The organism is Actinokineospora guangxiensis, assembly GCF_042657845.1.
Classification (GTDB): Bacteria; Actinomycetota; Actinomycetes; order Mycobacteriales; family Pseudonocardiaceae; genus Actinokineospora; species Actinokineospora guangxiensis.
Genome location: NZ_JBHSKF010000005.1, coordinates 340,751 through 438,491, shown reverse-complemented (window position 1 = coordinate 438,491; position 97,741 = coordinate 340,751). Strand labels below are relative to the sequence as shown.

Sequence of the window (97,741 nt, the reverse complement as noted above, 5' to 3'; positions counted from 1 at the left end):
TACAAGGACGGATTCTTCTACCTGAACCTGTCGGTGTCGATCAACTACGGCGGCGCGACCACCAACCACCAGCCCGCCGACCCCGCCACCTCCCCACCAGCCGCCCCCACACTCCCCGAACCGCCTGCTCGCGACCCGATCCCAGGAACCACCAGGTCAACCCACCTCCTGTGGACAGCCCCAGCCACCCCGAACGCGAACGGCGGCCGCCCCCACCCGGGGACAACCGCCGTCCACCTATCCACCAGACAACCTGCCGGCGAGAACCCGTCACCGACGCCGCGTGAGCAGCTCCAAAGCCCCGGTCAACGCCGTGTGAGCCGCATCCACCCGCCCCACCCGCAACTGCCTGCGAGCCAACCCCACCGCTTCAGCAGCAGGCAGAACCACACACGTGTCGCCGATCGCCGCAGTCCGGGCAAGCGCCCCGAGCAGGTCGTCGGCCACCCGGTCACGCCGGGCCGCGGGCGAGTCCAGCTCACTCAGCGCGGCCTCGACGGCACGACGCAGATCCAGGCCGGGTGACGGCGAGCCGAGCACGGGCGGGGCGTCCAACTGGCGGGTCATGATGGCTCCTGGGATGTCGGCCCGCGCCGATGCGAGCCGCTTGGCAGGGAGCATGGAACGGACCGGCCCGACGCGCACTGTGGGCCACCCTGGTGGGTGAGATCCAGAGTGGACGCTCACGGCGTCGGCAGGTCGGCCCGGGCGGACTCCAGCGCCTTCGCCGCGCCCCCCAGATCGCCGTCGCGGAGGGCGTCGACACCCGCCCGCACGTCGGCCACGGCGCGGGCCAGCAGACAGGTCTCCCCCAGGGCGGCCGTCCAGGCCAGGCCCGCGGCGAGTTCGGCACCGGCACCAGGAGCCGCGAGGTCGACAAGGGCCCTGTCCAGGGCAACCGCGAGGCGAGTACCCACCAGCGGCCGGTCGGCGGGGCGCTGGACGGGGAAGTGAACCCGGTGGAAGATGACGTCGGCGAGCGCGGTCCGTGGCAGGTCTGGTGTGGACATGAGAGTCATGAGGGGCGGCCTCGATTCGTCTGGGGTGGCGGCACCACCGGATACCCTAACGCGGTTGTGCGCAAACTCACTGACGAGATGACGTCGACTCTGTTAACTAATCGATTCACCGCACATACGTTCGACAACAACGATACCCTGGCCCCATGCCCCTGCCCCTCCAGGCCTCCCTCTTCGACGGCCAGGATGATCCGGAAGTGGCCCCGCTGACCGGAATCCGCCGCGTCCCCCTGTCGGCGACCGCCTGGATCGATCTTCTCCCCGGCTGGCTTTCCGGCGCCGATTCCCTCTTCACGCACCTTTCCGAATCGGTGCAGTGGCGCTCGGAAACCCGACGTATGTACGACGGCGTCGTCACCGTTCCCCGCCTTCTCGCATTCTTCACCACTCCCCTGCCCCACCCGATCCTGACAACGGCCCGCACCGCCCTGTCGGAGCACTACGACACCGAGTTCACCACGGCGGGCCTCTGCTACTACCGCGACGGCCGCGACAGCGTCGCCTGGCACGGCGACCGACTCGGCCGGGGCGCCACCGACGACACCCACGTGGCCATCCTCTCGGTCGGCGCTTCGCGCCCCCTCCTCCTGCGCCCCCGCGACGGCGGCTCCCCCACCTCCCGCCACCCCCAGGGCCACGGCGACCTCCTCGTGATGGGCGGCGACTGCCAGCGCGCCTGGGACCACTCCATCCCCAAGACGACGAAACCGGTCGGCCCCCGCATCAGCATCCAGTTCCGCCCGGCAGGCGTCCGCTGACACCTTCCGACAGGCCTCCGCCGCCCCTTCCCTGCGACAGGCACCCGTCACTCCCTTTCCTTGCGCTTGTTGCGGTTTGCCACACCCAAACTGGGCGCCCTCATCCCCCAGCCTTCGCCCCACCGCCCCTCCACTACCACAAGGCCCATTATCTAGATAATGGTATGCGCGTAGTGAAGCCAAGAGAACATGCCACTGACTCGAGCGCGGACATTGCCCCACCCTCCACTCCCCGGCTATCTTGAAACTGGATAGGGACTTGCGAGGTCAGGAGTGCGATGGACGCCGGTGACGTGGGCAGGCTGCTGTTCGGCAGGCCGAGCAGGCTGCGCCTGGCCCTCTGGATCCACCAGCACGCGGGCCCGCGCTTCTTCCAGTCCGAGCCGCCCAAGACCGTGATCGCCCAGTCGGCGACGGGTGTCGAGCTGACGAGGCTCGTGGACCTGGGCATGCTCACCGAGTACCGCGAGCCCGCGAACCGGCGGGTGTACTACGAGAAGACGCGCAGTCCGCTGTGGTCGATCATCGCCGCCGCCTCGAAGGTGGTCGACCCGGTCGACAAGTAGGTCACCGGCCGCCCGGACCGGGCCCCCGGCGTCCCGCCCCGCCCGGTTCCACGACCATCTCGGCGGTAGCCGTGCCGTCGACGACCGTCGCGACGATCACGGCGTCGTCACCGACCTCGATGGAGTCGACCCTCGTCTCGGACGTGACCGCGTAGGTCTTGGTGTAACCGTCCTCGCTGCGCGCCGTGACCTCGGTGTCGGAGATGGCGGTGACCTCGCCGGTCTGCACGAGCCGGGTGACGTAGTCGCCGTTCCGGTCCTCGACCACAGACTCGCCATGCAGCACCACACGCCCCATCGGTCCCACACGCCCCATCGGTCCCGCGGGCCCCATCGGTCCCGCGGGCCCCATCCGCTCCACCGCCCCACCGGGACCGCGGTCGTGATGGGGCACCGCCGCCCAGACAACGGCGCCGCCCGCCCCTGCGATGCCCACGGCGACCGCCGCGACGACGGCGGTCTTGCGCCAGTTCCACTTCGACGGACCCGCGGCGGACGGCGGGACGGGGTCCGGGGCAGCGGGCCGGGGCTGGTCGCGCTCATCCGGCGGCTGCGGGGTCTCGGTCATCGGAAGTCCTCCCTGTCGTGGTCCCCCCACGGTCGCCGTCCACCCTGTGAGCCCGCTGTGCGCCCCGCACAGGCGGCGCACAGGAACTGCCCCCACCATGGAGCCATGACCGCGCGAAGCCCCCTGCGCAGGCCCGACGGCGCCCCGGTGCGCGTCCTCGTCGTGGACGACGAGCCCACGCTCGCCGAGCTGGTGACCATCGCCCTGCGCTACGAGGGCTGGGACGTCCGCGCCGCCGCCGACGGCCGGTCCGCGGTCAGGGCCGCGCGCGAGTTCCGCCCCGACGCGGTGGTGCTCGACGTGATGCTCCCCGACGTCGACGGCACCGAGGTCCTGCGCCGCCTGCGCGCCGACACCGCCGAGATGCCGGTGCTGTTCCTCACCGCCAAGGACGCCGTCGAGGACCGCATCGCCGGGCTCGCCGCGGGCGGCGACGACTACGTGACCAAGCCGTTCAGCATCGAGGAGCTGGTGCTTCGCCTGCGCGCGCTGCTGCGCCGCGCGGGCGCGGCCGAGGCGGGCGGGCGCAGGCTGCTGGCCGTCGGCGACCTCACCCTGGACGAGGACACCCGCGAGGTCCGCCGCGGCGACGCCGAGATCGCGCTGACGGCCACCGAGTTCGAGCTGCTGCGCTTCCTGATGCGCAACCCGCGCCGGGTGCTGAGCAAGGCGCAGATCCTCGACCGGGTGTGGAAGTACGACTTCGGCGGGCAGGCCAACATCGTCGAGCTGTACATCTCCTACCTGCGCAAGAAGATCGACGCGGGCCGGTCCCCGATGATCCACACCCTGCGGGGCGCCGGGTATGCGATCAAGCCGGGGTAGGTCGCTGCGGGCGCGGCTGATCGCCGAGCAGACGGTGCTGCTGGCGATGGTGTGCCTGGTCATCGGCCTGGCGGTGATGCTGTCGCTGCGCGCGTTCCTGCTCACCCGCCTGGACGGCGACCTGCGCGAGGCCGCCGACCGCACCCGCGCCCTCGTCCAGGCGCGCCCGTCCGGCGGCCCGGCGCGCCTGGACGACCCGCCCCAGCCCTCGGGCACGATCGAGGCCGCGGTGGTCGACGGGCGGATGGTCGCCCAGGTCCACGGGCTCAGCGGTCCGCGGCGGCTGCTCAGCGACATCAGCGACGAGCCGGGGATCGCACCGCTCGCCGAGGTCGGCCCCACCCCCTCCCCCCGCACCGTCGACCTCGGCGACCGCGGCGCGTACCGGGTGGTGGCCTTCCGCGCGGGCTCGGCGACGGTGGTCGTCGGTCTGCCCATGGCGGAGGTGGACGACACGCTGTGGACCGTCGGGCTGGCCCTCGGCGGGATCTCGCTGATCGGGGTGGCCGTCGCCGGGGTGACCGGCGTGCTGCTGGTGCGGCGCGCGCTGCGCCCGCTGGACCGCATGGCGGCGACGGCGCAGCGCGTCGCCCAGCTGCCGCTGCACGAGGGCGAGGTGGCGCTGCCCGACCGGGTGCCCGTCGAGGACACCGACCCGCGCACCGAGGTCGGCAAGGTCGGCGACGCGCTCAACCGCCTGCTCGACCACGTCGGCGGCGCCCTCGCCGCCCGCCACGACAGCGAGACCAGGGTCCGCCAGTTCGTCGCCGACGCCAGCCACGAGCTGCGCACCCCGCTGGCGGCCATCCGCGGCTACACCGAACTGGCCCGCCGCCCCGCCGATGTCCCCGCCGAGGTCGCCCACGCCCTGAGCCGGGTGGACTCGGAGTCGGCGCGGATGGCGGCGCTGGTCGAAGACCTCCTGCTGCTGGCCCGCCTGGACTCCGGCCGCCCCTTGCTTCGCGAGCCGGTCGACCTGTCCGCGCTGGTGGTGACCGCGGTCGGCGACGCCCAGGTCGCGGGCCCCGACCACCGCTGGCGCCTCGACCTGCCCGCCGAGCCGGTCGTGGTCCCCGGCGACGACGCCCGCCTGCACCAGGTGCTGGCGAACCTGCTCGCCAACGCGCGCACCCACACCCCGCCGGGCGCCACGGTCTGGACCGCCCTGGCCGACTCCGGCGCCGCGGCCACCCTGACCGTCACCGACGACGGCCCCGGAATCCCGCCCGACCTGCTGCCCACCGTCTTCGAGCGCTTCGCCCGCGGCGACACGTCCCGCTCCCGCGCGGCGGGCAGCACCGGGCTGGGCCTGGCCATCGTCTCCGCCGTCGTCACCGCCCACGGCGGCCGGGTGTCGGTGGCGAGCGGACCGGGCAGGACCGCCTTCACCGTCACGCTGCCGCGCCTGCGGACCTCCCCTGATGAGTCCACTATGGAAGCGTAGGGACCGCGACCACCCGAAACCCCGCCGACGGCCGTTCCGCGGGGGTCGCCCGGATCGGGCGTGCCGCACCTCGCCACCGGCGGGCCCGGCACCTTTGCACCCCCTATGCCCGGGTGAGGTCTTTGGACCCGGTTCCCGGCCGGGCGGCCCGCGTAGGCTCCCGGTCACTCGGTCGGGAGTCCTCGGCCGAGGCCTCACCACGCCGAAGGGGACGCCGTGGCCGCCAGCACACCCGTACGGACGGACGCGCGGCCGTGACCGAACCGGACCACCAGCGCCTGCACGGACACGCGGACCTCCGCAACCGCCCTGACTTCGCCGAACTGCTGCGCGCGCTGTGCCGCCAGGCGTCCGGGGACGTCCACCTGGACCTGTCCGAGATGGACTTCGTCGACGTCTGGGGCGCGGCGGCGCTGGTCGAGGCGGCGGCCGGACTGGTCGGCGGCGACCTGGTGCTGCACAACCCGCCGCCGTCGCTGCGCAGGCTGCTGGAGGTCATGGGCGAGCAGCCCGGCCTGCGGCTGGAGCAGTCGACCCCGTGGCCCAGGCCTCCAGCAGCGCCCTGACCTCCGCGTCGCCGACCTGGGTGAAGTCGGCGTACCACTGCCCCACCGAGGTGAAGCGGCGCGGCGAGCTGAGGCAGATGAACGCGTCGGTGCCCAGCCGCTCCCCGGCTCCCGGCGGCGCGACCGGCGTGGCGACGACCACCCCCGTGGCGCCCCGGCCGCGCACCACCCGCACTGCCGCGGCCATCGTCGCCCCGGTGGCGACGCCGTCGTCGACCAGGACCGCCATCCGGTGCGCCAGGTCGACCGGCTCGGTGTCCCCGCGCAGCGCCGCCGACCGCGCTCGCACGGCCGCGCGCTCGCGGCGCACCGTGTCGGCGACGTCCTCCCACGCGATGCCCAGGTCGGCGAGCACCGCGTCGACGCGCACCGTCACCCCCTGCTCCCCGACCGCGCCGACGGCCAGCTCGGCGTTCCCGGGTGCGCCCACCTTGCGCACGACGACCACGTCGAGGTCGGCCTCCAGGTGGGCGGCGACCTCGGCGGCGACGGGCACCCCGCCGCGGGGCAGGCCCAGGACGACGGGGGCATAGGGCCGCAGCGGCAGCAGCGCCCGCGCCAGGGCGCGGCCCGCTTCGGCCCGATCGGCGAAGCGCATTGGTCAAGTCTGCATTACCTCGCGCGTAATGGCTCGATCGAGCCGCGCTCCCTACCGTTTTCCCATGACCACCCGAGAGGCCCCCTCCAGCGGCAACCGCGCCGCGTAACCCCCGTGGAAAACCGGCTGGGCCGAGTGGTCACAGCCCTGTTCGGCATGCCCTCACACATCACCAGAGGTGGAAATGTACGACGTTATCGTTGTCGGCGCCCGGGTCTCCGGGTCCCCGGTGGCCATGCGCCTGGCGCAGGCGGGCCACCGGGTTCTCGTGGTTGACCGGGCGTCGTTCCCCAGCGACGTGGTCTCGACGCACTACATCCATCAGGCCGGACTGTCGAAGCTACAGGACTGGGGTCTGCTGGACGAGGTCATCGCCGCGGGCACGCCCGCGATCCGGCAGATGAACTTCCGGTTCACCGGCATCGACCTGATCGGGTTCGCCGACCCCATCGACGGCATCGACGCCGTCTACTGCCCGCGCCGCATCGTGCTGGACGAGATCCTGGTCAACGCCGCCCGCCGGGCGGGCGCCGAGGTCATCGAGGGATTCACCGTCACCGACGTCGTCTTCGGCGACGACGGCGCGGTGTGCGGCGTGCGCGGGCGCCAGGGCGACGGCCCGGAGCGGGAGTTCCGCTCGACCATCGTCATCGGCGCCGACGGCACGCATTCGCTCATCGCCAGGAAGGTCGGCGCCCAGACCTACAACGTGCGCCCGGCCTCGGGCTTCATCTACTACTCCTACTACAGCGGCCTTGAGGACTGGGGCCTGCACCACAAGACCGGCTTCTCCGAGCGCTGGTTCGGCACCTGGCCCACCAACGGCGGGCTGAACATGGTGGCGACCATCGCCTCCAAGGCGCAGCTCAAGACCTTCCGCGCCGACCCGGAGGCCCAGTTCGCCGCGACCATCGACGACGTCGAGCCGGAGATGGGCAGGCAGTTCCGCGAGCTGGCCAGGCGCGAGGAGCCGCTGCGCCCGATGCGCTACCCGGACAACTACTACCGGCAGCCGTGGGGCCCGGGGTGGGCGCTGGTCGGCGACGCCGGCTACCACAAGGACCCGTTCACCGGCTGGGGCATCACCGACGCCTTCCTGCACGGCGACATGCTCGCCGACCGGGTCAACGAGGGCCTGTCCGGCGTGCGGCCGATGGCCGAGGCGCTGGCCGAGTACCACCAGCACCGCGACGAGGAGAGCGCGGGTGTCTACGACTTCACCACGATGATGGCCGAGCTGAGCCTGCCGCCGTTCTTCGAGACGGTGCTGGGCGCCATCGGCAAGACCCAGCACTGGACCAACAAGATGCTCGGCCTGATCGCGGGCGGCGTCCCGGACTACGAGATCTTCGCCCCCGAAGCGCTGGAGCAGATCTACAACGACGCCGGGGTGCCGGAGGCCAAGCGCCTCTACGACCCGGGCGCGACCGAAGCGGCAGCCTGAGAAACCTATCCCCGACCACGTGTTCCCCGGCAGCCAACCCCACCCCATCGGTGCCGGACCCCTTCTTTCTTTCTAGGGAGCCATAGCAGATGACCGACAGCATGTTCGACCTCATCAGCGAGCAGGACGGCGAGAGGTCCTACTTCGACACCGGTGGCCGCGGTCGTTCCCACGCCTTCTACACGGGCGAGGAGCAGTACCGCTTAGAGATGGAGAAGATCTACGGCAAGCGTTGGCTGCCGGTGGACCACGTGTCCCGCTTCAAGGAGAAGGGCCAGTACGCGACGCTGAACATCGGCACGAGCTCGATCCTGCTGATCAACGGCGACAACGGGATCCAGGCCTTCCACAACTACTGCCGCCACCGCGGCTACAAGCTGGTCGAGGAGGCGCAGGGCAAGCGCCAGAGCGTGGTCTGCATCTACCACTGCTGGGTGTACGACCGCAACGGCGCGCTCAAGAGCCTCAACGGCACCTACCTGGACCACTTCTTCGACAAGGAGAAGAACGGCCTGCTGAAGATCCGCACCGAGGTCCGCTACGGCATGGTGTTCGTCTGCTTCGCCGGCGACGACGCCCCGGACCTGGACGAGACCCTCGGCGAGTTCGGCAAGTTCGCCGAGGTCTACGACCTGGACAAGCTGGAGTGCGTGCAGTCCAAGGACTACCCGGTCGCCTCCAACTGGAAGCTGGTGGCGCACAACGTCAACGAGTCGCTGCACTTCCCCACCGCGCACAAGGACCTGCACAAGATCACCGACTTCGACGACGCGGGCACCTACACCCTCGAAGGCGACATCGTCGGCGCCTGGCAGCAGATCAGGGAGAAGTTCAACTCGGTGTCGATGACCGGCCTGAGCAACCGCGAGCCGATGCCGAACATCCCGCCGGGCGACCTCAAGAAGATCAACTGGATCTCCATCATGCCGAACCTGCTGTTCGGCTTCACCGCCGACTACGTGATGGCGCAGTGGGTGTGGCCGGAGTCGCCGGGCACCTGCACGGTCCGCCACTTCTGGCTGTTCCACCCGAACGAGACCGCCAAGCCAGACTTCTCGCACGAGGCCGTGTTCGCCCTGTGGGACAAGGCGAACTACGAGGACTGGGAGCTGTGCGAGCGCACCCACCGCGGCCTGTCGAACCCGATGTGGGTGCCGGGGCAGCTGTCCTTCGACGAGGAGGTCGTCGCCCAGATCGACGGCTGGGTCGCCAAGCACACCTGCGACGCCGCCGAGTCCGGAACGGAGAAGTGACGTGACGAACTGCTTCGTGATCGGAAGCACGCGGGTGCTGATCAGCACCACCGCGCGCCTGATCGACGCGGGCGTGCGCGTCGAGGGGGTGCTCTCCGAGGACCCCGCGGTGGCCCGCTGGGCCGCCGAGCGCGGCGTGCCCGTGCTCGACCCGCGCGGCGACCTGGTCGCCCTGCTGACCGAGTGCCCGGTGGACTTCCTGTTCAGCACCGTCAACTTCCGCATCCTCAAGGCCGACGTCCTCGCCCTGCCGAGGGTGGCGGCGATCAACTTCCACGACGGCCCGCTGCCCACCTACAGCGGCAGCCACGTCGCCGCCTGGGCGCTCTACCGCGGCGAGCGCAAGCACGCCGCCACCTGGCACGTGATGGCCCCCGAGGTCGACGCGGGCCCGGTGCTGCTGGAGCGCTGGTTCCCGGTGCGCGAGCACTCGACGGCGCTGTCGCTGACCTACGAGGCCGCCGAGGCGGGTATCGCCCTGTTCGACGAGCTGGTCCCGCACATCGTCGCGGGCACCCTGCCCGAGCCGGTCGACACCGCGGGCCGCGCACGCGGCTTCTTCATGCGCCACGACCGCATGCCCGGCCTCATCCACGCGGGCACCGACGCCGCCGAGGCCGACCGGATCTCCAAGGCCCACGACTTCGGCGCCTTCCCGAACCCGCTGGGCATCCCGGCGCTGGTCACCGACCAGGGCGCGGTGCTGACCGGGCAGGTGCGGGCCGTCCCGCGCGAGGAGAAGCGCGCCGACACCATCGCCGTCTCCGCCTCGGAGTCGGCGCTGAAGGTGGCCACGCCGGAGGCCGACCTGGTGTTCAGCGACTTCACCGACATCGAGGGCGCCACGATCACCGGCCGCGCCGCGGCGCAGCGGCTCGGGATCTCCCCCGGCCAGAAGATGCCGACGGCCTCGCCGGAGCTGATCACCGCGATCGCCGACGAGCTGGCGGCGCTGCGCAGGCACGAGCCGTGGTGGCGCAAGCGCCTCGCGGCGCTGCGGCCCGCCCCGGTGCCCGCCGCGGACTTCTCCGCGGCGACCTCGCACTACAGCCGCTACGAGCTGGCGTACTCGCCGGCGTCGGACGCCGAGCGCGAGGTGTTCGTCCAGGCGTTCCTGACCGTCCTCGCCGAGCACATGGGCGCCGACGAGTTCGACTTCGGCTTCTCGACGACCGCGCTGCGCCAGCGGCACGAGGCGACCCACGGCCTGGCGGCCGACCGGGTGCCGGTGCGCTTCAGCGTCGGCGGCGACCTGTCGGCCGGGCTGGCCGAGGCGGCGGCCAAGCGCGGCTATGCCACCGACCTGGCCGTGCGGATGGGCCTGGCCCAGCGGCCGATCGGCGCGGACGGGCCGACCTTCACCAGGGTGATGGTCCTGCAGCGCGGCCCGGACGAGGAGGCCTCCGCCGAGCGCGACACCGAGTTCGCCCTGCTGAGCCTGTCGGCGGGCCCGCCGGTGGTGTGCGTGCGCGAGACCGCGATGTCCGGGGACGAGGCGCTCGACTTCGCCGATCGGGTGGAGGAGCTGGCGCTCGACGCGCTGCGCTACGGCGACCTGTCCCCCGGCTACGGCACGCTGGAGGAGGAGGTGCGCACCGCGCCCGCCTCGGTGCTGGAGCTGATCACCGGCGAGCCGTCGGCCATCGCCGTGCGCGCGGGCGCGGGCGATCTCAGCTACGACCGGCTGGTGTCGTGGTCGGACGCGATCGCCGCGCGCCTGTACTCCGAGGGCATCGGGGCGGGCTGCGTGGTGGGCGTGCTCACCGAGCGCGGCCCCGAGCTGCTGCCCGCGATGCTGGGCGTGCTCAAGGCGGGCGCGGCGTTCCTGCCGCTGGACGCCAACTACCCGGTGGAGCGCCTGAGCCGCTACGTCGAGGTCGCCGAGTGCGACCTGATCCTGGCCGACGCCCGCTCCCTGGAGTTCGCCGCGTCGCTGGGCGCCGCCATGGAGGTCCCCGCCGACAACGGCGCGGCCATGGCGGTCCCGCCCGCGATCTCCGCCGACGACCTGGCCTACGTGCTGTTCACCAGCGGCTCGACCGGTGAGCCCAAGGGCGTGGAGATCCAGCACGGCGCGCTGGCGAACTTCCTGGCTGGCATCGGCGCCCGCCTCGGCGTCACCGCCGATGACCAGGTGCTCGCGCACACCACGACCGCCTTCGACATCTCCCTGCTGGAACTGCTGCTGCCCCTGACCAGGGGCGCGACCGTAGTCCTGGCGTCGAGGGAGGTGGCGCGCGACCCGCACAAGCTGGCCCAGCTGGCGTCGTGGGTCACCGTCGCCCAGGCGACGCCGTCGCTGTGGCGGCTGCTGCTGGACACCGAGTGGACCCCGCACTCGGGCCTGACGGTGTTCTCCGGCGGCGAGGCGCTGCCGCCCGCCACCGCCAAGCGCCTGCTGACCTCGGCCCGCGGCCTGTGGAACCTCTACGGCCCCACCGAGGCCACGATCTGGGTGTCGACCCACAAGGTCGAGTCCGTCGGCGGCTTCCTCCCCCTGGGCGACCCGCTGCCCGGCGTCGACATGCACGTCCTGGACGAGGCCTTCTCCCCGGCCGAGACCGGCGAGCTGTACCTCTCCGGCACGCAACTGGCCCGCGGCTACATCAACCGCGCCGAGCGCACCGCCGAGGTCTTCCTCACCCACCCGAGCACCGGCGAGCGCCTGTACCGCACCGGGGACGTGGTGAAGCGCCACCCGGACGGCGCCCTGGAGTGGCTGGGCCGCGCCGACGGCCAGGTCAAGGTCCGCGGCAACCGCATCGAGACCGGCGAGATCGAAGCGGCCCTCGAGGACCTGCCCACCATCTCCGCCGCCGTCGTCATCGCCATCCCCTTCGAAAACCGCGGCGAACCCCGCCTGACCGCCTACCTCATCGGCACCGACCTGACCAAGTCCACTCTGGACACCCATCTGGCCGACCGCCTGCCGGACTACATGATCCCGAGCAACTACGTCATCGTCGATTCCCTGCCACTGACCGACAACGGCAAAGTCGCCCGCAAGCAGCTGCCCACCCCCACCCGCGACACCATCCTCCGCTCAACCACCCCCGACCCGACCAACACCGCCCACCCGACCCCCACCACCCAGGTCGCCAACTCTCAGCCGACCACCACTCCCCCAGCCGTCGCGCAGTCGGCCGACCTGTCCCCTCCGGCCGCCTCCCAACCGACCGCCGCCGCTCCTCAGGCCACCTCCTTCCCGGCATCCACCGTGCCAACCTCCACCACTTCCCAGGCCACTTCCCCGGTCGCCACCCTCCCGGCATCCACCACTCTCCAGGCAGTTCCCCCGGCCGCCACCCCACTCACCTCCCAGCCGACCGTCACCACGCCACCGACCGCCGCACAACCGTCCACCACGGACCTCCCCACCACCCCCGCAACAGCGCCAACCACGTCCGCAACCCCCGTACCCGCCGCTGTTTCGCCCACGCCGGCCGCAGAGCAGCCCCCACCACTCCCTGGGGGGCGGCCCCTCGGCCAGTCTATCGCCACAGCGGAGAGTGAGCAGGAATCATCCACAGGCGCCCGCACGGACCTCCCCGAGGTCATCTGCCGGGTGTTCGCCGCGGTGCTCAAGACCGACGTGTTCGAGGCCGGGGACAACTTCTTCGACCTCGGCGGCGACTCGGCCAACGTCACCATCGCCGCGACGAACCTCAGCCGTGAGCTGGGAATCGAGGTCTCGCCGCCGAGCATCTTCGCCACCGGCACCCCCGCCAAGCTCGCCAGGATGCTCGGGCACGTGCCCGCGGCGCCGCAGGTGTCCGGCCCCCCGCCGCCAGGTTATGTGGACGCGGCTGAGAGGCGCACCGTCGAGGTGGCGGTTGTGGACAGGCCGGAGCGCGGCGGGGACGAGCTGGCTGTCGTCGGGATGGCGTGCCGGTTCCCCGGGGCGTCGACGCCGGACGAGTTCTGGGCGAACCTCGCCCAGGGGGTGTCCTCCATCGGCGCGGCGCCCGAGGGGCACCGCGGATGGGGTCACCTGTGGACCGACGCCGACGAGATCCCGGCCGGGTGGGTCGACGGGGTGGAGTACTTCGACCCCAAGCGGTTCGGGCTGACCGACCGCGAGGCGCGCAGGCTCGACCCGCTGCAGCGGATGCTGCTCAGCGTCACCGACGAGGCGATGGAGTCCGCCGGGCACGACGCGGTGTCACTCGGGGCGAACACCGGTGTCTACATCGGAACGATCGCCAGTGACTTCCCCGACCTGGTCGCGGGCAGCGTCGGGCATGCTGACCCGCATGTGGCCACCGGGACGGCGCTGTCGCTGCTGGCCAACCGGGTCTCGCACGCCTTCGACTGGTCCGGGGCCAGCTTCGCCATCGACACGGCGTGCTCGTCGTCGCTGGTCGCGCTGCACCAGGCGGCGCTGGCCCTGCGGGCCGGGGAGATCGACGCGGCGGTGATCGGGGCGGCGAACGTCGTGTTGACGCCGTACAAGTCGCGGTCGTTCGTGCGCAGCGGGATGCTGTCGCCGACCGGGGTGTGCCGCACGTTCGACCACGGCGCGGACGGGTACGTCCGCGGCGAGGGCTGCGGCGTGCTGATCGTCAAGCGCCTGGCCGACGCCGAGCGCGACGGCGACCCGGTGCTGGCCGTGGTGCGCGGCACCGCCGTCAACCACACCGGCGGCAGCGCGGGCTTCCTGACCGCGCCGAGCGCCGTGGCCCAGGAGGCCGTGGTCAAGCGGGCGCTGGCGCTCTCGGGCATCGACGGCTCCGGCGTCGGCTACATCGAGGCCCACGGCACCGGCACGCAGCTCGGCGACCTCATCGAGCTGGAGGCGCTGCGCGCGTCGCTGGCCGGGGCGGACCACGGGTCGGTCGCGATCGGGTCGGTGAAGACCAACATCGGGCACCTGGAGCCCGCCGCGGGCATCGCCGGTCTGATCAAGGCCGTGCTGGCGCTGCAGGCCGAGCAGATCCCGCCGTCGCTGAACCTGGACACCCCCAACAAGGCGTTCCGGTTCGAGGAGTCGCCACTGTTCGTCCCCGACCGCCTCGTCCCCTGGACGGGTCCGAAGGTCGCCGGGGTCAGCAGCTTCGGCTTCGGCGGCGCGAACGCGCACGCCGTGCTGGAAGCCGCCCCCCGCAAGATCTCCGAGGTCGAAGGCCCGTTCCTGCTGACGCTGTCGGCGGGCTCGGCCCAAGGCCTGCGCACCCTGGCCGACCGCCTCGTGAAGCTGCTGCGCGCCCCGTACTGCCCGCCGCTGGCGGCGCTGTGCGCGGCGAGCCAGGAGCGCCCGCTCGGCGAGCACCGCCTGGCGTGCGTGGTCGACACCGTCGAGCAGCTCGACGACAAGCTGATGCTGTTCCTGGCCCGCGTCGACGGCGCCCGCCTGCACCTCGGCACCGCCGGGGACAAGCGGACCGCGCTGGCCCCGCTGCCGGAGAAGCCCGCCCGCGAGCTGCTGGAGGACGTCGCCCGCCGCTTCACCCAGGGCGCCGACCTGCCCGCGCGCCCGCGCGGTGCGGGCGTGCGCTTCCCGACCGCCCCGCACGAGGAGCGCTACCTGTGGCTGGAGCCCGCGCGGCCCGCCACCCCGCGGCGCGGCTGGGACGAGCTGTTCGAGGCCGACGAGCACATCGTCCTCGGCAAGCCGACCCTCCCCGGCGCGGCCTACCCGAGCCGGGTGGCCAGGGTGCTGGGCCGCGACCGCTTCGGCGTCCGCGACCTCACCTTCCGGGCTGCGGTGCTCACCCCGACCACCCTCACCGGCGACCTCGACGCCTCGTCCGTCGTGTTCCGCGACGGTTCCGGGGCCGTGGTGTGCACGGCGAAGGTGGACGACAACGTCACCATCGACGCCCTGGTGCCGCCCGCCACGGAAGCCGGTTTCGCGCCGGTGGATCTCGCGGAGCTGTACGGGACGTTCGAGCGCGGCGGCCTGGCGTACGGACCGGGCTACCGGTGCCTGACGGCCCTGGCGGCCTCCGGCGGCCACGCCACCGGCACGGTGCACGCCGACACCACGCACGGCGTGGTCGACGCCCGCCTGCTCGACGGCGCGTTCCAGGTCGCCCTGACCGCCTGCGGCGCCCAGGGCCTGTACGTGCCCTTCGCCATCGAGCGAATGCGCGTCCACGGCCCGGTCCCGTCCACCGCCCGCGTCTACGCCCGCCAGGCCCGCCCGGCCGCCCCGGGCGCCGCCCTGATCACCGCCCACCTGGTGATCATGGACGGCTCGATCCCGGTCGTGGAGGTCCACGGCGCCACGTGGAAGCGAGTCACCCCCGCATCGGGCCTCGACACCTCCACCGCCTCCGCCCCCACCACCGCCACCCCACCCCACCCCCTCGCGACGATCCCCACCACACCGCTGACCCCAGCCCTCGCAAGCGCCAACGGCCACCCCAATGGCAATGGCAACGGCAACGGCCAGGCGACCGGCAGCGGCGCCTCAGCCGTCGCCGCCCCGCACGCCCACCCCCTCGCACCCCCACCGGCCCCACCGGCCCCACCGACAACTATTCCTGTCCAGACAACTTCGTTCGTCCAGGCAGTTCCCGTTGTCCAGACAGCTTCCCCTGTCCAGACAACTCCAGTTGTCGGTGCGCCGCCCGCCATGCCCGGCGTCGGTGCGGCGGCGGGGTTGGTGGACGCGGTGGCCGAGTGGGTGGCGAACGCCCTGGAGACGGATCTGGACTCCCTGGAGCTGGACCGGCCGCTGGAGGAGCAGGGCCTGGACTCGATGCTGGCCGTCTCCCTGGCCCAGGACATCCGCGCCAAGCTCGGCGTGGAGATCCCGGTGACCCTCGTCCTGGAGGTCGGCACGGTCGAAGCCCTGGTCGAGGAGCTGCGGGAGAACTACGGCGTCACGGGAGCCCCGGCCGCCGCGGGCGCCCACCCTTTCCCGGCGGAGGTGGCCCCGGCCGCACCCATCTCCTCGGCTGACAGCGGCCCCGCCCTGCTCCCGGCGGCGGGCGCCCCGCCCACCGCGCACACCCCGCCCACCGACGAGTCCCCCACTCACCACACCGGCCTCCAGCCGGTCACCACCCACCACATCGCGGAACCCGTCGCTCACCAGACCGACGCCCACCCCCTCACCCAGAGCACGAGCGGGCCGGTCGTCCCGGGCCACGACATCGCCATCATCGGTTTCGACGGCGTGTTCCCCAACGCCGACGACCCCGACGAGCTCTGGCAGCTGGTCCTCAACGGCGAGGACGCGCTCACCGAGGTCCCCGAGGACCGCTGGGACCTCAGCGCCTACTACTCCGACGACGCCTCCCCCGGCACCGTCTACCTGCGCCGAGCTGGCTTCATCGACGACCTGACCGGGTTCGACGCCGGGTTCTTCCGCATCGCCCCCTCCGAGGCGCAGTGGATCGACCCGCAGCAGCGGCACCTGATCATGTCGGCGTGGCGGGCCATGGAGGACGCGGGCGTCTCCGGGCGGATCGCCGGGCGCAAGGTCGGCGTGTTCGTCGGGGCCAGCTACCAGCACTACCGCGACCAGGTCGTCGGCGACGTCGTCCAGACCGCGGCCGGGCTGGGCAACCACAACGCCATCCTCGCCAACCGGGTCAGCTACTTCCTGGACCTGGCCGGCCCGAGCATGACGATCGACACGCTGTGCTCGTCCTCGCTGGTCGCCCTGCACACCGCCGTGCGGAGCCTGCGCGAGGGCGAATGCGAGCAGGCCGTGGTGTCCGGTGTCCACATGGCACTGTCACCGCAGTACTTCCAGCTGGGCTCGCGGCTGCGGTCCTTCTCCCCCTCCGGCGCGTCCCGGGCGTTCGACTCCCGGGCGGACGGGTTCGTGCCGGGCGAGGGTGTCGTGACCGTGATCCTCAAGCCACTGGCCGAGGCACTGCGCGACGGCGACCGCGTCCACGCGGTCGTCAAGGGCACAGCCGTCAACCACGGCGGCCGGACCAGCGGGCTGACCGTGCCCAGCAGCGCCGCCCAGCAGTCGGTCATCTCCTCGGCCATCGCCGACGCCGGTATCGACCCCGCCACCATCGGCCTGATGGAGGCGCACGGCACCGGCACCAGCCTCGGCGACCCCATCGAGATCGAAGGCCTGACCAAGGCGTGGCGCAAGCACACCGACCGCACCCAGTTCTGCGCGATCGGCTCGCTCAAGTCCAACATCGGCCACCTTGAGCCCGCCGCGGGCCTCGCGGGCCTGGTGAAGGTCGTGCTGGCGATGCGCCACCGCAAGATCCCGCCGACCGCGCACGTGATCCGCCCGAACGACCACATCCAGTTCGAGACCACGCCGTTCTACCTGTCCGACCGGGTCACCGACTGGCACGCGCCGGCTGGGCACCCGAGGCGGGCGGCGGTGTCGGCCTTCGGGATGGGCGGGGTCAACGCGCACGTCGTGCTGGAGGAGCCGCCCACCCCGGCGCCGCGCGCCGAACTGGCGCAGGACAGCACCATCGTCCGCGTCAGCGGGGCCACCGAGGAGGCCGTGCGCGCACTGGCCGCCGCCTACGCCGCCAAGGTTCCCACCGAGTCCTCTTTGGACGACTTCGCCTTCACCGCGAACGTGGGCCGCGCCGAGCACCGCTTCCGCGCCGCGGCGCGGGGCTCCTCGGCCGAGGAGCTGGCCAAGGACCTGGCCGCCATCGCCGACGGGTCCGCGCCCGTGGCGAAGCAGGCGAACCGGCGCCCGCCCGTGGCGTTCCTGTTCACCGGCCAGGGTTCGCAGTACCCGGACATGGGCCGGGGGCTGTACCTGACGGAGCCGGTGTTCCGGGAGGCGCTGGACGAGTGCTCCCAGCTGCTCGGCCGCGACCTGGTCGACCTGCTGTACGGGGATTCCCGCGACCAGCTGGTGCACACGGCGAACGCGCAGCCCGCGATCGTGTCCGTGCAGGTCGCCATCACCCGCCTGCTGGCGTCGTGGGGCGTCACGCCGGACCTGGTCGCCGGGCACAGTGTCGGCGAGCTGGCCGCCGCCCACGCGGCGGGGGCGATCTCCCTGCCCGACCTGCTGGCGCTGACCGCCCACCGCGGCCGGCTGATGCAGGCCCAGCCCACCGACGGCGGCATGGCGGTCGTCTACGCCGACGCGCCGACCGTGCACGCCGAGCTGGCCGCACACCCTGGCGTCGAGGTCGCGGCCTACAACTCGCCGAAGAACACGACGGTGTCCGGCCCGAGCGCGGCTCTGGAGGGCTACCTCTCCGCCACCGCGCACCGGACGACCCGGCTCACGGTGAGCCACGCGTTCCACTCGGCGATGATGGAGGGCGCGCTGCCCGGCTTCATCGCGGTGGCCGAGCGGGTGGCCTTCGGGGTCCCGTCGATCCCGATCGCCAGCACGCTGACCGGGACCTGGCACACGGCCGAGTCCATCGTGGACCCGCACGCCTGGGCGAGCGCGATCCGCATGCCGGTCCGCTTCACCGACGCCGTCGCCGCCCTGCACGCCGCGGGCGCCAGGACGTTCTGGGAGATCGGGCCGCACCCGGTGCTCACCCCGCTGGCCCAGAGCAGCCTGCCCGCCGACAGCAGGTACCTGCACGTGCTGCGCCGCAACCAGCCCGACCAACGCACGCTGCACACCAACCTGGCCGACCTCTACGGCCGGACCGGGGCGGCGCTGGACTGGACCGCGGCGCACCGGGGCCGGGACCACCGCACGACGACGATCCCGACCTATCCCTTCGACAAGCGCCCTCTGGTCGCCCCACCGGTCCAGGAGGCCATCGCCGCCCGGGAACCGACCGGGACGCACCCGCTGTTCGACCACAACTACCAGCGATTAAGCGAGGGATTGCAGTGACGACTCGCCGGGTCGAGACCTACGAGAAGACGTTCGCGGGCCGCGAGCCGCTGATCGCCCAGCACCAGGCGGGCGGGACGGGCATCCTGCCTGCTTCGGTCCAGCTGGAGATGGCCGTCGTGGCGCTCGCCGGGCGGGGCGGCTTCGTCCCCGTCGAGCTGACCGGGGTGGAGTTCCTGCGGCCGTTCGCGGTCGCCGCCGACGCCACCGCCGTGCTGCGGCTGGAGGTCGGGGACGGGACCTTCGCACTGCGCGACGCCGCCGCCCGCGTGTCGGGCGGGGCGGGCGCGGTGCTCACCGCCCCGGCCGAGGTCGCCGCGTGGACCGTCCAGACGGGACGCCAGGTCGCCCCGGCCACCCTGTACGCGGGGTGGTCGGGGGCGGGCCTGGAGTACGGGCCGGACTTCCGGACCGTGGCGGCCCTGTCGGTGGGCGAGGGCACGGCCGAGGCCGTGCTGCGCACCGCGGCGACGTCGGTCCCGTGGCACGCCCACCCGCTCATCGTCGACGGCGTGTTCCAGGTGGTGAGCTGCGCCCTGCAGGAGATCGGCCCGGACGGCCCCCGTCCGATGCTGCCGATCGGGGTGGCGCGGATCGCCGTGCTGGGGCAGCTCTCGGGTGCGGTCACCGAGGTCACCGTCCGGGTGCGGCGCACCGCCGTCGAGGGCGCCTACTCGGTGGCGGACGCGATCGTGCTCGACCCGGCGGGTGTCGTCATCGCCGAGCTGACCGGTGTGCGGATGCGGCGTCTCCCCGGCCGCGCGTCCGCGGAGAACCCGCTGGTCACCAGAATCGCGTGGGCCGCGGCGCCGGAGGCGGCGCCGCGGGTCCCCGCGACCGGCACCTGGGTCGTGCTGCACCGCGGCGACGACCTGGGCGCCCGCACCGCCGCCGCGCTGCGCTCGGAGGGCGCGGCGGTGCTCGAACCCGGCCCGGTGGCCGACGAGGCCGGGTTCGAGGCCCTGTGGGCGTCGGTGGGCGGACCGGTGGACGGCGTCGTGCACATGCTGTCGACCGGCCCCGCCCGCCCGGAGGCCGACGAGCTGCGCGAGGGCCTGCACGGCGTGCTGGCGCTGTTCAAGACGCTGGGCCGCAAGCAGCGCAAGGGCCGCGTGTTCGTCGTGACCTCCGACGGCCAGCCGCTCGTCGGCGACGACCGCCCGATCCCGGCCAGGGCCGCGCTGTGGGGCCTGGTCCGCACCGCCGCGATCGAATACACGGGTCTGAAGGCCCGCGTCATCGATGTGGATGGCCCCGCCGAGTACGTGCTGGCCGACCTGGGCGACGGCCCGGTCGAGGCCGGCCGCCGGGCGGGCACCCGGTACCTCCCGACCAGGGTGCCCGCCCCCCTCACCACCGCGAAGCCCGGCGTCCGCACCGGCGGCCGGTACCTGATCGTCGGCGGCCACGGCGGCCTCGGCCTCGCCGTGGCCGAGCGCTTCGCCCGCGAAGGCGCGGCCGTGATCGCCCTGCTGAGCCGCTCCGGCGGCACGGGCGCCGACGTCTCGGCGATCGAGGCCCACGGCTGCCGCGTGCTCTCCTACGCGGTGGACGCCGCGACCCCCGGCGCACTGGCCGCCGTGGTCGCCGAGATCCGCCGCGACCACGGCGACCTGCACGGCGTCATCCACGCCGCCGGAACCCTCGCGGACAAGATGATCCGCTCGGCCACCACCGAGGACATCGACACCGTCATGGGCCCGAAGGTCGACGGCGTCGCCCGCCTCGCCGAGGCCCTGGACACCACCGCCCTCGACTTCGCCGCCCTGTTCGCCTCCGTCTCAGGCACCTTCGGCAACCTGGGCCAGGCGGGCTACGCCGCCGCCAACGCCTACCTCGACGCCTACGCCCACACCGCGGGCGCCCCCTGGATCGCCCTCGACTGGGGCCTCTGGGGCGAGATCGGCATGGGCGTCGCCGTAGCCGACCAACTCCGCAAGCGCGGCGTCCGCCCCCTCGGCACCACCGAAGCCCTGGACGCCCTGCTCGCCGCCCTCCGCACCGACACCCGCCAGGTGGTCATCGCCCACCGCGACGTCCCCCCCGGCGAGGTCCCGGAGTCCCAGCCCCCCGCCCAGTCCGCCCCCGCCCAGTCCGCCCCCGCCCCCGCCCCCACTCCCCCCACCTCCACGCCCTCCCCAGCTCCTTCCCCCGAAGCCACCCTCACCGCCCTGATGGCCTTCATGTCCGAGCGCCTCAGCGTCCCCAACCTCGACCCCGACGCCCCGCTCACCGACTACGGCATGAACTCCATCATGAGCGTCGAACTGGCCGAAGAACTCAGCCGCCGCTGGAGAACCCAGATCCCCGCCACCCTCTTCCTGGAGTACAACGACCTCACCGAACTCTCCGAAGCCCTCACCGACCGCTACAAGATCACCCCACCCACCTCCACTCCGCCCCCCGCGGCTCCCCTCGCCGAAACCCCCAGCACTGCCAACACCCCCACCGACCCCCCGGCAGACCCCGCCCCAACCGGGGGCAAACCGCCCTCGTCTTTCCAGACTACGCCGGACGGAACCCGTCAAGAGGGTGAATCTCCGGACCTGTGGACAACTCGCGAGTCCACAGGCGACATCGCCATCGTCGCCGTCTCCGGCGACCTGCCCGGCGCCACCACCCTCGACGGCTTCTGGCAGATGATCCGCGCGGGCCGCGACGCCTTCACTGAGGTCCCCGCCGACCGCTGGGACATCGCCGAGCACTACCAGCCGCGCGAGCCGGAGATGACCGGCACCTACTGCCGCACCGGCGCGTTCGTCGACGAGATCGACCGGATGGACCCGAAGTTCTTCGGCATCTCCGTCCGCGAGTCCGACGACCTCGACCCGCAGCAGAAGCTGCTGCTGGAGCACGCCTGGTCCGTCATCGATGACGGCGGTCTCGCGGGCCGCAAGGACGTCGGCGTGTTCGTCGGCGCCACCTACACGCACTTCCGCGACGCCCAGGGCCTGGACCAGATCGGCCCGCACACCGCGCTGGGCTCGATGAACGCCATCCTCGCCAACCGGATCTCCTTCGCCCTGGACCTCTCCGGCCCGAGCATGACCGTCGACACGCTGTGCTCCTCGTCGCTGGTCGCGGTGCAGCAGGCGGTGCAGGCGCTGCGCAGCGGGCACTGCGGGGGCGCGGTCGTGGCGGCCTGCCACGTCGGGCTGACGCCCTGGTACTACCGCAGCCTCAGCCAGCTCGGCGCGCTGTCGCAGTCCAAGCCGCGCCCGTTCGATGAGCGTGCCGACGGTTTCGTGCCCGGTGAGGGCGCGATCGCGGTGCTGCTCAAGCGGCTGGAGGACGCCGAACGCGACGGTGACCGGGTGTGGGGTGTCATTCGCGGCGCGGCGGTCAACCACGGCGGTCGCGGCAGTGCCCTTCCGGTGCCGCGCAGCGGCGCGCAGGTGGAGGTCGTCCGCGCGGCGCTGGCCGACGCCGGGGTCGAGCCGGACGACATCACCCTGCTGGAGACGCACGGCACGGCCACGCAGCTGGGCGACCCGATCGAGATCTCCGCGCTCACCGAGGTGTTCGCGGGCCGGGAGACGCCCGCGGCGATCGGGTCGGTGAAGGCCAACATCGGCCACCTGGAGCCCGCGAGCGGACTCGCCGGGCTGGTCAAGGTGTTGCTGTGCCTGGAGAACAAGGAGATCCCGCCGCTGGCCGGGTACGGGCAGCCCGCCGCGAAGGTGGACCTGTCCGCCGGCGTCGTCACCATCCCGACCGAGCCCGTCCCGTGGGCGGGTCCGCGCCGCGCGGGCATCAGCGCGTTCGGCATGGGCGGGTCCAACGCCCACATCGTCGTAGAGGAGCACAGCCCCGTGCGCCGCGAACCTGGAAACAGCGCCGACGAGCACGTGTTGACGGTCTCGGCGCACACCCCCGAAGCCCTGGCGCGCCGCGCCGCCGACCTCGCCGACTTCCTGGAGTCCCGCCCGGGTGTGACCGCGGGCCAGGTGTGCTTCTCGGCCAACGTGGGCCGCTACCACATGCCGCACCGGATCGCGGTCGTCGGCCGCGACGTCGCCGAGCTGGTGACGGGCCTGCGCGCGGCGCAGCCGGGCACCGTGCACCGCGGCGCGTTCCGCATCCACCACGAGGTGGGCGACCGGTACGTCGGCGGCGGCAAGGTGGACTGGCGCGCCGTGCAGCCGGTGGCCGACCGGATCTCGCTGCCCGCCTACCCGTTCCGCGCCGAGCGGGCGGAGTCGGTCGACGTGTACGGGCGGGTCATGCCCGCGCACCGGGTGTTCGGCGCGGAGACCGTGCCCGCGGCGCTGCTGCTGGAGATGGGCTTCGAGTCCGCCGACGCGCTGACCGGGGTGGCGCTGACCGCGATGGGCACCGGCGCCCCGCCGCTGACGATGTCGGCCGACGCGGGTGACGCGCTGACCTTCCGCCATGGCAGCCGGGTCATCGCGACCGCGGCGGGCGCGGAGGCGGGCCTGCGCCCGCCGCCGGTCAACGTGGACGCCCTGCGCGCCGACTACCCGCGCTCGCTGGCCCCCGAGGGCCTGTACGCGTGGTTCGCGGCCAAGGGCATGGAGCTGGCCGAGCCGCTGACCCCGATCGCCGCGATCGCCTTCGGCGACGACGGTGTCCTCATCGGACTCGACGACGAGCCGGGCCACCCGAAGGTGCGCGCCGTCGCCGCACTGGACGCCGCCCTGCAGTCGATGGCCGTGCTGACCCTGGCCGACCCGACGGCGTCGGAGGGCACCTACCTGCCGGTGTCGCTCGGCCGGGTGACCCGCTGGGCCGACCCGTCGGCCACCACGACCATCCACCTGCGGATGGCCAGGCGCGGCGAGTCCCGCGTCGGCGCGGTCACCATGCTCGACGCAGCAGGCCGGGTCCTGGTCGCCATGGAGGACGTCGTCTTCCGCGTCGTCGGCGCCACCCGCCCCACCGAGGAGCCCACCGACCTCGCCCCCACCGACCTCACCCCCACCAACCTCACCCCAGCCGACCTCACCCCAGCCGACCTCGGCCCGGCCGCCGAGCCCGCCCCCCGCGCCGACGTCCTGGACACGGTCCTGGGCATGGTCCGCGAGGTGCTGCGCGACCCGTCCGTGACCCCCACGACGGTGCTTTCCCAGGCGGGCATGGACTCCATGCTGGCCACCATGGTCACCGTCTCGGTGGAACGCGGCCTCGGCGTCAAGCTCACCCCCATGGACGTCCTCGACGCCCGCGACTGCCGCGCCCTGGCCGACACCATCGCCGAGGACCTCCCCGACCCCACCCCTGCCACCACCCAGGAGCCTCCGCGGGCAGCCCCCACCACTCCCCGGGGGACGGCCCTTGTCCAGGATATCCCCTCCACCGGAAGTGAGCATCACTCATCCACAATGCGCAGGTCAGACGCGGTGAGCGACCAGCCCGCCGAGGCGTCCACGATCCCCGATCCGACCACAGTGGACCCACGGGACATCGCGGTCATCGGGTTCGCCTGTGCCGTTCCCGGGGCCACCGAGCCGGACGGCCTGTGGGAGATGCTCGCCGCGGGTGAGTCCGGTGTGGGGCCCGCGCCCAGTTTCCGCTGGAGTGGGGAGGCCGACGCCGTGGGCGGGTTCCTCGCCGACATCGACGAGTTCGACGCGCGGTTCTTCGACTTCTTCCCCAAGCAGGCCGAGGTGCTCGACCCGCAGGTGCGCTGGCTGCTGCGCACCGCGTGGGAGGCGCTGGAGTCCGCGGGCATCCCGCCGCTGGCCGCGCCCACCTCGACCGGGGTGTTCGTCGGCGCCTCCTACTCCCACTACAAGGACTACAACCTCGCCCCCGAGCTGGACGCCAACGCGGGGCTGGGCAACCACAACGCGTTCCTGGCCAACCGGGTCAGCTACTTCCTGAACCTGTCCGGGCCCAGCATGACCATCGACACGCTGTGCTCGTCCTCGCTGGTCGCCCTGCACACCGCCGTGCGGAGCCTGCGTGACGGCGAGTGCGAGCAGGCCGTCGTGGCGGGGGTGCGGCTGGCGATGTCGCCGCTGCACTACACCGCGATGAGCAACCTGCGAGCCCTCTCCCCCACCGGCGCGTCGCGGGCCTTCGACGGCTCGGCCGACGGGTTCGTGCCGGGTGAGGGGGTGGTGACCGTGCTGGTGAAGCCGCTGGCCGCCGCCCTGCGCGACGGCGACCCGGTGCGCGGGGTCATCAAGGGCACCGCGGTCAACCACGGCGGTCGCACCAGCGGGCTGACCGTGCCCAGCCCGACCGCGCAGAACAACGTGATCACCGCGGCGCTCGCCGACGCCCGCGTCGCCCCGGACACCATCGGGCTGCTGGAGGCGCACGGCACCGGCACCAGTCTCGGCGACCCGATCGAGATCGAGGGCGTCACCCGGGCGTGGCGCTCGCACACCGACCGCACCCAGTTCTGCGCGATCGGCTCGCTCAAGTCCAACATCGGGCACCTGGAGCCCGCGGCGGGGCTGGCCGGGATGGTCAAGGCGCTGCTGGCGATGGAGAAGGAGCACATCCCGCCGACGCTGCACGTGGTGCGCCCCAACGACCACATCCGCTTCGAGGGCACCCCGTTCTTCATCGCCGACCGCACCACCCGGTGGGAGCGCGGCGACACCCCCCGCCGGGCCGCGGTCTCCGCGTTCGGCATGGGCGGGGTCAACGCCCACGTCGTGCTGGAGGAGGCGCCGCTGGAGGCCCCGCGCGACCCGGCCGTGCCCGGCGGGCACCTGCTGTGGATCTCGGCGGCGGCCGAGGATTCGGTGCGGGCGCTCGCGGGCCGCTACGCCGACAAGATCGCCCAGTCCTCGGGTGAGCGGGAGACCGCCGACCTGTGCCACACCGGCAACGTCGGCCGCAGCCCGCTGGGCTTCCAGACCGCCGTGCGCGGTGCGGACACCGCGGCGCTGGTCGCCGAGCTGCGGGCCGTGGAGGCCGGGTCGGCGCCGGTGGTCGGGATCGACCCGGCGCTGCCCGCACCGGTGCTCATCGGCTCGCTCGCCGAGCGGCAGGGCCAGGCGCTGCTGGCCATCCGCAGGGGCTGCACGAGCGTCGCGCTGGGCGAGCTGTCCGCGCCGGGGTCGCGGATCGTGTGCCTCCCGACCTACCCGTTCGCCAAGGCCAGTTTCTGGCACCAGCACCGGGCCGCGGTGCAGGCGGGGCCGCGCGCCGTGCGCAGCCGCTGGGCGGTGACGGAGCCGGTGGTGGCCACCCGGCTGCCCGCCACCCCGGTGCGGGTCGTCGGCGCCGACCCGGCGCTGGTCGACCTGGTGACCGCGGAGCTGGCCGTCGTCGGGGCCCGGGTGGGCGCCGACCAGCCGTCGACGGTCGTCGTGGTCGGCTCCGGGCTCTCCGCCGCCGACAGCGACGCCGAGCTGGCCGCCTTCTGGGACGACCTGCGCGGCCTGCTGGTCCAGCTGCCCCCCGGCGGGACGCTGGTCTGGGCCGAGCACGCCACGGCCGCCATCGGCGACCACGAGCGCCGCTCGCTGCGCCCCGGCGCGGCCGCCGCGCTGATGGCCGTGCGCGCCGCCGCCGCGGAGAACCGCCTGTCGGTGACCACGGTCGATCTCGACCCGGACGACCCGCCGGAGCTGCGCGCCTGGCACATCGCCACCGAGCTGGCGGCGATGGCCCCGGAGTCCAACACCGCCGTCGCCTACCGCGGCATGACCCGCCACGTCGAGCGCCAGCTCCCCGCCCAGGCGGGCCCGGCGGCGGCCATCACCGCCGACGGCTACTACCTCGTCACCGGCGGGCTCGGCGCGGTCGGCAGGCGCCTGGCCGCCCACCTGGTGCGGCAGGGGGCGCGCAGGCTGGCCATCCTCGGCCGCTCGGCGCTCACCCGCGACGCCGCGGAGTTCCTCGCCTCGCTCAAGGCCGAAGTGGACTACGCGCGCTGCGACGTCGCCGACGAGGTCGCGCTCAACGCGGTGCTCGACGGGTTCGACCGGCGCTGGGGCGCGCTGCGCGGGGCCGTGCACGCCTCCGGCGGGGTCAACAAGATCGGGATGGTGCGCAGGCGGGAGTGGTCGGCGGTGACCGGTGTCCTCGCGCCGAAGTTCGCCGGGACGCGGGCGGTCGTGCGGGCCGCGGCGGCCAGGGGCGCGCGGTTCGCGGCACTGGTGTCCTCGATCGCGGGCGCTCTGCCGCAGGCCGGGCGCGGGCTGGTCGACTACACCCTCGCCAACGCCTACCAGCTCGCACTGGCCGAGATGGGCGACCACGGCGACACCGTGGTGACCGCCCACGCCTGGCCGGACTGGACCGGCATCGGCATGGCCGCCGATCCGGCCTTCGCCGCCCACCACTCGATCACCGAGGCGGACGCGCTGGCGGGCTTCACCGCCCACCTGTGCTCCGGCGGCGCGGTCGTCTTCCCCGGCGAAGCCGCCCCGGCCCTGGCGGGGAGCACGCCTGCCCAGAGCGCGGCCGTGCCGGTGCTCACCGCGGTGCCGGACCCGCGACCGGACGTCCCGGCGGTTACCCAGCTGCCGGTCGTCCAGCAGCCGGTGCCTGTCGCGCGGCCGGTCGTCCACGAGCAGGCGACCGTCGTGGAGCGGGTGCCCGAGCCGGTGCCGGTCACGGTCATCCCGCAGCCCGCGCAGCCGCCCGCCCGGGTCGGCGACCCCGCGGCCGCCGCGCTGGCCGAGGTGGTCGGGCAGGTGTTCCTGGACGTGCTCGGCACCCACCCCGGCGCTCGCCGGATCGCCGACCTCGGCCTGGACTCCATCACCATCGCGGAGCTGACCAGCACCATCGAGACCCGCATCGGATCTACTGTGGACCCGGGAATCCTGTTGCGGGCCCGCACGATCGCCGAGGTCGCCGCGCAGCTGGCTCCCGCCTCATCGACCGTCCTGGTCGCCGAGGCGCAGGCCCCCGCTCCGCCGCCCGCGCCCGCCATCCCGACGGAGCCGGTCACCGCGCTCAGCTCGCTGCTGCGCGGCCTGGTCGACAGGGAGCGGTCGGCATGAGCACGCAACCCAACCACGGAGGAACCGAGATGGACAGCCGGATCGCGGTGATCGGCCTGGCGGTGCGGCTGCCCGGCGCCGAGGACGCCACCGACCTGCGCTGGCTGCTGGGCCGCGACACCGTCGAGGTGGACGAGGTCCCGCCGAGCCGCTGGGCCAAGGACCAGTACCTCGGCGACGGCGGGCACCAGGGCAGCCACCACCGCGGCGCGTTCCTGCAGGACCCGTTCTCCTTCGACCACGAGGCCTTCGGGCTCGCGGCCGACGAGGCCGTCCTGCTGGACCCGCAGCAGCGGATGATGCTGGAGGTCGGGGCCCGCGCCCTGGAGGACTCCGGCTACCTGGGCGGGCGCAGGCTCAAGGCCGGGGTGTTCGTCGGGGCCAGGATGAACTCCTACGGCTTCGACAAGGGCCGCGGCCTGTCGCCGGAGGGCCCGGAGGGGCCCGCGGCGCTGTGGGGCCGGTCGCAGAACTTCATGGCGGCGTGGCTGTCGGACCGGCTCGACCTCGCCGGGCCGAGCCTGGTGGTGGACACGGCGTGCTCGTCGTCGCTGACGGCGGTGTGGCTGGCCTGCCAGAGCCTGGCGGCCGGGTCGTGCGAGCTGGCCGTGGTCGGCGGGGTCGACCTGCTGATCGACCCGCTGACCTATGTGCTGCTGTCGCGGACCGGCGCGCTGGGCGCTGACGGGCTGTGCCACACCTTCGACGAGAAGGCCAACGGCTACGTGCCCGGCGAGGGCGCGGTGGCGCTGATCCTCAAGCCGATGGCCGCCGCCCTGGCCGACGGGGACATGGTCCTCGGCGCGATCGTCGGCTCGGGGGTGAACAACGACGGGAGGACGATGGGCGTCACCACCCCCAACATGGAGGCGCAGATCGAGCTGCTGTCCGATGTGTACTCGCGGATCGACCCCAAGTCGGTGCAGTACATCGAGGCGCACGGCACCGGAACCGCGATCGGCGACCCGATCGAGGTGCGCGCGCTGGCCGAGGTGTTCGCCGCGCACGGCGTCGCCCCCGGGTCGGTGGCGCTGGGCTCGGTCAAGCGCCGCATCGGGCACCTGCACTCGGCGGCCGGGATGGCGGGCCTGGCGAAGCTGGTGGCGTGCCTGCACGAGGCGCGGATGCCCGCGACGGCGGTCGAGGCGCCCAACCCGCGGCTGCGGCTGGACACCACGCCGTTCTACCTGCCCACCGAGCACACGGTGTGGCCGGGCGCGGTGCGCAGGGCCGCGATCAGCGGGTTCGGCTTCGGCGGGACCAACGCCCACGTCGTCGCCGAGGGCGTCGACCCGGTGCCCGCGGTCGCGACGGCGCGTGCCGCCGAGGTGCTGACGCTGAGCGCGCACAGCCCCGACCGGCTGCGCGAGCTGGCCGCCCAGTGGCTGGAGTTCCTGCCCGCCACCGAGCACCTGGCCGACGCGTGCGCCACGGCCCGCCTCGGCCGCCCGCACCGCGCGCTGCGGCTGGCGGTGTCCGGGCGCGACGCCGGGGAGCTGGCCGCCGCGCTGCGGTCCTGGCTGCTGGGCGAGCCCGCGGCGGCGAACAGCGTGGTGTCGGTGCGCCCGACCGAGGCCGACGCGCCGCCCGCGTGGCTGATGGCGCTCAACGGGCTGCCGTCGGCGCGCGCGGTGATCGCGACCTTCGAGGACGCGGCCGGGCTGCCGCTGGCGCGGTTCTCCGGCAAGCTCGTCAAGCTGTGCGCCGGGGTGGCCCTCGGGGTCGTGCTGCGCGAGCTGGGCGTGCCGGAGGAGGCCGTGGAGCTGCCTGTCGGGTGGGGTCCGGTCGCCGCCTACGTGCACGGTCGGACGTCACTGGAGCAGGCGCTGGCCGAGGTGCTGGCGATGGAGACCGGTTCGACCAACGGGCACGGGCGTCCGCCTGCCGGGTCGACAGGCCTGGACGTGATCGGCGAGCTGGCAGACGGCGCGGACGCGGAGTCGGTGCTGGCCGGGGTCGTCGCCGCGCTGCACAGCGGCGGCGTCGAGGTGGACTTCGCGGCGTTCCAGGGCGGGGCGGCGTGGGCCAAGCGGGCCCTGCCCGCCGCCCAGCAGCGCGGCCGCGCGCTGGATCTGGCCGAGCCGCTGCGCTCGGCCGAGCGCGGCACGCCCACGACGCTGGAGGAGGACGACGGCGCGCACGGCTACGTGTTCTCCCGCCGCTACGGCCCCGCCGAGACCCCGATCGCGCAGCACTCGGTGTACCGCACGCTGATGCTGCCCGGGGTGGCGTGGTTCGACTTCCTGCGCCAGGGCGTCCTGCTGCGCGGCGATGTCTTCCACGGCGTGCTGGACCTGGTCTTCCACCGCCCGCTGATCCTGTCCGAGCCGACGCGCGTGGTGTGCCGGGTGGACGGGTCGGGGCGCTTCACCGTGGAGGACGAGGCGCGCGCGCCGTTCGTCACCGGCCGCTTCGCGACCGAGTCGCCGTCGGCGGGTGTGGAGCCGCTGGCCGAGCACCTGGCCGCCTGCGGCAGGCTGCACGCGGGGTCGACGGTGTACCGCTGGCTGCGGCGCATCGGCTACCACCACGGCCGCTACTACCGCAACATCTCGTGGGTGGCGAGCCTGCCCGCGGGCGGCACCCTCGCCCGCATCGAGGGCGAGCGCCAGCGCTCGATGAACCCGGACGACGTCGAACTGTTCCCCGGCCTGCTCGACAGCGTGACGATCGCCGCGATCGACCCGGACAACCGGGTGTTCGGGGCGGACGACGCGTCGGCGTTCATCCCGCTGTCGGTGGACCGGATGCACCTGCACGGCTCGCTGGCCGACGCGGCTTTCGTGCGCACCGAGGTGTCCTTCTGGAACACCGAGGCGTGCCGCGTGACCCAGACGGTCACCGACGAGCACGGCAAGGTCCTGCTGGTCTTCGGCGACATCTCCTCCAAGCGCGTCCCGGCGCACGCCTTCACGGGTGCCGCGCGGCCCGCCGCCGAGGCCGCGCCCGCCGTCGAGCCGCCCGCTGCCCACCCCGCCGTCGTTGAGCCCACTGCCGCCGCGCCCGTCGCGGTTCCGCGCGGCGGGCGCACGCTGGCCTGGTTCCTGGCCGAGTCCGGCCTGACCGCCGAGCAGGCCGACACCGAGTTCCTCTCCACCGGCTTCGACTCCGTCGGCCTGGTCGACCTCAGCGACCGCCTCTCCAAGACCCACGGCCTGCCCCTCTACCCGACGGTCTTCTTCGAGTACCCCACCGCCCGTTCCTTCGCGGAGTACCTGGACACCGAGGAGTCCACCTTCACCGCGACCCTGGCGACCCCCTCACCGTCCGCGCAGGCCCCCGCGACTCCGCCAGCCGCCCCCACGGGCAACCGCACCCTGACCTGGTTCCTCGCCGAATCCGGCCTGACCGCCGAGCAGGCCGACACCGAGTTCCTCTCCACCGGCTTCGACTCCGTCGGCCTGGTCGACCTCAGCGACCGCCTCTCCAAGACCCACGGCCTGACCCTCTACCCCACCGTCTTCTTCGAGTACCCCACCCCGAAGGCCTTCGCCGACTACCTCGACACCGACGAGCCCGCCTTCACCGCCACCCTCACGCCGCGAACCGCCCCTCACACCCCCATCCAGGCAGCCCCCACCACTCCCAGGGGGACGGCCCTTGTCCAGGATATCCACTCCCGCGAAAGCGAGGGTGACTCATCCACAATTCGCAGGTCAGAGGCCGTCGCGGACCAGTCGGCGCAGGCCGCGCCTACCACCGGAACGACCACTGTGGACAGTGTGGTCAACCCGAGGGACATCGCCGTCGTCGGCGCCGCGATCCGGGTGCCGACCGCGGAGACGCTGGAGGAGTTCTGGCAGCTGCTGGCCGAGGGCCGCGACACCGTCCGCCGCCTGCCCGACGGCCGCTGGGACCACCCCGGACCCGAGGCGTCCTTCCTGGACCGCGTCGACCAGTTCGATCCGAACCTGTTCCGCATCTCCGCGCGCGAGGCCCCGCACATCGACCCGCAGGCGCGGCTGGTCTACGAGACCATCTGGCAGGCGCTGGAGGACGCGGGCAGGCTCGGGGAGCGCGCGAAGGGTGACCGGACCGGGCTGTGGATCGGCTACAGCCACGACCACTACGCCGAGGAGCGCGCCCGCTTCGGGGTCGCCAACGGCCGTGGGCTCGGGCTGGAGGCGATGATCCCCAACCGGTTCTCGCACCTGATGGACTGGACCGGGCCGAGCGTCGTGATCAACACGCTGTGCTCGTCCACCCTGGTCGCGCTGCACACCGCGATGCAGCACCTGCGGGCCGGTGACATCGACACCGCCGTGATCGGCGGGGTGCACGCGGGCATCAGCCCGGAGTACTTCCAGTCGATGACCGACCTGATGGCCCTCTCGCCGCGCGCCCGCTGCCGCGCCTTCGACGACTCCGCCGACGGGTTCGTGCCCGGTGAGGGCGCCGTCGCGGTCGTGCTGCGCAGGCACACCGACGCCGGGAACGACCGGGTGCGCGGGCTGATCAAGGGCGCTGCGGTCAACCACGGCGGCCGCACCACCCGCTACTCCGCGCCCAGCCCGCGCGGGCAGCGCCAGGTCATCACCGCCGCCCTGGAGGACTCGGGGGTGTCCCCGGAGTCCATCGGCATGGTGGAGGCGCACGGCACCGGCACCAGCCTCGGCGACCCCATCGAGATCGAGGGGCTGACCAAGGCGTGGCGCACGCACACCGACCGCACCCAGTTCTGCGCGATCGGGTCGCTGAAGTCCAACGTCGGGCACCTTGAGCCCGCGGCCGGGCTGGCCGGGCTGGTCAAGGTGCTGCTGGCCATGGAGCACCGGCAGATCCCGAGGACGCTGCACGTGGAGCGGCCCAACGACCACATCCGGTTCGAGGACTCGCCGTTCTACATCGCCGACCGGACGCTGCCGTGGACCGACAGCCCGCGCCGGGCCGCGGTCTCCGCGTTCGGCATGGGCGGGGTCAACGCGCACATCATCGTGGAGGAGCCGCCGCGCACCCCGGTGCCGACGCCGCCGCGCCGCGACAGCCACCTCGTGCGGGTGTCGGGGGCCACCGAGCAGGCCGCCCGGGACCTGGCCGCCGCCTACGCCGCGCACCTGGACGAGGCCACGCCGCTGGCCGACTTCGCCCACACCGCGAACGCGGGCCGCGCCGAGCAGCGCTTCCGCGCCGTCGGCCACGGGGCGAGCGCCGCCGAGCTGGCCGAGTCGCTGGCCGCGGCGCCGGTGACCAGGGCGGTGTCGGGGACGCCGACGGCGTTCCTGTTCACCGGGCAGGGCTCGCAGTACCCGGACATGGGCCGCGGGCTGTACGAGACCGAGCCGGTGTTCCGCGCGGCGCTGGAGGAGTGCGCCGAGCTGCTGCGCCCGCACACCGAGCTGCCGCTGCTGGAGCTGCTGTACGGCTCGGCCCAGGACCGGCTGACCGAGACCGCCAACGCACAGGTCGGCATCGTGTCGGTCCAGGTGGCGCTGCTGCGGCTGCTGGCGGCCTGGGGCATCCGGCCGGACATGGTCGCCGGGCACAGCGTCGGCGAGCTGACCGCCGCGCATGCCGCCGGGGCGATCGCGCTGCCGGACCTGATGGCGCTGACCGCGCTGCGGGGCAGGCTCATGCAGGCCCAGCCCGCGGGCGGGGGCATGGCGGTCGTGCACGCCGACGCCGCCACCGTCGCCGCCGGTCTCGCCGCCCACCCGGGCATCGAGATCGCCGCGCACAACTCCCCGAACAGCACCACCGTCGCCGGTCCGCTGGACGCGATCGCCGCGTTCCGCGCCGCCGCCGCGCACCCGACCACCCAGCTCAGCGTCAGCCACGCGTTCCACTCCGCGGCGATGACCGGCGCGCTCGCGCCGTTCGCCGAGGCCGTGGCCGCCACGCCCATCACCGCGCCGAGCACGCCGATCGCCTCGACGCTGACCGGCACCTGGCACACCGCGAGCAGCATCGCCGACCCCCAGGTGTGGGCCGCGGCGATCCGCAACCCGGTGCGCTGGACCGACGCCGTCGGCGCGCTGCACGCCGCGGGCGCGGCGGTGTACTGGGAGATCGGGCCGCACCCCGTGCTCGTCCCGCTGACGCAGGCCTGCCTGCGCGGCGCGGGCCACGAGTACGCGCACGTGCTGCGGCGCAACCGCTCCGACCAGGCCCAGCTGCACGCCGCGCTGGCCGCGCACGCCGCCCGCGGCGGGGCGCTGGACTTCGCGGCGGCGCCCGGCGGGCAGGTCACCCGGATTCCCGGCTACCCCTTCGACCGCGCGCGGTACTGGATCGCCCGCGCTGACGGGGCAGGCGCGTACGGTGCGCCGCTGCCGGTGGAATCGATGGAGAGGAACGGCTGATGGCTGGCCAGGAGTACGGGCTCAAGCGGCACTTCAACGAGGACGCGGCTGTCCTCATCGGCGAGCAGGTGCGGGCGGTGTCGCCCAACTTCGACGTCGCGGGCTACGCCGCCGACACCGCCGAGCGCATCCCGGGCAAGGAGCTCAAGGACCGGGTGCTGGTGCTCGCCGAGGGGCTGCGCGAGCGGCTGCCCGCCGACTACCCGGACGCCGTGGAGCTGCTGCTGGCGATCCTCGGCCCGGAGCTGGGCGAGGGCGACGGGATGTTCAACACGTCCTGGTACCTGATGCCGGTGGCGCGCTTCGTCGAGGAGTACGGCCTGGAGCACCCGGAGGTGTCGCTGGCGGCGCTGGCCGAGATCACCCGGCGGCACACCGCCGAGTACGCGGTGCGGCCCTACATCGAGGCGCACTACGAGCTGACGATGCGCACGCTCGCCGAGTGGGCGCGCGCCGACAGCCACAACCTGCGCCGCGCGGCGAGCGAGGGCTGCCGCCCCCGGCTGCCGTGGGCGCGGACGCTGCACCGCTTCGTCGCCGACCCCGCGCCGGTGCTGCAGATCCTGGAGCCGCTGCGCTCCGACGGCTCCGACTACGTGCGCAAGTCGGTGGCCAACAACCTCAACGACATCACCAAGGACCACCCGGACCTGGCGCTGGAGACCGCGGCGCGCTGGCTGGCGGAGTCGGACACGCCGGAGACGGCGTGGACGGTCAAGCACGGCCTGCGGACGCTGGTCAAGAAGGGCAACCCGCGGGCGCTGGCGCTGCTCGGCGCGACCGGCGGGGAGCACATCGCCGTGCCGGACGTGCGGGTCAGCCCGCGCGCGATCACCCTCGGCGAGTCGGTGGCGATCCGGGTGGAGCTGGTCAACGGCGACGAGCGCCCGCACAGCGTGACGGTGGACTACGTGGTCCACCACGTGCGCCAGGGCGGCAAGGCCATCCCCAAGGTGTTCAAGTTCGCCACCGTCGACCTCGCCGCGGGCGAGCGCCGCACCCTGGAGAAGGCGCACAAGGTCAAGGAGATCCAGACCCGCCGGTACTACCCCGGCGAGCACGTCATCGACATCCAGGTCAACGGGACCGTCATGGCCACGGACAGATTCGAGCTGCGACTGTGAACACGAACCTCAGCCCCGACGACCCCGCCGTCGCCGACCACCTGGTCGCGGGGACCCCCGTCCTGCCGGGCGCGGCGCAGGTGGACATGATGCTGTCCGCCTGCGACGCCCGGCGGCCCGACCGGGTGTGGCGCCTGGACCAGGTCACGTTCCTGGCGCCGCTGGCCGTCACCGCGCCGGTGGCGGTGGCGGTGGCCGCCGAGGAGGACGGCGCGTGCGCCGTGGCCACCGCGGCGGGCAGGCACAGCCAGGCCAGGGCCACGGCGAGCCCGCTGCCCCCGCCGACCTACCTGGACGTGGCCGCGCTGCGCGCCGGGTGCGCCGAGCAGGTGCCGCTGGCCGAGGTCGCCGCCTGGCGCTCGGCGAGCGGGATCGCCTACGGCCCGTCGTACCAGGCGATCCGGACCGTCCACAGGGGAGGAAACCGGCTGGTCGCGCTGCTGCGCGAGACGCAGGACCGGCCCGGCCGGTTCGTGCCGCCCGCGCTGCTGGACAGCGTCTTCCAGTGCCTGGGGCTGCTCGACGGCGGCGCGTCCGGGGGCTGTCTGCCGTGGGTCGTCGGGTCGATCACGGCGCGGCGGGCGGTCAGCGGCTCGGTGTACGCGGTGGTGGAGCTGACCGACGCCAAGCCCGGTGTGGTGCGCGGCAGGGCGACGGTGTGCACGCTGCAGGGCGAGGTGCTGCTGGAGCTGGACCGGATCACGCTCAAGGGCGCGGCGCCCGACGCCGTGGCGAAGCCGCACGCCGGCACCGTCACCGCGACCACCTGGTGGGCGAGCGTGCCGACCCCGGAGCGCACCGACGGCCTGGTCGTCACCGTGACCCCGAACCTGTCCGAGGCGCGCGTCGAGGAGCTGCTGGCAGCCGGGCCGCGGGAGGTCGTGTTCCTCGCGCCGACCGGCGTCGAGGGGCCGCAGGCGGCGTCCGAGGCGCTGTTGTGGGTGTTCTCGCTGGTCAGGAAGCTGGGGGCGCGTCCGCCGATGCCGGGGCTGACGATCGTCACCCGGCACGGGCAGTGCGTGGTCGGCACCGAGCGGGTCGACCCGGTGCACGCGGCGCTGTGGGGGTTCGCCCGCTCGCTGCGGGTGGAGCACCCGAGGACACGGGTGCGGCTGGTCGACGTCGGGGACGCCGACGCGCCCGGCGACCTGCTGCACGAGCAGCCGGAGCTGGTCTGGCGGGAGGGGTCGTGGTTCACCCCGCGGCACACCCCCGTCGACTCCGCGCCCGCCCCGGTGCGGCTGCGCGGCGGTCGCTTCCTCATCACCGGCGGCATGGGCGGGCTCGGCCTGCTGATGGCCGAGGCGCTGGCCGACGCGGGCTGCGCGCACCTGACCCTGGTGGGCCGCCGCGTCCCGGACGAGGCCCGCGAGCGCCTGAACTGCCTGGCCGCCCGGTGCGAGGTCGTCACCCTGGCCTGTGACATCAGCGCCCTGGCGGCGCAGCCCCGCTTCGACGGCGTGATCCACGCCGCGGGCGTCCTGCGCGACGGCCTGGCCCGCACCCTCGACCCGGAGAAGATCGCCGAAGTGTTCGCGCCCAAGATCGGCGGCGCGCACGCCATCGCGGCCTGGGAGCCGCCGGGCTTCGTCGCCCTGTTCTCCTCGATCTCGGCGACGCACGGCAACCTCGGCCAGAGCAGCTACTCCACCGCCAACGCCTACCTCGACGGGTTCGCCGCGCTCCAGCGGGCGCGGGGCGGGCGCTGGTACAGCCTCGGATGGGGGCTGTGGGCGGTCGGGATGGGTGAAGCGCTGGTGGAGAACGCCGCCAAGCGCGGCATCCACGCCCTGACCGCCGAGCACGGCGTCGCGCTGCTGCACGCGGTGCTCGGCATGGCCCCCGGCAACTACGTGCTGGCCGCCACCGAGGCCGGACAGGCCGCGCCGATGAACCACCTGACCACTGCCACCCCACCCCAGCAGGGACCGACCGACAAGGACACCGCCATGACCGCAGTCGCCAGCGAGAACCAGCTCTGGGACTCCCTCTCCGCGATCCTGAAGAAGACGCTGCAGGTGCCTGCGGTGTCGCCGCAGGACGACCTGCTGGACCTCGGGCTCGACTCGATGATGGCGGTGGAGATCGGGGCCGCGCTCAACGCCGGTGGCTTCGACCTGGACCCGTCGGTGTTCTTCGACCACACCAACGTGGGGGCGCTGCACGCGCACCTGGAGACGCTGCGGCCCTCGGGGGCGGGCCCGGCCGCGGTGGCCGCGCCCATGACCCCCACGGCCCAGGCTGCCTACGTCGCCCCAGCGCCGGTCGCCCAGGCCGTCCCCGTCGCGCAGGCCGCGCCGGTCCTGCCCGTCGCGGCGCCGGTCGTCCACGCCGCGCCGGTGGCCCAGGCCGCGCCCGCCTTCGCTCCCGCCTGGGACCAGTTCCGGCCTGACCACGCCACCGCTCCCCCGACACCTCCCGCACTCGGCACGGCCATGCCCGCGCCGCAGGCCGCCGCACCGGTCATGCCGCCCGCCGCCGCGCCGCCCGCCGCCATGGCCCCGCCCGCACCGGTCGCACCGGCCGTTCCCCCGCCTGCCGCGCCCGCCGCGGCTCCGGCGCGTCCCGTGCAGGCCCGTCCGGGGCTGCCCCCGGGCATCAGCGGGGCGCCGACGCCGCGGCGCACGCTTCCCGCCCGGCTCACCGACGCCCCGGCCGGGAGCTTCCTGGACCAGCGCATCGACGCGCTCTCCGTGGACGACCGGGCCATCGTGGCCAACGGCGACTACTTCTACGAGCCCGTCATCGAGGAGTCCCAGGGTTCGCAGATCAAGTTCGACGGCCGGTGGTTCCTCAACTTCGCCTCCTACAGCTACCTCGGCCTGGTCGGCCACGAGTACATCAACCAGGCCGCCGAGCGGGCCATCCGCAAGCACGGCACGGGCGCGCACGGCGTTCGCCTGCTGGCGGGGACGCTGCACCTGCACCGCGAGCTGGAGCTGACGCTGGCCCGTTTCCTCGGCACCGAGGACGCGATCGTCTTCACCAGCGGGTACATGGCCAATGTGGCCACTGTGGGTTCGCTGGTCGGCCCCGGCGACTTCGTGATCGGCGACGTGTACAACCACGCGTCCATCCTGGACGGTTACCGGCTGTCCGGCGCGACCGTGATCACCTACGCGCACAATGACATGGCGGACCTGGAAAGGGCACTGCGCAAGGCCGGAAACGCTGGTAAGCTGGTGGTGACGGACGCTGTCTTCAGCATGGACGGTGACGTCGCCAACCTCCCCGCCATCACCGAGCTGTGCGAGCGCTACGGCGCCCCGCTCATGGTTGACGAGGCCCACAGCATCGGCGTCCTGGGGGCGACCGGGCGGGGCATCACCGAGCACTTCGGGATGGCGCCCGACAGCGTGCCGATCAAGATGGGCACCCTCTCCAAGACCATCCCCAGCACCGGCGGCTACGTCGCCGGGTCCGCCGACCTGATCTTCGCGCTGAAGAACAACGCCCGCGGGTGGATGTTCTCCGCGGCGGGCACCCCGGCGCAGGTCGCGGCCGCCAAGGCCGCCGTCGAGGTGATCGAGGCCGCCCCGCACATGGTCGACGAGCTGCGCCGCCGCACCGCCCGCTACCGCGACTCCCTCAATGCCCTGGGCTTCGACACGATGGCCAGCGAGACGCCCGTCGTGCCGATCATCTGCCCGGGCCCGGACCTGGCCATGGAGATGGCCCGACTCTGCCAGCGCGAGGGGCTGTTCGTGCAGCCCATCGTCTACCCGACGGTGCCCAAGGCGCTCTCGCGCCTGCGCACCATCGTCAACCTCAGCCACACCGAAGCCGAACTGGACCACGCCGTGCGCGTCATCGCCGACGCGGGCCGCAAGCTCGGCCTCATCGCCTAGGCAAGAACCCAGTGGAGGAGAGAACAGCAATGACCCGCATCAACAGCAAGGCCTTCTTCAGCGCCGTCCTGAAGGCCATTGCCTGCACCCGCAACAGCAACACCGACCAGGCGCAGTACGCGGTGGGCGTGCTGGAGCCCGCCTCGCGCATCCGGGCCTTCGAGGCCGAGCTGGGCGACCGCGAGTTGGCGCACCCCGAAGCCGAGCAAGTGCTCGGCTGGCTGGAGACCACGTTCGAGACCAAGGGCACCCCGGACGAGGAGCGCTCCTACTACCGGGGCCGCATCGCCGAGTTATCGGGACTGACCCTCGTGCGGGCGGGCGTCGCGGCCTGACCGAGTGACCCCCGGCGGCTCCGACCTGAGCCTGCGGAGCCGCCGGGACCTCCCTGACCATCCGAAAAGGACGCCCGAAGAGGACGCCATGCCTTCCCTTGCCTGGTACAGCCACGAGATCTGCTACTGGCACGACCCCGGAATGGGTTCCGGCTACGTGCCGGTCGGCCCCGGTGTCGAGCCGCTGCGGCAGTTCGCCGTGGACCCCGACCTGCGCCGGGCCGAGGGCCTGGTGCGCGCCACCGGCGTGATCGAGTCCTACACCCAGCTGACCCCCGAGCCCGCCACCGACGACGAGCTGCTGCTGGTGCACACCCCTGAGCACATCGAGCGGGTGGAGGCGACCTCGGCGCTGGGCGGCGGCGACGCCGGGGTGTTCGCCCACGTGAACTACCACAGCGCCCGCGCCGCGCGGCTGGCCGTCGGGGCCTGCGTGCAGGCGGCGGACGCGGTCCTGGACGGGCGCTTCGACCGCGCCTACTGCCTGGTCCGCCCGCCCGGCCACCACGCCGAGCCGGACCGGGCGATGGCGCTGTGCCTGTACAACAACCTCGCCGTCGCCGCCCGCACCGCGCAGCGCAGGGGCGCGCGCCGGGTGCTGGTGCTGGACTGGGACGTCCACCACGGCAACGGCATCCAGCGCGCCTTCTACGACGACCCGGACGTCCTCTACATCTCCATCCACCAGGACGGCCTGTTCCCGCCCGGCTCGGGCACCGTCCGCGAGACCGGGGCGGGCGCGGGCGCGGGCACGACGCTCAACATCCCGCTGCCCGCCGGGAGCGGCCACGAGGCCTACCTGGCGGCGATGCGGCGGATCGTGGGCCCCGCGGCCCGCGCGTTCGGACCGGAACTGCTGCTGGTGGCGGCGGGCCTGGACGCCAGCGGGCACGACCCGATGGGCCGGATGATGGCGACCAGCCGCACGTTCCACGCGATGACCTCCTTCCTGTGCGAGCTGGCCGAGGAGCTGACCGGCGGCAAGGTCGTCTTCGCGCACGAGGGCGGCTACTCGGCCTGGTACCAGCCGACGCTGGTGCTGGCGACCGCGTCGGCCATCGCCGGTCTGCCCGCCCCCGACGACCCGTTCCTGCACTCGCTGGAGCACCTGCCCGGCCAGCGCGTCCAGCGCCACCAGACGCGCGTGCTGGAGCACCTGGCCGCCCACCACCCGCTGCTGGCCCGAGCGGCGGTGGCGTCGTGACCTGGCTGGCCGAGATCGGCGACGCGCGCACCCGGGGGGTGCGGCCGAGGGCGCGGGTGGTGGCGGTGCCGCACGCGGGCGGCTGGCCGTCGGCGTTTCGGCCGTGGCGGCCGGAGCTGCCCGCCGACGTGGAGCTGCTGGTCGCGCAGCTGCCCGGTCGGGGCGCCCGCGGCGGTGAGCCGGTGGTGGACCGGGTGGCGCCGCTGGTGGCCGGGCTGGCCGGGGCGATCGGCGAGCTGGAGCCGCTGCCGTACGCGGTGGTGGGACACAGCTTCGGCAGTGTGATCGGCTATGAGTTGACCAAGGAGATGGAGGCGCGCGGCTTCCCGCCGGAGCTGCTCGTGGTGTCCGGCAGGCAGGCGCCGTGCCTGCCGAGCGAGCCTCCGTTCCTGCACCAGGGCAGCGACGACGAGCTGTTGGCGCACCTGGGCCGCATCGGCGGCATTCCCGCGGAACTGGCCGAGCGCGCCGACTTCGTCGCCGCCGCGCTGCGCACGATCCGCGCTGACCTGGCGGCGCTGGAGACCTACCGGCGACCGCTCGCCGGGACCCGGGTGCCGATGATCGCTCTCGGCGCACCGGACGACCCGATCGTCATGCACGAACGGATGAATCTGTGGTCGCTTGAGACAACGGGAGGTTTCACGTTCGGGTCGCTCTCCGGCGGCCACTTCTTCCTCTACCAGCAAGAGAACGCCCGGACCGTCGCGCGTGACGTCCTGGACGCGCTCGAATCCGGTTGCCGACGAAACGATCTTGTCAGCGACATATGGGACATTCCGCTCACGTCTAGCCGTCGGCCGTTCGCCGTAGCGGCTTCATCCGAAAGGGACCTTCTGTGACTACCTCCACCGAACCCACGCCGAAGGCGGGGACGCGCCAGTGGCTCGGTCTGGCGGTGTTGGCGCTACCGACGCTGCTGGTGTCGATGGATGTCAGCGTGCTGCACCTGGCCGTGCCGAGCATCAGCGCCGGACTGGGCGCCAGCGCCCAGGAAATGCTCTGGATCATCGACATCTACGGCTTCATGATCGCCGGTTTCCTGGTGACGATGGGCACACTCGGCGACCGCATCGGCAGGCGCAAGCTGCTGCTGATCGGCGGCGCGGCGTTCGCGGCGGCGTCGGTGTTCGCCGCCTACGCCAGCGACCCGACGATGCTGATCATCGCCCGCGGCCTGCTCGGTGTCGCGGGTGCGACGCTGATGCCCTCGACGCTGTCGCTGATCGTCAACATGTTCGCCGACGACCGCCAGCGCGGGTTCGCGATCGCGGTGTGGGTCACGATGTTCTCGGTGGGCACCGCGCTCGGCCCGGTGATCGGCGGCCTGGTGCTGCAGTCCTTCGAGTGGGGAGCGGTGTTCCTGCTCGCGGTGCCGATCATGGTGCTGCTGCTGGCGGTCGGCCCGGTGCTGCTGCCGGAGTACAAAGACCCCGAGGGCGGCAAGCTGGACCTGGCGAGCGTGGCACTGTCGCTGGCGGCCATCCTGCCGGTGATCTACGGCCTCAAGGGCCTGGCGACCGACGGCGGCGCGCTGCTGTCGGTGGGCGCGATCGTGCTCGGACTGGCGATCGCGGTGCTGTTCGTGCGAAGGCAGAAGTCGGTGGCCAGCCCGCTGATCGACGTCAAGCTGTTCTCCGGCAGGGCGTTCACGATCTCGGCCTCGGCGCTGCTGCTGACCATGTTCATCGCCGGTGGCACGTACCTGTTCGTCACCCAGTACCTGCAGCTGGTCGCGGGCCGCTCGCCGATGGCCGCGGGCCTGTGGCTGCTGCCCGCCGCGTTCGGCCTGATCGTCACCTCGATGCTCTCCCCCGCGCTGGCCGCGAAGTTCGGCCCGGCGAAGGTGGTCGCCGGCGGTCTGGCGCTGTCGGGCTCCGGGCACCTGATCCTGCTGCTGGTCGAGGCGGGCACGAGCGTCACGACGCTGATCGTGGCCTTCACCATCCTGTACGCAGGCGGCGGCCCAGTCGTGGCGCTGGGCACCGACCTGATCATCGGCTCGGCGCGGCCCGAGCAGGCCGGTTCGGCCTCGGCGATCTCCGAGACCAGCACCGAGCTGGGCATGGCCCTCGGCGTGGCGGCGCTGGGCAGCCTCGGCACCGCCGTCTACCGGGCGCAGGTCACCGTTCCGGAGGGCACACCCGCCGAGACGGCCACGGCTGTCGGGGACACGCTGGCCAACGGGGCCGCGGCGGTCGCGAACCTGCCCGCCGACCTGGCCGCCTCGATCCTGGCACCGGCGCAGGAGGCGTTCACCGGGGGTCTGGCCGCCATCGCCATCGTCAGCGCGGCGCTGTCCTTCGGCCTGGCCGTCCTGGTCGCCTGGGGCATCCGCTCGCAGCCGGAGCAGGCCGTCGAGACCCCCGCGGAGGAGGCGGTGCCCGCGACGACCTGAGCCGAGCACGGGCGGCGGCGTCGGCGGACCTCCCGGTCCCCCGGCGCCGCCCCGGCGCGTCCGGGGTGCGCCATTACCTGGCGGGTAATGGCTGAGCGGGATTCGCGTCCGTATCGTCAGAATGCATGACCACAGCACAGGTTCCGGTAGGCACCCTGCTGCGACAGTGGCGGGAACACCGCAGACTCAGCCAGTCAGATCTGTCGCTGCAGGCCGACATCTCGACGCGCCACCTCAGCTTCGTGGAGACCGGGCGGGCGCTGCCCAGCCGGGACATGGTGCTGCTGCTGGCCGAAAGCCTCGATCTCCCGCTGCGAGATCGCAACCGCATGCTGCTCGCCGCGGGCTTCGCCCCCATGCACGGGCAGTCCACACTGGACTCGGACCGGATGGTGCCGGTCGACGTGGCGGTGCGGCGGCTGCTGCGCGGGCACGACCCCTACCCCGCCGCGCTCGTCGACGGCGGGTGGCGGATGGTCGAGGCCAACGCGGCGCTGCGGGCGATGCTCGCGGGCATCGCGCCGCGGCTGCTGCACCCGCCCGTCAACATCCTGCGCGCCAGCCTGCACCCCGACGGGCTCGCCCCGCGCATCGTCAACCTCGCCCAGTGGCGCGAGCACGTGCTGGCCCGGCTGCGCCGCAAGATCACCCTCACCGCGGACGACGCGCTCGGCGAGCTCTACGACGAGCTGTGCTCCTACCCCGGCGACATCCCGCGGCCCACACCGCCGGGCCCCGACGAGGTGCTGGTGCCGCTGCGGCTGCGCGACCCCGACGGGGAGCTATCGTTCCTCGGCACGATCACCGGTTTCGGCGGCGCGCTGGACGTCACCGTCGCCGAACTGTCGGTGGAGGCGCTGCACCCGGCCGACGAGCACACCGCGGCGGTGCTGCGCTCACGGGCCGCCGCGTAGCCACCCGGTGACGAGGAAGTCCTCGATGGAGTCCGGCCTGCGCTCGGGCAGGGCGGACACCTCGGCCCTGGTGAACCAGCGCGCCTCGGTGATCTCCCCGCCGTCGACGCTGATCCGCTCGGACAGGGCGCTCGCGCGGAAGCCGACCATCAGCCCGGCGGGGAACGGCCACGCCTGCGACCCGAGGTAGGCCACGGCGCCGACGGCCACCCCGGTCTCCTCGGCCACCTCGCGGCGCACCGCGTCCTCCAGGCCCTCGCCGATCTCGACGAACCCGGCGAGGGTGGCGAAGCCGGTCCCGCCGCGGTGGCGGGCCAGCAGGCACCGCTCGCCGTGCTCGACCAGGACGATCACGGCGGGCTCGATGCGCGGGTAGTGCTCCTTGGCGCAGCCGGTGCAGACCCGCAGGTGCCCGCCCGCCCTCGGCTCGGCGGGCGCCCCGCACGCGCCGCAGAAGCGCTGGCCGCGGTGCCAGTGCAGCAGTCCGCGCGCGTAGGCCAGGCGGGTCGCGTCCTCGCCGGGCAGGTCGCGGTGGATCGCGCGGATGTCGGCGGTCTCGTCCGGCTCGTCGGCGAGGTCGACGGCGAACAGCGGGGCGTGGTCGCGGCCGAGGTAGACGGCGTCGCCGGTGACCGGGACCGTCACCGGGCCGCCGTCGCGCACGGCGCAGCGCCCGTCCCAGAAGGCCAGGGCCCTGGCCCCCGGCTCGGTGCGCGCGGCGTCGAACCAGGCGTCGTCGGCGGGGCGGGAGCGGTCGAGGGTGAGGCCGGTGTAGGCGATGGCGTGAGCGTCGTTGATCACTGGTCCAGCCTAGATCGCGCGGGTGCGCCAGACTGCGGTCATGACCGACCCCTCCTGTGCCGTCGCCCACGGCGCCGCGACCGAGGACACCAGCCGGGCGCTGGTCATCGTGTTCGCCTCCGCCGTCGGCGATCACCTGCTGCGCTACGCCCCCGACCTCGGCTACGACCCGGTGCTGGTCGACCCGCAGCCCGCGCGCGCGTCGGTGCGCGCGCTGGAGACGATCCCGGAGCTGGACGAGCGCGCGGCGGTGGTGCTCACCGACCACCACCGCGCCGAACTGGGCCCGCTGCTGCGCGACGCGCTGGCGACCCCGGCGGGCTGGATCGGCCTGATGGGCAACCCGCGCCATCCCGGCCCGCACCTGACGGCGCTGCGCTCCCTGGGTGTGGCCGAGCCGGAGATCGCGCGGGTGCGCAGGCCGATCGGGCTGAACATCGGCTCGCGCACGCCCGCGGAGATCGCGGTGGCGACGCTGGCGGGGCTGATCGCCGAACGCAACGGCAGGCCGGGCGGGTTCGAGTTCTAGCTACACCGACCACCATGACGGCCGTACTGGAGCCCTGACCCGCGACAGCCAGCGCCAGCTCGGCGATGACACGACGTCGTCGCCGTGTCCGTCGTGTTGCTCATCGCCGCGCCTCTCGGATGAGCTTCGCCGAGTCTTCGGGCTCAGTGCGCGCCGGGTCAGGCTATGTGCCAGGTGGGTGAGGTGGCCGACGGTAACCGGATCGGTGGCGTAGTGCACGGTCAGGCGGCTGGTTTCCACCGCCACCGATGGCGTGCCGTGCACCAGACAGAACGGGGCGACAGGCGGTAGGTCTGTCGTGCCAGGAATGACCGAAACGGTGATGGTGTCCCGTTCGGCCATCTCCACCAGGAACGTCCGCTGGTCGGCGGCGACGGTCACGCTCCCGACCCGGCGATGCAGGGCGCGTTTCGCTCGTGATCCACCGAAACCGCAACGGATCAGTACCAGTGAGCACCGCTGCCTGCCGCTGCCCCCTCACCGCGTTGTGCGCGGCATCGTCCGATTGGGTCAGGGCGGTGGCCTACATCTGGTTTTGCAGCAGGACAGGCACCAGCCATGGGTCAAAGATCGTCACGTTATCGGCGTAGGCTTCCAACCCCACCAGCAATCCCACGTTGCGTGGCCCGGGTTGGGGTTTAGGCATGCCCGGCGTACGCCGGGCGGTAGCCAGCAGTCCTTCCAGGCGCGGCAACCACTCCTCTCGCTCCAGTCGCTTGCAGATCACCTCCACGGCCGGGCGGCTGAACAGCGTCTTGCCCTGCATGGCCGCCGTCACCGCTGGCCTGGACACGCCGAAACACTCGGCAAGCGCCTGGTGGGTCACCCCGGCGGTGCCCATGAGCTGTTCCAGGTCGAAGCACAACATCCGCCGGGCCACGGCGGGCGAGAGCGCCACCCGGGGATGGGTACGGATGGTCTGCGCGGCTGTCTCGTGCATCAGGCGTTGAGCGCCAAGGCCGCCGACGCGGTGGGCAAGGCCAGCGCGTCCAACAGCCCCGGGAAGCCGATGCGCTCGTCATCCACCGCTCCGCCGCAGTCCACGAACACGGTCCCCAGCGCCCACCCTTCCCGAGTACACCGGGAGCCCAACTGTTCCTTGCACTCGGCGACACAGGTCGGGTCGTCGACCATGCTGCGCACGTAGCCGTAGACGACCGGTGCGCCGCTCATCCACCAGCCCTCGCCGCTGCCAGCTCGGCCGCCTTCTCTTCGGCCAGGTACTTCTCGGACTTCTTCAGCGCTTCAGCACCGAGCACCAAGAACCGCTCCAAGGCCACCGGGCTGTACAGCAGCTCGAAGCCGTCGGAACGGTCACCCAACAGCAGCTCCGCATTCCCGTCACCGTCAATGGAGAACTCCATCGGGCAGTAGTCATCCACCGAGACCCAAGCACCGACCTTGAGATCAACTCGCATTGCTTCCTCCCACAAAAGTTGAGCATCGGCATGGATGGCACCGGGCCCCGAAGCTGTCCGCAGAGAACCGGGGAAGACCGCGCCAGGGGCACGAGGTCAGAGGGCGCGGCCGTTCCGGATGACGCATTCGGGGGTGGGTGCCTTGCCATCTAGCCTGGTCAGAGGAGGTACAACCAGGAAGGAACGGGTGTGGCACTTCCGTTGCACTTGTGGTGCACCATCAGCGCGCGGCGTGGTTGCATGGGTGTGGAGACCTTGAAGGGCGGCGGTACGTGGCAGCGGTACGGCACTGGTCAGGGCGCGAAGCGCAGGCGCTTCGTCGCGCCCTGCGTTTGAGCGTCCGCGCCTTCGCCGACTACCTCGGTGTCGCCGTCCGCACGGTGACCAAGTGGGAATCCCTTGGCGCAGATACGGCACCACGGCCGGACAAACAGGCGATACTGGATACTGCCTTGTCCCGGGCCGACGCAGAAGCCAAACTTCGCTTTGAATTGCTACTCCTGGAGGACGGAAATACACCCTTAAAGGGGTACTACCAGAACTCCCCGCGCGAATGGGACTACGAAACTTGGACAGACGATCTTGGGCGGGCCGCCGCCTGTCTCGCACACCAGGATTTCAAGCTGGCCGCCAGCCTTGTTGACCGCTGGCTGCGACGATTCGATCCGCACAACTTGGATAGTCACGGCTTGTACCTGCATGCCCGGTCAACCTCACTACTTGGCGACTTGCAACGCGACCAAGGGGAGATTCGCGGCGCCCTGTCAGCCCGGCAGACCTACCGCAGGGCCCATCAACTGTTCCAGAGCCTGAACGTCCCCCGCCGCGCAGCGCAAACCGAGCTGTCAATGGCCGTCATTGACGAAATGAGTGGCCAGTTGCAGCTCGCCGCCACGCGGTACGAGAAACTAGCCGAAGATGAGCGGCTGAGCCCTTGTGACCGTTCCCGCGCCAGGCTCTGGATAGGCACGGCGCTGAGCAAGCGCGGTGATACCACCTACGCAATCCGGGCTATGGACGAGGCGAAGCGACAGTTCGAGGAACTGGAAGAGCCGGTTGACTGGGAAGTAGCACATCAGAAGCTCGCACTGGCCTATCGAAGCTCTGGCGACCTATCCAACGCGCTGCGGTACATCGACGTGGCTCTTTCGGCGCGCGCCATAGACTCCCCCATGCAGCGCGTCCGATTGGATACCGCTCACGCGCATATTCTGCTGTCGGACGACCAAACTTCCGACAGTGGCCTTCAACTCCTGACAAAGGCGGCGGGCATGGCTCGCGCCTACGGAATGTCCCACCAACTAGACAGTATCGAAGGTATTCGGTATGCCTTCGAGCAGGCTAGCTGACCCCTGAAAGGCGACCAGTTCATGGCGGCAGGCATTACCGAAAACCAGTTGCAGGACGCTGAACTCATCTGGGATTACCATCAGATGGGACACGAGCTGCGGCCGTGTGACGTGGCCATTGGCCTGGGTAGCCATGACCTTGGTGTTGCGACCTATGCTGCCGAGCTGTACCGAGCGGGCGTAGCTCCACTTCTCGTCTTCAGCGGCGGCAACAGCCCGACCACCGCCGAGCGCTTTCCGCGCGGTGAAGCCGTGCACTACCGAGAGCACGCCATCGCGGCCGGAGTGCCAGATAGCGCCGTCTTGGTTGAAACCGAAGCAGGTAATACAGGGCAGAACATCTCGCTCTCGCGTGCCGTACTGACCGAAGCTGGCCACGCTCCCCGTTCAGTGCTCATCGTGTCCAAGCCCTACATGGAGCGGCGCGCCTACGCCACATCCCAGAAAGTCTGGCCCGAAGTCGAGGTCGTCTGCACATCCGAGCCGCTCAAGTTCGCCGACTACGTGCGATCTATTGGTGATGAGAAGTTGGTCGTTGACATGCTGGTAGGCGACTTGCAACGGATCATCGAGTACCCCAAGCAAGGCTTCGCCGTCGAGCAGAACGTGCCAGCCAACACTCTGGCTGCCTACCACCGCCTCGTCAGCGCGGGCTTCGACAGCAGATTGATGACGTCCTGACGCCACAATCGTGCACACCAGGTCCTCTTGGACGGCAGGAAAGAAGGCCCCGCGAGGGCCTGGGCATGGACACCGACCCGACCGACGGGTAGCTTGCTAAGCGCTTGCTTAGTCCGTCGATCGGAGGAACACCGTGTCGCAGGCCCGTACCGCCATCGTCACCGGGGCAGCCCGGGGTATCGGGGCCGCGGTGGCCAAGCGGTTGGCTGCCGACGGCATGGCCGTCGCCGTGGTCGACCTCGATGAGGCCGCCTGCAAGCCCGTGGTCGAGGAGATCGAAGCGGCGGGCGGCCGGGCGCTGGCCGTCGGCGCCGACGTCGGTGACGCCGAGAAGGTGGCCGCCGCCGTCGCCCGCGTGGCCGAGGAGCTGGGCGCGCCGACCGTGCTGGTGAACAACGCGGGCGTGCTGCGCGACAACCTGATCTTCAAGATGAGCGACGACGACTGGGACACGGTCATGACCGTGCACCTGCGCGGCTCGTTCCTGATGTCGCGCGCGGTGCAGAAGCACCAGGTCGAGCAGAAGTACGGCCGAATCGTGAACCTGTCGAGCACCTCGGCGCTGGGCAACCGCGGCCAGGCCAACTACGCCACCGCCAAAGCCGGCCTGCAGGGCCTGACCAAGACGCTGGCCATCGAGCTGGGCAAATACGGGGTGACGGCGAACGCCATCGCGCCGGGGTTCATCGAGACCGAGATGACCGCGGCCACCGCCGCCCGCGTCGGCGCCGACTTCGAGGACTTCAAGGCCGCGGCGGCCCAGGCGATCCCGGTGGGCAGGGTGGGCAAGCCCGAGGACATCGCCGCCTTGGCGTCGTTCCTGTGCGGGCCGGAGTCCGGGTTCGTCTCCGGGCAGGTCATCTACGTCGCGGGCGGGCCGAGGGCCTGATGCGCGTCTTCACCGGGGTGGCGGACCTGACCGCGGCCGTGGGCGAGCACCTGGGCTTCGGCGACTGGCTGGAGATGACCCAGGAGCGCGTCCAGGAGTTCGCCGACGCGACCGGCGACCACCAGTGGATCCACCTGGACGTCGAGCGGGCGGCCACGGGCCCGTTCGGCGGGACGGTCGCGCACGGCTACCTGACGCTGTCGCTGGTGCCGATGCTCGGGCGCGGCATCTACCGCTTCGAGGGCTTCCAGGCCGGGGTGAACTACGGGCTCAACAAGGTCCGCTTCCCCACCCCGGTGAAGGTCGGGCAGCGGGTGCGGATGGGCTCGGAGCTGCTGGAGGTCGTCGAGGCCAAGTTCGGCGTGCAGGCGGTCTTCCGCCAGACCATCGAGATCGACGGCGAAGCGAAGCCGGGCTGCGTGGCCGACGCCGTCGTCCTGCTCGTCCCCTGAGCGGAGGGTCCTAAGTGGAAAGCGAAGTGACCGGAGCCGACCTGCTGGAGCGTGTCGCGGCGCTGCTGGCCGAGCACGACCCGAAGAGCACCGACCGGCTGGAGTTCCTGCGCGCCCGCTTCGACGCGGGCCTGGCGTGGGTGCACTTCCCCGAGGGCATGGGCGGGCTGGGCCTGCCGATCGCGCTGCACGGGGTGGTCGAGTCGGCGCTGGCGGAGGCGGGCGCGCCGGACAACGACCCGCGCCGCATCGGCATCGGCCTGGGCATGGCCGCGCCGACGATCCTGCGCCACGGCACCGACGAGCAGCGCGCCCGCTTCCTGCGTCCGCTGTGGACCGGCGAGGAGGTGTGGTGCCAGCTGTTCTCCGAGCCGGGCGCGGGCTCGGACCTGGCGGGTCTGGCGACGCGCGCCCGCCGCGACGGCGATGACTGGGTGGTGACGGGGCAGAAGGTGTGGACGTCCTCGGCGCACACCGCGCGCTGGGCGATCCTGGTGACCCGCACCGACCCGGACGTGCCCAAGCACCGGGGGATGACGTACTTCGTGTGCGACATGACCGCGCCGGGGGTCGACGTGCGGCCGCTGCGCCAGATCACCGGCGAGGCCGAGTTCAACGAGGTGTTCCTGACCGACGTGCGTGTCCCCGACGCCTACCGCCTGGGCGAAGTCGGCGACGGCTGGCGCGTGGCGCAGACGACGCTGATGAACGAGCGCGTCGCCATCGGCGGGCGGGCCGCGCCCCGCGAAGGCGGCATGGCGGGCGTGGTGGCGCGGACCTGGCGCGAGCATCCCGAGCTGCGCACACCGGAGCTGCACGGGCGGCTGCTGGAGCTGTGGGCGCGCGCGGAGGCGCTGCGGCTGGCCGGTCAGCGGCTGCGCGACGGTCTCGCCAAGGGGCACCCGGGGCCGGAGGGCTCGGCGCTGAAGCTGGCGTTCGCGAGGCTGTCGCAGGAACTCTCCGGCCTGGAGGTCGAGTTCCTGGGCGAGGACGGGCTGCGCTACCACGACTGGACGATGCGGCGTCCGGAGGTCGTCGACTTCACCGGCGGTGACGCCGGGTACCGCTACCTGCGCGCGAAGGGCAACTCGATCGAGGGCGGCACGTCGGAGATCCTGCGCGGGATCATCGCCGAGCGCATCCTCGGCCTGCCCGCCGAAGCCCGCGTCGACAAGGACGTGCCGTGGAAGGACCTGCCGCGATGAGCCTGCTGGACACCGAGGTCGAGACCGAGCTGCGCGCCGCGGTCGCCGAGCTGCTGGCGGACAACCCGACCACTGTGGACGGGACCGTCGGCGGGGACGTGTGGGGCTCGCTGCGGGAGATGGGGCTGACGACGCTGCCCGTGCCCGAGGAGCTGGGCGGGCAGGGCGCCGGGTGGCGCGAGGTGGCCGTCGTGGCCGAGGAGCTGGGGCGCGCGGTGACCCCGGTGCCGTTCCTCGGCGGTGTGCTGGCGACCGCGGCGCTGCTGCACCTGGCGAGCGACCCCGCGGTGGAGGTGCTGCGCTCGGGCGCGGACGCGGCGCTGGTGGTGCCGCTGTCGTCGTGGGCGGGCGGGCCGCTGCCGTCGGTGAAGGCCGACGGGACCACGCTGACCGGCACGGTGCGCAGTGTGGCGGACGCGGCGGCGGCGACGGCGTTCCTGGTGCCCGCGGACGGCTCGCTGTGGCTGGCGCGGGAGGCCGAGGTGACGCCGGTGACGTCGCTGGACGTGACCCGCCCGGTCGCCGACGTCTCCTTCGCCGGGGTCGCCGCGGTGCGCCTGGGCGACGACGGAGGCGCGGTCGCGCACGCGCTGCGGGTCGGGGCGGCGGTGTTGGCCGCCGAGCAGGTCGGGATCGCCGAGTGGTGCCTGACGACGACGGTGGCGTACCTGAAGCAGCGCTACCAGTTCGGCCGCCCGGTCGGCTCGTTCCAGGCGCTCAAGCACCGCTTGGCGGACCTGTGGCAGGAGATCGTGCTGGCCCGCGCCGCGGCGAAGGCGGCGGCGGACGCCCAGGACTGCGGTGTGGACGCCGAACTGCTGGCCTGTGTGGCGCAGTCGCTGTGTGCGGAGGTCGCGGTGCACGCGGCCGAGGAGGCGGTGCAGCTGCACGGCGGCATCGGCATGACCTGGGAGCACCCGGTGCACCTGTACCTCAAGCGCGCCAAGGCCGACAGCATCGCCCTGGGCACCCCCGGCCGCCTGCGCGCCGTCCTCGCCCCCCTCGCGGACCTGCCCGCATGACCGACCTCTGGCCCGACGTCCGCCCCGACGCCGCCCGCCGCCTGATGGCCGCCGCGGTGGCCGCCTTCGGCGAGCGCGGCTACCACGCCACCACGACCCGCGACATCGCGACGGCGGCGGGGATGAGCCCGGCGGCACTGTACGTGCACTTCCCGTCGAAGGCTGCGGTGCTCTCGGCGATCAGCCGCAGCGGCCACGAGAAGGCGCTGGCGATGGTCACCTCGGCGGCGGCCGGACCGGGCACGGCGGCGGACCGAATGCGGGTCCTGGTCGCGGAGTTCGTCGCCTGGCACGCGCGTCGCCATCAGGTGGCGCGGATCGTGCAGTACGAGCTGACGGCGCTTCCCCAGCCGGACTACGACCTGGTCGTGGATCTGCGCAGGCGCACCGACTCGGTGGTGCGGTCGCTGATCGAGGAGGGCGTGGCGTCGGGGGCATTCCGGACACCGGACCTCCGGTCGGCGTCGCGGGCGGTGCTGTCGCTGGGCATCGATGTCGCCCGCTGGTACACCCCGGACTCCAAGCCGGACCCGGAGTCCCTGGGCGCGGAGTACGCCGACCTCGTGCTGGCGATGCTGGGGGCCCGGTAGCGGCCTACGATGCCGGGATGACCGCACAGCTGGACATCGCCGTGTTCGACGCGGCGGACATCGAGCGGACAGGGGCGTTCTACGCGGCCCTGGCCGGCTGGGAAGTGGTGCGCGCGGACACCGAACGCTTCGGGGTGCGGGCGCCGAACGGGCAGGAGATCGAGTTCCAGCACGCGCCGGACCACGTACCGCCGCGGTGGCCGGGGCAGGAGCTGCCGCAGCAGTTCCACTTGGACATCCAGGTCGCCGACACCGCGGCGAGCGCGGTGCGGGCGGTCGAGCTGGGCGCGCGGCACCTGGCGGACGGGCCGAGCTGGGTCACCCTCGCCGACCCGGCCGGGCACCCGTTCGACCTGTGCCGCTCCGAGGACGCGGGCGCGGTGGCCCCGCTGTTCGCCGTCACCGTCGACAGCCCCGACGCCAGTCGCCTGGCCCGCTTCTACGCCGACCTCACCGACATGGCCCTGACCTACGACGGCCCGGAGGGCGCGCTGCTCAGCGCGGATGGCCGCAACCTGATGTTCCAGCAGATCAGCGACTACACCGCACCCCGCTGGCCCGATCCCGCCCACCCCCAACAGGCCCATCTGGACCTGCTCGTCCACGATCTCGACGCGGGCGAGGCGAGCGCGCTGGCCCTCGGCGCCACCCGGCTGCCGGGCGGCGGCGAGCGCTACCGGGTGTTCGCCGACCTGGACGGGCACCCGTTCTGCCTGGTCAGCCCGGCCTAGATCGGCATGGTGTAGCTGACCGTCGGGAACGGGGTGAAGCCCGCTGACTCGTAGAAGGCGCGGGCCGGGGCGTGGAAGTCGTCCCCGCCGGTTCCGAGGGAGACGACGTCGACGCCTTCGGCCTTCAGGGCGGTGAGGGCGTGGTCGAGCAGTGCCTTGCCGACGCCGTGCCTGCGGGCTTCGGGGAGGACGGCGATGATATCGATCTCGCCGTGGCGCTCGTCCTTCTGGAGCAGGTATCCGACGAACCCCGCTATCCGGCCCTCGACCACGGCCACCGCGGCGACCCGCCCCTCCTGCGGCTTGTGCGCCTCGGCGAGCAGCTTCGCGTAGTCGCCCCGCCAGTCCCCGTGCCGGTTGCCGAACACCGTCTCGCTCACCGTGGGCCGGAACGACTCCTCGAAGAACGGGCCGAACACCCGGCAGACGAGGTCGTGCAGCACCGGCAGGTCCTCGGGGCGCAGCGCGCGGATGTCCACCAGGTCAGCTTAGGTCCACTGTCGCGTGCATTTCCCAGACCAGGACCTCGGCGCCCTCCGGCCCGGCCGTGACGCGCTGGCCGCCCGCGGCGGTCAGGCGGGCGGCGTCGCCGGTTGCCAGGGTGTCGCCGTGTTCCAGGGCCGCCGAGCCGACGGGGACGAAGACGTGGACGAAGGGGGCGTCCGGGAGGGTGGCGGTCTCCCCCGGGGCCAGGCGGGCGGCCAGCAGGGTGGCGTGGCGCTGGCCGATGCTGATGGCCGCCTCGCGGGCCGGGTCGCCGGAGGCCACCGGGACGAAGCCGCCGCCCAGGAGGTCGGCGTCGATCTCGCGCTGCTCGTAGCCGGGGCGCGAGCCCGCTTCGTCGGGCAGGACCCACATCTGGACGAAGTGGACGGGCTCGTCGTGGGTGGGTTCGCCGGTGAGGCGCCAGGAGTCGTTCTTCTCCGAGTGCAGGATGCCGGTTCCGGCGCTCATGCGCTGGGCCAGGCCGGGGTGGATGACGCCGCTGTGGCCCTCGGAGTCCTGGTGCACCAGCGCGCCGCGCAGCACCCAGGTGACGATCTCCATGTCCCGGTGCGGGTGGGTGTCGAAGCCCGCGCCGGGGACGACGATGTCGTCGTTGTTGACCAGGAGCAGTCCGAAGTGGGTGTTGGCGGGGTCGTGGTGGTGGCCGAAGGAGAAGGAGTGCTTGGAGTCCAGCCACGGGATGCGGGTGGCGAAGCGGTCGTCGGCGCGGCGGATGTCGGTGCTCATACGACGCGCTCCCCGTACATCTCGCCCAGCGGGTCGGCGATCAGTTCGACGCGGGCGCCGTCGGGGTCGCGGAAGTAGATGGAGGTGCCGCTCTCCAGCATGTACTCCACGCCTTCGGCGTCGAGTCGGGCGCGGGCGGCGGTCCACTCCTCGGGGGTGGTGGAGATGGCGATGTGGTGCAGGCCGCCCAGGACTTCGGCGTAGGGGGCGAGGTCGAGGCCGGGGAGGTCGAAGAAGGCGAGGGCGTTGCCGTTGCCGACGTCGAAGAAGAAGTGGGTGGAGCCGGGGTAGTCGCGGTTCTCGAACATCTCGGTGAGCCGGAAGCCGAGGACGCGCTGGTAGAAGTCGACGGTCCGGCGGACGTCGCCGGAGATCAGGGCGGTGTGGTGGATGCCGCGGGCGGAGGTGGCGGAGGTGCCGCCCATCAGCTCGTCGCGGATCTGGTCGCGGGTCGCGGTCAGTGCGGCGACCTGGGCGTCGGTCAGTGCCATGGCACCACCGTACGACCAGATAGTTGACACGTCAACTCAAACGGTGTGGACCTCCACGCCCTCGGCCTGGAAGGCGGCGATGGCCTCCGGCGAGGCGGTGGCGTCGGTGATGAGCAGGTGGATGGCCGCCGTCGGGCAGATCTGGGCGAAGGCGTGCATCCCGATCTTGGAGCTGTCGGCGATGACGGCCACCCGGCGCGCGCGCTCGGCCATCAGCCGGTTGATGCTCGCCTCGCCCTCGTTGTGGGCGTAGGCGCCGTCGGCCGGGTCGACCGCGTCGACGCCGAGGAACACCAGGTCGAGGGTGATCTCGTCCAGGATGCGGGTGGCCAGCGGGCCGATCAGCTCGAAGGACTGCGGGCGGGCGACCCCGCCGGTCACCACGATCTTCACGTGCGGGCGCACGGCCAGCTCGTTGGCGATGTTGAGCGCGTTGGTGACCACGGTGAGCGCGGGCTCCTCCGAGGCGCTCAGGTCGGGCCGGATGGCCAGCGCGCGGGCGATCTCGGTGGTCGTGGTGCCGCCGTTGAGCCCGACGACGGACCCGCGCGCGACCAGCGCGGCGGCGGCCTTGCCGATGCGCTCCTTCTCCGTGGCGTGCCGGGCGGTCTTGTAGCGCAGCGGCAGGTCGTAGGCGACGTTGTTGGCGACCGCGCCGCCCCGGGTGCGGGTGAGCAGCTGCTGCTCGGCGAGGTGGTCGAGGTCGCGGCGGATGGTGGCGGCGGAGACGCCCAGCTCCTCGGCGAGGTCGTCGACGTCGACCTTGCCGCGCTGCCCCAGGATGTCCAGCAGCGTGCTCAGGCGCTCGTACCGGTCCACCGTCACCTCCACGTCATGTGCGCACGACCGTCGCGCGATCTTGCGCGTTGCTGCAAAGTATCGTCCAAGGGAGCCAAGGACAAACGACGGAAACGCTTGGCAACCGCTGTTCGATCACGCAAGATTCTCGCGGCACGCGAGCAGCCGTGCGCATGAGGGTGGGAGAGGACGGTTCATGGTGCATGTGGTGGCGGTGGACGTGGGCGGCACGTCGGTCAAGGCGGCGCTGGTCGACCGCGACCTGAACCCCGTCGAGACCCTGCGCGAGCCGACCAGGCGGGTGGACGGCTCGGTCGACGTCGCCCACATCGCCGACCTCATCACCCGGCTGGCGGACGGGCACGAGGTCGCCGGGGTCGGGGTCGCGGTGCCGGGCATCGTCGACGACGCCACCGGGCACGTGCACACGGCCGTGAACCTCGGCTGGCACGACCTGCCGCTGCGGTCGCGGCTGCGCACGCTGACCGGTCTGCCGCTGCTGGTGCGCCACGACGTGCGCACGGGCGGGCTGGCCGAGTTCACCGTCGGCGCGGCCACGGGCGTGCCGAACGCGGTGTTCCTGCCGATCGGCACCGGCATCGCCGCCGCCTTCCAGGTCGACGGCCGCCCGGTCGTCGCAGGCGGGTTCGCGGGCGAGATCGGGCACGTCGTGGTCGACCCCGGCGGGGCGACCTGCAACTGCGGCCAGGTCGGCTGCCTGGAGACGCTGGCCGCCGCCCCCGCCGTGGGCCGCCGCTACACCGAGCGCACCGGCCGCGAGGCCACCGCCGCCGACGTCGCCACCCGCCTGGCCGAGGACCCCGACGCCAGGGCCGTCTGGGCCGACGCGGTCGCCGCCCTCGGCACCGCCCTCACCCTCGCCGCGACCCTCTTCGGCCCCGAGGTCATCGTCCTCGGCGGCGGCCTCGCCGAAGCGGGCGACGCCCTGGTCGACCCGGTCCGCGAGGACCTGCACGCCCGACTGACCTTCCAGCGCGAGCCGAGGGTGGTGCGCGCCGCGCTCGGCCAGGACGCGGGCCGCGCGGGCGCGGCGCTGCTGGGTTGGCAGGCCGCCGAACAGGGCTGAGCGCGCGGGTACGGTCGGCGCATGAGCCTTGGTGTGCTGGTGCCGCGCGACCTGCCGATCGCCGAGTTCCCCGGCTATGTCCGCCGGGCCGAGGCGGCCGGGTTCGACGAGCTGTGGGTGGTCGAGGACCTGTACTTCCGGGGCGGGGTGGCGCAGGCTGCCGCCGCGCTGGCCGCCACGGAGCGGATCAGGGTCGGCATCGGCATCCTGCCCGCGCCGCTGCGCAACCCGGCGCTGACGGCCGTGGAGGCGCACACGCTGGCCGAGCTGTTCCCCGGGCGGCTGATCCTGGGCATCGGGCACGGGATGCCCGGCTGGATGGCCGAGGTGGGCGCGGCCCCGGTCAGCCCGCTGCGGGTGCTGGAGGAGCACCTCACGGTCGTGCGGTCCCTGCTGCACGGCTCCAGCGCCGAGCTGGCCGCGACGGTCCGGCTCGACCTGACCGTCACCGCCCCTGCCCCGCCGGTGCTGGCCGGTGTCCGCGGCCCGCGATCGCTGGCCCTGTCCGGCCGGGTCGCCGACGGCACCCTGCTCGCCGAACCCGTCACCCCCGAGTACCTGGCCGCCGCCCGCGCCGCGATCGGGGTGGCCGACCACCATGTGGCCGCCTACAACTTCGCCGCCGTGGACACCGACCCCGACCGCGCCAGGGCCGCCGTCCGCCCGCTGATGGCCTGGCTGGGCGAGCCCGACTGGGCCCCGCACATCGCCCCCCTGGACTTCGCCGACGAGTTCGCCGCGCTGCGCGCCGAGTGCGCCGACGGAGCGGAGTTCGCCGCGCGGGTGCCGGACGAGTGGGTGGACCGGCTGACGGTGAGCGGTACGCCGGAGCGGGCCAGGGCGCGGGTCGCCGAGCTGCGCGAGGCGGGGGCGGACAGCGTCATCCTGATCCCCGTGGACGCGGACCTGGACGGGATCGCCGCCCTGGTCGGCCACTGAGGCCTGTCGTCTGTTTGACCGCGTTCTGACGTAACGGTTCTCCCGGGCCGGCGATACGATCATCGCAGGCAGCCCGACGGAGGGACCCGGATGGGAAGCGTGATCGGGTTCTGGTCCTACGCGCGCCGCGACGACGAGGCCGAGGGCGGCCGGATCTCCCGGCTCTCCCGCGACATCGCCGAGCAGTACAGCATGCGGACCGGGGACCCGGTCGACATCTGGCTCGACCTCGACCGGCTGCGCTGGGGCGACCGGTGGCGCGAGGACATCCAGGACGCGCTGGGCCGGGTGCGCTTCTTCATCCCGGTGATCACCCCGCGCTACTTCCAGCGGGTGGCGTGCAGGCGGGAGCTGATCCTCTTCACCAGGACGGCGCGGTACCGGGGCGCGGTGCTGCCCGTGCTCTACGCCGACCTGCCCGACGAGCACCCGGACTTCCCCGATCCCGCCCGGCAGCTGATCGACGGCTACCAGCGCAGCGACTGGCGCGAACTGCGCGATGAGGACCCGGATTCCTCCGGGTACCGCCGGAAGGTGCGGCGAATGGCGATGACCCTGGCCGACGCCGAGCAGGCCGGTCCCGCCGCGGCCGACGCCGTGGGCGATCCCGACGCGCTGGTGCAAGCCGTCGTCGTCGGGGTGGCGGAGATGGCGCACAGCGTGGCCGTCGTCAATGGACTGCTCGCCTCGCCCGGCGATCCCGGCCTGCCCGCCGGGCTCGACGCGCAGAGCAGGCGGCTGCTGGGCGTGGCGCACACCCTCAGCGGCGACGTCCACGACCTGGCCGCGGCCCTGGGCTCCCCCGGCTCCCGGCCGGGGTGGTCGGTGACGGGTGCGGGCCAGGCGCTGGGCCGGGCGCTGGCAGGCGGCGCCCGCCTGGCTGCGGCCGTCGCCGGCCTGCGGCCTGATGACCGCACGGTCCGCGCCGCGCTGGAGCGGATCAGGCTGGCGCTGCTGCTGGCCGACGACTGCACGGCGGTCGCCGAGCAGTGGACGGGAGGAGACCGGTGACCAGCGCGGAACAGTCCCGCAAGGCGCGGGAGATCGCCCGGCGCGCGAAGGAGCTGCGGGAGCGCGTCGGCTCCGCCGGGGACAGCGTCGTGCTGGCCGACGCCGAGCAGGCCGCGGGCGAGGCCGGGGCGGCGGGCGAGACCGCCGTGCGGGAGCCGGGCCGGGAGCCGGAGCTGGTCGACCGGCTGCTCGACGAGGCGGCGATGCTGCTCACCCTGGCCTACAAGCAGGCCGAGGAAGGGCTGGCCGAGTTCGGCCAGAGCCTGGACATGGCGACCCCCGACCTTCCTGGCAAGGACAGGGCGGGCCGGATCGAGCGGGAGACGACCTACCGGGCCGACGACGGCACCGAGCTGGTGGCGAGCCCGGATCACTCCGAGCGGACACCGCACTACTTCCCCGGTGGGAGCTTCCGCGGCTGCCTGATCCCGGAAGGCCGGTTCTCGCGGGCGTTCTGGAATGACGTCACCTTCCGCGTCACCGCCGCCGGGATCGTGGTCGTCACCTGGGGCGTGTTCGCGGGCAAGTTCGCGGACCGGTACTTCCCCGGCGGCGGATCGCGGGACAAGGCCCGGTGGGAGCTGTTGTCCGACCTGGCGTCCGCCGCGCCGAGCGGCGGCGGGAAGAGCAGTGGCGGGTTCCTCGATTTCCTCGACTTCCTGTGAGGCGGCAATGGCTGGCGAACTGCGCGACAACGTCGTCTGGTTGAGCGCGAACGACGACGGCACCTACCGGATCAGCTCCGCCGCCGACGCGCTGCGGGCTCAGGTGACCAGTGGGTTGGCGACCTACGGCGAGACCTCGACGCTGGCGGTGATGACCTGCACGCTGCCGGGCAAGAAGGCGGGCACGTCGCTGGTCTACCACCCCGGCGGCGACTCGGACGGGGCCAAGCTCACGGCGGGCGTGTCCGGATTGGGCGTCCTCGGCGGGCTCATGAAATCCAGCGAAGCCCGCAAGGGCAACTACTACTACGTGCACTCGCGGGTGGTCGACCACCGGCAGCCCGGCAAGGGGTACGGCGGGTTGGTGCAGGCCGGCGCTGCCGCCATCTCGCTCGGGGTGAGCCTGCACAAGCTGTGGAAGGCCCACAAGTTCAAGGACGAGGGGTACTACACCGACGAGAAGAAGCCGAGTCTGGTCATCCGGGGCAGGGTGAGCCTGACCGACCTGCGCCCCTACCACGACATCTACTGATCAGTCGATGAGCGGCAACAGGCGCTGGTTCCACACCCCGTCGTGCTTTCGGGCCGCGGCAAGGCGTTCCGGGTCGACTTCGCCGTAGGTGGTCGTGCGCTGGCGGGCGGGGCGGCCTGCCGCGGTGGCGAGGGATTCCAGGTCGGCGATGGTCTTGTAGCTGCCGTTGTCGCTGCCCGCCATGCGGCTGATGGTCTCCTCCATCAGGGTGCCGCCGAGGTCGTTGACGCCGCCGCGCAGGACGTCGACCACGCCGGGGTCGCCGAGTTTGACCCAGCTCGTCTGGATGTTGGCGATGCGCTCGTGCAGCAGGATGCGGGCCAGGGCGTGCACGGCGCGGTTCTCCCGCGGGGTGGGGCCGGGGCGGGCGATGCCCGCCAGGTAGAGCGGGGCGTTGGTGTGGACGAAGGGCAGCAGCACGAACTCGGTGAAGCCGCCGGTGCGGGCCTGCAGCTCGGCGATGAGCTTGAGGTGGGCGACCCAGTGGGCGTGGGTGTCGACGTGGCCGTACATCATGGTCGAGGTGGTGGGGATGCCCAGGCCGTGGGCGGTCGTCACGACCTCGATCCAGTCGGCGGTGGGGAGCTTGCCCTTGGTGAGCACCCAGCGCACGTCGTCGTCCAGGATCTCCGCCGCCGTGCCGGGCAGGGAGTCCACCCCGGACTCGCGGGCCGCGCTCAGCCAGTCCTTGATGGACAGGTTCGTCCTGGCAGCGCCGTTGACGACCTCCATCGGGGAGAACGCGTGGATGTGCAGGCCGGGCGCGGTGCGCCGGACCTCGGCGGCGATGTCGAAGTAGGCGGTGCCGGGCAGGTCCGGGTGGATGCCGCCCTGCATGCAGACCTCGGTCGCCCCGACCGACCACGCCTGCTCGGCGCGCTGGCCCACCTGCTCCAGGGACAGGGTGTAGGCGTCGGCGTCGGTGCGGCGCTGGGCGAAGGCGCAGAAGCGGCAACCGGTGTAGCAGACGTTGGTGAAGTTGATGTTGCGGGTGACGACGTAGGTGACCTCGTCGCCGACGGCCGCGCGGCGCAGGTCGTCGGCCAGTGCGGCCAGGGCGGCCAGTTCGGCGCCCTCGGCGGCCGACAGCAGCGTCAGGGCGTCCGAATCCGACAGTGCGGACAGGTCGCGCTCGGCGTGGCGCAGCGCGGTCAGGAACTCCGGGCGCACCGCCCCGGCGATCCCCGAGGCTCCCGCGGCGACGTCCAGACCGGTGTGGACCGAGGCGCGCAGCTCGGCCCAGTCCCCGTACACGGCGTCGAAGTCCGAGCGCCGGTCGTCGGAGCGGCCGACGGAATCGATCTCGGTGTGCAGCTCGGTGCGCCCGGACCCGTCGAGGGCGACTTCCGGCTCCTGCCACGGCATCCCGACCGGTAGGCGGCCCTCAACGGCCAGCCCGGAGGGCTCGGCGAGCGCGGCGACGTGCCGGGCGATCCTCGGGTCAAGCCACGGCTCGCGGATGTACTCGGGATAGACGGTCAGCCGCTCGGCGAGCCGGAACCCGGCTTCGGCGGTGCGCCGGGCGAGCAGGTCGATCTGCGGCCACGGCCGCTCGGGGTTGACGTGGTCGGGCGTCAGCGGCGACACCCCGCCCCAGTCATCGATGCCCGCGCGCAGCAGCAGCCCGTACTCCTCGCCGATGAGGTTCGGCGGGGCCTGGATGCGCGCCTTGGGCCCGAGCACCACCCGGGCGACCGCGACGGTGGCGGCCAGCTCGGCGGCCTCGGCGTCGGGCATGCCGCGCATCGCCGTGTCCGGCTTGGCCCGGAAGTTCTGGATGATGACTTCCTGCACGCCGCCGTACTTGCGGGCGACGGACCGGATGGCGAACAGCGAGTCGACCCGCTCGGCCAGCGTCTCGCCGATGCCGATGAGCACGCCGGTGGTGAACGGCACGGCGCTGCGCCCGGCGTCCTCCAGCACGCGCAGCCGCACGGCGGGCTCCTTGTCGGGAGAGCCGTAGTGCGGTCCGCCGGGCTCCGACCACAGGCGGGTGGCGGTGGTCTCCAGCATCATCCCCATCGACGGGGCGACGGGCTTGAGCCGCTGGAAGTCCGCCCAGGACAGCACGCCGGGGTTGAGGTGCGGGAGCAGTCCGGTCTCCTCCAGCACGCGGATCGCCATGGCGCGCACGTAGGAGAGGGTGTCGGGGTAGCCCGCGGCGTCGAGCCATTCGCGGGCGGCAGGCCAGCGCTCCTCGGGGCGGTCGCCGAGGGTGAACAGCGCTTCCTTGCAGCCCATCGCCGCTCCGTCGCGGGCGATGGCGAGGACCTCGTCCGGGGACAGGAACGGCGCGGGCAGCCGGTGCGGGACGGTGGCGAAGGTGCAGTAGTGGCAGCGGTCGCGGCAGAGCCGCGTCAGCGGGATGAAGACCTTGCGCGAGTAGGTGACGACCCCGGGCCTGCCCGCCGCCTCCAGTCCGGCGTCGCGGACGCGGCTCGCGGTGGTGAAGAGGTCGTCCAGGTGCTCGCCGCGCGCGTGCAGCAGCACCTCCGCCTCGGCCGCGTCGAGCGATACCCCGTCCCGGGCGCGGCGCAGCGCGCGGCGGATCGCGGACTCGGCTGGGATCACGGCACCTCCCGGTAGGCGGACTGCCCCCAACCTATACGGGGGCAGTCGCCTGTCCGGGTGACGCGTGCCTCAGCGCGTCAGCGTGACGTCAGGCCGGAGAGCGCTTTGCGCGCCTTGTGCGGGGCGGCGGTCACGGCCTCGCCGACGGTCTCGCCGGTGTCCTGCGCCCACTCGCCGAGGTCGTGGGCCTGCGACTTGAGCTGCTTGCCCGCGCGCTTGGCCCGCCAGCCCAGCGACGGCTTGCCCTCGGTGTCGGCGGTGGCCAGCAGCAGCCCGCCGAGCAGGCCCGCGTTCTTCAGGAAGTGGATGAGCTGCTGGGTGCGCTGGGCGGGGTCCTTCTCGGCCCAGAACTGGTGCGCGGCGAGCGTGGTGGGCACCAGGCTGCCGCTCAGGGCCAGCGACGCCAGGCGCGGCAGGCGGTTGGTGGCGAAGAGCAGACCGGCGACGACCTTCACCGCGCCGTCGATCTTCACCAGGGTCACCGCGTCGGTCGGGACGCTGTCGGGGATCTTGTCGCCCGCCGTGCCCCTGAGCTGGTCGAGCATCGGCTTGGCGGCCTCGGCGTGCGCCTCCGGCGAGCGCAGCGCCTGCACGCCGCCCCAGATGAAGATGCCCGCCAGCATGGGGCGGGCGACCCTGCGCAGGATCATCGGTCCGTCCTCCTCGTCCTTGTCCTGGTCGCCCGGTTTCTAGTCGACCCGGTCCTTGGTCCGCTCCACGAGTTCCCGGACGTACTCGACCGTCCCACAGCCCGCGTCGATGCGCGCGTCGCGCTCGGTGACGAACTCCTCGCCCAGCTCGGCGCGGCGCTCGTCGCTGACGGTCTCGCGCGCGTCGTTGAGGATCGTGCGCTCCTCCTCGTCCAGGTGGTGGTTGATGGCGGAGACCAGCTCCTCCAGCTTCCCCTCCCACTCGTCGGATTCGGTGTCCTCGACCTCCATGAGGGCCAGCAGCGCGATGTTGCCCTCGGCGTGCTCCTCGGCGCCGTGCTCGACCTCGTGGTCGTCGACCTGCTTGTAGCGGCGCAGCGCCGGGTAGACCTTGGACTCCTCGGCCTCGGCGTGCCCGACGAGCAGGTGGGCCAGTTCGTCCAGCGCCTTGCGGCGGTCGGATGAGCGGTCGCGCAGCGTCCTGAACAGGTCCTCGAAGCGCCGGTGGTCGTCCAGGATCAGCTGGATAACGTCGTTCGTGGTGGTGGTCATGCTCGGCTCTCTCCGGTTCGGGTCTCGGCCGGGTATTACCCCGACCGGACCCGAACCAACCGCCGGGCGCTACTCCGAACCGGCCTCGATGTCGCCTTCCACTTCCAGGTAGAGGGTGCGCAGGGCGGCCAGGGTGGCCTGGTCGGGCTCGGCCCACAGGCCCCGGTCGGCGGCCTCCAGCAGGCGTTCGGCGATGCCGTGCAGGGCCCACGGGTTGGACTCGGCGAAGAACTTGCGGTTGGTCTCGTCCAGGGCGTACGTCTGGGCGAGGGTGTCGTACATCCAGTCGGGGACGACGTTGGTGGTGGCGTCGTAGCCGAACAGGTAGTCGACGGTGGCCGCCAGCTCGAAGGCGCCCTTGTAGCCGTGCCTGCGCATGGCCTCGATCCAGCGGGGGTTGGCCACGCGGGAGCGGAACACCCGGTTGGTCTCCTCGACCAGGGAGCGGGTGCGCACGGACTCCGGGCGCGTGCTGTCGCCGATGTAGGCGGCGGGGGCCTTTCCGGTGAGCGCGCGCACCGTGGCGATCATGCCGCCGTGGTACTGGAAGTAGTCGTCGGAATCGATGATGTCGTGCTCGCGGGTGTCGACGTTCTTCGCCGCGACCGCGATGCGCCGGTAGGCCGACTCCATGTCCTCGCGCGCGGCGCACCCGTCGAGGTCGCGGCCGTAGGCGAAGCCGCCCCACACGGCGTAGACCTCGGCGAGGTCGCGGTCGTCGCGCCAGTTGTGGCTGTCGATCAGCGGCAGCAGGCCCGCCCCGTAGGCGCCGGGCTTGGAGCCGAAGATGCGGGTGGTGGCGCGGCGCTCGTCGGTCTCGTCGGCCTTCACGTGGGCGCGGACGTAGTTGTCCTCATCCGGTTCGTCCAGGGCAGCGACCATGCGCACCGCGTCGTCGAGCAGGTAGACGACGTGCGGGAAGGCGTCGCGGAAGAAGCCGGAGATGCGGACGGTGACGTCCACGCGCGGGCGGCCCAGCTCAGCGAGCGGCACGACCTCCAGTCCGCTGACGCGCCGCGACGCCGGGTCCCACACCGGGCGCACGCCCAGCAGCGCGAGCACTTCGGCGATGTCGTCGCCCGAGGTGCGCATCGCCGAGGTGCCCCACACCGACAGGCCCACCGAGCGCGGCCATTCGCCGGTGTCGGCGCGGTAGCGCTGCAGCAGCGAGTCGGCCATGGCCGAGCCGGTTTCCCAGGCCAGGCGGCTGGGGATGGCCTTGGGGTCGACGGAGTAGAAGTTGCGGCCGGTGGGCAGCACGTTGACCAGGCCGCGCAGCGGGGAGCCGCTGGGGCCCGCGGGGACGTAGCCGCCGCCGAGGGCGTGCAGGATGTTGCCGATCTCGTCGGTGGTGCGCTCCAGGCGGGGCACGACCTCGGCCGCGCCGAAGGCGAGCACGCGGGCGACGTCGGGGTTGGGGGCGAGTTCGGCGGCGGCGGCCGGGTCCCAGCCGCGCTGGTCCATGGCGCGGACCAGGCCGCGGGCCTGCTCGTCGATGGCGTCGGTGGTGGTGCGGTCGGCTCCGTCGACCAGCCCGAGGGCCTCGCGCAGGCCGGGCAGCGCCGCGACCTGGCCTGCCCACATCTGGCGCGCCGACAGCATCGCGGTGACCAGGTTGACCCGGCCCTCCCCCGCGGGCGGCTCGCCGAGCACGTGCAGGCCGTCGCGGATCTGCACGTCCTTGATCTCGCAGAGCCAGCCGTCGACGTGCAGGAGGAAGTCGTCGAACTCGGCGTCGTGCGGGCGGTCGGCCAGGCCGAGGTCGTGGTCGAGCTTGGCGGCCTGGATGAGGGTCCAGATCTGGGCGCGGATGGCGGGCAGCTTGGCCGGGTCCATCGCCGCGATCGAGGAGTACTCGTCCAGCAGCTGCTCCAGGCGGGCGATGTCGCCGTAGGACTCGGCGCGGGCCATGGGCGGCACGAGGTGGTCGACCAGGGTGGCGTGGGCGCGGCGCTTGGCCTGGGTGCCCTCGCCGGGGTCGTTGACCAGGAACGGGTAGATCAGCGGCAGGTCGCCGAGGGCGGCGTCGGGTCCGCAGGCGGCGGACATGCCGAGGTTCTTGCCGGGCAGCCACTCCAGGTTGCCGTGCTTGCCGAGGTGGATGACGGCGTGCGCGCCGAAGTCGGCGGCGATCCACCGGTAGGCGGCCAGGTAGTGGTGGCTGGGCGGCAGGTCGGGGTCGTGGTAGATCGCGACGGGGTTCTCGCCGAAGCCGCGCGGGGGCTGCACGATGACCACGACGTTGCCGCCGCGCAGGGCCGCCAGGACGATGTCGCCCTGATCGACGAACAGCTCGCCGGGGGCCTCGCCCCAGTGCTCGGTCATGCTGTCGCGCAGCTCGGCGGGCAGGGTGTCGAAGTGCGCGCGGTAGCTGTCGGCGGAGATGCGGATCGGGTTGCCCTTGAGGTCGTCGGCGCTGAGCCAGTCGGGGTCCAGGCCGCCCGCGTCGATCAGGGCGTGGATGAGGGCGTCGCCGTCCTGGCTGGCGACGCCGGGCAGCTCGCCGGTGTCGTAGCCTGCTTCGCCGAGCGCCCTGAGCAGGCGCACGGCGCTGGCGGGCGAGTCCAGGCCCACTGCGTTGCCGAGGCGGGAGTGCTTCGTCGGGTAGGCCGACAGCACGATGGCGATCTTCTTCTCGGCGGGCGGGATGTGCCGGAGCCGGGCGTGCGCGACGGCGATCCCGGCGACGCGACGGGCCCGCTCGGGGTCGGCGACGTAGACCGAAAGGCCGTCTTCGTCCTGTTCCTTGAAGGAGAACGGGACGGTGATGATGCGGCCGTCGAACTCCGGCACGGCGACCTGGGTGGCGGTGTCCAGCGGGGACAGGCCGTCGTCGCTGCCCTCCCAGGTGGCGCGGTCGCTGGTCAGGCACAGCGCCTGCAGGATCGGGATGTCCAGGGCGGCGAGCGCGCCGACGTCCCAGGCGTCGTCGTCGCCGCCTGCCGAGGCGTCGGCCGGGCGGGTGCCGCCCGCGGCCAGGACGGTGACGACGAGGGCGTCGACGGTGCCGAGCAGTTCCAGCAGTTCGGCCGGGGCGGTGCGCAGCGAAGCGCAGAACACCGGGACAGGGGTGCCGCCGCGTTCCTGCACGGCGTCGCACAGCACGTCGATGAAGGCGGTGTTCCCGGCGAGCTGGTGGGCCCGGTAGAACAGCACGCCCACGCGCGGCCCGGCGCCCTCGGCGCGCTCCAGCCTGCCCCAGGCGGGCAGCTCGACCGGCGGGGCGAAGCCGGTCCCGGTCAGCAGCAGCGTGTCGGACAGGAAGTGGTGCAGCTCACGGAGGTTGTCCTTGCCGCCGCCGGCGAGGTAGCGGTGCGCCTCGGCGACGACGCCGCCGGGGGCGGTGGAGCACTGCATCAGCTCGGCGTCGGGGGCCTGCTCGCCGCCGAGCACGACGACGGGCGCCTGTCCGGCCAGCAGGGCGTCGAGTCCCTCTTCCCAGGCGCGGCGCCCGCCGAGGAGCCGGACGACGACGAGGTCGACCCCGTCGAGCAGCGGCGGCAGGTCGCCCGCGGAGAGGCGGGCGGGGTTGCCGAGGCGGTAGTCCGCGCCGGACGCGCGGGCGGAGAGCAGATCGGTGTCCGAGGTGGACAGCAGCAGGATCATGGCGCCCTTCCTGGGGTCCTCGCCCCGGGTCCGTGGGACGCGACGGCGGGAGTGTCCTGGCTCCCGGATCACCGCTCCCCCCGTGGCCTTCCCTCTCGGTGGCCGTCGGGCAGGGGGTCGCTCCCCGGTGACAGTGGCGGGACCGCGCCGGATTCACACCGGCTTCCTCCGTCGCCGTCGCCTCGTCGCGGTCACCCTATATTCGGTTCGTGCCCCAGAAGAACCGCCGCACGGGCGTCGATGCCTGCCCCGGCGCGCTCGACGTGCACCAAGCCGCCGACGGCGGCTTGGCGCGGGTCCGGCTGCCCGGCGGCCGGGTGACGTCCGCGCAGCTCAGGGTGCTCGCGGCGGCGTCGGCGGAGCTGGGTTCGGGCGGGCTGGAGCTGACCTCGCGGGGCAACGCGCAGATCCGGGGGCTGGGGGCGGACGGGCCCGCGGAGCTGGGGGCGCGACTGGCCTCGGCCGGGCTGCTGCCGTCGGTCTCCCACGAGAAAGTGCGCAACATCATGTCCTCGCCGCTGGGACCCGCCGGGCCCGCGCGCTCTCTGGACGCGGCGCTCTGCGCGGACCCCGGGCTGGCCGCACTGCCGGGCCGGTTCCTGTTCGCGCTCGACTCGGGGGCGGGGGACGTGGCGTGGCTGGGCGCCGATGTCGCGGCGCTGCCGGTCGGCGGGCGGGTGGCGGTGCTGCTCGGCGGGGTGGACCACGGGGTGCGGGTCGCGCCCGGGGACGCGGTCGCGGCGCTGGTGGCGGCGGCTCGGGCGTTCCTGGCGGTACGCGACGGGCAGTGGCGGATCGCCGAGCTGGGTCCGCGCGTCGCCTCGATCGCGGGCGGGCTGGGCGTCTCGGACGCGCGGGTGCCGCTCGGTGTGCCGCCCGCGCGGGGGCCGCTGGGGCGCCTGGACGGCGCGGTGGGGGCGGCGGTGCCGCTGGGCCGTTTGGACGAGGCGCAGCTGGCGGTGCTGGCGAGCTGGCCGGAGGTGGTGATCACGCCGTGGCGCGGGGTGGTCGTGCCCGGGGGTCGTCTGGAGGCGCTGGTCGAGGTCGGGCTGGTGGTCGACGCGGACGCGCCCGGCATCGGGGTCACCGCGTGCACGGGGCGGCCAGGCTGCGCGAAGTCGCTGGCCGATGTGCGCGCGGACGCGCTGCGGGTGTCGCGCCCGGGGCGGCCGGTGCACTTCGCGGGGTGCGCGCGCCGGTGCGGGCGGCCCGCGGGGGACGTGGTCGACGTCGTGGCCGTCGAGGGCGGCTACGAGGTCGGCGGCCGGGTGGTGCCCGGCGACGAGGCGGTCGGGGTGGCCGCCGCGATGAGGCGGGAGCACAAGTGATCGACTACATCCGCGACGGCGCCGAGATCTACCGGCGGTCGTTCGCCACCATCCGCGCCGAGGCCGATCTGTCCGGTCTGCCGGAGGACGTCGCGCGCGTGGTGGTGCGCATGATCCACGCGTGCGGGATGGTCGACCTCGTGCCCGATGTGGCGTACTCCGACGGGGTCGTGTCCGCCGCGCGGGCGGCGCTCGACGCGGGGGCGCCGATCCTCTGCGACGCGCACATGGTGGCCTCCGGGGTGACCCGCAAGCGCCTGCCCGCCGACAACGAGGTCGTCTGCGCGCTGTCGGACCCCGCCGTGCCGGGCCTGGCGGCCGAGCTGCGCACGACGCGCAGCGCGGCGGCGCTGGAGCTGTGGCGGCCGCGGCTGGCGGGCGCGGTCGTGGCCGTGGGCAACGCGCCGACGGCGCTGTTCCGGTTGTTGGAGATGGTGGCGGCGGGCGCGGGGACGCCCGCGGCCGTGGTCGGCATCCCGGTGGGCTTCATCGGTGCGGCCGAGTCGAAGGAGGCACTGGTGGAATCCGGACTACCGCACATCGTCGTGCGCGGCCGCCGCGGCGGCAGCGCCATGACCGCCGCCGCCCTCAACGCGCTCGCGAGCGACGCCGAATGACCGGCACCCTCTACGGCGTCGGCCTGGGCCCCGGCGACCCGGAACTGGTGACGGTCAAGGCGGCCCGCATCATCACCGCCGCCGAGGTCATCGCCTACCACTCGGCCCGCCACGGCCGCTCCATCGCCCGCGGCGTCGCGGCCCCGTACCTGCGCGCCGGCCAGATCGAGGAGCAGCTGGTCTACCCGCTGACCGTCGAGACCACCGACCACCCCGGCGGCTACGCGGGCGCCATGGCCGACTTCTACACCGCCAGCGCCGCCCGCCTGGCCACCCACCTGGACGCGGGCCGCGACGTCGTCATCCTCGCCGAGGGCGACCCGATGTTCTACGGCTCCTACATGCACATGCACAAGCGCCTGTGCGAGCGCTACCCCACCGAGGTCATCCCCGGCGTCACCTCCGTCAGCGCCGCGTCGGCGGTCCTGCGCAGACCGCTGGTGGAAGGCGAGGAGGTGCTGACCATCCTGCCGGGCACCCTGTCGGAGGACGCGCTCGCGGATCGCCTGTCCAGCACGGACTCCGCCGCCGTCCTCAAACTGGGCCGCACCTTCCCGAAGGTCCGCGAAGCCTTCGCCAGGGCGGGCAAGCTGGACCGCGCGTTGTACGTCGAGCGAGCGACGTGGGAGACCGCGCGCACACTCCCCTTGTCCGAAGTAGACCCGGACTCGGTGCCCTACTTCTCGCTCGCACTCCTGCCTTCGGAGCAGGGAGTTGCCGAGACGTCCCCGCTCGGCAGCGTGGGCGAGGTCGTCGTCGTCGGGCTCGGGCCCGCGGGTCGGCCGTGGCTCACCCCCGAGGCACAGGACGCGCTCGCCACCGCCGATCACCTCGTCGGCTACACCACCTACCTCAACCGCGTCCCGGCCAACCCCCGCCAGCACCGCCACCTCACCGACAACCAGGTCGAGGCCGAGCGCGCCGCCTTCGCCCTCGACCTCGCCAAGCGCGGCCACCGCGTCGCCGTCGTCTCCTCCGGCGACCCCGGCGTGTTCGCCATGGCGACCGCCGTGCTGGAGGTCGCCGACGACCCGCTCTGGCGCGATGTGCCCATCCGCGTGCTGCCCGGGGTCACCGCGGCGCACGCCGTGGCCGCCAAGGCCGGGGCGCCGCTCGGGCACGACTACTGCACGATCTCGCTCTCCGACCGCCTCAAGCCGTGGGAGGTGATCACCGGGCGCCTGGACGCCGCCGCGCGGGCCGACTTCGCCATAGCCGTCTACAACCCGGCTTCCAAGTCGCGCACGTGGCAGCTGGCCGAGGCGCGGGAGATCCTGCTGCGCCATCGCTCCCCCGACACCCCGGTCGTCGTCGGCCGCGACGTCGGCGGGCCCGAGGAGGCCGTGCGGATCACCACGCTGGCCGACCTCGACCCGGCGACGGTCGACATGCGCTGCCTGCTGATCATCGGCAGCTCGCACACGCGCGCCGTCGACCGTCCGGGTGGCGGCCAGGCGGTGCTCACTCCGCGCTCATACGGGCGAATCGGCGAACAAGAACCGGGATGAGAGCACGGATCACCCGACCAGCCGACCGCGGGCCCGGCGCGAGGCCGGTCCGCTGCGCTGCGTTCACCGCCCGTTCACACAGCCGGACCAACCACGGCCCGCCTGATCACCCGACGGATTCACCCCCTCGCGCCAAGCGTTACGGGCGTCCTACGAAGTGATGAACAATCAACAATCCTACTGGCACGGTCGTCACCCGACTGGAGCACCCTGGTGCTCCAGTCGCGATCAAGCCCAGTAGCTTTACCGGACATGGCGGGTATCGAGGAATCCAAGGCCGGCGTCGCCGCGGCCACGGAGAAGGTCCAAGCGGGCATCCAGGCGCTCACCCACGCGGCGATGCAGTGGGACGAGGCGCGGACGCTGCTGGCGAACGCCTCTCAGGGCACCTCCCGGCCGGAGGCGCCGCAGGCGCTCGGCATGCTCGCCCAGGCCCTGCAGGGGCTGACCGACATCCAGGGCAGCGCTCAGGCTTCGATCAACGCGATGGAGACCTGGAACGCCCAGATCTGACCTCTAAGGACAGATCCGTCCACACAGGCCCGATTCGTCCGCTTGGAGCAGCCGTGTCGCTTCCGGCGCGCGACGGCGCTATGTTGCGGTGACGAGGCGCGGAAGGCGGTGCGCATGAGCATCCACGAGTACGTGGCCGCGCTCGGCCGGGTGACCGCGACCCTGCACGCGGCGGCGGCCAGCACGGACACGGCGCTGCGGGAGCTGACCGCGGCCCGCGCCATCCTGACCCGGCTGTCCCCCGACGGGGCAGGCTGGTACCCGGCCGAGCTGGACCTGGCCATCGCCGAGCTGACCAAGGCCGCCGAGCTGGCGGCCGGGGCCCGGGAGCTGGTCGCCGATTACATGATGAGGCTCTAGATGGGCAAGCCCGACCGCAAGCAGCGCGCGAACGCGGCCATAGCAGGCCTGCGGACAGTCCTGAGCCGGGCGATGGGGGCGGCATCGGCGGCCAAGCTGCGCGCCGAGGCCGACCGGGCGGCAGCGGAGTTCGAGCGGTCGGTGCAGACCATGGGACTCGGCGCGGCGGCGCGCTCGCCCGAGCTGATGGCGAAGGTCCGCGCCGACGCCCGGCTCTGCGAGGTGTGGCGCGGGCTGGAGGCCGAGCGCGACGCCAGCTACGGCGACTGGAACCGCGACGGGCTGCCCGCGCTGCGGCGGCTGGTCGCCGAGGCCGCGCCCGGCGCCGCGGGCGCCGAGGGCCACCGCTGGCTGGCCTACCCCGGCGCGGGCGGTCCGACGCCGCGGCTGTGGCGGGTCGGACGGGCCGCGGTGGAGCACTCGGCCGAGGAGTTCCCGCTCGCCGTGCCGCTGCTGGGCGCGGGGCACCTGCGCGTCAACTCCGCGCCCGGCGGCCGGGCGGCGGCCGACTCGGTCGTGGAGACGCTGCTGGCGCGGATGCTGGCGACCCTGGCGCCGGGTCAGCTGCGCGTGCACATCTGGGACATCGGCCACCTGACCGGCCCGCTGCCGAACCTGCACCCGCTGACCGCCGAGCGCCTGCTGACGGTGCACGACGCGACACTGCTCGGCGACCTGCTCTCCACCCTCGCCGGGCACATCCGGCGCGCGCACGACGCCGCGCTGCGCGAGGGCCGCAGGGCCGCGCACCGCCCGGGCGACCCGTGGCGGGTGGCGGTGCTCTTCGGCAACGGCGAGCGGCTGCCCGACGAGATCTCCCGCGAGCTGAGCCGGGTCGCGCGCACCGGGCCGGACGCGGGCGTGCACCTGGTGCTGGTGGACGTGCCGGTGTCGGTCAACAGTCCACTGGAAACGATCACCTTCACCGAGCCGGACGTGGCGAAGTCCTCCATGACCGGACCCGGGGTGCTGGTGCGCCCGGACCCGCCGCTGCCCGCGGTGGACGTCACCGCGCTGGCGACCGCCGTGCACGAGCGCGTGCACGAGTTCCGCGGCGGCCCGCGCGGTTTCGCCGACCTGCTGTCGGAGCCGACGCACTCCGCGCGCGACGAGCTGCGCACCCCGATCGGCTTCGCCGAGGGCGAGCCGGTCGACGTCGTGCTGGGCGACGCGACCCCGCACGCGCTCATCGCGGGTCCGAGCGGGTCGGGCAAGACGAACCTGCTCTACGCGCTGCTGGGCGGGCTCGCCTCCCGCTACTCCCCCGACGAGCTGGAGCTGTACCTGCTCGACTTCAAGGAGGGCGTGTCCTTCGCCGGGCTGACGCCGGGCCGCAAGGACATCAGCTACCTGCCGCAGGCGCGCCTGGTCGGGGTGAACGTCAACACCGACCGCGAGTTCGGGCTGGCGCTGCTGCGCTTCCTCACCGCCGAGCTGGCCCGCCGCGCCACCGCGGCCAAGCGCCACGAGGTGACCAAGCTGGCCGAGCTGCGCGAGGCCGACCCGCAGGGCCGGTGGCCGAGGATCGTCGCGGTGATCGATGAGTTCCAGGCGCTCTTCGCCGGGCGCGACCGGATCACCATGCAGGCCGCGGCGCTGCTGGAGGACGTGGCGCGGCGCGGGCGCTCGCAGGGCATCCACCTGGTGCTGGCGAGCCAGGACATCGGCGGCATCGAGGCGTTCTGGGGCAAGCCCGCGGTGTTCGAGCAGTGCACGCTGCGCATCGCGATGCCCAAGGCGCGGCGGGTGCTGGCCGAGGAGAACCTGGCGGCGATGTCGCTGCCGCGCTGGCACGTGGTGGTCAACCACGACTCCGGGGTCGCCCACGGCAACATCACCGCGCACGTGCCCGACGCCTCCAGCCGGGGCACCTTCGACGACCTGCAACGCGCGCTGTGGGCGCAGCTGAACTCGAACCCGCCCCGCCTCTTCGACGGCGCCCACCAGCCCGACCTGATCGCCGCGGCCGACTACGCCAACCCGTCGGGTCCGCTGCTCGGGCAGGTCATCGACGTCAACGACCGGGCGGCGACGCTGCGCCTGGAGGCCGCGCCGGGCCGCAACCTGGCGGTGCTGGGGACCGCGACCGCCGACGCGATGGCGGTGCTGGAGAGCGCGGCGCTGTCGCTGGCGCGCTCGCACGAGCCCGGTGGATGCGACTTCAGCCTGTGGTGCCCGGTGCCCGCGCTGGAGTCGCGGGTGCGGGAGCTGGCCGCGCGGCTGGAGAAGCTGGGCTTCCCGGTCGACCTGCGCACCGACGAGTCCATCGCCGAGCTGACGCCGTCCTCCGGGGACAAGCCGAGGTACGTGGTGTTCCCGGCGGTCGACGCGGCGCACCGGTGGCTGGAGAAGAAGGAGCCGCCCGCGATGACCAGCGGCCTGGACCGGCTGCGCGCGCTGCTGCGCGACGGGCCCGCGCACCAGGTGCACGTGCTGGGCTGGTGGCGGGGTGTGGCCAGGCTCAAGGACACGATGGGCTTCGGCGGCTTCGACGACATCGGGGCGTGGGTGGCCCTGGACGTGCAGGGCAGCGAGCTGACGACGCTGGCCGCCGGTCAGGTCGTGGACTGGTCGCCGCGCCCGCAGCGGGCCATCTTCTTCGACCGCACCACGCACTCGCACCCCGACGTGCTGATCCCGTTCGACACCGCCACCGCCATCACCCCGCTGAAGCCGGAGGACCCGGCATGACCGACCCGGTGATCGAGTACAAGCGGCTCATGGGCACCGCGCACACCGCCGCGCAGGCGCACGCCGAGCACGAGCGGCGGCGCGCGCTGGAGCTGGGCGAGCGGCTGCGCGAGCTGTCCAAGGAGGTGACCGAGGCGGGCAAGCGGGAGGCCGACGTGCTGGCCGAGGTCACCGGCTGGTGGTCGCAGGAGACCCGCGGGCTGGCGGGCGTGGACTGGCTCGACCTGGCCCCGCCCTCGGCCGACCTGTCCGCCGACCCGCGCAAGCTCAACAGCCACCTGCGCGAGATCACCCCGGCGACCACGGCGTTCCGGGCCGCGCTGCGCCGGGCGATATGGCCGCGCAAACTCCCCTGATCCCTGGCACGATCGGCGGTATGCAGCAGCGGGAGTTGGGGAACACGCAGGTCAGCGCCATCGGTCTCGGCGGGATGCCGCTCTCGGTCGAGGGCAGGCCCGACCGCGACCGGGCGATCGCCACGGTGCGCGCCGCGCTCGACGCGGGCATCACGCTGATCGACACCGCGGACGCGTACTCCCTGGACGAGACCGACTTCGGCCACAACGAGGAGCTGATCACCGAGGCCGCCAAGGGCGAGGACGTCCTGATCGCCACCAAGGGCGGCCACACCAGGACCTCCGGCGGCGGCTGGGGCCTGGACGGCAGCCGCGGGTACCTGAAGTCGGCGTGCGAGGCGTCGCTGCGCAGGCTGGGGGTCGAGGCGATCGGCCTGTACCAGTTCCACCGGCCGGACCCCGCGGTGCCGGTCGAGGAGTCGGTGGGGGCGCTGGCCGAGCTGCTGGACGAGGGCAAGATCCGCATGGCGGGCGTGTCGAACTTCAGCCCGAGCGAGATCACGATGGCCAACGACCTGCTCGGCGGGCGGCTGGCGGCGGTGCAGAACCAGTTCTCCCCCACCTTCCAGTCGAGCCTGCCCGAGCTGGAGCTGTGCGACGAGCTGGGGATCGCGTTCCTGCCGTGGAGCCCGCTGGGCGGCATCAGCGCCGCCGGTGACCTGGGCGGCGCGTTCGCGGCGGTGGGGTCGGAGCTGGGGGTGAGCCCGCAGCAGGTGTGCCTTGCCTGGATGCTGGCGAAGTCGCCGGTCGTCCTGCCGATCCCGGGCTCGTCGCGGCCGGCGAGCATCGCCGACTCGGCGCGCGCCGCCGCGCTGGAGCTGAGCGCTGATCAGATCGCGGCCCTGGACTCGGCTGTGTCCTAGATCCTGGCGGCAACCTTTCCGGGCCCTCGGGGGTCTCGGGGGTATGAGCGCGCAGCGGGGTAGGCGGACGTGGGCAGAGACGAGCACCCGGCTCAGTGTCCGCAGACTCGGCTACGCCCTGGTGGTGACAGCGGCCGGCGACATGTCCGACACCGACGCGCGGGCCTGGGCCGACCTGGTGACGGCGGCGTGCCTGTCGCGGGCCAGGGCGGCGATGGTGGTGGTGGACCTGACCGGGGTCGCCGCGCTCACGCCGTTCGTGCTGGAGACGCTGGCCTCAGCGGTGCGGCTGTGCGCGGAGCGGCGGGACCTGCGGGTGCTGGCCCGCGGCGCGGACGAGGACCTGCTGCGGCGGGCCGGGCTCGACCACCTGGTGACGGCCGCGGGGATGCTGCACCGTGCGGTGTCGGGGCCGCGCAGCGGGTGAGTCCAGCCCACCGGGAGCACCGCCCCTGCCGACCACGGCACCGGCCGAACCCGTTTCGATGACGTGGCGGCGAGGGCCGGTCGCCCCGCCTCGACACCCGCGGGAGGACAGCGGCGATGACCGCCACCCCGAGCAGGCCATCGTCCTGATCACCGGAATCCGGGCCGCGGGCAAGTCCACCGTCGCCCGACTCCTCGCCGAACGCCTCCCCCGCTCGGTGCTCGGCAAGGGGCCGCGCACCGAGACACCTCGCATCGGCCTGTGGCTCGACACCTCCGGGCAGACCCCCGAGCAGACCGTCGAGGAGGTCCTGGCCCGCGCTTGGACCGAAGCGGGAGTCCCCTGACGTCCGATCACCCCGGGGTCAGAGGGTTCCCAGGAGGGACCGGACCTCTTCGCGCTGCGGGTGGTCCTCGGGCAGGGTGATCAGGGCGGATTCCAGGGACTGCTTGGCCTCGGCCGGGCGGCCCAGGTCGAGGAGGAGGCGGCCCCTGAGGGTGGTGGCCATGGCGGCCAGCTGGGGTTCGTCGATGGCGGTGAAGTGGGTGATGGCGGATTCGGCCCGGGCGAGGGCTTCGGGGGCGCGGGTCGCCGCGGCGAGGATTCGGGCGCCGTCGTAGCCGAGCATGGCCAGTTCCCAGTGGACGCCGGGGACTTCGGGGTCGACGGGGTAGGACTCGGCGGCGGTGAGGGCGGTCAGGGAGCGGGGGTCGTTCGCCCAGTGCCAGGAGAGGGCGGCGCGGCGGCGGTTGTGCAGGGCGCGTTCGATCTCTTCGGCGTGGGTGAAGGCGGTGGCGGCGTCCTCGTAGGCGGCGGCCGCGTCGGCGTCGCGGTCGAGCTGGTCGAGGAGGTCGGCGCTGACGCCGAGGGCCTGGCCGAGGGCGGGCCAGATCTCGTGGGCCCGGTAGAACGCGGCGACCTCGGCGAGCAGCGGCAGGGCGTGGTCGGGCTGGGCGAGGTCGCGGTGGGCCAGGGCGAGCACGTACTTGGCGCGCACCGCGTTCTGCTCGTCCTCCAGGCGCTCCAGCACCGGGATCGCCTCTTCGGCCGCGTCGGCGGCGCGGTCGGGGCGGTCGGCCTCGACGCACGCGCCCGCGTAGTCGACGGCGGCGTACGCGGCGGCTTCCGACATGCCCTCGGCGGCGAAGATCGCCGACGCCTCGCCGTAGGCGTCCGCGGCGGCCGCGGCGTCGCCCACGTCGGCGCTGAGGGCTCCGCGCAGGAGCGCGACCCTGGCCCGCAGCGACGGGTCGGTCGCCGTGGTCGCCAGGGTGTCGAGCCCGGCCTGCAGGTCGCCCTCGGTGGCGCGGACGCGGGCCAAGACCAGTTCGGCGGAGGCCACCGCGTTCGGCGCGTCCAGCGGGGTGAACAGCTCGACCGCGAGTTCGGCGGCCCGGCGGCCCTCGGCGAGGTCGACCGGCGCGACCATCTCGGCGCAGGAGAGCGCGATGTCGGCCCGCAGCGCCACAGCGACCCCCTCGGCCCCCTCGGCCAGCTCGTGGGCGCGGCGGGCGGCGGTCACGGCCTCGTCGTGCTGGTGGGCCGAGGCGTGGGCGTGGGCCAGGCGCACCAGGGTGGTGCAGCGCTGCTCGTCGTCGGCGCCGGGCACGTCCTCGGAGCCCTGCGCGATGAGCGCGCGGCCCTCGTCGGGGCGGCCGCTGAGGCACAGCACCGTGCCCAGCCGCAAGCGCGTCTGGTTGACGCGGACGAGGTCGCCCTCGGCCTCGTGGAGCGCGATCGCCTCGGCCCACAAGGCTTGGGCGGACTCGAAGTCCTTCGCCCGCGCGGCGTGGATCGCCCGCACGTCCAGGCGCATGGCCAGGAGGTCGCCGGTCGGCTCGGGCAGCAGTTCGTCGAAGCGCGCCCACGCGGCGTCGGCGCCTGCGATGTCGTGCAGCCTGGAGCGGTCCCGGGCGTGCGCGACGAGGTCTTCCGGCGTCGCGGGCAGCGGCGGCGGGACGGGCGCGGCGGCGGTGGCCCGCTCGACGTGCCGGGCCGCCGTCAGCGGCAGGTGCTCGACCAGCGGTTCGGCCGCGATCCGCGCGCGGATGCGCCCGCTGACCCGGGTGGTGCCGTTGCGGGCGTCGAAGCGCGCGGCGATGGCCAGGGCGCGCTCGGCCAGCTCGGCGTGCTCCGAATCGCCTGCCAGGCGCAGAGCGAGCGCGGCGGAGGCGGCGAACCACATCTCCGCCGACGGGGTGGGCGCGTCGTCCAGCCAGGGCCGGTGCCGGGTGAGGAGTTCGAGCGCGCGGGCCTCGTTTCCGGTGAGCGCGCAGAAGGCGACGTGGGTGGCGATGTCGGACAGGTCGGCCCGGTGCACGCGCATCTGCCGGTACGCCGTGCGGTGGGCGTCGGCCGCCTCGGCGAGGCGGCCGGTGCGCACGTAGGAGAACAGCAGGCCGGTGAGGATCGAGGCGGGCTGCTCGGGGCAGGTGAGCTGCCCGCCCAGCACCGGGCGGGCCAGTGCGATCGCGTCGTCGTCGCGGTCGTCCTCGGTCAGGAACACGATCTTGGCTGTCGGCTCGCAGCCCGCGCAGTCGGCCATCTCCCCGCGCGGTGCCGCGCACCAGAGGCGGTACTGCTCGGCGGCGAGGGCGTCGTCGCCGACGTGGTGGGCGACCTTGGCCCGGCACATGTGCACCGGGTTCATGGTGTGGCCCGCGGCCCGGTAGCGCCGCTCCATGTCGTCCAGGACGGCGAGCACGCGGTCGAGCGGGACCTCGGGGAACTTCAGCAGGGCGTGGCTGATGGCCTTGAAGTTCCACAGCAGGGAGCTGTCGTAGTGCGGGTCGGCCTCGCCCTTGTCGTGCACCGACAGGCACCAGGCGAAGGGCACGAACACCTTCGCGGGCTCACCGCCGTAGATGTAGGCGGTCTGGGCCAGGACGCGGGCGGCGTACTGGATCTGGGCGAGCCCCTGGGCGTCGGCGTGGCGGATGATCTCCTCCACGGCGGCGATCTGGCCGCGTCCGTAGGGCATGTCCCATGCCTGGCCGAGCATCTGGCCGAGCTGGTCCTCGGTGCGGTTCACGTCAGCCTTCCTGGGGGACGGCCTGGTCGAGCAGGCCGAGGAACGAGCGGTTGAGCAGTGCGGCGTCGGCGGGCCGGATCGGGTGGTAGCCGAGCAGGAGGGCCTGCCCGTACAGGGCCTCGACGGCGAGGGCGACCATGGCCGGGTCGCGCAGCGCGCAGACGCGCCGCACGAGCGCGTTGCGGTGGTTGAGCACCAGCTGCGGGCGGTCGTCGGTCGGCTTGTCGAAGGCGGAGAGCACACCCGCCCACAGCTCGTCGGCGCGCTCGCGGGTGGCGCGCAGCTCGCCGCGGAAGGCGGTCTCGCGGTCCACCAGGTACAGCACGGCCAGCGACTCCGGCTCGAACGAGCGCAGCACGACCTCGCAGCCGAGGCGGTCGACCGCCCGCTGCGCGGCGGCCAGGAACGGCCGCAGCCCCAGCTCGACGGCCGGGTCGACGGCGTCGAAGCGGGTGGCCAGTTCGGTCGGGTCCAGCCGCTCGACGGTGGCGCCGAGCACGGCCATGCGCTCGATGAGCTCGCTGTCGTAGGTGTAGCCGCCGTTGATCACCGCGACGTCCTGGGCGGCGGCGACCCCGGCGAGCTGGCGGAAGTCGTCGGCGGTGGCGGTGTAGCGCAGGGTGCCGTGGCGGTGGCGGAAGTCGGCGGTGGTCATCCGTCCGACGTTGGTCTCCATCGGCCACCACTGGTCGACCAGGGCGAGCATGTCGTCGTCGTGCAGGGCGAGCGCCTTGACGCCGAGGTGGTGGATGCCGAGGAAGCGGCTCAGCCGCTCGGGCTCGGTGCGCGCGAGTCCGACGAGCCAGCCGCGCAGCTGGTTTCCGAGGGCTTCCCTGGTCTCCTCCAGCAGGCTGTCGGCGTAGAGAGCCTCGCGGCTGGCGGTGGGCCGCAGCTCGGTGGAGTCGATGACGCAGCGGGCGAAGAACGCCCAGTCGGGCAGCAGGCCCTCGGCGGACTCGGCGAGCAGCATGCGCTTGAGGTAGACGCGGTGGCCCGCCCGGTCGGCCGGGTTCGCCGGGAACGGCAGGACGTAGGCGACGCCGGTCAGCCCGGCCTCGGGGACGTCCAGCTCGACGACGTCGAAGGGGGTGAAGCCGAGGGTGTCCTGGGCGAACCCGGTCAGCTCGGCCCTGCGCAGGTCGCGGTCGGCGTGGCCCCACGGCACGCCGGTGGTGGCCTGGACGCCGTTGACGGTGACGGCGTGCGGCAGCATGCCGCCGAACGCGGTGACCAGCTCGGCGACCGTCGCCGGGGCGAACCACTGCTCGGCGCCCGGCAGGGGCGAGAGGGTGACGGTCGTGCCGACGCCCGCGCGCTCGCCGGGCCGGATGCGGTAGGTGCCGTCGGCCCGGCCGACCCACTCGACGGCGGGCGCCCCCTCGGCACGGGTCAGCACGGTGACTTCGTCGGCGACGACGAAGGCGGAGAGCAGGCCGATGCCGAACTGGCCGAGGAACTCGTGCCGCGCGAAGCCGAGATCGTCGCGCTTGGCACTGCGACCGATGGTCGCCAGGAACTCGTGCACCTGCGCCTCGGTGAGGCCGATGCCGCTGTCGGCCACGGTAAGCCGAGCCCCGTCGGCGGTCACCGCGATGTCGCCGGAGCCACCGCGGGCGGTGGTCGCGTCGACGGCGTTCTGCAGCAGCTCGCGCAGGTACACCCGCGGGCTGGAGTAGAGGTGATGGCTGAGCAGGTCGACCACTCCGCGCAGGTCGACCTGGAAAGTGCGGTTCACCGAAGTACTGCCCCCATGTCTGTCCGCCGGCTACCCGGCGGGTCGGTGCATTCTGCCCGATTCGACCGGGATGGGACAGCGGGATGGGACAGCGGGATGGGAGCGCGGGATCGAGCTGAGGAGGGTTCGTGTCGACGGTCAGTCGAGCGGGCCGTCCAGCCCGCAGCGGGCAAGGCCGTTGGCCTGCCGTCGAGTGGCCGGCTGAGTCGCACCGCAGAGTGGGTCGAAGTCGGCTGTTGAGTGGGTCGAAGTCGGCTGTTGAGTGGGGCGGAGCCGGGTGCGTGAGGTTCACCCGGCCCCGCCGGTTGTCCGGCCGGGGTGCTCGCCCACCCCTGGTGGCCGGACCGCGGTGGCGTCCGCCCCTGTCCCGGTCCGCCACCCGGCGGGGTCCGGGGCGGCTCGGCCGTGGTGGTCGGGCGCCGTGTCCACCGCGGTCGGCCGCTCGGGCGCCGCCGGACCCGATGCGCGGCTCGCCACTCCCGCGAGCGCAGGCCTGCGCGCCTGCCGGGGCCTCGCACGCCCCGCGCAAGATCGGGTCGGGACGTAGGTTCCCGCATCTCGGTGGTCGGGCGCTCATCCCAATCACCCATAGGCCCGCGGTATGGCCCGGACAGCGGGCAGGTTTGGTTCAGACCATTGACGTTCATTGGTTTAGACCAATACCCTCCTCCCAACCCTGAACCCCTCGATGAGGAGGTGGACGTGGTCAGAAAGAGCCTCCCGCTGGCACTTCTGCTCGCGTTGCTCGCCGGCGTCACCGCCGCGATCTCCCTGCCCGCCTCGGCGGCCGACCACTCCGCGTGCCGCCCCGACGGGCTGGCGCAGACGGTCCCCAACGTCCCGTACTGCCTCGCCTACGACACCGAAGGCCGCGAGACCATGGGTGCGGACCACCCGCGCCGGGTCATCGGGTACTTCACCAGCTGGCGCACGGGCAAGACCGGCCAGCCCGCGTACCTGGCCAAGGACATCCCCTGGACCAAGGTCACCCACGTCAACTACGCCTTCGGGCACATCGACGCCGCGGGCAAGCTCAGCGTCGGACCCGACGGCCCGACCAACGCCTCCACCGGCATGGAGTGGCCCGGCGTCCCCGGCGCCGAGATGGACCCGACCGTCTCCTACAAGGGCCACTTCAACCTGCTGACCAAGTACAAGAAGCAGCACCCGCACGTGAAGACGCTGATCTCGGTCGGCGGCTGGGCCGAGACCGGCGGCCACTTCCGGCCCGACGGCTCCCGCGTGGCCGACGGCGGCTTCTACACCCTCACCGACTCCACCGCGAAGATCAACGCCTTCGCCGACTCCGCGGTCGAGTTCGTGCGCAAGTACGGGTTCAACGGCGTCGACATCGACTACGAGTACGCCACGTCGATGGCCAATTCCGGCAACCCCGACGACTTCAGCTTCGCCAACCCGCGCCGCGCCCGGCTCATGTCCGGCTACGTCACCCTGATGAAGACGCTGCGCGAGAAGCTCGACGCCGCCAGCGCCGCGGACAACAAGTACTACCTGCTGACCGTCGCCGCGCCGTCCTCGGGCTACATGCTGCGCGGTATGGAGAACTACCAGGTCACCCAGTACCTGGACTACGTCAACATCATGTCGTATGACCTGCACGGCGGCTGGAACCAGTTCGTCGGCCCCAACGCCGCGCTCTACGACGACGGCCGCGACGCCGAGCTGGCGCACTGGAACTACTACAACACCAGCCAATACGGCGGGATCGGCTACCTGAACACCGACTGGGCCTATCACTACTTCCGCGGCGCGATGCCCGCCGGGCGCATCAACATCGGCGTGCCGTACTACACCCGCGGCTGGCAGGGCGTCACCGGCGGAACCAACGGCCTATGGGGCAAAGCGCCGCTGCCCGACCAGACCAAGTGCCCACCCGGCACCGGCGGCACCGTCGGCTCGACCGTTCCCTGCGGCAACGGCGCGGTCGGCATCGACAACCTGTGGCACGACCTGGACAAGGTCGGCGGCGAGGTCCCGGCGGGCAGCAACCCGATGTGGCACGCCAAGAACCTGCAGGACGGCCGCACGCCCAGCTACCTCGACGACTACGGCCTCGACCCGGCGGGCAACCCGGCCGACCGGGTGACGGGCACCTACACCCGCCACTACGACTCTACGCTGGTCGCGCCGTGGCTGTGGAACAACGACAAGAAGGTCTTCCTTTCCACAGAGGATGAGACGTCGATCGCGGCCAAGGCGCGCTATGTGGCCGACAAGGGCCTCGGCGGCATCATGATGTGGGAGCTGGCGGGCGACTACGACTTCGACGCCTCCCGCGGCGAGTACTTCATGGGCGACACCCTCACCTCGCTGATGTACGACACGTTCCGCACCGCGGGCCCGTACGGCAACAAGAAGGCCAAGCGGACGATGCCGACCGAGACCCTCGACGTGAAGCTGGACCTGCACAGCTACCCGGTGGGCGACTCGAACTACCCGATCAGCCCGAAGCTGCGAGTCACCAACAACTCGTCCACCCCGCTGCCCGGCGGCACGGACATCCAGTTCGACTACGGCACGTCGGCCCCGCCGACGATGGGCCAGCAGTCCGGCTGGACGCTGTCGGTGGTCTCCAGCGAGCACAGCGGTCCGAACGTGGGCGGCCTGCGCGGCGACCTGCACCGCATCTCGGTCAAGACGCCCGCGTGGCAGACCCTGGCGCCGGGCGCCAGCGCCGAGGTGCAGCTGGTCTACTACCTGCCGATCACGCAGCTGTCGAACATCACGCTGACCTTCGGCGGCAAGTCCTACGCCGTGGCGCAGGACCACGCCCGCGGTTCCGGCGGCACCCCGCCGACCTCCACCACCACGACGACCACGGGCACCACCACGACCACTAGGACCACCACGACAACCACCACAACCACGACACCAACCACAACCACGACCACTCCCCCGGCGTGCACCGCGCCCGCCTGGAGCGCGACCGCGGTCTACAACGGCGGCGCGACGGTCTCCCACGGTGGCCGTTCCTACCGCGCGAAGTGGTGGACGCAGAACGAGCGACCCGACCTGTCCGGTCAGTGGGGCGTCTGGCAAGACCTGGGCCCCTGCTGATCCCCTAGCCGCGGTGCGGCTGCCGACGCCCATCCGTCCGCCGCACCGCACACCACACCCGGCCGCCCCGATCACCACCCCGGGGCGGCCGGGCCTTTCCTAGTGGCCGGTCTTGCCGTCGATGCGCTCGCGCAGGAGGTCGGCGTGGCCGTTGTGGCGGGCGTACTCGCAGAGCATGTGGACCAGGATGCGGCGCAGCGCGATGGGCTTCGCCGAGACCCGGTGCGTGCCGACGGCGTCGAGGGAGTCGGCGGCGGCGACGATCTCGCGGGAGCGGGCGCACTCGGCCTCCCAGACGGCGAGCGCCTCGGCCGGGTCGCCGTCGAGGCGGTCGAAGTCCATGTTGGGGTCGTCGTCGGCGTAGTAGAGGTGTTCGACGTCCTCGCCGGCGAACTGCATGCGGAACCACCAGCGCTCGGTGCCCGCCAGGTGGCGGAGGATGCCGTGCAGCGACAGCGCCGACGGGTCCACCGATCGGGTGGACAGCTGCTCGGCCGTCAGACCCGCGCACTTGAGCCGGAAGGTGTCGCGATGCCAGTCCAGGAACGACGTCAGCATCAGGCGTTCGTCCCCGACCAGGGGGCGCTCGACGCGCTCGCCGTCGAGTTCCTGGGAGAAGAACTGAGGTGTGTCGGCCATGCGCCGCATTCTGCACCGGACGGCCGACACATTATGGTGTTCCGCCATGCGCAAGCGGGATGCGGAAGCGACCAAAGAGGCCCTTCTCCTGGCGGCGGGTGAGCTGTTCACCGCCCGCGGGTTCGACCGGACCTCGGTGCGGGAGGTGGCCGCGGCGGCCGGGGTGGACCAAGCGCTGGTGTTCCGCTACTTCGGGTCGAAGGAGGAGCTGTTCGCCTCGGTGCTCACCGCGCCGGGGCGCGCGCTGACCAGCAGTGACGACCTGCTCCCCGCGTTGATCACCGCCGTGCTGACCGAGGACGGCGGGACCGACAACCTGCTGCTGATGGCGCTCAGCGGCGCCCAGCGCGGGGCCGTCGCCGAGGCGCTGGAACGGGAGGTGGCGGGCCCGTGCCGCACGGCGATCGCCGGGCCGGACGCCGACGACGACGCCCTGCTGCGCGCCGACCTGGTGCTGGCCTGGCTGCTCGGCCTGGCGCTGGCCCGGCAGCTGCACCCGAGCGGGCAGGTCGCCACCGCCGACCCGGACCGGGCGCGCGCTCTGGTGCTCGCCGCGGCACGCGGCCTGATGGGTGACGCTGCGCTGTCGACCGTTGACGCTCAGCAGCACCCTCACTAGCGTCGGTCAGCGAGTGCTGACAACAGTGCTGACACCGCTGAGGGGGCGCGATGACCACCACCGCCGAACCGCTCGCCTACCCGTTCAACGACGACGAGGGACTCGACCTCGACCCCGCCTACGCCAAGCTCCGCCAGACCGAGGGCATGATCCGCGTCCGGCTGCCCTTCGGCGAGCCCGCCTGGCTGGCCACCCGCTACGAGGACGCCCGGTTCGTCCTCGGTGACCGCCGCTTCGGCCGGGAGATGGCCGCGAGCAAGGACGAGCCGCGCACCTACCCGGCGCGCAGGCCCGCGGGCATCCTCGGCATGGACCCGCCCGACCACACCCGGCTGCGCAAGCTGGTCGCCACCGCGTTCACCGTCCGGCGGGTGGAGGCGCTGCGCCCGCGCGTCGCCGAGATCACCGCCGAGCTGGTCGAGGCGATGCTCGCCGCGGGCTCCCCGGTCGACCTGGTCGAGGAGTTCGCGCTGCCGCTGCCGGTCCAGGTGATCTGCGAGCTGCTGGGCGTGCCCGTCGAGGACCGCGTCCGGTTCCGGGTGTGGAGCGACGCGGCGCTGTCGACCAGTTCGCTGACCGACGACGAGCAGATGCGCGCGCACCTGGAACTCAGCGAGTACATGGCGGGCCTGGTCGCCCAGCGCACCGCCGACCCGCGCGAAGACCTGATGAGCGCGCTCATCGCCGCCCGCGAGGCCGACACCGACCGGCTCACCGTCGAGGAGCTGGTGATGCTGTGCAACGCGGTCCTGATCGCCGGGCACGAGACCACCGCGACGCAGATCCCGAACTTCGTGCACGTGCTGCTGGCGGCCGGGCGCTTCACCGAGCTGGGCGAGCACCCCGAGCGCATCCCGGGCGCGGTGGAGGAGCTGCTGCGGTTCATCCCCCTCGGCGCGGGCAGCGCGTTCCCTCGCTATGCCAGCGAGGACGTCGAGGTGGGCGGGCAGCTGGTCAGGGCGGGTGAGCCGGTGCTGGTGGCCATCGGGTCGGCCAACCGCGACGCCACCCGCTTCCCGGACGCGGAGTCGCTGCACTTCGACCGGCCGCAGAACTCGCACATGGGTTTCGGGCACGGCGCACACCACTGCCTCGGAGCTCCGCTGGCGCGCATGGAGCTGCAGGAGGCGCTGCGCGCGCTCACCTCGCGGATGCCCGGTCTGCGGCTGGCGGGCGAGCCGGAGTGGAAGACCGCGATGCTCGTCCGCGGACCGAGGACGATGCCCGTGACCTGGTGACACCTGGCCTTGCCGCCGGTCGGGAGTACGCTTCCCGGCCGGCAGGCAAGGGCTGAGCGGCCCGCTAGATCCGATCTGGCGGAGCGTCTCGCGCCTTCCTGGTGAGCAAGGAGACAGGGAGGACCGAGGTGACGACAGCGATCGAGACTTCGGGTCTGGTCAAGACGTTCGGCGAGAAGCGGGCGTTGGACGGACTGGACCTTCAGGTGCCCGCGGGCACCGTGTACGGGGTTCTGGGCCCCAACGGCGCGGGCAAGACGACCGCGGTGCGGGTGCTGGCCACGCTGCTGCGCCCGGACGCGGGCGAGGCCAGGGTCTTCGGCCGCGACGTCATCCGCGACGCGGACGCGGTGCGCGGCAGGGTGAGCCTCACCGGGCAGTACGCCTCGGTGGACGAGGACCTCACGGGTGCCGAGAACCTTTATCTGCTGGGCAGGCTGCTGGGCCACGCCAAGGCGCAGGCCCGCGAGCGGGGCGCGGCGCTGCTGGCGGCGTTCGGCCTGACCGAGGCCGCCGACCGCCAGACCAAGACCTACTCCGGGGGCATGCGGCGGCGCCTCGACATCGCCGCCAGCATCCTCAACACCCCGGACCTGCTGTTCCTGGACGAGCCGACGACGGGCCTGGACCCGCGCAGCCGCAGCCAGGTGTGGGAGATCGTGCGGGCGGTCGTCGCCCAGGGCACGACGGTGCTGCTGACCACGCAGTACCTCGACGAGGCCGACCAGCTGGCCTCGCGGATCGCGGTGATCGACCACGGGAAGGTCATCGCCGAGGGCACCAAGGGCGAGCTGAAGGCCTCGGTCGGCGCGGGCTCGGTGCACCTGCGGCTGCGCGAGGCCGCTCAACGACCGGACGCGCAACGGGTGCTCGCCCGGGTGCTGGACGCGCCCGTCACCCTGGAACCCGACCCGGTGGCGCTCTCGGCCCGGCTGACCACGGAGGTCACCGAGGCGGGCGCCGCCGACCGCGCGGGCGCGCTGCTCGGCGAGCTGGCCAGGGCGGGCATCCACGTCGACACGTTCTCCCTCGGCCAGCCCAGCCTGGATGAGGTCTTCCTCGCCCTGACCGACCGACCGGCGAACCAGGAGGTCCCGGCATGAGCACCGCAACCACCGAGGCCGTCGAGTACGCGGGCCCGCCCCGCCAGGAAGAGCTGGCGGCGCTGCTGCTCACCGACGCCGACCGCCCGGCCCGCCCCTCGGCCTACGCCGCCTCGGCCGCCTTCGGCTGGCGCGCGATCCGCAAGATCAAGCACGTCCCCGAGCAGCTGTTCGACGTGACGGCGTTCCCGATCATCATGACCCTGATGTTCACCTACCTGTTCGGCGGCGCGCTGGCGGGCTCGGTGACGGACTACCTACAGTTCCTGCTGCCGGGCATCCTGGTGATGAGCGTCGTGATGATCACGATGTACACCGGGCTGGCGGTGAACACCGACATCGCCAAGGGGGTGTTCGACCGGTTCCGGACGCTGCCGATCTGGCGTCCCGCGCCGATGGTCGGCTACCTGCTGGGCGACCTGCTGCGCTACCTCATCGCCTCGGTGGTGATCCTCGCGGTGGGGCTGATCCTGGGATTCCGGCCGGGCGGCGGGTTCGTCGGGGTGCTGGCGGGCGTCGGCCTGCTGATCGTGTTCTCGTTCGCGTTCTCGTGGGTGTGGACGATGTTCGGGCTGATGATGCGCTCGGAGAAGTCGGTGATGGGAGTCAGCATGATCGTGCTGTTCCCGCTGACGTTCCTGTCGAACGTCTTCGTCTCGCCGACGACGATGCCGAACTGGCTGGAGGCCGTGGTCGAGGTCAACCCGGTGACGAAGCTGGTCGCGGCGGTGCGCTCGATGATGGCGGGCACCTGGGACATGGGGGCGATCACCTGGGTGCTCATCGCCTCGGTGGTGCTGACGGCGGTGTTCGGCGCGCTGACGATGCGCCGCTACAACCGGCTCTGACAGGGTGTTCGGCAGCGGCCCCCGGTTCTCCGGGGGCCGTGTTCATGGTGCGTCCGACTCCTCAGCGCAGCCGCCACGCGACCGCGCCGTCGTAGCGGCAGGCGGTGCCGGTGGTGACGGTCTCGCGCAGGTGGGCGGCGAGGGGTGGGTGCAGTTCGCGCAGTTTGCGGATCGTGTCGCGGATTCGGGCGGTGACGGCCTTGCGTGCGCGTTCGGACTCGTCGCCGAGGCGGCGCGTTCGGCCGGAGAGGCCCGCGGCGAGGCGGAGGTGGTCGAGGAGGGCGGCCCGTTCGGTGTCGAGGGTGGCGGCGCGGCGGTCGTTGCCGAGGGCGGTGGCGTTGTCGATCTCGGTGTCGAGGCGGGACAGGCGGGCGCGGAACTCGGCTTTGGCCCGGTCGTCCAGGACGTCGTCGGCCCCGGCGGTCGTGACCGCGGCGACGGCCGGGGCGCCGACCAGCTCGGCGGCGGGGATGTCGGCGCCGGGGTTGGCGAGCAGGGTGTGCAGGTCGCGCAAGCCTTTGGCGTCGGGCATGTGGACCGCGACGCCGTCGTAGGCGAGGGTCCAGACTTCGCCGTCGCGGGAGAAGCGGGGAACCGAGGCAGGCGGGGGCGTGGGGGCGGTCTCGGTGGCAGAGGCGGTGTCGGCGTACTGGGTCATGCCCAGGCGGGCGGCGTCGGCGGCGACGCCGGTGATCAGGGTGTCGCGGGCGGATTCGTCGGCGGCGCGCGAGGCCGGGTCGGTGGCGTCGGCGGCCCGGCCCGCGTGGGCCCTGGCCAGCCAGGCGCGGGCATCGACGGACCAGGGGCGGGCCTCCATGGCCTCCGCCGAGGCGACGGCCGCGCCCAGGTGGGCGATGGCGTCGTCCCACTTGCGTTCGGCCACGTGCAGGGCTCCCAGCCAGAGGTCGACCGGGCCGGAGACGTCGAAGCCGTAGTAGGCGACCAACCAGCCGCCGGAGTGGTCGGACAACTCCTTGCGGGCGAGCTTGATCAGTTCGGTGTCGCGGGCGAGGGCGGCGGTGTGGGCGAGCAGGCGCAGCCACAGCGGTCGCTCGTGGCTGAGGAAGGTCTCCCCCTTGGCGACGGTGGCGCGGACGCGGCGCAGGGCGGCTTCGACGCGGCCCGTCTCGACGTCGGTGATGGCCCGCAGGACCTCGGGGTGCTCGAAGCCCGCCATCCGCTCGGCGACGACGGCGGGCGCCTCGGCGTAGCGGCCCTGGCGCATCAGCCACAGCCACCGCATGTAGCCGAGCATCTGGTACCAGTCGGGCATGTCGTCGGCGGTGTAGCCGTCCAGGTGCGCGCCCGCCTCGGCGAAGCGGCCGGTCAGGGTGAAGATGATGGTCTCGTCGATGCCCGCGGACAGCGCGTTGCGCGGCGAGGCGTCGCGCAGCGCCATGGTGTCGCGGAACTGCTCAAGGTAGGCGGGGTCACCGAGTTCCAGCAGCGCCACCCAGCGCATGGAGGCGGCGAACCACTCCATGTCGCTGTCGTCGGTGGTCGCGGCGAGCCGGGTCAGCTCCGTGATGAGGTCGAGCCGCTCGCGGGCGGTGCCCAGGCCCAGCGCGAGGTCGTGCTGGGCCCAGAGGCCCATGGACAGGGCGTCGTCGTCGTCGCCGGTGCGGGCGCGGGCGGTGGCCTTGACGACCAGCTCGCGGAAGACGGCCTCCAGCGGGGTGTCGGTGTCGGGCTCGGCGCGGCCGGTGATGCGGCGGTGGGCCTCGCGGACGGTGTCGTTGGTCAGGCGCGAGGTCGTGGGCGGGCCGTGCTGGTAGAGGGTGACGGCGGCGCGCACCAGCGGCTGGTCGCTGTCGAGGCCGCGGGCCAGCTCGGCGGCTTCGCGCAGCGCGCCCCAGCCGCGCTCGTTCTCGTGGTTGCGCAGCTGGCAACCGCCCAGCTCGACCAGCACGAACACCTTGCGCTCGGGCTCGGCCAGCGGGACGGCCCTGCGCAGGTGCGCCACCGCCTCCTCCATCGCGAGCCGCGCGATCGCGTCCCGCGCGGCGGCGACCAGCAGCTCGACGGCCCGTTCGGCCGGGTAGTCGGGCACCCCGAGGTGCGCGTGCCGGGCGCGGTCGGCGGGGAAGACGGCCGCGGCGAGCGCGCTGTCGGCGTCCAGGGCGCGGGCGACGGCGGCGTGCACGGCCCGGCGGTCGTCGGCGGCTTCGTCGAGGGACTCGCGGACGAGGTCGTGGACGAAGGTGTAGCGGCCCTGGTCGACGGGGGCGACGAGCCGGGCGGTCACGGCCCTGGCCAAGGTCCGCTCGACCCGGGTGTTCCCGGTCGCGGCGGCGAGCAGGGCGGAGTCGAACTCGCGGCCGAGGGCGGCGGCGGTGGCCAGCAGGGCGCGGGTCTCGGCGGGCAGCGCGGCGAGCCTGCGCTGCACGGCGTCGCGCACGCCGGGCGGCACCGCCACCGCCCCGGAGCCGTGCCAGAGGCGGGCGGTCTGCTCCACGAAGAAGGGGTTGCCCCCGGTGCGCCGGTGCACCTCGGCGACCAGGGCGGGGTCGGGCCGGTCGACGCCGGTGAGGGCGATGAGGTCGCCGACCTCGTCGGCGGTGAGGCCGGTCAGGGTGAGCGTGGTGGCCTTGGCGACGAGCGGGAAGATCAGCGGTTCGAGTGGGTGCCCGGCGGCCTCCAGCTCGACGTCGCGGTAGGTGCCGACCATGAGCAGCCGCTCGAACCAGGCGTGCTGGGCGGCGAAGGCGAGCAGCTTGACCGATGCCGGATCGGCCCAGTGCAGGTCGTCCAGCACGACCATGACCGGTCGGTCCTGCGAGACGGCGACCAGGGCGGTGGTGACGGCGTCGAACACCGGGAACTCGGGCGTCTCCCCGCGCTGCTCGCCGAGCAGCGCGGCCAGGGCGGCCCCGGCGGCCGACTCGGCCCGCGCCCACTGCTCGGGGCTCGCGGCCCGGCGCAGCGCGCGCACGACCTGGACCCACGGCCACAGGCCGGGGACGCTGTCGGAGTCCCAGCAGGAGCCGGAGAGGACGAGGGTGCCCTGGCGGCGGGCCTCGTCGGCGGCGGTGGTGACGAGCGTGGTCTTGCCGATGCCCGCTTCCCCGGCGACCAGCACCAGGCCCCCGTGGCTGTCGCGCACGCGGTCGACCTCGGCGCGCAGCACGCGCGCCGGGTGGTCGCGACCGATGAAAGCGGAGTTCACCCGCACGAGGGTAGAAGAACGGACCGACAACGCGCACATGACCGCAGACCGGACGCCCCGGACGCGGCTCCGAGTGCCTGAGCTGCGCGAAGGGACGCATTCGCTTTCACACCCTGAAAGTCCGCCACCCCACCCCCGCCCACCACCCATACTTTCCCCAGTGAACCGGTAACGCCGCCCAAGCTGCGCCGGTCCACCGTCGGTCACGGCGCGCCGGGGAGTTCGCCACCCATACCGAGTTGCCTCGGCCGCCGTGACCCCGGAATCAGGACTCGGGCCAGAGGATGGGGTCCAAGGCGTGGAGCGCGGCCACGATTGCTCCGGCGTCGGGGAGTGGGCCGCAGAGGGCGAGGGCTTCGTCGCGTTCCTTGGCGTAGATGCCGAGGACGTTGTCGAGGGCTGTGTGCAGCCAGTCGGACTGGTTGTCGTTCGCGTTCTGGAAGGCGCTGGCCAGGAGCGCGTAGCCGTGGCTGTCGTGGCGGTGCAGCAGCGCCTCTGCCGTGACAAGGGTGACGTAGGTGTCGTGCTGGTCGAGCAGGAGGGCCGCCAAAGCCCGGTGGGTGGCGGGCAGGTCGGCGAAGACCGCCAACGCGCCGCCCGCGTCGGCGCGGTCGCTGTAGGACGCGCTGGCCGCCAGGGCCAGCAGGGGTGGTACGACGTCGTCTCGGGACACGGGTGCAGCGTGCCATGGTGACGGACCGCCCCGGGGTAGGTCCCTGTCGCCCGGGGCGGTCCGTCGGTCTAGGGGCGCCAGGTGTCGTTCAGCGTGACGCGGCCCGATGCGGGGACTGTCGCGGTGCGGTTGGCGCCTGATTCCCAGGTGACCGCGCCGCCGGAGTCCTTGCGGATGTACTTGTACTGGAAGGTCGTCCCGGCGGGCAGGGTGATGCCGCCGCGCCAGACCGGGTAGGTGGAGGAGGACAGGGGTACGGCCGCCGCCGCCGACCAGTTGCCGAGGGCAGCCTGGTTTCCGACGACGAAGACGTTCTGGCCCCACGACGTCGTGGCGTTGACCGCGAAGTCCGCGCCGGTCGTGGTGGTCGAGCCGGTGGCGTACAGCGCGATGGCGTCACCCGCGCCGACCGTGGCGGTGAAGCGGCCCGCCGAGTCCACTGTGTACGTGTGGCCCGAGCAGGCCCCGGGGTCGGCGTGCTGGACGTCGCAGTAGGAGCCCGCGGGCAGGGAGGTCTGGAAGGTGCGCGAGAGCGCCGAGCCCTCGCGGTTGATCGCCACGTATCCCTTGTTGCCGCGGCCGAAGGCGATGGCGTTGTTGCCGTTGCTCCACCAGTTGGTCACGGCGGTGCCCGCGACGGCGTTGCGGAAGCCGACCATGTTGGCCACCTGGCGCCAGGCGTGCACGCAGGTCCAGCCGTCCTGGTAGCACTCGCGCACGTCGCCGCCCAGGGGCGGGCCGTCGTCGTGGCCGCCGACGACGTAGCCGGAGTACACGTTCGGCGAGCCGTAGGGCCAGGCCAGCATGAACACGTTGGCCAGGGTGTAGGTGGAGCCGTAGGTGCGGTTCAGCGTGGAGCCGTTGCGCTCGGTGTCCCAGTTGTCCACGAAGGAGCGGCCCTTGGTCGAGGCCACGAAGCCCCACGCCTCGCCGAACTGGGAGAGGTCGGCGAGCTTGCCGCCGTTGAACACCGACTTGAGGCCGGTGGCGTAGCGGAACTCGTCCACGTCGCCGTTGTTCAGGTACTCGTTCGGGTGCACGGCCTCGCCTGCCCCGTAGATGACCTCCTGCACCCAGTAGCCGGGGTTGGACTGGCGGGCCTTGATGGCGGCCAGGTCACCGGCCGACATGTGCTTGGCGGCGTCGATGCGGAAGCCCTCGACGCCCAGGGACTTCAGGTCGTTGAGGTACTCGGCGATCTCGGAGCGGACGTACTCGCTGCCGGTGTCGAGGTCGGAGAGGTTGACCAGTTCGCAGTTCTGGACGTTGTCGCGGTTGCCGTAGTCGGTGATCGGCTGGCGGCAGCCGTGGAAGTCCTGGTTCTGGTAGTGGCCGGGGTAGTTGTACTTGCTGAACGACGTGCCGCCGGTGCCCACGCCGCCGGAGATGCCCGCCATGTGGTTGATGACGGCGTCGGCGATCACCTTCACACCGGCGTTGCGGCAGGTGGTGACCATGTTGGCGAACGCGGCGCGGTCGCCGAGGCGGCCGGCGATCTTGTAGCTGACCGGCTGGTAGACCGTCCACCACTGCGGGCCCTGGATGTGCTCGGTGGCGGGTGAGACCTCGACGTACCCGTAGCCCTTGGGGCCGAGGACGTCGGTGCAGGCGCGGGCGACGTCGTCGAAGCGCCACTGGAACAGGGTGGCGGTGACGTCCTTGGGCCCGGGCGGGGCCGCGGTGGCGGTCGGGGCGGACGGGGCGAGAACCGGCAGGGTGACGGCAGCGAGCAGGGCGGCGGCGAGGGCCGCCACCGGGCGTCGGCGTGACGAGACCACGGTGTCTCCTCGAATAGGCTTTCGCAAGGTTGCCGAAATCGGTTGCAAGCGGTGCGCATGAGGATGCGCTGCCCCTTCACCCTCGTCAAGGGACCGAACGGAGCAGCGGTCCGGGGTCCCGCGGCGCTTCTTTCCGCAAGAGGTTTCCGCAAGACGGCATCGACTTGCTAGCGTGCCTACTGGAACGAGACAGGAAGGGACCCGATGGACAACCGCTGGTGGCGCCACGCCGTGATCTACCAGGTGTACGTGCGCAGCTTCGCCGACGCGGACGGCGACGGCGTCGGCGACCTGCCCGGCATCCGCTCGCGCCTGCCCTACCTGGCCGACCTGGGCGTGGACGCGGTCTGGATCACCCCGTGCTACCCCTCCCCCATGAACGACGGCGGCTACGACGTCGCCGACTACCGCGACATCGACCCGCTGTTCGGCACCCTGGACGACGCGCGCGCCCTGCTGGAGGACGCACACGGACTCGGTCTCAAGGTCATCCTGGACATCGTCCCGAACCACACCTCCTCGGCGCACCGCTGGTTCGGCGAGGCCATGGCCGCCGCGCCGGGCTCGCCGGAGCGCGACCGCTACATCTTCCGGCCCGGCCGCGGCCCTGACGGCGCCGAGCCGCCCAACGACTGGGAGTCGATCTTCGGTGGCGGCGCGTGGACGCGCACCGAGGCAGGCGACTGGTATCTGCACCTCTTCGACTCGACCCAGCCGGACCTGAACTGGGAGAACGAGGAGGTCAAGGAGGAGTTCCGCGACGTCCTGCGGTTCTGGCTCGACCTCGGCGTCGACGGGTTCCGGGTCGACGTGGCGCACGGGATGGTCAAGCAGGACGGCCTGCCCGACGTGGGCGCGGTCGGCCAGCGCGCCCTGCTGGAGTCCCGTCCGCTGCCGTACTTCGACCAGGACGGCGTGCACGAGATCTACCGCGACTGGCGCAAGATCCTGGACTCCTACAGCCCGCCGCGCATCGCCGTCGCCGAGGCGTGGACGCCCTCGGCCGAGCGCACCGCCCGCTACCTGCGCGCCGATGAGCTGCACCAGGCCTTCAACTTCCACTACCTGCAGGCCGCGTGGGACGCCGAGGCGCTGCGGAAGGTCATCGACGACACGCAGGCCGCCGTCGCCCCGGTCGACGCGCCCGCCACCTGGGTGCTGTCCAACCACGACGTGCACCGCCACGTCACCCGGTACGGCGATGGCGAACAGGGGCTGCGGCGGGCTCGCGCGGCGATCCTGCTGATGCTGGCGCTGCCCGGCTCGGTGTACCTCTACCAGGGCGAGGAGCTGGGCCTGCCCGAGGTGCTCGACCTGCCCGACGAGGTGCTGCAGGACCCGATGTGGGAGCGCTCGGGCCGGACCAACCGGGGCCGCGACGGCTGCCGGGTGCCGCTACCCTGGGCGACTGACGGGACCGCGCTCGGATTCGGCCCGGACGGGTCGCGGCCGTGGCTGCCGCAGCCCGCCGGCTGGGGGGCGCTGTCGGTGGCGGCACAGGAAGGCGATCCGGGGTCGATGCTGGAGCTGTACCGCACGGCGCTGCGCGAGCGCCCGGCAGGCGGCTTCACCTGGGTCGGCTCGGGTGCGGGCGTGCTGTCCTTCGACCGCGACCGCCTGCGCTGCACGGTGAACTTCGGCGACCCCGTCCGCGTGCCCGCATCCGAGGTGCTGGCCGTGTCCGGTCCGTGCGAAGTGGAGGGTGACACCATGCTGATCCCGACCGACACGGCCGTGTGGCAGGCGCTCTGATGGCCGGGGGCCCGGCGCGCCTGGCCGACATCGCCGCGCAGGCGGGCGTCAGCGAGGCCACGGTGAGCCGGGTCCTCAACGGCAAGTCGGGGGTCTCCACGACCACCCGGCAGGCCGTGCTGGCCGCGCTCGACCTGCTCGGCTACGAGCGCCCGGCGCGGCTGCAGGCGCGCAGCGCCGGGCTCATCGGCCTGATCACCCCCGAGCTGGGCAACCCGATCTTCCCGGCGTTCGCGCAGGTCATGGTGCAGGGGCTGACCCGCGAGGGCTACACCCCGGTGCTGTGCACGCAGAACCCGGGCGGCGCGACCGAGGACGAGCTGACCGAGACCCTGGTGGAGCGCGGGGTCAGCGGCATCATCTACGTCTCCGGCCTGCACGCGGACTCCACCGCCGACATGGACCGCTACGTGAAGCTGGCCGGGCGCGGCGTGCCGTTCGTGATGGTCAACGGCTACACCGAGCGCGTCTCGGCCCCCTTCGTCTCCACCGACGACCGCTCGGCCATGCGCCTGGCCGTCAACCACCTCGCCGACCTCGGCCACTCCCGCATCGGCCTGGCCGTCGGCCCGCGCCGGTTCGTGCCGGTCCTGCGCAAGATCGAGAGCTTCGTGACGCACATGCGCACGGCGCTGTCGGTCTCGGCCGAGGAGGCCGAGGGCTTCGTGCAGCACTCGCTGTTCACCGTCGAGGGCGGCCAAGCGGCGGCGAACGCCTTGATGGACAAGGGCTGCACGGCCATCGTCTGCGGCAGCGACCTGATGGCCTTCGGCGCGATCCGCGCGGCGCGCCAGCGCGGGCTGTCGGTGCCGAAGGACATCTCGGTGGTCGGCTTCGACGACTCCCCCCTGATCGTCTTCGCCGACCCGCCGCTGACCACGCTGCGCCAGCCGGTGGAGGCCATGGGCCAGGCGGCGGTGCGGGCCCTGCTGGAGGAGATCACCGGCAACCCGACCCCGCACGCGGAGTACGTCTTCCTGCCCGAGCTGGTGGTGCGCGGCTCGACGGGCGCGGCGGCGCGCGCGTCCTGACGGCTGCCCTGCCGGGGTGGCCCTCCCGCGGTAGCGCGAGTGCGACCCGCCTGAACAGTGCAGACGGGCCGCACTTGTGACGCTGTCCGCTCCTATCGAAGAACCACACAATCATCACGCCTGGATCCCTGCCACCAGCCGGCGTGAACAGGCGGATCTCATCTGCACACATCCGCCGGCGAGGTCGAGGCGAGGACGCTCGGTGTCCGTGGAGCGCTTCGGTCACCGCAGGGCCGGTGCCGGTGGTGGATGAAAAGCCCCTCATCCGCCGTTCAGCGGTCGTTCACCGAACGGCAAGACCGTTGTCGGTATGGCGTACTTGAGCTTCCTCGGCGACCTGGGGATCAACCTCATCGCGATCGTCCTGCTGGCCTATGTCGTGTACTACCGCAAGCACCGCAGGCGAGACCTGCTGCTGGCCTACATCGCGCTGAACGTCGGGCTGTTCGTGGCGATGTCGCTGCTGACCACCGTGCGGATCGACATCGCGCTGGGGTTCGGGCTGTTCGCGATCCTGTCGATCATCCGGCTGCGGTCGAACACGATCACCCAGGAGGAGGTCGCCTACTACTTCGTGACGCTGGTGCTCGGCCTGGTCAACGGGGTGCGGCTGGATGACCGGTGGATGACCGTGCTGCTCAGCGCCGTGCTGATCGCGGTCATGTACGTCGCCGACCACCGGGGGCTGCTGAGCCGGGCCCAGCGGCGGGTGGTGACCCTCGACGTCGTCCACCA

At 72.9% G+C, this 97,741-nt stretch carries 72 protein-coding genes and 1 riboswitch (1 of these 73 only partly in view); of the genes, 49 read left to right on the top strand and 23 right to left on the bottom strand.

The genetic code is table 11. The features are described 5' to 3' along the window. Positions 1-270 precede the first annotated feature (270 nt). Positions 271-567 (bottom strand): hypothetical protein, encoded by a 297-nt coding sequence (locus ACFPM7_RS14355; protein WP_378247974.1) that lies wholly within the window; start codon positions 565-567, stop codon positions 271-273. Positions 568-683: 116 nt separating this feature from the next. Beyond that, entirely contained in the window at positions 684-1,010 is a 327-nt protein-coding gene (locus ACFPM7_RS14350) for a hypothetical protein (RefSeq protein WP_378247972.1), read from the bottom strand. 155 nt (positions 1,011-1,165) lie between these two features. On the opposite strand from ACFPM7_RS14350, the gene ACFPM7_RS14345 reads away from it, so the two are divergent. Together ACFPM7_RS14345 and ACFPM7_RS14340 are read left to right on the top strand one after the other, a co-directional pair. After that, positions 1,166-1,777, top strand: a complete 612-nt coding sequence (locus ACFPM7_RS14345) for an alpha-ketoglutarate-dependent dioxygenase AlkB (RefSeq protein WP_378247970.1) — start codon at positions 1,166-1,168, stop codon at positions 1,775-1,777. Between the two features lie 278 nt (positions 1,778-2,055). Continuing rightward, a complete protein-coding gene (locus tag ACFPM7_RS14340; protein ID WP_378247968.1) occupies positions 2,056-2,343 on the top strand; it encodes a hypothetical protein in 288 nt (95 codons plus the stop codon). Between the two features lies 1 nt (position 2,344). Here ACFPM7_RS14340 and ACFPM7_RS14335 read toward each other — a convergent pair whose 3' ends face one another. Continuing rightward, on the bottom strand, positions 2,345-2,911 hold the full coding sequence (locus tag ACFPM7_RS14335) for a hypothetical protein (protein ID WP_378247966.1): 567 nt from the start codon (positions 2,909-2,911) through the stop codon (positions 2,345-2,347). A gap of 105 nt (positions 2,912-3,016) precedes the next feature. Here ACFPM7_RS14335 and ACFPM7_RS14330 point away from each other — a divergent pair, with 105 nt between their 5' ends. From ACFPM7_RS14330 to ACFPM7_RS14320, 3 genes are all read left to right on the top strand, one after another. Beyond that, positions 3,017-3,736, top strand: a complete 720-nt coding sequence (locus ACFPM7_RS14330; RefSeq protein WP_378247964.1) for a response regulator transcription factor — start codon at positions 3,017-3,019, stop codon at positions 3,734-3,736. Further along, entirely contained in the window at positions 3,717-5,180 is a 1,464-nt protein-coding gene (locus ACFPM7_RS14325; RefSeq protein WP_378247962.1) for a sensor histidine kinase, read from the top strand. Before ACFPM7_RS14330 ends, ACFPM7_RS14325 begins: the two co-directional genes overlap by 20 nt. Positions 5,181-5,434: 254 nt before the next feature. Then, the gene (locus ACFPM7_RS14320; protein ID WP_378247960.1) at positions 5,435-5,746 is read left to right on the top strand and encodes an STAS domain-containing protein; all 312 of its coding nucleotides are present in this window, start codon (positions 5,435-5,437) and stop codon (positions 5,744-5,746) included. Here ACFPM7_RS14320 and ACFPM7_RS14315 read toward each other — a convergent pair. Continuing rightward, complete coding sequence (locus ACFPM7_RS14315; protein ID WP_378247958.1) at positions 5,676-6,344, bottom strand: phosphoribosyltransferase; 669 nt, start codon at positions 6,342-6,344, stop codon at positions 5,676-5,678. The genes ACFPM7_RS14320 and ACFPM7_RS14315 overlap by 71 nt on opposite strands. A gap of 184 nt (positions 6,345-6,528) precedes the next feature. On the opposite strand from ACFPM7_RS14315, the gene ACFPM7_RS14310 reads away from it, so the two are divergent. The 12 genes from ACFPM7_RS14310 to ACFPM7_RS14255 all read left to right on the top strand — a co-directional run bounded on the left by ACFPM7_RS14310 (position 6,529) and on the right by ACFPM7_RS14255 (position 43,850). Continuing rightward, the gene (locus ACFPM7_RS14310) at positions 6,529-7,788 is read left to right on the top strand and encodes an NAD(P)/FAD-dependent oxidoreductase (RefSeq protein WP_378247956.1); all 1,260 of its coding nucleotides are present in this window, start codon (positions 6,529-6,531) and stop codon (positions 7,786-7,788) included. An 89-nt stretch (positions 7,789-7,877) separates the two neighbouring features. Next, positions 7,878-9,041 carry an aromatic ring-hydroxylating oxygenase subunit alpha gene (locus ACFPM7_RS14305; protein WP_378247954.1) on the top strand — a complete coding sequence of 388 codons (1,164 nt, stop codon included), beginning with the start codon at positions 7,878-7,880 and terminating at the stop codon, positions 9,039-9,041. Between the two features lies 1 nt (position 9,042). After that, positions 9,043-18,795 carry an amino acid adenylation domain-containing protein gene (locus ACFPM7_RS14300; RefSeq protein WP_378247952.1) on the top strand — a complete coding sequence of 3,251 codons (9,753 nt, stop codon included), beginning with the start codon at positions 9,043-9,045 and terminating at the stop codon, positions 18,793-18,795. Beyond that, positions 18,792-27,728, top strand: coding sequence for an SDR family NAD(P)-dependent oxidoreductase (locus ACFPM7_RS14295; RefSeq protein WP_378247950.1), 8,937 nt, complete (start codon positions 18,792-18,794; stop codon positions 27,726-27,728). The genes ACFPM7_RS14300 and ACFPM7_RS14295 overlap by 4 nt, the downstream gene beginning before the upstream one ends. Continuing rightward, on the top strand, positions 27,725-34,027 hold the full coding sequence (locus ACFPM7_RS14290; protein WP_378247948.1) for a beta-ketoacyl synthase N-terminal-like domain-containing protein: 6,303 nt from the start codon (positions 27,725-27,727) through the stop codon (positions 34,025-34,027). The genes ACFPM7_RS14295 and ACFPM7_RS14290 overlap by 4 nt, the downstream gene beginning before the upstream one ends. Next, entirely contained in the window at positions 34,027-35,151 is a 1,125-nt protein-coding gene (locus ACFPM7_RS14285; RefSeq protein ID WP_378247946.1) for a DNA alkylation repair protein, read from the top strand. Before ACFPM7_RS14290 ends, ACFPM7_RS14285 begins: the two co-directional genes overlap by 1 nt. Next, positions 35,148-38,999: an aminotransferase class I/II-fold pyridoxal phosphate-dependent enzyme gene (locus ACFPM7_RS14280; protein ID WP_378247944.1), complete on the top strand. Its 3,852-nt coding sequence runs from the start codon at positions 35,148-35,150 to the stop codon at positions 38,997-38,999. Before ACFPM7_RS14285 ends, ACFPM7_RS14280 begins: the two co-directional genes overlap by 4 nt. Positions 39,000-39,028: 29 nt before the next feature. Beyond that, positions 39,029-39,334: a hypothetical protein gene (locus tag ACFPM7_RS14275; protein WP_378247942.1), complete on the top strand. Its 306-nt coding sequence runs from the start codon at positions 39,029-39,031 to the stop codon at positions 39,332-39,334. An 88-nt stretch (positions 39,335-39,422) separates the two neighbouring features. Beyond that, entirely contained in the window at positions 39,423-40,538 is a 1,116-nt protein-coding gene (locus tag ACFPM7_RS14270) for a class II histone deacetylase (RefSeq protein WP_378247940.1), read from the top strand. Further along, entirely contained in the window at positions 40,535-41,380 is an 846-nt protein-coding gene (locus tag ACFPM7_RS14265) for a thioesterase II family protein (protein ID WP_378247938.1), read from the top strand. Before ACFPM7_RS14270 ends, ACFPM7_RS14265 begins: the two co-directional genes overlap by 4 nt. After that, positions 41,377-42,936, top strand: a complete 1,560-nt coding sequence (locus ACFPM7_RS14260; RefSeq protein WP_378247936.1) for an MFS transporter — start codon at positions 41,377-41,379, stop codon at positions 42,934-42,936. Before ACFPM7_RS14265 ends, ACFPM7_RS14260 begins: the two co-directional genes overlap by 4 nt. A 125-nt stretch (positions 42,937-43,061) precedes the next feature. Next, positions 43,062-43,850, top strand: coding sequence for a helix-turn-helix domain-containing protein (locus ACFPM7_RS14255; protein WP_378247934.1), 789 nt, complete (start codon positions 43,062-43,064; stop codon positions 43,848-43,850). On the opposite strand, the gene nudC is transcribed toward ACFPM7_RS14255, so the two are convergent. Continuing rightward, positions 43,833-44,651, bottom strand: a complete 819-nt coding sequence (gene nudC, locus ACFPM7_RS14250; protein WP_378247932.1) for an NAD(+) diphosphatase — start codon at positions 44,649-44,651, stop codon at positions 43,833-43,835. The genes ACFPM7_RS14255 and nudC overlap by 18 nt on opposite strands. 40 nt (positions 44,652-44,691) lie before the next feature. Here nudC and ACFPM7_RS14245 point away from each other — a divergent pair, with 40 nt between their 5' ends. Beyond that, positions 44,692-45,180: an XdhC family protein gene (locus ACFPM7_RS14245; RefSeq protein ID WP_378247930.1), complete on the top strand. Its 489-nt coding sequence runs from the start codon at positions 44,692-44,694 to the stop codon at positions 45,178-45,180. Here ACFPM7_RS14245 and ACFPM7_RS14240 read toward each other — a convergent pair whose 3' ends face one another. The 4 genes from ACFPM7_RS14240 to ACFPM7_RS14225 form a co-directional block, all read right to left on the bottom strand. Continuing rightward, on the bottom strand, positions 45,181-45,582 hold the full coding sequence (locus tag ACFPM7_RS14240) for a Scr1 family TA system antitoxin-like transcriptional regulator (RefSeq protein WP_378248014.1): 402 nt from the start codon (positions 45,580-45,582) through the stop codon (positions 45,181-45,183). It lies immediately after the preceding gene. A 121-nt stretch (positions 45,583-45,703) separates the two neighbouring features. Then, positions 45,704-46,078 carry a helix-turn-helix domain-containing protein gene (locus tag ACFPM7_RS14235; protein ID WP_378247928.1) on the bottom strand — a complete coding sequence of 125 codons (375 nt, stop codon included), beginning with the start codon at positions 46,076-46,078 and terminating at the stop codon, positions 45,704-45,706. Between the two features lie 41 nt (positions 46,079-46,119). Beyond that, the gene (locus ACFPM7_RS14230) at positions 46,120-46,353 is read right to left on the bottom strand and encodes a hypothetical protein (protein WP_378247926.1); all 234 of its coding nucleotides are present in this window, start codon (positions 46,351-46,353) and stop codon (positions 46,120-46,122) included. Continuing rightward, entirely contained in the window at positions 46,350-46,598 is a 249-nt protein-coding gene (locus tag ACFPM7_RS14225; RefSeq protein WP_378247924.1) for a hypothetical protein, read from the bottom strand. The genes ACFPM7_RS14230 and ACFPM7_RS14225 overlap by 4 nt, the downstream gene beginning before the upstream one ends. A gap of 272 nt (positions 46,599-46,870) precedes the next feature. Between ACFPM7_RS14225 and ACFPM7_RS14220 the strand changes: the two genes are divergently transcribed. The 8 genes from ACFPM7_RS14220 (at position 46,871) to ACFPM7_RS14185 (ending at position 53,517) form a co-directional block, all read left to right on the top strand. Next, positions 46,871-47,947 (top strand): helix-turn-helix domain-containing protein, encoded by a 1,077-nt coding sequence (locus tag ACFPM7_RS14220; protein ID WP_378247922.1) that lies wholly within the window; start codon positions 46,871-46,873, stop codon positions 47,945-47,947. Between the two features lie 21 nt (positions 47,948-47,968). Then, a complete protein-coding gene (locus ACFPM7_RS14215) occupies positions 47,969-48,628 on the top strand; it encodes a YdcF family protein (protein ID WP_378247920.1) in 660 nt (219 codons plus the stop codon). A 133-nt stretch (positions 48,629-48,761) separates the two neighbouring features. Beyond that, positions 48,762-49,517 carry a 3-oxoacyl-ACP reductase FabG gene (fabG, locus tag ACFPM7_RS14210; protein WP_378247918.1) on the top strand — a complete coding sequence of 252 codons (756 nt, stop codon included), beginning with the start codon at positions 48,762-48,764 and terminating at the stop codon, positions 49,515-49,517. Continuing rightward, positions 49,517-49,969, top strand: coding sequence for a MaoC family dehydratase (locus tag ACFPM7_RS14205; protein ID WP_378247916.1), 453 nt, complete (start codon positions 49,517-49,519; stop codon positions 49,967-49,969). The genes fabG and ACFPM7_RS14205 overlap by 1 nt, the downstream gene beginning before the upstream one ends. Before the next feature lie 26 nt (positions 49,970-49,995). Beyond that, positions 49,996-51,174: an acyl-CoA dehydrogenase family protein gene (locus ACFPM7_RS14200; protein ID WP_378247914.1), complete on the top strand. Its 1,179-nt coding sequence runs from the start codon at positions 49,996-49,998 to the stop codon at positions 51,172-51,174. Further along, the gene (locus ACFPM7_RS14195) at positions 51,171-52,196 is read left to right on the top strand and encodes an acyl-CoA dehydrogenase family protein (RefSeq protein ID WP_378247912.1); all 1,026 of its coding nucleotides are present in this window, start codon (positions 51,171-51,173) and stop codon (positions 52,194-52,196) included. Before ACFPM7_RS14200 ends, ACFPM7_RS14195 begins: the two co-directional genes overlap by 4 nt. Further along, a complete protein-coding gene (locus ACFPM7_RS14190) occupies positions 52,193-52,786 on the top strand; it encodes a TetR/AcrR family transcriptional regulator (RefSeq protein ID WP_378247910.1) in 594 nt (197 codons plus the stop codon). The genes ACFPM7_RS14195 and ACFPM7_RS14190 overlap by 4 nt, the downstream gene beginning before the upstream one ends. Positions 52,787-52,803: 17 nt before the next feature. Further along, positions 52,804-53,517: a VOC family protein gene (locus ACFPM7_RS14185; protein ID WP_378247908.1), complete on the top strand. Its 714-nt coding sequence runs from the start codon at positions 52,804-52,806 to the stop codon at positions 53,515-53,517. On the opposite strand, the gene ACFPM7_RS14180 is transcribed toward ACFPM7_RS14185, so the two are convergent. From ACFPM7_RS14180 to ACFPM7_RS14165, 4 genes are read right to left on the bottom strand one after another with little or no spacing between them, the layout of a single operon-like run. Further along, the gene (locus ACFPM7_RS14180; RefSeq protein ID WP_378247906.1) at positions 53,514-53,996 is read right to left on the bottom strand and encodes a GNAT family N-acetyltransferase; all 483 of its coding nucleotides are present in this window, start codon (positions 53,994-53,996) and stop codon (positions 53,514-53,516) included. The two genes, ACFPM7_RS14185 and ACFPM7_RS14180, sit on opposite strands and share 4 nt — an antisense overlap. A gap of 4 nt (positions 53,997-54,000) precedes the next feature. Continuing rightward, positions 54,001-54,750, bottom strand: a complete 750-nt coding sequence (locus ACFPM7_RS14175) for a pirin family protein (protein WP_378247904.1) — start codon at positions 54,748-54,750, stop codon at positions 54,001-54,003. Beyond that, positions 54,747-55,241 carry a VOC family protein gene (locus ACFPM7_RS14170; RefSeq protein ID WP_378247902.1) on the bottom strand — a complete coding sequence of 165 codons (495 nt, stop codon included), beginning with the start codon at positions 55,239-55,241 and terminating at the stop codon, positions 54,747-54,749. The genes ACFPM7_RS14175 and ACFPM7_RS14170 overlap by 4 nt, the downstream gene beginning before the upstream one ends. 36 nt (positions 55,242-55,277) lie before the next feature. Continuing rightward, positions 55,278-56,060 carry a DeoR/GlpR family DNA-binding transcription regulator gene (locus tag ACFPM7_RS14165; protein ID WP_378247900.1) on the bottom strand — a complete coding sequence of 261 codons (783 nt, stop codon included), beginning with the start codon at positions 56,058-56,060 and terminating at the stop codon, positions 55,278-55,280. Between the two features lie 175 nt (positions 56,061-56,235). On the opposite strand from ACFPM7_RS14165, the gene ACFPM7_RS14160 reads away from it, so the two are divergent. The 5 genes from ACFPM7_RS14160 (at position 56,236) to ACFPM7_RS14140 (ending at position 60,273) form a co-directional block, all read left to right on the top strand. Further along, positions 56,236-57,126 (top strand): ROK family protein, encoded by an 891-nt coding sequence (locus tag ACFPM7_RS14160; RefSeq protein WP_378247898.1) that lies wholly within the window; start codon positions 56,236-56,238, stop codon positions 57,124-57,126. A gap of 21 nt (positions 57,127-57,147) precedes the next feature. After that, the gene (locus tag ACFPM7_RS14155) at positions 57,148-58,065 is read left to right on the top strand and encodes an LLM class flavin-dependent oxidoreductase (protein WP_378247896.1); all 918 of its coding nucleotides are present in this window, start codon (positions 57,148-57,150) and stop codon (positions 58,063-58,065) included. 90 nt (positions 58,066-58,155) lie between these two features. After that, positions 58,156-59,076: a TIR domain-containing protein gene (locus tag ACFPM7_RS14150; RefSeq protein WP_378247894.1), complete on the top strand. Its 921-nt coding sequence runs from the start codon at positions 58,156-58,158 to the stop codon at positions 59,074-59,076. Further along, positions 59,073-59,741 carry a hypothetical protein gene (locus ACFPM7_RS14145; RefSeq protein ID WP_378247892.1) on the top strand — a complete coding sequence of 223 codons (669 nt, stop codon included), beginning with the start codon at positions 59,073-59,075 and terminating at the stop codon, positions 59,739-59,741. Before ACFPM7_RS14150 ends, ACFPM7_RS14145 begins: the two co-directional genes overlap by 4 nt. A 7-nt stretch (positions 59,742-59,748) precedes the next feature. Then, the gene (locus ACFPM7_RS14140) at positions 59,749-60,273 is read left to right on the top strand and encodes a hypothetical protein (protein WP_378247890.1); all 525 of its coding nucleotides are present in this window, start codon (positions 59,749-59,751) and stop codon (positions 60,271-60,273) included. On the opposite strand, the gene ACFPM7_RS14135 is transcribed toward ACFPM7_RS14140, so the two are convergent. The 4 genes from ACFPM7_RS14135 to cobN all read right to left on the bottom strand — a co-directional run bounded on the left by ACFPM7_RS14135 (position 60,274) and on the right by cobN (position 67,652). Then, on the bottom strand, positions 60,274-62,823 hold the full coding sequence (locus tag ACFPM7_RS14135; protein ID WP_378248012.1) for a bifunctional FO biosynthesis protein CofGH: 2,550 nt from the start codon (positions 62,821-62,823) through the stop codon (positions 60,274-60,276). Between the two features lie 98 nt (positions 62,824-62,921). Then, a complete protein-coding gene (locus tag ACFPM7_RS14130) occupies positions 62,922-63,494 on the bottom strand; it encodes a DoxX family protein (protein ID WP_378247888.1) in 573 nt (190 codons plus the stop codon). A 39-nt stretch (positions 63,495-63,533) separates the two neighbouring features. Beyond that, positions 63,534-64,046, bottom strand: a complete 513-nt coding sequence (locus ACFPM7_RS14125) for a hemerythrin domain-containing protein (RefSeq protein ID WP_378247886.1) — start codon at positions 64,044-64,046, stop codon at positions 63,534-63,536. A 69-nt stretch (positions 64,047-64,115) separates the two neighbouring features. After that, positions 64,116-67,652, bottom strand: coding sequence for a cobaltochelatase subunit CobN (gene cobN / locus ACFPM7_RS14120; RefSeq protein WP_378247884.1), 3,537 nt, complete (start codon positions 67,650-67,652; stop codon positions 64,116-64,118). Positions 67,653-67,702: 50 nt separating this feature from the next. Next, positions 67,703-67,820, bottom strand: a riboswitch (cobalamin riboswitch). A gap of 41 nt (positions 67,821-67,861) precedes the next feature. Here cobN and ACFPM7_RS14115 point away from each other — a divergent pair. The 10 genes from ACFPM7_RS14115 to ACFPM7_RS14070 all read left to right on the top strand — a co-directional run bounded on the left by ACFPM7_RS14115 (position 67,862) and on the right by ACFPM7_RS14070 (position 76,661). Next, complete coding sequence (locus ACFPM7_RS14115; protein WP_378247882.1) at positions 67,862-68,980, top strand: precorrin-3B synthase; 1,119 nt, start codon at positions 67,862-67,864, stop codon at positions 68,978-68,980. After that, entirely contained in the window at positions 68,977-69,597 is a 621-nt protein-coding gene (locus tag ACFPM7_RS14110; protein WP_378247880.1) for a precorrin-8X methylmutase, read from the top strand. Before ACFPM7_RS14115 ends, ACFPM7_RS14110 begins: the two co-directional genes overlap by 4 nt. Next, positions 69,594-71,105: a precorrin-2 C(20)-methyltransferase gene (locus tag ACFPM7_RS14105; protein ID WP_378247878.1), complete on the top strand. Its 1,512-nt coding sequence runs from the start codon at positions 69,594-69,596 to the stop codon at positions 71,103-71,105. Before ACFPM7_RS14110 ends, ACFPM7_RS14105 begins: the two co-directional genes overlap by 4 nt. Before the next feature lie 252 nt (positions 71,106-71,357). After that, the gene (locus ACFPM7_RS14100) at positions 71,358-71,618 is read left to right on the top strand and encodes a hypothetical protein (protein ID WP_378247876.1); all 261 of its coding nucleotides are present in this window, start codon (positions 71,358-71,360) and stop codon (positions 71,616-71,618) included. A 114-nt stretch (positions 71,619-71,732) separates the two neighbouring features. After that, on the top strand, positions 71,733-71,978 hold the full coding sequence (locus ACFPM7_RS14095; protein ID WP_378247874.1) for a hypothetical protein: 246 nt from the start codon (positions 71,733-71,735) through the stop codon (positions 71,976-71,978). Continuing rightward, positions 71,979-74,669, top strand: coding sequence for an FtsK/SpoIIIE domain-containing protein (locus tag ACFPM7_RS14090; protein WP_378247872.1), 2,691 nt, complete (start codon positions 71,979-71,981; stop codon positions 74,667-74,669). Further along, on the top strand, positions 74,666-75,025 hold the full coding sequence (locus tag ACFPM7_RS14085) for a hypothetical protein (RefSeq protein ID WP_378247870.1): 360 nt from the start codon (positions 74,666-74,668) through the stop codon (positions 75,023-75,025). Before ACFPM7_RS14090 ends, ACFPM7_RS14085 begins: the two co-directional genes overlap by 4 nt. 20 nt (positions 75,026-75,045) lie before the next feature. Continuing rightward, positions 75,046-75,888 (top strand): aldo/keto reductase, encoded by an 843-nt coding sequence (locus ACFPM7_RS14080; RefSeq protein WP_378247868.1) that lies wholly within the window; start codon positions 75,046-75,048, stop codon positions 75,886-75,888. A gap of 121 nt (positions 75,889-76,009) precedes the next feature. Beyond that, a complete protein-coding gene (locus ACFPM7_RS14075) occupies positions 76,010-76,315 on the top strand; it encodes a hypothetical protein (RefSeq protein WP_378247866.1) in 306 nt (101 codons plus the stop codon). Between the two features lie 58 nt (positions 76,316-76,373). Further along, positions 76,374-76,661: a hypothetical protein gene (locus ACFPM7_RS14070; RefSeq protein ID WP_378247864.1), complete on the top strand. Its 288-nt coding sequence runs from the start codon at positions 76,374-76,376 to the stop codon at positions 76,659-76,661. 18 nt (positions 76,662-76,679) lie between these two features. Here ACFPM7_RS14070 and ACFPM7_RS14065 read toward each other — a convergent pair whose 3' ends face one another. Continuing rightward, a complete protein-coding gene (locus ACFPM7_RS14065; RefSeq protein WP_378247862.1) occupies positions 76,680-79,346 on the bottom strand; it encodes a hypothetical protein in 2,667 nt (888 codons plus the stop codon). A 1-nt stretch (position 79,347) separates the two neighbouring features. Next, on the bottom strand, positions 79,348-81,081 hold the full coding sequence (locus tag ACFPM7_RS14060) for an HSP90 family protein (protein ID WP_378247860.1): 1,734 nt from the start codon (positions 81,079-81,081) through the stop codon (positions 79,348-79,350). 702 nt (positions 81,082-81,783) lie between these two features. On the opposite strand from ACFPM7_RS14060, the gene ACFPM7_RS14055 reads away from it, so the two are divergent. Continuing rightward, positions 81,784-84,159, top strand: a complete 2,376-nt coding sequence (locus tag ACFPM7_RS14055; RefSeq protein WP_378247858.1) for a chitinase C-terminal domain-containing protein — start codon at positions 81,784-81,786, stop codon at positions 84,157-84,159. Between the two features lie 99 nt (positions 84,160-84,258). On the opposite strand, the gene ACFPM7_RS14050 is transcribed toward ACFPM7_RS14055, so the two are convergent. Then, entirely contained in the window at positions 84,259-84,798 is a 540-nt protein-coding gene (locus ACFPM7_RS14050; protein WP_378247856.1) for a DinB family protein, read from the bottom strand. A 46-nt stretch (positions 84,799-84,844) separates the two neighbouring features. Here ACFPM7_RS14050 and ACFPM7_RS14045 point away from each other — a divergent pair, with 46 nt between their 5' ends. The 4 genes from ACFPM7_RS14045 to ACFPM7_RS14030 all read left to right on the top strand — a co-directional run bounded on the left by ACFPM7_RS14045 (position 84,845) and on the right by ACFPM7_RS14030 (position 88,606). After that, the gene (locus tag ACFPM7_RS14045; RefSeq protein ID WP_378247854.1) at positions 84,845-85,417 is read left to right on the top strand and encodes a TetR/AcrR family transcriptional regulator; all 573 of its coding nucleotides are present in this window, start codon (positions 84,845-84,847) and stop codon (positions 85,415-85,417) included. A gap of 50 nt (positions 85,418-85,467) precedes the next feature. Continuing rightward, positions 85,468-86,655: a cytochrome P450 gene (locus tag ACFPM7_RS14040; RefSeq protein ID WP_378247851.1), complete on the top strand. Its 1,188-nt coding sequence runs from the start codon at positions 85,468-85,470 to the stop codon at positions 86,653-86,655. A 128-nt stretch (positions 86,656-86,783) separates the two neighbouring features. After that, positions 86,784-87,758, top strand: coding sequence for an ATP-binding cassette domain-containing protein (locus ACFPM7_RS14035; RefSeq protein WP_378247849.1), 975 nt, complete (start codon positions 86,784-86,786; stop codon positions 87,756-87,758). Continuing rightward, complete coding sequence (locus ACFPM7_RS14030) at positions 87,755-88,606, top strand: ABC transporter permease (RefSeq protein WP_378247847.1); 852 nt, start codon at positions 87,755-87,757, stop codon at positions 88,604-88,606. Before ACFPM7_RS14035 ends, ACFPM7_RS14030 begins: the two co-directional genes overlap by 4 nt. 61 nt (positions 88,607-88,667) lie before the next feature. On the opposite strand, the gene ACFPM7_RS14025 is transcribed toward ACFPM7_RS14030, so the two are convergent. The 3 genes from ACFPM7_RS14025 to ACFPM7_RS14015 form a co-directional block, all read right to left on the bottom strand. Beyond that, on the bottom strand, positions 88,668-91,772 hold the full coding sequence (locus ACFPM7_RS14025; protein WP_378247845.1) for an ATP-binding protein: 3,105 nt from the start codon (positions 91,770-91,772) through the stop codon (positions 88,668-88,670). Between the two features lie 265 nt (positions 91,773-92,037). Next, positions 92,038-92,445, bottom strand: a complete 408-nt coding sequence (locus tag ACFPM7_RS14020) for a hypothetical protein (RefSeq protein WP_378247843.1) — start codon at positions 92,443-92,445, stop codon at positions 92,038-92,040. Positions 92,446-92,513: 68 nt separating this feature from the next. After that, the gene (locus ACFPM7_RS14015; RefSeq protein ID WP_378247841.1) at positions 92,514-94,223 is read right to left on the bottom strand and encodes a carbohydrate-binding module family 20 domain-containing protein; all 1,710 of its coding nucleotides are present in this window, start codon (positions 94,221-94,223) and stop codon (positions 92,514-92,516) included. A 204-nt stretch (positions 94,224-94,427) separates the two neighbouring features. Here ACFPM7_RS14015 and ACFPM7_RS14010 point away from each other — a divergent pair, with 204 nt between their 5' ends. The 3 genes from ACFPM7_RS14010 to ACFPM7_RS14000 form a co-directional block, all read left to right on the top strand. Beyond that, on the top strand, positions 94,428-95,975 hold the full coding sequence (locus ACFPM7_RS14010; RefSeq protein WP_378247839.1) for a glycoside hydrolase family 13 protein: 1,548 nt from the start codon (positions 94,428-94,430) through the stop codon (positions 95,973-95,975). Further along, a complete protein-coding gene (locus tag ACFPM7_RS14005) occupies positions 95,975-97,006 on the top strand; it encodes a LacI family DNA-binding transcriptional regulator (RefSeq protein ID WP_378247837.1) in 1,032 nt (343 codons plus the stop codon). The genes ACFPM7_RS14010 and ACFPM7_RS14005 overlap by 1 nt, the downstream gene beginning before the upstream one ends. A 310-nt stretch (positions 97,007-97,316) precedes the next feature. Continuing rightward, positions 97,317-97,741, top strand: partial view of a DUF4956 domain-containing protein gene (locus ACFPM7_RS14000; protein ID WP_378247835.1) — the 5' portion only. The gene runs 214 nt beyond the window's last position; 425 of the gene's 639 nt are visible here — the first part of the coding sequence; the start codon lies at positions 97,317-97,319; its stop codon lies off the right edge, out of view.

What these genes read in the sequence shown, in the direction of transcription:
- ACFPM7_RS14355 (WP_378247974.1), bottom strand. Translation starts at nt 567, where the DNA reads ATGACCCGCCAGTTGGACGCCCCGCCCGTGCTCGGCTCGCCGTCACCC.
- ACFPM7_RS14350 (WP_378247972.1), bottom strand. Translation starts at nt 1,010, where the DNA reads ATGTCCACACCAGACCTGCCACGGACCGCGCTCGCCGACGTCATCTTC.
- ACFPM7_RS14345 (WP_378247970.1), top strand. Translation starts at nt 1,166, where the DNA reads ATGCCCCTGCCCCTCCAGGCCTCCCTCTTCGACGGCCAGGATGATCCG.
- ACFPM7_RS14340 (WP_378247968.1), top strand. Translation starts at nt 2,056, where the DNA reads ATGGACGCCGGTGACGTGGGCAGGCTGCTGTTCGGCAGGCCGAGCAGG.
- ACFPM7_RS14335 (WP_378247966.1), bottom strand. Translation starts at nt 2,911, where the DNA reads ATGACCGAGACCCCGCAGCCGCCGGATGAGCGCGACCAGCCCCGGCCC.
- ACFPM7_RS14330 (WP_378247964.1), top strand. Translation starts at nt 3,017, where the DNA reads ATGACCGCGCGAAGCCCCCTGCGCAGGCCCGACGGCGCCCCGGTGCGC.
- ACFPM7_RS14325 (WP_378247962.1), top strand. Translation starts at nt 3,717, where the DNA reads ATGCGATCAAGCCGGGGTAGGTCGCTGCGGGCGCGGCTGATCGCCGAG.
- ACFPM7_RS14315 (WP_378247958.1), bottom strand. Translation starts at nt 6,344, where the DNA reads ATGCGCTTCGCCGATCGGGCCGAAGCGGGCCGCGCCCTGGCGCGGGCG.
- ACFPM7_RS14310 (WP_378247956.1), top strand. Translation starts at nt 6,529, where the DNA reads ATGTACGACGTTATCGTTGTCGGCGCCCGGGTCTCCGGGTCCCCGGTG.
- ACFPM7_RS14305 (WP_378247954.1), top strand. Translation starts at nt 7,878, where the DNA reads ATGACCGACAGCATGTTCGACCTCATCAGCGAGCAGGACGGCGAGAGG.
- ACFPM7_RS14290 (WP_378247948.1), top strand. Translation starts at nt 27,725, where the DNA reads ATGAGCACGCAACCCAACCACGGAGGAACCGAGATGGACAGCCGGATC.
- ACFPM7_RS14285 (WP_378247946.1), top strand. Translation starts at nt 34,027, where the DNA reads ATGGCTGGCCAGGAGTACGGGCTCAAGCGGCACTTCAACGAGGACGCG.
- ACFPM7_RS14275 (WP_378247942.1), top strand. Translation starts at nt 39,029, where the DNA reads ATGACCCGCATCAACAGCAAGGCCTTCTTCAGCGCCGTCCTGAAGGCC.
- ACFPM7_RS14270 (WP_378247940.1), top strand. Translation starts at nt 39,423, where the DNA reads ATGCCTTCCCTTGCCTGGTACAGCCACGAGATCTGCTACTGGCACGAC.
- ACFPM7_RS14255 (WP_378247934.1), top strand. Translation starts at nt 43,062, where the DNA reads ATGACCACAGCACAGGTTCCGGTAGGCACCCTGCTGCGACAGTGGCGG.
- ACFPM7_RS14245 (WP_378247930.1), top strand. Translation starts at nt 44,692, where the DNA reads ATGACCGACCCCTCCTGTGCCGTCGCCCACGGCGCCGCGACCGAGGAC.
- ACFPM7_RS14230 (WP_378247926.1), bottom strand. Translation starts at nt 46,353, where the DNA reads ATGAGCGGCGCACCGGTCGTCTACGGCTACGTGCGCAGCATGGTCGAC.
- ACFPM7_RS14225 (WP_378247924.1), bottom strand. Translation starts at nt 46,598, where the DNA reads ATGCGAGTTGATCTCAAGGTCGGTGCTTGGGTCTCGGTGGATGACTAC.
- ACFPM7_RS14215 (WP_378247920.1), top strand. Translation starts at nt 47,969, where the DNA reads ATGGCGGCAGGCATTACCGAAAACCAGTTGCAGGACGCTGAACTCATC.
- ACFPM7_RS14205 (WP_378247916.1), top strand. Translation starts at nt 49,517, where the DNA reads ATGCGCGTCTTCACCGGGGTGGCGGACCTGACCGCGGCCGTGGGCGAG.
- ACFPM7_RS14195 (WP_378247912.1), top strand. Translation starts at nt 51,171, where the DNA reads ATGAGCCTGCTGGACACCGAGGTCGAGACCGAGCTGCGCGCCGCGGTC.
- ACFPM7_RS14190 (WP_378247910.1), top strand. Translation starts at nt 52,193, where the DNA reads ATGACCGACCTCTGGCCCGACGTCCGCCCCGACGCCGCCCGCCGCCTG.
- ACFPM7_RS14185 (WP_378247908.1), top strand. Translation starts at nt 52,804, where the DNA reads ATGACCGCACAGCTGGACATCGCCGTGTTCGACGCGGCGGACATCGAG.
- ACFPM7_RS14175 (WP_378247904.1), bottom strand. Translation starts at nt 54,750, where the DNA reads ATGAGCACCGACATCCGCCGCGCCGACGACCGCTTCGCCACCCGCATC.
- ACFPM7_RS14170 (WP_378247902.1), bottom strand. Translation starts at nt 55,241, where the DNA reads ATGGCACTGACCGACGCCCAGGTCGCCGCACTGACCGCGACCCGCGAC.
- ACFPM7_RS14160 (WP_378247898.1), top strand. Translation starts at nt 56,236, where the DNA reads ATGGTGCATGTGGTGGCGGTGGACGTGGGCGGCACGTCGGTCAAGGCG.
- ACFPM7_RS14155 (WP_378247896.1), top strand. Translation starts at nt 57,148, where the DNA reads ATGAGCCTTGGTGTGCTGGTGCCGCGCGACCTGCCGATCGCCGAGTTC.
- ACFPM7_RS14150 (WP_378247894.1), top strand. Translation starts at nt 58,156, where the DNA reads ATGGGAAGCGTGATCGGGTTCTGGTCCTACGCGCGCCGCGACGACGAG.
- ACFPM7_RS14140 (WP_378247890.1), top strand. Translation starts at nt 59,749, where the DNA reads ATGGCTGGCGAACTGCGCGACAACGTCGTCTGGTTGAGCGCGAACGAC.
- ACFPM7_RS14130 (WP_378247888.1), bottom strand. Translation starts at nt 63,494, where the DNA reads ATGATCCTGCGCAGGGTCGCCCGCCCCATGCTGGCGGGCATCTTCATC.
- ACFPM7_RS14125 (WP_378247886.1), bottom strand. Translation starts at nt 64,046, where the DNA reads ATGACCACCACCACGAACGACGTTATCCAGCTGATCCTGGACGACCAC.
- cobN (WP_378247884.1), bottom strand. Translation starts at nt 67,652, where the DNA reads ATGATCCTGCTGCTGTCCACCTCGGACACCGATCTGCTCTCCGCCCGC.
- ACFPM7_RS14105 (WP_378247878.1), top strand. Translation starts at nt 69,594, where the DNA reads ATGACCGGCACCCTCTACGGCGTCGGCCTGGGCCCCGGCGACCCGGAA.
- ACFPM7_RS14100 (WP_378247876.1), top strand. Translation starts at nt 71,358, where the DNA reads ATGGCGGGTATCGAGGAATCCAAGGCCGGCGTCGCCGCGGCCACGGAG.
- ACFPM7_RS14095 (WP_378247874.1), top strand. Translation starts at nt 71,733, where the DNA reads ATGAGCATCCACGAGTACGTGGCCGCGCTCGGCCGGGTGACCGCGACC.
- ACFPM7_RS14090 (WP_378247872.1), top strand. Translation starts at nt 71,979, where the DNA reads ATGGGCAAGCCCGACCGCAAGCAGCGCGCGAACGCGGCCATAGCAGGC.
- ACFPM7_RS14085 (WP_378247870.1), top strand. Translation starts at nt 74,666, where the DNA reads ATGACCGACCCGGTGATCGAGTACAAGCGGCTCATGGGCACCGCGCAC.
- ACFPM7_RS14080 (WP_378247868.1), top strand. Translation starts at nt 75,046, where the DNA reads ATGCAGCAGCGGGAGTTGGGGAACACGCAGGTCAGCGCCATCGGTCTC.
- ACFPM7_RS14070 (WP_378247864.1), top strand. Translation starts at nt 76,374, where the DNA reads ATGACGTGGCGGCGAGGGCCGGTCGCCCCGCCTCGACACCCGCGGGAG.
- ACFPM7_RS14050 (WP_378247856.1), bottom strand. Translation starts at nt 84,798, where the DNA reads ATGGCCGACACACCTCAGTTCTTCTCCCAGGAACTCGACGGCGAGCGC.
- ACFPM7_RS14045 (WP_378247854.1), top strand. Translation starts at nt 84,845, where the DNA reads ATGCGCAAGCGGGATGCGGAAGCGACCAAAGAGGCCCTTCTCCTGGCG.
- ACFPM7_RS14040 (WP_378247851.1), top strand. Translation starts at nt 85,468, where the DNA reads ATGACCACCACCGCCGAACCGCTCGCCTACCCGTTCAACGACGACGAG.
- ACFPM7_RS14030 (WP_378247847.1), top strand. Translation starts at nt 87,755, where the DNA reads ATGAGCACCGCAACCACCGAGGCCGTCGAGTACGCGGGCCCGCCCCGC.
- ACFPM7_RS14010 (WP_378247839.1), top strand. Translation starts at nt 94,428, where the DNA reads ATGGACAACCGCTGGTGGCGCCACGCCGTGATCTACCAGGTGTACGTG.
- ACFPM7_RS14005 (WP_378247837.1), top strand. Translation starts at nt 95,975, where the DNA reads ATGGCCGGGGGCCCGGCGCGCCTGGCCGACATCGCCGCGCAGGCGGGC.